General features: G+C 73.8%; 109 protein-coding genes, 3 tRNA genes and 4 pseudogenes (1 of these 116 only partly in view). 48 read left to right on the top strand and 68 right to left on the bottom strand.

Annotation, left to right across the window (positions count from 1 at the left end):
• The 3 genes from rsmD to C569_RS0113460 all read right to left on the bottom strand — a co-directional run.
• Window positions 1–422 carry the 5' portion of a 16S rRNA (guanine(966)-N(2))-methyltransferase RsmD gene (gene rsmD, locus C569_RS0113470; RefSeq protein WP_018786305.1) on the bottom strand. It extends 142 nt beyond the left edge of the window, so 422 of the gene's 564 nt are visible here — the first part of the coding sequence; its start codon is at window positions 420–422; its stop codon lies off the left edge, out of view.
• 80 nt (window positions 423–502) lie between these two features.
• Complete coding sequence (gene recG, locus C569_RS0113465) at window positions 503–2704, bottom strand: ATP-dependent DNA helicase RecG (RefSeq protein WP_018786304.1); 2202 nt, start codon at window positions 2702–2704, stop codon at window positions 503–505.
• Window positions 2701–4308 (bottom strand): DAK2 domain-containing protein, encoded by a 1608-nt coding sequence (locus C569_RS0113460; RefSeq protein ID WP_026268103.1) that lies wholly within the window; start codon window positions 4306–4308, stop codon window positions 2701–2703. The genes recG and C569_RS0113460 overlap by 4 nt, the downstream gene beginning before the upstream one ends.
• Before the next feature lie 210 nt (window positions 4309–4518).
• On the opposite strand from C569_RS0113460, the gene rpmB reads away from it, so the two are divergent.
• The gene (rpmB, locus tag C569_RS0113455) at window positions 4519–4710 is read left to right on the top strand and encodes a 50S ribosomal protein L28 (protein WP_013284551.1); all 192 of its coding nucleotides are present in this window, start codon (window positions 4519–4521) and stop codon (window positions 4708–4710) included.
• A gap of 233 nt (window positions 4711–4943) precedes the next feature.
• Window positions 4944–5702, top strand: coding sequence for a hypothetical protein (locus tag C569_RS0113450; RefSeq protein ID WP_018786301.1), 759 nt, complete (start codon window positions 4944–4946; stop codon window positions 5700–5702).
• Here the strand turns inward: C569_RS0113450 and C569_RS0113445 are convergent.
• Entirely contained in the window at window positions 5699–6166 is a 468-nt protein-coding gene (locus tag C569_RS0113445; RefSeq protein WP_018786300.1) for a GNAT family N-acetyltransferase, read from the bottom strand. The two genes, C569_RS0113450 and C569_RS0113445, sit on opposite strands and share 4 nt — an antisense overlap.
• 87 nt (window positions 6167–6253) lie before the next feature.
• A complete protein-coding gene (locus C569_RS0113440; RefSeq protein WP_018786299.1) occupies window positions 6254–7201 on the bottom strand; it encodes a thiamine-phosphate kinase in 948 nt (315 codons plus the stop codon).
• Between the two features lie 163 nt (window positions 7202–7364).
• Here C569_RS0113440 and C569_RS0113435 point away from each other — a divergent pair, with 163 nt between their 5' ends.
• Window positions 7365–7598: an Lrp/AsnC ligand binding domain-containing protein gene (locus C569_RS0113435; protein WP_018786298.1), complete on the top strand. Its 234-nt coding sequence runs from the start codon at window positions 7365–7367 to the stop codon at window positions 7596–7598.
• Window positions 7599–8186 (top strand): DUF3515 family protein, encoded by a 588-nt coding sequence (locus C569_RS0113430; protein WP_018786297.1) that lies wholly within the window; start codon window positions 7599–7601, stop codon window positions 8184–8186.
• A gap of 40 nt (window positions 8187–8226) precedes the next feature.
• On the opposite strand, the gene C569_RS0113425 is transcribed toward C569_RS0113430, so the two are convergent.
• Window positions 8227–9330, bottom strand: coding sequence for a D-alanine--D-alanine ligase family protein (locus C569_RS0113425; protein ID WP_026268102.1), 1104 nt, complete (start codon window positions 9328–9330; stop codon window positions 8227–8229).
• Between the two features lie 166 nt (window positions 9331–9496).
• Window positions 9497–9721, bottom strand: coding sequence for a hypothetical protein (locus C569_RS0113420; RefSeq protein ID WP_018786295.1), 225 nt, complete (start codon window positions 9719–9721; stop codon window positions 9497–9499).
• 235 nt (window positions 9722–9956) lie between these two features.
• Here C569_RS0113420 and C569_RS0113415 point away from each other — a divergent pair, with 235 nt between their 5' ends.
• Together C569_RS0113415 and C569_RS0113410 are read left to right on the top strand one after the other, a co-directional pair.
• The gene (locus C569_RS0113415; protein ID WP_018786294.1) at window positions 9957–10802 is read left to right on the top strand and encodes a helix-turn-helix transcriptional regulator; all 846 of its coding nucleotides are present in this window, start codon (window positions 9957–9959) and stop codon (window positions 10800–10802) included.
• Window positions 10803–10806: 4 nt separating this feature from the next.
• Complete coding sequence (locus tag C569_RS0113410) at window positions 10807–11007, top strand: DUF397 domain-containing protein (RefSeq protein WP_018786293.1); 201 nt, start codon at window positions 10807–10809, stop codon at window positions 11005–11007.
• 37 nt (window positions 11008–11044) lie between these two features.
• On the opposite strand, the gene C569_RS0113405 is transcribed toward C569_RS0113410, so the two are convergent.
• From C569_RS0113405 to C569_RS0113385, 5 genes are all read right to left on the bottom strand, one after another.
• Window positions 11045–12097 carry an ROK family protein gene (locus tag C569_RS0113405; protein ID WP_026268101.1) on the bottom strand — a complete coding sequence of 351 codons (1053 nt, stop codon included), beginning with the start codon at window positions 12095–12097 and terminating at the stop codon, window positions 11045–11047.
• A gap of 86 nt (window positions 12098–12183) precedes the next feature.
• On the bottom strand, window positions 12184–12975 hold the full coding sequence (locus C569_RS0113400; protein ID WP_018786291.1) for a putative protein N(5)-glutamine methyltransferase: 792 nt from the start codon (window positions 12973–12975) through the stop codon (window positions 12184–12186).
• Window positions 12976–13147: 172 nt separating this feature from the next.
• A complete protein-coding gene (locus tag C569_RS0113395) occupies window positions 13148–14263 on the bottom strand; it encodes a cystathionine gamma-lyase (protein WP_018786290.1) in 1116 nt (371 codons plus the stop codon).
• A gap of 11 nt (window positions 14264–14274) precedes the next feature.
• Window positions 14275–15282, bottom strand: a complete 1008-nt coding sequence (locus C569_RS0113390) for an NAD(P)H-dependent glycerol-3-phosphate dehydrogenase (protein ID WP_018786289.1) — start codon at window positions 15280–15282, stop codon at window positions 14275–14277.
• Window positions 15279–16004 carry a 1-acyl-sn-glycerol-3-phosphate acyltransferase gene (locus C569_RS0113385; protein ID WP_018786288.1) on the bottom strand — a complete coding sequence of 242 codons (726 nt, stop codon included), beginning with the start codon at window positions 16002–16004 and terminating at the stop codon, window positions 15279–15281. The genes C569_RS0113390 and C569_RS0113385 overlap by 4 nt, the downstream gene beginning before the upstream one ends.
• Window positions 16005–16099: 95 nt before the next feature.
• Here C569_RS0113385 and cofC point away from each other — a divergent pair.
• The 4 genes and pseudogenes from cofC to C569_RS0113370 form a co-directional block, all read left to right on the top strand.
• Window positions 16100–16708: pseudogene (gene cofC, locus C569_RS34265) on the top strand (2-phospho-L-lactate guanylyltransferase); the annotation flags it as partial.
• A gap of 39 nt (window positions 16709–16747) precedes the next feature.
• Window positions 16748–16945, top strand: coding sequence for a cold-shock protein (locus C569_RS34260; protein WP_043330566.1), 198 nt, complete (start codon window positions 16748–16750; stop codon window positions 16943–16945).
• A 54-nt stretch (window positions 16946–16999) separates the two neighbouring features.
• A complete protein-coding gene (locus C569_RS0113375) occupies window positions 17000–19306 on the top strand; it encodes an RNA degradosome polyphosphate kinase (RefSeq protein ID WP_026268100.1) in 2307 nt (768 codons plus the stop codon).
• Window positions 19307–19313: 7 nt separating this feature from the next.
• On the top strand, window positions 19314–20231 hold the full coding sequence (locus C569_RS0113370; RefSeq protein WP_018786285.1) for an NUDIX hydrolase: 918 nt from the start codon (window positions 19314–19316) through the stop codon (window positions 20229–20231).
• Window positions 20232–20237: 6 nt separating this feature from the next.
• On the opposite strand, the gene C569_RS0113365 is transcribed toward C569_RS0113370, so the two are convergent.
• The 4 genes from C569_RS0113365 to leuC form a co-directional block, all read right to left on the bottom strand.
• Window positions 20238–22199 carry an endonuclease/exonuclease/phosphatase family protein gene (locus C569_RS0113365; protein WP_018786284.1) on the bottom strand — a complete coding sequence of 654 codons (1962 nt, stop codon included), beginning with the start codon at window positions 22197–22199 and terminating at the stop codon, window positions 20238–20240.
• A gap of 133 nt (window positions 22200–22332) precedes the next feature.
• Entirely contained in the window at window positions 22333–22935 is a 603-nt protein-coding gene (locus C569_RS0113360; protein WP_018786283.1) for an HU family DNA-binding protein, read from the bottom strand.
• A 160-nt stretch (window positions 22936–23095) separates the two neighbouring features.
• On the bottom strand, window positions 23096–23683 hold the full coding sequence (gene leuD, locus C569_RS0113355; protein WP_018786282.1) for a 3-isopropylmalate dehydratase small subunit: 588 nt from the start codon (window positions 23681–23683) through the stop codon (window positions 23096–23098).
• A 15-nt stretch (window positions 23684–23698) separates the two neighbouring features.
• Window positions 23699–25141 carry a 3-isopropylmalate dehydratase large subunit gene (gene leuC / locus C569_RS0113350; protein ID WP_026268098.1) on the bottom strand — a complete coding sequence of 481 codons (1443 nt, stop codon included), beginning with the start codon at window positions 25139–25141 and terminating at the stop codon, window positions 23699–23701.
• Between the two features lie 49 nt (window positions 25142–25190).
• Between leuC and C569_RS0113345 the strand changes: the two genes are divergently transcribed.
• Window positions 25191–25877 carry an IclR family transcriptional regulator gene (locus tag C569_RS0113345; RefSeq protein ID WP_013284529.1) on the top strand — a complete coding sequence of 229 codons (687 nt, stop codon included), beginning with the start codon at window positions 25191–25193 and terminating at the stop codon, window positions 25875–25877.
• Window positions 25878–25956: 79 nt separating this feature from the next.
• Here C569_RS0113345 and C569_RS0113340 read toward each other — a convergent pair.
• The 4 genes from C569_RS0113340 to C569_RS0113325 form a co-directional block, all read right to left on the bottom strand.
• Window positions 25957–26029 (bottom strand) — tRNA-Glu (locus C569_RS0113340).
• 150 nt (window positions 26030–26179) lie between these two features.
• Window positions 26180–26252 (bottom strand) — tRNA-Glu (locus C569_RS0113335).
• A 76-nt stretch (window positions 26253–26328) separates the two neighbouring features.
• Window positions 26329–26400, bottom strand: a tRNA-Gln gene (locus C569_RS0113330).
• Window positions 26401–26507: 107 nt separating this feature from the next.
• Window positions 26508–27311 (bottom strand): fumarylacetoacetate hydrolase family protein, encoded by an 804-nt coding sequence (locus C569_RS0113325; protein WP_081635945.1) that lies wholly within the window; start codon window positions 27309–27311, stop codon window positions 26508–26510.
• Window positions 27312–27511: 200 nt separating this feature from the next.
• On the opposite strand from C569_RS0113325, the gene C569_RS0113320 reads away from it, so the two are divergent.
• Together C569_RS0113320 and C569_RS0113315 are read left to right on the top strand one after the other, a co-directional pair.
• A complete protein-coding gene (locus tag C569_RS0113320) occupies window positions 27512–28969 on the top strand; it encodes a hypothetical protein (RefSeq protein ID WP_026268097.1) in 1458 nt (485 codons plus the stop codon).
• A gap of 34 nt (window positions 28970–29003) precedes the next feature.
• Window positions 29004–29888, top strand: coding sequence for a hypothetical protein (locus tag C569_RS0113315; RefSeq protein WP_018786278.1), 885 nt, complete (start codon window positions 29004–29006; stop codon window positions 29886–29888).
• Window positions 29889–29907: 19 nt separating this feature from the next.
• On the opposite strand, the gene C569_RS0113310 is transcribed toward C569_RS0113315, so the two are convergent.
• The 8 genes from C569_RS0113310 to C569_RS0113275 all read right to left on the bottom strand — a co-directional run bounded on the left by C569_RS0113310 (window position 29908) and on the right by C569_RS0113275 (window position 36035).
• Window positions 29908–30480 (bottom strand): GNAT family N-acetyltransferase, encoded by a 573-nt coding sequence (locus C569_RS0113310; RefSeq protein WP_018786277.1) that lies wholly within the window; start codon window positions 30478–30480, stop codon window positions 29908–29910.
• Between the two features lie 49 nt (window positions 30481–30529).
• Window positions 30530–30955 (bottom strand): alternative ribosome rescue aminoacyl-tRNA hydrolase ArfB, encoded by a 426-nt coding sequence (gene arfB / locus C569_RS0113305; RefSeq protein WP_018786276.1) that lies wholly within the window; start codon window positions 30953–30955, stop codon window positions 30530–30532.
• A gap of 9 nt (window positions 30956–30964) precedes the next feature.
• Window positions 30965–31261 (bottom strand): hypothetical protein, encoded by a 297-nt coding sequence (locus C569_RS0113300; RefSeq protein ID WP_026268096.1) that lies wholly within the window; start codon window positions 31259–31261, stop codon window positions 30965–30967.
• Between the two features lie 141 nt (window positions 31262–31402).
• Entirely contained in the window at window positions 31403–32263 is an 861-nt protein-coding gene (locus C569_RS0113295) for a S1C family serine protease (RefSeq protein ID WP_018786274.1), read from the bottom strand.
• Between the two features lie 39 nt (window positions 32264–32302).
• Window positions 32303–33262, bottom strand: coding sequence for a VWA domain-containing protein (locus tag C569_RS0113290; RefSeq protein WP_018786273.1), 960 nt, complete (start codon window positions 33260–33262; stop codon window positions 32303–32305).
• A complete protein-coding gene (locus C569_RS0113285) occupies window positions 33259–34275 on the bottom strand; it encodes a DUF58 domain-containing protein (RefSeq protein ID WP_018786272.1) in 1017 nt (338 codons plus the stop codon). Before C569_RS0113285 ends, C569_RS0113290 begins: the two co-directional genes overlap by 4 nt.
• A complete protein-coding gene (locus tag C569_RS0113280; protein ID WP_018786271.1) occupies window positions 34272–35321 on the bottom strand; it encodes a MoxR family ATPase in 1050 nt (349 codons plus the stop codon). Before C569_RS0113280 ends, C569_RS0113285 begins: the two co-directional genes overlap by 4 nt.
• A gap of 192 nt (window positions 35322–35513) precedes the next feature.
• On the bottom strand, window positions 35514–36035 hold the full coding sequence (locus C569_RS0113275) for a hypothetical protein (RefSeq protein ID WP_018786270.1): 522 nt from the start codon (window positions 36033–36035) through the stop codon (window positions 35514–35516).
• A 289-nt stretch (window positions 36036–36324) separates the two neighbouring features.
• Here C569_RS0113275 and C569_RS0113270 point away from each other — a divergent pair.
• Window positions 36325–36498 (top strand): annotated as a pseudogene (locus C569_RS0113270) (endonuclease/exonuclease/phosphatase family protein); the annotation flags it as partial.
• 50 nt (window positions 36499–36548) lie between these two features.
• Here C569_RS0113270 and cimA read toward each other — a convergent pair.
• The gene (gene cimA, locus C569_RS0113265; protein WP_018786268.1) at window positions 36549–38147 is read right to left on the bottom strand and encodes a citramalate synthase; all 1599 of its coding nucleotides are present in this window, start codon (window positions 38145–38147) and stop codon (window positions 36549–36551) included.
• A gap of 315 nt (window positions 38148–38462) precedes the next feature.
• Here cimA and C569_RS0113260 point away from each other — a divergent pair, with 315 nt between their 5' ends.
• From C569_RS0113260 to C569_RS0113245, 4 genes are all read left to right on the top strand, one after another.
• On the top strand, window positions 38463–39023 hold the full coding sequence (locus tag C569_RS0113260) for a peroxiredoxin (protein WP_018786267.1): 561 nt from the start codon (window positions 38463–38465) through the stop codon (window positions 39021–39023).
• 1 nt (window position 39024) lies between these two features.
• Window positions 39025–39555 carry a carboxymuconolactone decarboxylase family protein gene (locus tag C569_RS0113255; protein ID WP_018786266.1) on the top strand — a complete coding sequence of 177 codons (531 nt, stop codon included), beginning with the start codon at window positions 39025–39027 and terminating at the stop codon, window positions 39553–39555.
• Window positions 39556–39749: 194 nt separating this feature from the next.
• Window positions 39750–40214: a hypothetical protein gene (locus C569_RS0113250; protein ID WP_018786265.1), complete on the top strand. Its 465-nt coding sequence runs from the start codon at window positions 39750–39752 to the stop codon at window positions 40212–40214.
• A gap of 51 nt (window positions 40215–40265) precedes the next feature.
• Window positions 40266–41006, top strand: a complete 741-nt coding sequence (locus C569_RS0113245; RefSeq protein WP_026268095.1) for a tyrosine-protein phosphatase — start codon at window positions 40266–40268, stop codon at window positions 41004–41006.
• Window positions 41007–41119: 113 nt separating this feature from the next.
• On the opposite strand, the gene C569_RS0113240 is transcribed toward C569_RS0113245, so the two are convergent.
• On the bottom strand, window positions 41120–42214 hold the full coding sequence (locus C569_RS0113240; RefSeq protein ID WP_018786263.1) for a branched-chain amino acid aminotransferase: 1095 nt from the start codon (window positions 42212–42214) through the stop codon (window positions 41120–41122).
• 188 nt (window positions 42215–42402) lie between these two features.
• Window positions 42403–43434, bottom strand: a complete 1032-nt coding sequence (locus C569_RS0113235; RefSeq protein WP_018786262.1) for a 3-isopropylmalate dehydrogenase — start codon at window positions 43432–43434, stop codon at window positions 42403–42405.
• A gap of 218 nt (window positions 43435–43652) precedes the next feature.
• Here C569_RS0113235 and C569_RS0113230 point away from each other — a divergent pair, with 218 nt between their 5' ends.
• Both C569_RS0113230 and C569_RS0113225 read left to right on the top strand, forming a co-directional pair.
• Complete coding sequence (locus C569_RS0113230; protein ID WP_018786261.1) at window positions 43653–44525, top strand: FAD:protein FMN transferase; 873 nt, start codon at window positions 43653–43655, stop codon at window positions 44523–44525.
• A 374-nt stretch (window positions 44526–44899) separates the two neighbouring features.
• Window positions 44900–45250 carry a hypothetical protein gene (locus C569_RS0113225; RefSeq protein WP_018786260.1) on the top strand — a complete coding sequence of 117 codons (351 nt, stop codon included), beginning with the start codon at window positions 44900–44902 and terminating at the stop codon, window positions 45248–45250.
• Between the two features lie 62 nt (window positions 45251–45312).
• Here C569_RS0113225 and serA read toward each other — a convergent pair whose 3' ends face one another.
• The 5 genes from serA to C569_RS0113200 form a co-directional block, all read right to left on the bottom strand.
• On the bottom strand, window positions 45313–46911 hold the full coding sequence (serA, locus tag C569_RS0113220) for a phosphoglycerate dehydrogenase (RefSeq protein ID WP_018786259.1): 1599 nt from the start codon (window positions 46909–46911) through the stop codon (window positions 45313–45315).
• 315 nt (window positions 46912–47226) lie between these two features.
• Window positions 47227–48240: a ketol-acid reductoisomerase gene (ilvC, locus tag C569_RS0113215; RefSeq protein ID WP_026268094.1), complete on the bottom strand. Its 1014-nt coding sequence runs from the start codon at window positions 48238–48240 to the stop codon at window positions 47227–47229.
• 57 nt (window positions 48241–48297) lie between these two features.
• Window positions 48298–48813, bottom strand: coding sequence for an acetolactate synthase small subunit (gene ilvN, locus C569_RS0113210; RefSeq protein WP_018786257.1), 516 nt, complete (start codon window positions 48811–48813; stop codon window positions 48298–48300).
• Complete coding sequence (locus tag C569_RS0113205; protein WP_018786256.1) at window positions 48814–50709, bottom strand: acetolactate synthase large subunit; 1896 nt, start codon at window positions 50707–50709, stop codon at window positions 48814–48816.
• A gap of 180 nt (window positions 50710–50889) precedes the next feature.
• Window positions 50890–53325: a bifunctional diguanylate cyclase/phosphodiesterase gene (locus C569_RS0113200; protein ID WP_026268093.1), complete on the bottom strand. Its 2436-nt coding sequence runs from the start codon at window positions 53323–53325 to the stop codon at window positions 50890–50892.
• A gap of 110 nt (window positions 53326–53435) precedes the next feature.
• Here C569_RS0113200 and ilvD point away from each other — a divergent pair, with 110 nt between their 5' ends.
• Together ilvD and C569_RS0113190 are read left to right on the top strand one after the other, a co-directional pair.
• On the top strand, window positions 53436–55283 hold the full coding sequence (ilvD, locus tag C569_RS0113195; protein WP_026268092.1) for a dihydroxy-acid dehydratase: 1848 nt from the start codon (window positions 53436–53438) through the stop codon (window positions 55281–55283).
• A 94-nt stretch (window positions 55284–55377) separates the two neighbouring features.
• Complete coding sequence (locus C569_RS0113190) at window positions 55378–56088, top strand: hypothetical protein (protein WP_018786253.1); 711 nt, start codon at window positions 55378–55380, stop codon at window positions 56086–56088.
• Between the two features lie 77 nt (window positions 56089–56165).
• On the opposite strand, the gene C569_RS33715 is transcribed toward C569_RS0113190, so the two are convergent.
• Together C569_RS33715 and C569_RS0113180 are read right to left on the bottom strand one after the other, a co-directional pair.
• Entirely contained in the window at window positions 56166–56339 is a 174-nt protein-coding gene (locus C569_RS33715) for a hypothetical protein (protein ID WP_018786252.1), read from the bottom strand.
• Window positions 56340–56383: 44 nt separating this feature from the next.
• The gene (locus C569_RS0113180; RefSeq protein ID WP_018786251.1) at window positions 56384–57085 is read right to left on the bottom strand and encodes a TetR/AcrR family transcriptional regulator; all 702 of its coding nucleotides are present in this window, start codon (window positions 57083–57085) and stop codon (window positions 56384–56386) included.
• Between the two features lie 90 nt (window positions 57086–57175).
• Between C569_RS0113180 and C569_RS0113175 the strand changes: the two genes are divergently transcribed.
• Window positions 57176–57940, top strand: a complete 765-nt coding sequence (locus C569_RS0113175; protein WP_018786250.1) for a DUF4386 domain-containing protein — start codon at window positions 57176–57178, stop codon at window positions 57938–57940.
• Here the strand turns inward: C569_RS0113175 and C569_RS34255 are convergent.
• Window positions 57924–58388: a hypothetical protein gene (locus C569_RS34255; protein WP_018786249.1), complete on the bottom strand. Its 465-nt coding sequence runs from the start codon at window positions 58386–58388 to the stop codon at window positions 57924–57926. The two genes, C569_RS0113175 and C569_RS34255, sit on opposite strands and share 17 nt — an antisense overlap.
• Window positions 58389–58500: 112 nt before the next feature.
• Here C569_RS34255 and C569_RS0113165 point away from each other — a divergent pair, with 112 nt between their 5' ends.
• Window positions 58501–59526, top strand: coding sequence for a LacI family DNA-binding transcriptional regulator (locus C569_RS0113165; protein WP_018786248.1), 1026 nt, complete (start codon window positions 58501–58503; stop codon window positions 59524–59526).
• An 11-nt stretch (window positions 59527–59537) separates the two neighbouring features.
• On the opposite strand, the gene C569_RS0113160 is transcribed toward C569_RS0113165, so the two are convergent.
• Window positions 59538–61880, bottom strand: a complete 2343-nt coding sequence (locus tag C569_RS0113160; protein ID WP_018786247.1) for a bifunctional diguanylate cyclase/phosphodiesterase — start codon at window positions 61878–61880, stop codon at window positions 59538–59540.
• A 354-nt stretch (window positions 61881–62234) separates the two neighbouring features.
• Here C569_RS0113160 and C569_RS0113155 point away from each other — a divergent pair, with 354 nt between their 5' ends.
• Window positions 62235–62618 carry a PH domain-containing protein gene (locus tag C569_RS0113155; protein WP_018786246.1) on the top strand — a complete coding sequence of 128 codons (384 nt, stop codon included), beginning with the start codon at window positions 62235–62237 and terminating at the stop codon, window positions 62616–62618.
• A 31-nt stretch (window positions 62619–62649) separates the two neighbouring features.
• Here C569_RS0113155 and C569_RS0113150 read toward each other — a convergent pair whose 3' ends face one another.
• Window positions 62650–63576: a 2-hydroxyacid dehydrogenase gene (locus tag C569_RS0113150; protein ID WP_018786245.1), complete on the bottom strand. Its 927-nt coding sequence runs from the start codon at window positions 63574–63576 to the stop codon at window positions 62650–62652.
• Window positions 63577–63718: 142 nt separating this feature from the next.
• On the opposite strand from C569_RS0113150, the gene C569_RS0113145 reads away from it, so the two are divergent.
• From C569_RS0113145 to C569_RS0113135, 3 genes are all read left to right on the top strand, one after another.
• Window positions 63719–65524 (top strand): SpoIIE family protein phosphatase, encoded by a 1806-nt coding sequence (locus C569_RS0113145; protein WP_026268091.1) that lies wholly within the window; start codon window positions 63719–63721, stop codon window positions 65522–65524.
• 86 nt (window positions 65525–65610) lie between these two features.
• A complete protein-coding gene (locus tag C569_RS0113140) occupies window positions 65611–66786 on the top strand; it encodes a sorbosone dehydrogenase family protein (RefSeq protein WP_018786243.1) in 1176 nt (391 codons plus the stop codon).
• Window positions 66787–66839: 53 nt separating this feature from the next.
• Window positions 66840–68453 (top strand): metallophosphoesterase, encoded by a 1614-nt coding sequence (locus tag C569_RS0113135; RefSeq protein WP_018786242.1) that lies wholly within the window; start codon window positions 66840–66842, stop codon window positions 68451–68453.
• Between the two features lie 472 nt (window positions 68454–68925).
• On the opposite strand, the gene C569_RS0113130 is transcribed toward C569_RS0113135, so the two are convergent.
• From C569_RS0113130 to ligA, 7 genes are all read right to left on the bottom strand, one after another.
• On the bottom strand, window positions 68926–71283 hold the full coding sequence (locus C569_RS0113130; RefSeq protein WP_018786241.1) for a pyruvate dehydrogenase E1: 2358 nt from the start codon (window positions 71281–71283) through the stop codon (window positions 68926–68928).
• 114 nt (window positions 71284–71397) lie between these two features.
• Window positions 71398–72891, bottom strand: a complete 1494-nt coding sequence (gatB, locus tag C569_RS0113125) for an Asp-tRNA(Asn)/Glu-tRNA(Gln) amidotransferase subunit GatB (protein ID WP_018786240.1) — start codon at window positions 72889–72891, stop codon at window positions 71398–71400.
• Window positions 72892–73023: 132 nt separating this feature from the next.
• Complete coding sequence (locus C569_RS0113120) at window positions 73024–74193, bottom strand: Ig domain-containing protein (protein WP_026268090.1); 1170 nt, start codon at window positions 74191–74193, stop codon at window positions 73024–73026.
• A 233-nt stretch (window positions 74194–74426) separates the two neighbouring features.
• A complete protein-coding gene (gene gatA, locus C569_RS0113115; RefSeq protein WP_018786238.1) occupies window positions 74427–75902 on the bottom strand; it encodes an Asp-tRNA(Asn)/Glu-tRNA(Gln) amidotransferase subunit GatA in 1476 nt (491 codons plus the stop codon).
• Window positions 75903–75978: 76 nt separating this feature from the next.
• Entirely contained in the window at window positions 75979–76284 is a 306-nt protein-coding gene (gene gatC / locus C569_RS0113110; RefSeq protein ID WP_018786237.1) for an Asp-tRNA(Asn)/Glu-tRNA(Gln) amidotransferase subunit GatC, read from the bottom strand.
• Between the two features lie 105 nt (window positions 76285–76389).
• Complete coding sequence (locus C569_RS0113105; RefSeq protein WP_018786236.1) at window positions 76390–78933, bottom strand: bifunctional diguanylate cyclase/phosphodiesterase; 2544 nt, start codon at window positions 78931–78933, stop codon at window positions 76390–76392.
• A gap of 151 nt (window positions 78934–79084) precedes the next feature.
• Window positions 79085–81238 (bottom strand): NAD-dependent DNA ligase LigA, encoded by a 2154-nt coding sequence (gene ligA / locus C569_RS0113100; RefSeq protein ID WP_018786235.1) that lies wholly within the window; start codon window positions 81236–81238, stop codon window positions 79085–79087.
• Window positions 81239–81420: 182 nt separating this feature from the next.
• Here ligA and C569_RS0113095 point away from each other — a divergent pair, with 182 nt between their 5' ends.
• The gene (locus C569_RS0113095) at window positions 81421–82032 is read left to right on the top strand and encodes a type II toxin-antitoxin system PemK/MazF family toxin (protein ID WP_018786234.1); all 612 of its coding nucleotides are present in this window, start codon (window positions 81421–81423) and stop codon (window positions 82030–82032) included.
• A gap of 34 nt (window positions 82033–82066) precedes the next feature.
• On the opposite strand, the gene C569_RS0113090 is transcribed toward C569_RS0113095, so the two are convergent.
• The 7 genes from C569_RS0113090 to C569_RS0113065 form a co-directional block, all read right to left on the bottom strand.
• Window positions 82067–83134, bottom strand: coding sequence for an ADP-ribosylglycohydrolase family protein (locus tag C569_RS0113090; RefSeq protein ID WP_018786233.1), 1068 nt, complete (start codon window positions 83132–83134; stop codon window positions 82067–82069).
• A gap of 26 nt (window positions 83135–83160) precedes the next feature.
• A complete protein-coding gene (locus tag C569_RS35045; RefSeq protein ID WP_341844992.1) occupies window positions 83161–83256 on the bottom strand; it encodes a hypothetical protein in 96 nt (31 codons plus the stop codon).
• 39 nt (window positions 83257–83295) lie between these two features.
• Window positions 83296–84300, bottom strand: a complete 1005-nt coding sequence (locus C569_RS0113085) for a methionine synthase (RefSeq protein WP_018786232.1) — start codon at window positions 84298–84300, stop codon at window positions 83296–83298.
• A gap of 77 nt (window positions 84301–84377) precedes the next feature.
• Window positions 84378–85451: a tRNA 2-thiouridine(34) synthase MnmA gene (gene mnmA, locus C569_RS0113080; RefSeq protein WP_026268088.1), complete on the bottom strand. Its 1074-nt coding sequence runs from the start codon at window positions 85449–85451 to the stop codon at window positions 84378–84380.
• A gap of 37 nt (window positions 85452–85488) precedes the next feature.
• Window positions 85489–86664, bottom strand: a complete 1176-nt coding sequence (locus tag C569_RS0113075) for a cysteine desulfurase family protein (RefSeq protein WP_026268087.1) — start codon at window positions 86662–86664, stop codon at window positions 85489–85491.
• Window positions 86665–86761: 97 nt separating this feature from the next.
• Window positions 86762–87439 (bottom strand): class F sortase, encoded by a 678-nt coding sequence (locus C569_RS0113070; RefSeq protein WP_018786229.1) that lies wholly within the window; start codon window positions 87437–87439, stop codon window positions 86762–86764.
• Window positions 87436–88269 (bottom strand): DUF4397 domain-containing protein, encoded by an 834-nt coding sequence (locus tag C569_RS0113065; protein ID WP_018786228.1) that lies wholly within the window; start codon window positions 88267–88269, stop codon window positions 87436–87438. Before C569_RS0113065 ends, C569_RS0113070 begins: the two co-directional genes overlap by 4 nt.
• Window positions 88270–88509: 240 nt before the next feature.
• Between C569_RS0113065 and C569_RS0113060 the strand changes: the two genes are divergently transcribed.
• On the top strand, window positions 88510–89115 hold the full coding sequence (locus C569_RS0113060; protein WP_018786227.1) for an RNA polymerase sigma factor: 606 nt from the start codon (window positions 88510–88512) through the stop codon (window positions 89113–89115).
• Complete coding sequence (locus C569_RS0113055) at window positions 89069–89836, top strand: anti-sigma factor (RefSeq protein WP_018786226.1); 768 nt, start codon at window positions 89069–89071, stop codon at window positions 89834–89836. The genes C569_RS0113060 and C569_RS0113055 overlap by 47 nt, the downstream gene beginning before the upstream one ends.
• A 98-nt stretch (window positions 89837–89934) precedes the next feature.
• On the opposite strand, the gene C569_RS0113050 is transcribed toward C569_RS0113055, so the two are convergent.
• The 4 genes from C569_RS0113050 to C569_RS0113035 form a co-directional block, all read right to left on the bottom strand.
• The gene (locus C569_RS0113050) at window positions 89935–90894 is read right to left on the bottom strand and encodes an electron transfer flavoprotein subunit alpha/FixB family protein (protein WP_018786225.1); all 960 of its coding nucleotides are present in this window, start codon (window positions 90892–90894) and stop codon (window positions 89935–89937) included.
• An 11-nt stretch (window positions 90895–90905) separates the two neighbouring features.
• On the bottom strand, window positions 90906–91685 hold the full coding sequence (locus C569_RS0113045) for an electron transfer flavoprotein subunit beta/FixA family protein (protein ID WP_018786224.1): 780 nt from the start codon (window positions 91683–91685) through the stop codon (window positions 90906–90908).
• Between the two features lie 176 nt (window positions 91686–91861).
• Window positions 91862–92266 carry a hypothetical protein gene (locus tag C569_RS0113040; RefSeq protein WP_036345746.1) on the bottom strand — a complete coding sequence of 135 codons (405 nt, stop codon included), beginning with the start codon at window positions 92264–92266 and terminating at the stop codon, window positions 91862–91864.
• 2 nt (window positions 92267–92268) lie between these two features.
• Window positions 92269–93066 (bottom strand): GNAT family N-acetyltransferase, encoded by a 798-nt coding sequence (locus C569_RS0113035; RefSeq protein WP_018786222.1) that lies wholly within the window; start codon window positions 93064–93066, stop codon window positions 92269–92271.
• Window positions 93067–93107: 41 nt separating this feature from the next.
• Between C569_RS0113035 and C569_RS0113030 the strand changes: the two genes are divergently transcribed.
• The 3 genes from C569_RS0113030 to C569_RS0113020 are packed head-to-tail and all read left to right on the top strand — an operon-like array spanning window position 93108 to window position 94215.
• Complete coding sequence (locus tag C569_RS0113030) at window positions 93108–93494, top strand: DUF202 domain-containing protein (protein ID WP_018786221.1); 387 nt, start codon at window positions 93108–93110, stop codon at window positions 93492–93494.
• Window positions 93491–93790, top strand: coding sequence for a DUF202 domain-containing protein (locus C569_RS0113025; RefSeq protein WP_018786220.1), 300 nt, complete (start codon window positions 93491–93493; stop codon window positions 93788–93790). Before C569_RS0113030 ends, C569_RS0113025 begins: the two co-directional genes overlap by 4 nt.
• Window positions 93791–93816: 26 nt before the next feature.
• Complete coding sequence (locus C569_RS0113020) at window positions 93817–94215, top strand: PLD nuclease N-terminal domain-containing protein (RefSeq protein WP_018786219.1); 399 nt, start codon at window positions 93817–93819, stop codon at window positions 94213–94215.
• 55 nt (window positions 94216–94270) lie between these two features.
• Here C569_RS0113020 and C569_RS0113015 read toward each other — a convergent pair whose 3' ends face one another.
• On the bottom strand, window positions 94271–95893 hold the full coding sequence (locus tag C569_RS0113015; RefSeq protein WP_018786218.1) for an acetolactate synthase: 1623 nt from the start codon (window positions 95891–95893) through the stop codon (window positions 94271–94273).
• Window positions 95894–95963: 70 nt separating this feature from the next.
• Entirely contained in the window at window positions 95964–96737 is a 774-nt protein-coding gene (locus C569_RS0113010) for an enoyl-CoA hydratase-related protein (RefSeq protein WP_018786217.1), read from the bottom strand.
• 132 nt (window positions 96738–96869) lie between these two features.
• Here C569_RS0113010 and C569_RS30215 point away from each other — a divergent pair, with 132 nt between their 5' ends.
• A complete protein-coding gene (locus tag C569_RS30215; RefSeq protein WP_036345773.1) occupies window positions 96870–97424 on the top strand; it encodes a DUF6232 family protein in 555 nt (184 codons plus the stop codon).
• Here the strand turns inward: C569_RS30215 and C569_RS0113000 are convergent.
• A complete protein-coding gene (locus tag C569_RS0113000; RefSeq protein WP_026268086.1) occupies window positions 97370–97801 on the bottom strand; it encodes a nuclear transport factor 2 family protein in 432 nt (143 codons plus the stop codon). The genes C569_RS30215 and C569_RS0113000 overlap by 55 nt on opposite strands.
• Window positions 97802–97859: 58 nt before the next feature.
• On the opposite strand from C569_RS0113000, the gene C569_RS0112995 reads away from it, so the two are divergent.
• Both C569_RS0112995 and C569_RS0112990 read left to right on the top strand, forming a co-directional pair.
• Window positions 97860–98339 carry a DUF6232 family protein gene (locus tag C569_RS0112995; RefSeq protein ID WP_018786214.1) on the top strand — a complete coding sequence of 160 codons (480 nt, stop codon included), beginning with the start codon at window positions 97860–97862 and terminating at the stop codon, window positions 98337–98339.
• Window positions 98340–98405: 66 nt separating this feature from the next.
• Window positions 98406–99170 (top strand): hypothetical protein, encoded by a 765-nt coding sequence (locus tag C569_RS0112990; protein ID WP_018786213.1) that lies wholly within the window; start codon window positions 98406–98408, stop codon window positions 99168–99170.
• A 45-nt stretch (window positions 99171–99215) separates the two neighbouring features.
• Here C569_RS0112990 and C569_RS0112985 read toward each other — a convergent pair whose 3' ends face one another.
• Together C569_RS0112985 and C569_RS0112980 are read right to left on the bottom strand one after the other, a co-directional pair.
• A complete protein-coding gene (locus C569_RS0112985) occupies window positions 99216–100112 on the bottom strand; it encodes a ribokinase (protein WP_026268085.1) in 897 nt (298 codons plus the stop codon).
• 16 nt (window positions 100113–100128) lie between these two features.
• Window positions 100129–100968, bottom strand: a complete 840-nt coding sequence (locus tag C569_RS0112980) for an ATP-binding cassette domain-containing protein (protein WP_018786211.1) — start codon at window positions 100966–100968, stop codon at window positions 100129–100131.
• A 132-nt stretch (window positions 100969–101100) separates the two neighbouring features.
• On the opposite strand from C569_RS0112980, the gene C569_RS0112975 reads away from it, so the two are divergent.
• Both C569_RS0112975 and C569_RS0112970 read left to right on the top strand, forming a co-directional pair.
• On the top strand, window positions 101101–102105 hold the full coding sequence (locus tag C569_RS0112975) for an ABC transporter ATP-binding protein (protein WP_018786210.1): 1005 nt from the start codon (window positions 101101–101103) through the stop codon (window positions 102103–102105).
• On the top strand, window positions 102102–103112 hold the full coding sequence (locus C569_RS0112970; RefSeq protein ID WP_018786209.1) for an ABC transporter permease subunit: 1011 nt from the start codon (window positions 102102–102104) through the stop codon (window positions 103110–103112). The genes C569_RS0112975 and C569_RS0112970 overlap by 4 nt, the downstream gene beginning before the upstream one ends.
• Before the next feature lie 81 nt (window positions 103113–103193).
• Here C569_RS0112970 and C569_RS0112965 read toward each other — a convergent pair whose 3' ends face one another.
• Window positions 103194–104399 carry an ROK family transcriptional regulator gene (locus tag C569_RS0112965; RefSeq protein WP_018786208.1) on the bottom strand — a complete coding sequence of 402 codons (1206 nt, stop codon included), beginning with the start codon at window positions 104397–104399 and terminating at the stop codon, window positions 103194–103196.
• A 124-nt stretch (window positions 104400–104523) separates the two neighbouring features.
• Here C569_RS0112965 and C569_RS0112960 point away from each other — a divergent pair, with 124 nt between their 5' ends.
• The 4 genes from C569_RS0112960 (at window position 104524) to C569_RS34880 (ending at window position 107654) form a co-directional block, all read left to right on the top strand.
• Window positions 104524–105978 carry a glycoside hydrolase family 3 protein gene (locus C569_RS0112960; RefSeq protein ID WP_018786207.1) on the top strand — a complete coding sequence of 485 codons (1455 nt, stop codon included), beginning with the start codon at window positions 104524–104526 and terminating at the stop codon, window positions 105976–105978.
• A gap of 119 nt (window positions 105979–106097) precedes the next feature.
• Entirely contained in the window at window positions 106098–106535 is a 438-nt protein-coding gene (locus C569_RS0112955) for a hypothetical protein (RefSeq protein ID WP_018786206.1), read from the top strand.
• Entirely contained in the window at window positions 106532–107014 is a 483-nt protein-coding gene (locus C569_RS0112950; RefSeq protein WP_018786205.1) for a thiol-disulfide oxidoreductase DCC family protein, read from the top strand. Before C569_RS0112955 ends, C569_RS0112950 begins: the two co-directional genes overlap by 4 nt.
• On the top strand, window positions 106953–107654 hold the full coding sequence (locus C569_RS34880) for a TetR/AcrR family transcriptional regulator (RefSeq protein ID WP_018786204.1): 702 nt from the start codon (window positions 106953–106955) through the stop codon (window positions 107652–107654). The genes C569_RS0112950 and C569_RS34880 overlap by 62 nt, the downstream gene beginning before the upstream one ends.
• Window positions 107655–107837: 183 nt before the next feature.
• Here the strand turns inward: C569_RS34880 and C569_RS0112940 are convergent, their stop codons facing one another.
• Complete coding sequence (locus C569_RS0112940; RefSeq protein ID WP_026268084.1) at window positions 107838–108503, bottom strand: GNAT family N-acetyltransferase; 666 nt, start codon at window positions 108501–108503, stop codon at window positions 107838–107840.
• Between the two features lie 229 nt (window positions 108504–108732).
• Here C569_RS0112940 and C569_RS0112935 point away from each other — a divergent pair, with 229 nt between their 5' ends.
• The 4 genes from C569_RS0112935 to C569_RS0112920 all read left to right on the top strand — a co-directional run bounded on the left by C569_RS0112935 (window position 108733) and on the right by C569_RS0112920 (window position 110282).
• On the top strand, window positions 108733–108918 hold the full coding sequence (locus C569_RS0112935) for a hypothetical protein (protein ID WP_026268083.1): 186 nt from the start codon (window positions 108733–108735) through the stop codon (window positions 108916–108918).
• 62 nt (window positions 108919–108980) lie between these two features.
• A complete protein-coding gene (locus tag C569_RS0112930) occupies window positions 108981–109238 on the top strand; it encodes a type II toxin-antitoxin system VapB family antitoxin (protein ID WP_018786201.1) in 258 nt (85 codons plus the stop codon).
• Window positions 109238–109657: a PIN domain nuclease gene (locus C569_RS0112925; RefSeq protein ID WP_018786200.1), complete on the top strand. Its 420-nt coding sequence runs from the start codon at window positions 109238–109240 to the stop codon at window positions 109655–109657. Before C569_RS0112930 ends, C569_RS0112925 begins: the two co-directional genes overlap by 1 nt.
• 106 nt (window positions 109658–109763) lie before the next feature.
• Window positions 109764–110282 (top strand): hypothetical protein, encoded by a 519-nt coding sequence (locus tag C569_RS0112920; RefSeq protein WP_018786199.1) that lies wholly within the window; start codon window positions 109764–109766, stop codon window positions 110280–110282.
• Between the two features lie 49 nt (window positions 110283–110331).
• On the opposite strand, the gene C569_RS0112915 is transcribed toward C569_RS0112920, so the two are convergent.
• Both C569_RS0112915 and C569_RS30210 read right to left on the bottom strand, forming a co-directional pair.
• The gene (locus C569_RS0112915; protein ID WP_018786198.1) at window positions 110332–111069 is read right to left on the bottom strand and encodes a Clp protease N-terminal domain-containing protein; all 738 of its coding nucleotides are present in this window, start codon (window positions 111067–111069) and stop codon (window positions 110332–110334) included.
• A gap of 928 nt (window positions 111070–111997) precedes the next feature.
• Window positions 111998–112483, bottom strand: a pseudogene (locus C569_RS30210) (IS5 family transposase); the annotation flags it as partial.
• A 132-nt stretch (window positions 112484–112615) separates the two neighbouring features.
• Between C569_RS30210 and C569_RS30205 the strand changes: the two are divergent.
• Window positions 112616–112861: pseudogene (locus C569_RS30205) on the top strand (hypothetical protein); the annotation flags it as partial.
• Between the last annotated feature and the right edge of the window lie 464 nt (window positions 112862–113325).

The raw sequence follows: 113325 nt of genomic DNA, 5'->3' as shown, positions 1-113325 counted from the left end.
TCGACCAGCGCCGCCAGCATCGCGGTGATCTCGTCGTCCGGCACCGCGTACGGCGGATCGGCGAACACCACGTCGTACGGCCCGTCGGTGGGCCCGGCCGCCAGCACGCCGGCGACCTTGCCGGTGACCAGGCGCGCGGCCGGCGCGGCCCGGAGCGCGGCGATGTTCTCCCGGATCACCCGGGCGGCCCGCGCGTCGGACTCGACGAGCAGCACGTGGGCCGCGCCCCGGGACAGCGCCTCCAGACCGACCGCGCCGGAACCGGCGTACAGGTCGGCGAAGCGCGCCCCGTCCAGGTCGACGTGGGAGTGCACGGCGCTGAACAGCGCCTCGCGGACCCGGTCCGAGGTGGGCCGCGTGCCCGCACCTGGTGGCGCGGCGATCCGCCGGCCGCCGAGCGTGCCGGCCACGATCCGGGTCACCGTCGCTCCCTGCGCATGCCCCGACGCTACGCGACGCCCGGCCCGGTCGGTCAGCGCCCACCGGCCGTCCACCGGACGTCTCAGCCCTTCTCCAGGTATTCGGCCCGTTCCTCGTCGACCAGCGCGGCGACCGACGCCGCCAGCGCCGGATGCCGGGCCAGATCCGGATCCTCCTCGACCAGTTCGATCGCCTCGGCCCGCGCGTCGCGGATCAGCTCGGTGTCGCGTCTCAGCGACAGCAGCCGCAGGTGTGAGCGCCGGCCGGACTGGGTCGCGCCCAGCACGTCGCCCTCCCGGCGCTGCTCCAGGTCGAGTTCGGCGAGCTTGAAGCCGTCGGTGGTGGAGGCGACCGCGTCCAGCCGCTCCCGCGCGGACGAGCCCTCGGCCGCCTCGGTGACCAGCAGGCAGAGGCCGGCGGCCGAGCCCCGGCCGACCCGGCCCCGCAACTGGTGGAGCTGGGAGACACCGAACCGGTCGGCGTCCAGCACGATCATCACCGTCGCGTTCGGCACGTTCACGCCGACCTCGACCACAGTGGTCGCGACCAGCACGTCCAGCTCGCCGTCGGCGAACGCGCGCATCACCGCGTCCTTCTCGTCGGCCGGCAGCCGCCCGTGCAGCACCCCTATCCGCAGCCCGTGCAGCGGCCCCTCGGCCAGCAGCGGGGCCACCTCCGTCACGGCCAGCGGCGGGCGGCGGCCGTTGTCGTCCTCCCGCGGCGCCTCCTCGTCCGACACCGGCCCTTCTCCGATCCGCGGGCACACCACGTACGCCTGGTGGCCCTTCGTGACCTCCTCGCGCAGCCGGCGCCAGGCCCGGTCGAGGAACGCCGGCTTCTCGGCGGCCGGGACCACGTGCGAGGCGATCGGCGAGCGGCCCTGCGGAAGCTGGGACAGCGTGGAGGTCTCCAGGTCGCCGTAGACGGTCATGGCCACCGTGCGCGGGATCGGGGTGGCCGTCATGACCAGCACGTGCGGCGGCTGCTCGGCCTTGGCGCGCAACGCGTCGCGCTGCTCCACACCGAAGCGGTGCTGCTCGTCCACCACCACCAGGCCGAGGTCGTGGAAGTCGACGCCCTCGTAGAGCAGGGCGTGCGTGCCGAGCACGATGCCGGCGCGGCCCTCGGCCACCTCGGCCAGCGCCCGGCGCCGGGCCGCCGCGCCCAGCGAGCCGGTGATCAGCTCCACCCGCGTGGCGTCGTCGGCGGCACCCAGCTCACCGGCCCGGCCGAGCGGGCCGAGCAGATCGAGGATGCCCCGGTGGTGCTGGGCGGCGAGCACCTCGGTCGGGGCCAGCAGCGCGGCCTGCCCACCGGCGTCGACCACCTGGAGCATGGCGCGCAACGCCACCACCGTCTTGCCGGAGCCCACCTCGCCCTGGAGCAGCCGGTGCATCGGGTGCGGCCGGGCCAGGTCGGCGGCGATCTCCCGCCCGACGACCTGCTGGCCGGAGGTCAGCTCGTACGGCAGCCGGGCGTCGAACGCGTCCAGCAGGCCGCCCGCCGCCGCGGGCCGGGCCAGCGCCGGCGACGCCGCCGCCCGGTGCTTGCGCTGCACCAGCGTGAGCTGCACGGCGAACGCCTCGTCCCACTTCAGCCGGCGGCGGGCCCGGTAGAGCGCCTCCTTGCTGGTCGGACGGTGGATCTCGCGCAGCGCGGTGCCGATGCCGGCCAGGTTGCGGGTGGCCCGCACGGTGGCCGGCAGCGGATCCTCGGGCGGGGTGAACGTGTCGAGCACGACGCGGACGCAGCGGGCGATCACCCACGTCGGCACCGCCGCCGCGGCCGGGTAGACCGGAATCAGCGCCCCGGCGAACTCCTCGACCTCCTCGTTGGCCGCCGCCTCGCCCTCGCCGCCCTCGCCGAGCAGGACGTACTCCGGGCCGTTGAGCTGGCGCTTGCCCCGGAACTCGGTCACCTTGCCGGCGAACAGCCCCCACCGGCCGGGCCGTAGCTCCCGTTCCCGCCACGCCTGGTTGCCGAAGAACGTGCAGGTGAGCACGCCGCCGGAGCCGTCGCCGACGGTGACCTCCAGCAGGTTGCCGCGCCGCTGGCGCATCGGGCGGACCGCGGTGCGCTGCACCTGGGCGAGCACTGTGACCTGCTCTCCCACGTCCAGCGAGCGGATGTCGGTGTGCTCGCCGCGCTCGTCGTACCGGCGCGGGAAGTGGTAGATCAGGTCGCCCGCGGTGTGCAGGTCCAGATGCCCGGCCAGCGCCTTCGCGGTGCGCTCGCCGACCAGCTTCTTCAGCGGCGTGTCCACGGTGGCCGCTTCTCCGGTCATTCGACCCCCACCAGGAGCGGATAGTGCGGCTGCCCGCCCTCGTACGCCTGCACCTCGACGAACGGCCAGGCCCCCTCGACGTACGCGCGGACCCGGTCGGCCAGCCCGGCCGGCGCGTCCGCGCCGCAGAGCAGCGTGACCAGCTCGCCACCACCGCCGAGCATCCGGTCGACCACGGCGGTGCAGGTGTCGACCAGATCCTGCCCGATCAGGTGCACCTCACCCTCGACCAGGGCCAGCACGTCACCCGGGCGGGCCGGACCGGCGACGGTGAGCGCCTCCCGGGCGGCGTGGCAGACCTCTGCGTACCGGCAGGCTCCGGCGGCCTCCGCCATCGCGATCACGTCGTCCTCGAAGCGCCGCTTCGGGTCGCGTACGGCCAGTGCCGCGAGCGCCTGCACCGGCGAACGGGTCGGCACCACGCTCACCTTGACGCCGAGGCCGTGCGCCTCCCTGGCCGCCGCGCTCGCCACCGACTGGGTGTTCGGGTCGTTGGGCAGCACCACCACCCGGGCTGCGCCGGTGGCCCGGATCGCGTCGAGCAGCTCGCCCGTGGACGGGTTGGCGGGCACCACCACTGCGCCCTCGGCGGCGAACAGCTCCGCGATGCCCGCGCCGGTGGCCACCACCACGGCGGCCCGCCCCTCGGGCAGCCGCGCCTGCGGCCCCGGCGCACCCTGGTCGGCGAAACGGGTCACGGTGATCCGGTGCGGGCGGCCGGCGACCACGCCCGCCTCGACCGCCGCCCCGATGTCGTTGACGTGCACGTGCACGTTCCAGGTGCCGGTGCCGTCCCCGACGACCGCCAGCGAGTCGCCCAGCGTGGACAGCTCGGCGCGCAGCCGGGCCACCGCCTCGTCGTCTGCGTCGAGCAGGTACTGCACCTCGTAGGCGTACACGTCGGAGCCGCTCTCCCGCACGGCGGTGACCGGCGCGCGGCGGGCGGGCGGCGCGGGCGCCGGCTGCGCCGGGCTCTCCCCGGTGACCACCTCGACCAGCGCGTCCAGCAGCAGGCACAGGCCGCGCCCGCCGGCGTCGACGACGCCCGCGCGGGCCAGCTCCGGCAACTGCTCGGGGGTACGCGCCAGCGCGTGCGCCGCCGCCTCGGCCGCGGCCCGGGCCACGGCCCGCAGGTCGTCGCTGTCCGTCCGGCGGGCCGCGTGCGCCGCGGCGGCGACCACGCTCAGCAGCGTGCCCTCGACCGGCCGGGCGACGGCGGCGTACGCGGCGGCGCTGGCGTCGGCCAGCGCGTCGGCGAGCTGCCGGCCGCGCACCGCGGGCACGGCGGCGAGTGTGTCGGCGAGACCGCGCAGGATCTGCGAGAGGATCACGCCGGAGTTGCCGCGTGCTCCGAGCAGCGCGCCCCGGGCCATCAACCGCAGCGCGTGCCCGTGCGGGGTGTGCCCGTCGTCGGGGAGGGTGCCGAGGTCCATCGCCAGGGCCTGCTGGGCCGAGGTGAACGTGAGCACCAGGTTGGTGCCGGTGTCGCCGTCGGGCACCGGATAGACGTTCAGCTCGTCGATCTCGCCCTGGTGGGCCCGGAGGGCGGTCAGCCCGCTCGCGCACCAGCGGCGCACCGCTGCGGCGTCGAGGGTCTCCAGCACGTCGGGAAGCCTACTGGCGTACACCGACACGCGCCGGGGTCGTCCGCCGCGTGTCCGCCCCGGCCGACGTACCGGCCGGCCCGCCGGTACGCTGGGTGCGCTCGCGAAAGGGCCGGTTGGGCGTACCGACTGTCATCGGGTAACCTGACCAGGTTGCCCGGGCAGCGCCTGGCGGCGACCTCATGAACGTTTCAATCCCAGGAGTATCCCGTGGCTAGCGTGTGCGACGTCTGTGGCAAGGGGCCGGGCTTCGGCCACAACGTGTCCCACTCGCACCGGCGGACCAACCGCCGCTGGAACCCGAACATCCAGTCGGTGCGTACCCCGGCCGGTGGTGGCACCACCAAGAAGTTGCAGGTCTGCACCTCGTGCATCAAGGCCGGCAAGGTCACCCGCGCCTGACGCGGTAGCGCCACCGGAACATCGTCGGTCGCCGGCGGATCCCTTCGGGGTCCGCCGGCTTCTGTCGTGCCCGGCTTCTGTCGTCCCGGGCGACCCGCCGCGCGCACCGGCTGGTATCGGCCGACCCGCCCCGCACCCCTGACCGACCGTACGGCAACCGCCGCGTTCCAGCCGGTAAGGGTGCTGCTGAGCCGGCCGTCCGGTTCCGGCGCGAGCCGCGGGGAGGGTGACCGGTGGACCTCGACCTGGGTCGCGAGCAACTGGTGGTGGCGGGCGCGTCGTTCGGCTCGCTGAGCTGGTTCGACCAGGAGCTGCCGCCCGACGGCGTGGTGCTGGTCGAGGAGCCGGACGTGATCGCCCGCCGCGACCTGGCCCGGTTCGCCGAGCGGCTGCCGATGATCGGGCGGCTCGTCGCGGCCGAGTACCAGACCGGCTTCGACCCGGATGCCCTGCTCGCCCGCGAGCCCGGCCTCGCCGACGCGCGGCTGGTCCTGCCCGGCCTGGAGTACGCGGTCGGTGCCACCGCCCGGCTCGCCGAGCGCCTCGGCCCTGCTGCACAGCGAATGGATCCTCGCCGACGGCGTGCCGACGCTGGTGGAGTGCCGACGCTGGTGGAGTGCGCGGCCCGGATGCCCGGCGACATGATCACCGCGCTCATCTCGATCGCCTACGGGCGGGACGTCATCGAGGCGTACCTGCGGATCCTGCGCGGCGAACGGCCGGCGCTGCCGGCGCGGGCGACCGGCGCGGCGGCGATCGAGTTCCTGATCGCGCCGCCCGGCCGGGTCACCGCCGTGGACGGCAGGCGCGACGCGCTGCGCGTGCCGGGCGTGCTCGACGTGCAGGTGGAGACGAAGGTCGGTCAGACCGTGCCGGAGCTGCTCTCCTCGGCGCACCGCAGCGGGCATCTGATGGCCTGGGGCGCCACCCCGGACGAGGCCACGGACGCCGCGCGCCGCGCCGCACGCGCGATCCGCATCTCGGTCGGCTAGAGCGTACGGCCGTACGACAGGCAGCCCGGGGCGTCCTTGTAGAAGCCGAAGTTCGGGATCCGCTCGTAGCCCGCCGAGGTGTACAGGGCGATCGCCTCGGGCTGCCTGTCGCCGCACTCCAGCACGATCTGCTTGCGGCCGTGGTCGCGGGCGGACCGCTCGACCGCGGCGAGCACCGAACGGGCCACGCCCCGGCCCCGGACCGCCGGGTCGGTGTACATCCGCTTCAGTTCGGCCGTGTCGCCGTCCCCGCCGTGGCTGCGCCAGCCGCCGCAGCCCACCGGCCGCCCGTCCAGGTAGGCGACGAGGAACACACCGTCCGGCGGGGTGAACTCGGCCGCGTCGACAGGGGTCTCGTCGCCGCTGCCGCCGTACCGGGCGCCGAGGTCGGCCAGCGCCGCCCGGATCAGCGCCTGCGACTCGGGCGCGTCGAAGCGCCGCTCCCGGATCTCGATCTCGCTCACCGTGTCAGGTTACGACCGGCTCGGGGCCCGGCCCGGCCCGGCGGCCGGGGTTCGGACGCAGATCACTCCGCTCTCCTGCTGTGCCTGCTACTCCGCTCTGCGGAAGTGGTCCCAGCCGCGCGGGCCGCTGTAGGCGGCGCCGTCGACGGTGACCCCGGCGCCGGCGGCCACCCGCCCCACCGGCTGCCAGCCGTCCGGCAGCGCGGCGTCCGCCGGGAACGTCGCGGCCAGCGCGTGGTCCTCGCCGCCGCCCAGGATCCAGGTGTACGGGTCGACGCCGAGCGCCTGCGCCGCGTCCCGCATCTGCCGGGGCACCTCGAACGCGTCCCGGCTCAGGTCGACCGCCACCCCGCTGGCGGTCGCCACGTGCCCCAGGTCGGCCAGCAGCCCGTCCGACACGTCGATCATGGCGGTGGCTCCGGCAGCGGCGGCAGCGGGTCCGGCGGCGTACGGCACCTCGGGGCGGCGGAACGCCTCGACCAGCAGCCGCGGCGTGCGGAACCCCCGGGACAGCACGGTGTAGCCCGCCGCCGACCAGCCGGTACGCCCGGCCAGCGCCACCACGTCTCCGGGGCGGGCCCCGGAGCGGAGCACCGGGGCGCGGCCGGCCAGGTCGCCGAGCGCCGTCACCGCGATGGTGAGCGTCGGGCTGCCGGACATGTCCCCACCCACCACGCTCGCGCCGACGAGCGCCGCCTCCGCGCCCAGCCCGTCGGCCAGTTCCTCGGCCCAGGCCGGGTCCAGCTCGGCCGGCATGCAGAGCGCGACGAGCAGCGCGGTCGGGGTGGCGCCCATGGCCGCGATGTCGGCGAGGTTCGCCGCCGCCGCCCGGTGCCCCACGTCCCGTGCCGACGACCAGTCCCGGCGGAAGTGCCGCCCCTCCACCAGCACGTCGGTCGAGGCGACCACCCGCCGGTCCGGCGCCGCCACCACCGCACCGTCGTCGCCGGGGCCGAGCAGGCAGCTCTGCCCCTGTGCCAGCCGGGCGGTCACCCGGTCGATCAGGCCGAACTCGCCGACATCAGTGACAGTCATTCCGTCCCCTCGCTCCGCTGCGTCGTTCCGCACGTCCCACCCCTGTCCGCACCGGCGTGTGCTCGCTCACCGCGTCCGACCGGCGACCGATAGGGATCACGGCCGCTCAGTACGGTAGTTTCACCCTTCGGGTCGCCCGGAGGCGACGGACGGAGGTCGAGTCGTGGTACAGGCGTACATCCTCATCCAGACCGAGGTCGGCCGGGCGCGTGACGTGGCCGGTCAGATCGCGGACCTGGCCGGCGTGGTACGGGTCGACGCCGTCACCGGGCCGTACGACGTGGTAGTGCTCACCGAGGCGAACACCGTCGACGAGCTCGGCAAACTCATCGTCAGCAAGGTGCAGATGGTGCCCGGCATCACCCGCACCCTCACGTGTTCGGTGGTGCGGCTGTAAGTGGACGAGAAGGACACCTCCCCGCGCCGGGACGGCGCCAGCCGCCGTGCCGCGCTCTGGGCGACGCTCGTCGCGGTGCCGGTGACCGTGGCGGTCGCCGGGTTCACGTTCGCCAAGCTGGCCCCGGAGTCTCCGGAGGCCGAGCCGAGCGCGTCGGCGAGTCCCCGGGCGCAGTCCAGCGCGCCGGTCGAGATGCCCGCCCCCGCGCTGGCCGAGCGCCCGACGGTGCTCTGCCGTGCCCTGATGTCGCAGCTTCCGGACAACGTGCGTGAGCTGCCGCAGCGCCCGGTCACCGCGGGCCCGGAGCAGAACGCCGCGTACGGCGAACCGGCGCTGACTGTGGCCTGCGGCGGCAATCCGGCGGAGTTCCCGCCCACCGACGAGGTGTGGAAGGTCAACCAGGTCTGCTGGCACGCGGCCGAGGAGGCCGACGCCACGGTGCTGACCACCGTCGATCGGGAGACCCCGATCCGGGTCCGGGTGCCGAAGGCGTACGAGCCGCCGCTGCAGTGGGTGACCTCGATCTCCGACACGATCGTCAGCTCGGTGCCCTCGGCGAAGCAGGCCCCTTCGGGCTGCTCCGCCTGACGTCGGCCCCGGTCGGGGGCCGACGTGGCGGTGCCGGCGGTCAGCGGCCGGCGCGGCGGTGCAGGGCGGTCCGGATCAGGCGGTTGACCAGCTTCGGGTACTCCAGCCCGCTGGCCGACCACATCCGCGGGAACATCGACGTCGGGGTGAAGCCCGGCATCGTGTTGATCTCGTTGAGGTACACGTCCATCTGCGGGGTCACGAAGAAGTCGACCCGGGCCAGGCCGGAGCAGTCGAGCGCGGTGAACGCCCGGGCGGCGTAGTCGCGCACCTGCCGGGCCACCGGTTCGGGCAGGTCGGCCGGCACGTCGTACTCGCAGACCTCGTCGGCGAAGAGGTACTTGGCCTCGAAGTCGTACCAGTCGCGGTCGCCGATCATCCGCACCTCGGCGAGCACCGAGGCCTCGGGCGCGCCACCGGCCTCGCCCTCCAGCACCCCGCACTCGATCTCGCGGCCGACCACGGCGCCCTCGACGAGCACCTTGCTGTCGATCTCGCGGGCGGTGACGAGCGCGGCGTCCAGGTCCGCCCAGTCGTCGACCTTGGTGATGCCGAACGACGAGCCGGCCCGGGACGGCTTGACGAAGACGGGCAGCCCGAGGCGCTCCTTGTCCTCCTCGCTGAGCGACATCCCGGCGCGCAGCACCGCGTACGGGCCGACCGGGATGCCCTCGACGGCGCAGAGCTTCTTGGTGAACTCCTTGTCCATGGCTGCGGCGGAGGCGAAGACGTTCGCGCCGACGTAGGGGATGTCGGCCATCTCCAGCATGCCCTGGATCGTGCCGTCCTCGCCGTACGCGCCGTGCAGCACCGGGAAGACCACGTCCACGTCGGCCAGCGCGACCGGCCCCTGGGCCGGGTCGAGCACCATCAGGCCACCGGCGGCGGGGTCGGCGCGCAGCACGAGTTCGGCGCCGGAGCCGGCGGTGATCTCGGGCAGCTTGCGGTCGGAGATGGCGAGGCGGCTCGGGTCGCCGCTGGCGAGCACCCACTGGCCCTGCCGGGTGATGCCGACCGGGACCACCTCGAACTCGTCCGGGTCGAGGGCGGCCAGCACGCTGCCGGCGCTCACGCAGGAGATGCCGTGCTCGGGGCTGCGCCCGCCGAAGACGATCGCCACACGGGTCTTGCCTGGGGTGGTCATGGTCACCTCATCGTTCGCGACTGCGGCTGGCCGTGCTCGCCGGTGGCGCTCACCCGACTGACCTTACTGTGCGTTGCCGCAAGCGGTGGTCGATACCCGGGGAGACGCGGAGTCGCGTGGCAAACGGTCAAGGTTACATCTACGGGGAGTAACGGAATGGCGTGTCTCAGAGGGCCGGGTGCCGGGGCCGGCGGCCGACCGCGATGACCTTCACCCGCTGCCGGCCGGCCCGCACCATGCCCAGCGCCGTGAAGGCACCGGCGATCCGGTCGGCGGCCTCCCGGCTGCTCGTGCCCACCACCTGGCGGCGGCGTTCCGGGCTGGTCCGTTCGTCACGCCGGGTGCCGTCCGGCGGACGCACATCGGTCAGGACCACGAGGAACCTGGTCACCGCGGAACCCCTCCCCGTCTCGTGGACCGGCAGGGGCACGCGGCGGTCGGATCGTGGGGGAGTGAAGAATCCGACCACCGCGCGCCCCATCCCCTCCGGTCGCTCACCACCACCGTCGCCACGACAACCGGCGGTGAGGACGCCGTCACACATTGACAGGTTCACCGGCGTGAATGCAACTCTCATCGACTTTCTCTCATGCCCATTTTCCCGCGGGATGTGCGACCATCGATGCATGGCGCCGAAGACCGCCCGGGCCCGACGGCTCGGCATCGCCCTGCGGACCCACCGGGAGGCCGCCGGCCTCACCCTGGAGGCCGCGGCCGACGAGATCAACAGCACCCGGAGCACGCTGTCCCGCTACGAGAACGCGCAGACGCTCGTCAGTCCCGCCACCGTGCGCGCACTGCTGACCAGCTACGGCGTGGACCCGGCCGACATCGCCGCGGCGGTGCAACTCGCGAAGGACGCCCGCAAGCCGGGCTGGTGGGTGTCCTACTCGTACCTGCTGGACCAGCGCACCATCGACTTCATCGCGCTGGAGGCCGAGGCCACCGGCATCGCGAACTTCGAACCGTCGGTGGTGCCCGGTCTGCTCCAGACCGCCGACTACATCCGCGGAGTGATGCGCGGCGGCCCGCACACGCTCACCGACGAGCAGGTGGAGCAGCGGGTCCAGCTACGGCTGGACCGACAGCTTCGGCTCTCCGGCGCCGAGCCGCCGATCCTCGACGCCATCATCGACGAGGGCGCGCTGCTGCGCCCGGTCGGTGACCGTTCGGTCATGTCCGGCCAGCTCCAGCACCTGCTGAAGGTGGCCGAGCTGCCGAACGTCACGGTGCAGGTGATCCCGCTGGCCGCCGGCTACCACCGGGGCACCCGGGGATCGCTGCACATCCTGGAGTTCGCCGACCCGGAGGACCCGATCATCGCTTCGGTGGAGACCGTCGCCGGGCAGATGGTCCTCGACCGACCGGGTGACCTGCGTACCTGCGCCAAGATCATGGAGCACCTGCGGACCGTGGCCCTGAGCCCGGCGGCCAGTCGGGACCAGCTCCTCCGCCTGCTGAACGAGAGGTGATCAGATGAACGGCACGAACCGCACGAACCCCGCACCGGCCCGCTGGCGCAAGAGCAGCCACAGCGGTGACGAGGGCGCATGCGTGGAGATGGCGCCGCTGCCCGGCGCGGTGGCGGTCCGCGACTCGAAGGACCCGGCCGGCCCGGTGCTGGTGTTCCCCCCGCACGCCTGGGCGGCGTTCACCACGGCACCGCCGCGCCCCTGAGCGGCCCGACCGGCGCCCGCTGAACGGCCCGACCGCGTCAGCCGAGCGGGGCGGCGGCAGCGGTGACGGTGGCGCGTACCGCCTCCAGCGCCGCGATGGCCACCCCCCGCGCCCCGGCCATGTCCCGGTCCGGCACCAGCGCGAAGGTGGCCACCGCCCGCTGCTCCTCCCGCAGCACCGTGTGCTCGGCGACGGCGGCGAGGAACCAGTCCCGGAACTCCGGTGCCGCCTCCACCACGCCCCCGCCGACGAAGTACGCGTGCGGATCGGTGAAGTTGGCCGCGATGGTGAACAACCGGCCCAGCGCCTTGGCCTGCTGGGTGAACACCAGGCGGGCCAGCGGGTCACCGCGTTCGCCGTAGCCGCGCAGCAGCTTCGCCGCCCGGTCCGGCTCCTCCGCCGCGAGCGGGTGCTCCGGATGCCGCGCCAGCCAGTACGGCAGCAGGTTGCGCCGGATCGCGGTGAGCGACGCGACGCTCTCCGCGTCCCCGGTGAAGCCACAGGCGCAGACCGGCGCCGCCTGGTCCGGCTCGACCAGGCCGTCCAGCGGGATGTGCACGTGCCCGAACTCGCCCGCCATGCCGGCCGCCCCGCCGACCACCCGGCCGGACTCCACCACGCCCCCGCCGAGCCCGGTGCCGACGATCGCGGACACCGACGATCGGGCCATCGCCTCGGCACCGAAGTGCACGTGGTGGGCATAGAGCGCGGCGGCGTTGCCGTCGTTGGCGTACACGACGGGCAGGCCCAGCCGCCGCTCCAGCGCGGTGCGCACGTCGAAGCCCCGCCAGGCGGGCTGGGAGAAGTTCGTCGAACCGCGGGACGAGATCACACCGGTGGCGCTGGCCGGGCCGGGCGTGTCCAGCCCGACCGCACGGACCAGGTCACGCGGCACGCCGGTGTGGGCCAGGACGCCGTCGAACGCCCGCGCGAGCGCCCCCACCGCCGCCTCCGGCCCGGCACCGACCTCGCTCGGGATCTCCAGCAGCCCGTCCACCAGGAACCGGCCGTCGACTGTGAGCACTGTGGCGTTGTCGCTCGTGCCCCCGTTGTCCAGCCCCACCACCACCGGCACACCTGCGCTGCCCACCGCCACCGCCTCCCGCCGCGCCTGACCCGAGGCTAGTTCCCGCCCGGCCCACCCGCCACGCCCCCGCGCGGACTCCCCCGCCGTGGTCAGCCGGGACGGCGAGCGGTGACCGCTGTCGCCGCCCGCTCCTCGTCGCGGACCACCACCGGCTCCAGCCCGGCCGCGGTGAACACGCCGCACAGCTCGGGGGCCTGCGCGGCGCTCGACTCGACCACGACGTGCCCGCCCGGGGCGAGCCACTCGGCCGCGCCGGCGGCGACCCGGCGCAACACGGCCAGGCCGTCGGTGCCGCCGTCCAGCGCCACCGGCGCCTCGTACAGGCGCGCCTCGGCCGGCAGCGAGGCCACCGCGGCGCTCGGCACGTACGGCGCGTTCGCCACCACCAGGTCCAGTTTCCCGCGCCGGCCCGCCGGCAGCGCGTCGAACAGGTCGCCCTGGTAGACCGGGACGCCGAGCGGTTCGAGGTTGCGCCGGGCGCAGGCCACGGCCACCGGGTCGATGTCGGCGGCGGCCAACCAGCCGGGTGCCAGCCGCTCGTGCAGCACCACGGCGGCGGCGCCGGAGCCACAGCACAGGTCGAGCACCGCCGGGGCCGGCCCGGCCAGCGCCGTCGCCGCGTCGACGAGCAGCGCGGTCCGGCCGCGCGGCACGAAGACCCCCGGGTGTACGGCGATCCGCCGGTCGCAGAACTCGGCCCAGCCGAGCAGGTGCTCCAGCGGCAGCCCTGCGACGCGACTGTCGACCAGGCGGGTCAGCGACTGCGTCGACTCGGCGGCGGCGATCAGCAGGTCCGCCTCGTCCTCGGCGAAGACGCAACCGGCGGCGCGCAGCCGCCGGACGAGGGCCGGACGGTCGGGGGTGAAGACGGTGGATGCCATGGCAGGCCTTTCGGGAAGCGCTCGTCGGCGCCCCCGGCGTCGCCTCAGCCCTGAAGCGACGCGGACTCGGAGGGAGCGCCGGTCCTCTGCTTGTGGATCGGACTCACCTCCTCGGGTCGCGGCCGCACGGGCCGTGGCTGCCCGTCACCCTAGCCGAGCGGCCGGCACGCCGTCAGCCCGCCGTGTCGAGCGCCGCCGCCACATCGGCGAGCAGGTCGGCGGTGTCCTCGATGCCGCAGGAGAACCGCACGAAACCCGGCGTCGTGGCGTCGCCCCACTGGGCCCGCCGGTCGGCTGTGGTGTGCAGCCCGCCGAACGAGGTGGCGGCGGCCACCAGCCGGGAGGCGCCGAGGAACCGGGCCACCCGGCGCTCGTCGCCCAGGTCGAACGAGAGCACGCCCGGCACGCGCCGCATCTGGGCCGACGCCACCGGATACGCCGGGTCGTCCGGCCGTCCGGGCCAGCGCAGCCCGGTGACGTCCGGGCGGCCCGCGAGCAGTTCGGCCAGCGCCCGCGCGTTGGCGGTCTGCCGGGCCAGCCGCAGGTCGAGCGTGGCCAGCGACCGGTGGGCCAGCCAGCAGTCGAACGCGCCGGGCACCCCGCCGGTGGCGTTGCGCCAGGTGGTCGCCGCGTCCCGCAGCCCGGCGTCCCGGGTGGCCAGGTAGCCCAGCAGCAGGTCCGAGTGGCCGGTCAGCGCCTTGGTGCCGGAGGCGACCACCACGTCCGCGCCGAGGTCCAGCGGGCGCTGCCCGAGCGGCGTGGCGGTGGTGTTGTCCACCGCGACGAGCGCACCGGCGGCGTGCGCGGCGGCGGCCACCGCCGCGACGTCGGCGACGTCCAGGCCGGGGTTCGCCGGGGTCTCCAGCAGCACCATCCGCACGCCCTCGAACGACGGGTACGGACCGGCCGTCGGCACGAGCGCCACGCGCACGCCGAGCTGCTCCAGCGTGTCCGAGGCGAACGAGCGTACCGAGTAGTAGCCGTCGGCGGGCAGCAGCACCGTGTCGCCGGGGCGCAGCACGGTCAGCAGCAGCCCGGTGATGGCCGCCTGGCCGCTGGCGAAGACCCGGCAGTCGCCGCCCTCCAGCTCACCGATCGCCGTCTCCAGCAGCCGCCGGGTGGGGTTGTCGGGCCGTCCGTACCCGTTGACCGCCGCCGACGGGCCGCGCTCGGGGTCCAGGTGGTACGGCGCGGCGAAGACCGGGCCGGGCAGCAACGGCTGCCCGGGTACCGCGTCCGGCAGGCCGGCGTGCACGCTGCGCGTGCCGTCACCCCAGTGCTCGGTCATCCCCGCTCCGCTCACTCGTACGACTCGGGCTTGGCGGTGCGGCTCATCAGCGCGTCCACCGCCAGGCGCGGGTCCATCCCCTCGTGGCAGATCCGCTCGATCTGCTCGGTGATCGGCATCTCCACGCCGTGCGCCCGGGCCAGGTCGCGGATGGCCAGGCAGCTCTTGACGCCCTCGGCGGTCTGCCGGGTGGCCGCCTGGGCCTGCTCCAGCGTCTCGCCGCGGCCCAGGTGCTCGCCGAAGGTGCGGTTGCGGGCCATCGGCGACGAACAGGAGGCTACCAGGTCACCCATGCCGGCCAGCCCGGCGAAGGTGATCGGGTCGGCGCCGAGCGCCACGCCCAGCCGGGCGGTCTCGGCCAGGCCGCGGGTCATCAACATGGCCCGGGTGTTGTCGCCGAAACCCATCGCGGTGGCGATGCCGTACGCCAGCGCGATCACGTTCTTCACCGCGCCGCCCAGCTCGCAGCCGATCACGTCGTCGTTCGTGTACGGGCGGAAGTACGGCGTCCGGATGGACGCCTGCACCAGCGCGGTCCGCCGGCTGTCGGTGCCCGCGACCACTGTGGCGGCCGGCTGCTCGGCGGCGATCTCCGGGGCCAGGTTGGGCCCGGAGACGACCACCACCCGGTCGGCGGGCACCCCGGCGGTCTCCGTGATCACCTGGCTCATCCGCTTCGTGGTGCCCAACTCGATGCCCTTCATCAGCGACACCAGCGTGGCGTCCGGAGCCAGGTACGGCGTCCAGTCGGCGAGGTTGCCGCGCAGCGTCTGCGAGGGCACCGACAGCACCACCACATCGGCCCCCTCGATCGCCTCGGCGGCGTCACCGGTGGCGGTCACCCGCTCGGGCAGGCGCACGCCCGGCAGGTACTCCGGGTTGTGCCGCCCGGTCCGGATCGCCTCGGCCACGGCGGCCCGGCGGGCCAGGACCGTCACGTCCCGCCCGGCGTCGGCGAGGATCTTGGCGAACGCGGTCCCCCAGGAACCGGCGCCCAGCACGGCGACGTGCCCGCTCATTCGGTGGCCTCCCGGGCGCCGGTACGGGCGGGCCGCTGCCAGAGCGGCGGTGGTGTGCCGCCGCGGATCTCCGCGACCAGATCCCGGATGCGCAGCATGATGGTGTCCGTCATCTCCTCCAGGATCGGCCGGGTCGGCGTGGCGCCGGCCCAGCGGCTCAGGTCCACCGGCGGCCCGGCGACGACAGTCACCGGGGTGCGCGGGCGCAGCCCGAACCGGGCCGTACGCGGATCGAACATCCGTTCCGGGCCGACCATGGCGATCGGGATCACCGGGGCGCCGGTCGCCAGCGCCAGCCGGGCCGCGCCGGTCTTGCCCTTCATCGGCCACAGGTCGGGCTCCCGGGTGGTGGTGCCCTCCGGGTAGATCACCACCGCGCCCCTCTCGGCCAGCGCGGCGACCAGCTTGTCGAGGGACTTGACCGCCTCGACGGTGCCCCGCTCGACCGGGATCTGCCGGCACCGGTGCAGGATCCAGCCGACCACCGGCACCCGGAACACGCTGGCCTTGCCGAGGAAGCGCGGCCAGCGCCCGGCGTCGTAGATGTAGTGCGCGACCACGAGCGGGTCGGCGTGCGAGATGTGGTTCGGCACGAGGATCACGCCGCCGTCGTGGCGCAGGTGCTCCATGCCCCGCCAGGTGCGCCGGGTCCAGACGATCATCAGCGGCTTCACCAGCACCACGGCGAGCCGTCGCCAGAACCCCAGCCTGCGCCGTGCCACAGTGCCTCCTCGATCCGCCCTCGCGCCCCGGCACAGAATCATGCCTGTTCGGCCCCGCTGCGGCCAGTGCGGGTGCCGGGGCCCTCGCTGGCAGGATGGTCGGCGTGTCTGAGGCCCGCTGGACCGTGGTCATGCCGGTGAAGCGCCTTCCGGCGGCGAAGAGCCGTCTGCGGGGCGCGTTGCCCGGCGTACCCCACGAGGAGCTGGCGCTGGCCCTGGCGGCCGACACCCTGCGCGCGGTGCGGGCGTGCCCGGCGGTCGCCGGGGTGCTCGTGGTCACCGACGACCCGCGCGTGGCAGCGGCGGCCGGCGCGGCGGGCGCCCGCGTCGTCGGCGACCCCGGCGGCGGGCTGAACGCGGCGTTCCGGCACGGCGCGGCCGTCGCCGGTCCGCGTGCCGCGGTGGTGGGCCTGACCGCCGACCTGCCGGCGCTGCGACCGGCCGAGCTGGCCGCCGCGCTGCGGGCCACCCGGGGGGTACGCGGGTTCGTGGCTGATGCCCCGGGTGGAGGCACGGTGCTGCTCGCCGCGCCGGCCGGTGCGCCGCTGGCGCCGCGGTTCGGGCCCGGCTCGGCCGCGGCGCACGCGGCGGGCGGGGCGCTGCCGCTCGCCGGTGAGTGGCCCAGCCTGCGCCGGGACGTGGACACCCCGGCGGACCTGGCCGGCGCCGCCGGGCTGGGTGTGGGGCCGCGTACCGCCGCGCTGCTGGCGCGGGTCGGCGGGGCGGTCCGGTACGGTGCTGGCATGCAGGGGACGGTGGCGACCTACGACGCGTCGACCCGCAGCGGCGTGCTGCTGCTCGACGACGGCACCGAACTGGCGTTCCCGGCCCGCGCGTTCGACGCCTCCGGGCTACGGTTGCTCCGATTGGGGCAGCGTGTCCGGATCGAGCGGGACGCCGACGGCGAGGTGGTCCGGGTGACCTTGCCGACGATGGCGTGAATAACCTGGCCCGAGTTCATTTTCCGTTCACCCTTATCGGGGAATCATGAGGTGGTGAGCACCCCTCGCGAGCACCCCGAAGTCCCGCCGCCGATCATCGACCCCGGCACCCCCCGCAACGGCCGCCGCACCCGCGGCCCGGACGGGCGGTTCCGTCAGACCCGGCCGCCGGAGGAGCGCCTCGGCGCCGATCCCGACACGGCCGGATCAACCGGACTGGACGAGCCGCTCGATCCGGTGGAGGGCCCCGGCCCGGCCGACGAGGCCCCTGCGGACGCGGGCCCGCCGTCCGCGCCGCCGCTGCCGGAGGACCGCTTCCTCAACCGGGAGCTGTCCTGGCTCGACTTCAACGCCCGGGTGCTGGCGCTCGCCGAGGATCCGCGCGTCCCGCTGCTGGAACGGGCGAAGTTCCTGGCGATCTTCGCCAGCAACCTGGACGAGTTCTACATGGTCCGGGTCGCCGGGCTGAAGCGGCGGCTCTCCGCCGGGCTGCCGGTACGCGGCGGTGACCGGCTGCCACTGCGCACCCAGCTCGACCTGATCACCGGCAAGGCGGCCGGGCTGGTCGCCCGGCACGCCGCCTGCCTGGTCGACGACGTGCTGCCGAAGCTCGCCGCCGAGGACATCCGCATACTGCGCTGGAGCGACCTGGACGACGCCGAGCGCGAGCGGCTGCGCACCTGGTTCCGGGAGCACATCTTCCCGGTGCTCACCCCGCTGGCGGTCGACCCGGCGCACCCGTTCCCGTACATCTCCGGCCGGTCGCTGAACCTGGCCGTCTCGGTACGCGACCCGGACGGCGGCTCGGAGCTGTTCGCCCGGGTGAAGGTGCCGAACAACGTGCCCCGGTTCGTCCGGGTGCACCACGACCAGCCGGGCGTGCGGTTCCTGCCGGTCGAGGACCTCATCTCGGTGCATCTCGGCCAGTTGTTCTCCGGCATGCAGGTGGTCGAGTGCCACCTGTTCCGGGTGACCCGCAACGCCGAGGTGGAGGTGGACGAGGACCGCGACGAGGACCTGCTCCAGGCGCTGGAGCGGGAACTGGCCCGGCGCCGGTTCGGCCCGCCGGTACGCCTGGAGGTCGCCGCGTCCATCTCCGACCACATGCTGGAGCTGCTGGTCCGCGAGCTGGACATGGACGGCCACGACGTGCTGCGGGTACGCGGGCTGCTCGACCTGTCCGCGCTCTGGCAGGTCTACGGCGAGGCCGACCGGCCCGACCTGAAGGACCCGCCGTTCGTGCCGGCCACCCATCCGCGGCTGGCCGAGGGTGAGGTGCCGCGCAGCGTCTTCGCCACGCTGCGCGACGGCGACGTGCTGGTGCACCACCCGTACCACTCGTTCGCGACCAGCGTGCAACGCTTCGTCGAGCAGGCCGCCGCCGACCCGAACGTGCTCGCCATCAAGCAGACGCTCTACCGCACCAGCGGCGACTCCCCGATCGTGGACGCGCTCGTCGACGCGGCCGCCGCCGGCAAGCAGGTGGTGGTGCTGGTCGAGCTGAAGGCACGGTTCGACGAGGTGGCGAACATCGGCTGGGCCCGCACGCTGGAACGGGCCGGCTGCCACGTGGTCTACGGCCTGGTGGGGCTCAAGACGCACTGCAAGACCGCGCTGGTGGTGCGCCAGGAGGGCAACCAGATCCGCCGGTACTGCCACATCGGCACCGGCAACTACCACCCGAAGACGGCCCGGCTCTACGAGGACTTCGGCATGCTCACCGCCGACCCGGAGATCGGCGCCGACCTGACCGACCTGTTCAACGTGCTCACCGGCTACAGCCGGCAGACCGCGTTCCGGCGGCTGCTGGTGGCGCCGCAGGGCATCCGCAGCGGCCTGATCGAACGCATCGACCGGGAGATCGAGCACGTCCGGCTGGGCATGCCGGGGCTCGTGCAGTTCAAGGTGAACTCCCTGGTCGACGAGGAGATCACCGACGCGCTCTACCGGGCGTCGCGAGCCGGTGTGCACGTGGACCTGCTGATCCGGGGCATGTGCACGCTGCGGCCGGGCGTGCCGGGGCTGTCGGAGAACATCCGGGTCCGCTCGATCCTCGGCCGGTTCCTGGAACACTCCCGGATCTTCCGGTTCGGCAACAACGGCGACGCCGAGTTCTGGATGGGTTCGGCCGACCTGATGCACCGAAACCTGGACCGCCGGGTGGAGGCGCTGGTGCAGGTGAGCGACCCGGTGGCCCGGGCCGAGCTGGACCACGTCCTCACCGCCGCGTTCGATCCCGACGTGGACGCGTTCGAGCTGGCCGCGGACGGCACCTGGCACCGGCGTACCGGGGACGGCGACGTGCCGCTCGCCCACCTCCAGGATCTGTTGCTGCGCCGGGTCGGCGGCCGGGCGGACTGACCGGGCCGTGGCGCGTGCCGGGCGGGCATACGGTGAGCGGGTGAGCGACGACGAGCCGGTGCGGATCCGGGCCGCCGGGGGCGTGGTGTGGCGCCCGGGTCCGGCCGGCGTCGAGGTCTGCCTGGTGCACCGCCCCCGCTACGGCGACTGGTCGCTGCCGAAGGGCAAGCTGGACCGCGGCGAGCATCCGCTCGTGGCTGCCGTCCGCGAGGTGGCCGAGGAGACCGGCGTACGCGGCGTGCCGCAGGTACGCCTGCCCACCGTCCGTTACCGCAGCGAGGGTCTCGCCAAGGCGGTCGACTACTGGTCCATGCGGGCGGCCGGCACCGGCGGTTTCCAGCCCGGCACCGAGGTCGACGACGTGGGCTGGTTCCCGGTCGACGACGCGGTACGCCGGGTCAGCTACCCGCACGACGCCGAGGTGATCGCCGCGTTCGCGGCGCTGCCGCCGGTCACCGCGACGGCGCTGCTGGTCCGGCACGCGCACGCCGGCAAGCGCGGCACCTTCACCGGCCCGGACCACGGCCGCCCGCTGGACGAGCAGGGGTGGGCGCAGGCGCGGGCGCTGGTCCCGCTGGTGGCGCTGGTCCGCCCGGCCCGCCTGTTCTCCGCCTCGGCCCGGCGCTGCGTGCAGACGCTCGATCCGGCGGCGGCCCGGCTGGACCTGCCGATCGAGGTCTGCGGCGACTTCGACGAGCCGGCACCGGGCCAGCAGGTCGAGGAGTGCACGCTCGCCGCCGCGGCCCGGCTGACCGCGCTGGCGCAGGCCGTCGAGTCGGTCGCGGTGTGCAGCCAGGGCAAGGTGATCCCGGGCGCGCTGGAACGGCTCACCGGCCGCGTGGACGAGGACTTCACCACCGCGAAGGGCGGCGGCTGGCTGCTGCCGTTCGCCGGTGACCGGCTGTTCGCCGCCGATCGTCTGTGAGGCGGTTCAGGGCAGCGTGACGGTGAGCGTCACCGGGAGGTGGTCGCTGGCCTCGGTGCGCGGTGCGCGTACCTCGCCCGCGGTCAGGCCCGGCGAGACGAGGACGTGGTCGATCTGGCTACGCGGGTCGTCGGCCGGGCTGGTCCGCAGTGGCCGGGCCGCCGCCAGCGCGTCCACCAGGCCCGTGCGGGTGAACTCGGCGAACGCCGGGTCGTCCGGCTCGGTGTTCAGGTCGCCGCCGAGCACAAGTGGACGGCCGTTCGCGTACCGGCGGGCGAACGCGGCCACCTCGCCCGCCTGCTCGACCGGATCCCGGCCGGGCGGCGGTTGCAGGTGCGTGGCCACCACCGCCAGTTCCCGGCCGCCGAGGTCGAGCGTGACGCCGAGGGCCTGCGCCCCGGTCGGCGCGCCGTGCGCGGTCAGCCGCCGGGTCTGCCCGGAGCGCATCGGGAAGCGGCTGAGCACCGCGTCGCCCCACACCGGGTCGGCGGCGGGCGCGAAGACGTACGGCATCCCCAGCCGCCCGGCCAGCAGCGCCAGCGTGTCGTGCCCGCCGTTGAGCCACCAGCCCCGGTCGACCTCGCTCAGCAGCACCACGTCCGCGCCGCGCAGCTCCCGGGCCACCGCGTCCAGGTCCAGCCGGCCGTCCAGGCCGAACCCCATCCGGATGTTGTACGCCGCCACCCGTACCGCAGCCGTCGCGGTCGTGGCCCGGGCGGTCGTGGCCGGCACGTGCAGCACGGCGGCGAGCCCGGCCAGCGCGGTCAGGCCCGCCAGGGCCGCGACCCGGGCGGTTGCGGGCAGCACCGGCCCCGGTGACGCCCCGCCGGACGGCGTCGGGCCGGGGGCCGGCGCGGGCCGGAGAGGCGCGGTAGCCGCCACCAGAGCCACCAGGACGGCCGTGGCGACCGGAGCCCAGCCGTTGGGGTATCCCAGGTCGTAGGCGGCGTAGTAGGCGACCGTGGCCACCGCGAACACCAGCATCCCGAGCGCCGCCGCCCGGCCGCGCCGCGCCCCTGCCCGCCCGCCGTCGGTGTCTCGTTCGTCGGTGGCGGCGGCCCGGCCGTCCCCGGCCGCCGTGTCGGTGAGCGCCAGGCAGCCGCCGAGGCCGACGGCGGTGAGCAGGTACGCCGACACGAGACGCCCGGTCACGAACAGCACCGACCCGGCGAGCAGCGCCGACGGCCACAGCAGCCGGGCCGGGCGCACCGGTGCCCGGAACAACGCCGCCGTGAGGAAGAGCAGCACCGCGAGCGCGCCCGGCAACGATCCGCCGGCCGGGCGGGCGAGGCCGGGGAAGTCGGGCGATCCGGTGCCGGCGGCGGCGCTCCAGACCGCCGGGGCGAGCGCCACCTGACCGGCGAGCAGCAGCGCCGGCCCGCACAGCAACCAGGTCCGGCGGCCCGGGACGGACGCGGGCGATCCGGCCTCGCCCGCGACCGGGGCGCCCGTCCGGTCCCGCCGTGCCGCCACCGAGGCGGCCAGGAACGCCAGCACCAGCAGGACGCTCAGGCCCCAGGCGAGCACGCCGCCGCGCCACACCAGGTCCTCGGTGCCGAGCAGGGCGTGCCCGGCCGCGTTCCCGGCCAGGCCGAGCGCCAGCCCGGCGACCGGCCGGGGCACCGAGGCGGCGACGGCGGCGAGCCAGATCAGGCCGGCGAGCAGCCCGGCGCAGGCCGACCAGAGCTGGGCCGGGCCGCCGGGTTGCGCGGTGAGCGCCAGCCGGGCCGCCGCCAGCACACCGGCGGCGACGAGTCCGACCGGGGCGGCGCCGATGCGGCGTACGAGCGTGGGCGCGGCGAGCGCGAGCAGGAACCAGCCGAGCGCGAACGCGCCGAGCAACTCGGCGGGTGTCTCGGCGGCCCGGCCGAACAGGGTGATGACCGACGGCAGCCAGATCCGCAGCACGTCCAGCAGGACCGCGACACCGAGCGCGAGCGTGAGGGTGGAGAGGTGACGGTGCCGCACGGGCGCCTCTTCTCGTGACCGACGGGGTTTTCGGCACGGCGATTCTGCGCGGCGCGACGACGGGCGGTCAACGCGTACCCGTGCGAAAGGGCGCCCACCGCGAACGGTGGGCGCCCTTTCGTGGGCCGTCCGGTCAGCGCCGGGTGGCGGCCTTCTTGGCCGGCGCCTTCTTCGCGGGCGCCTTCTTCGCCGCCGTGGTCTTCTTCGCCGCGGTGGACTTCGCCGCGGTCGTCTTCTTGGCGGTGGTGGTCTTCTTCGCCGCGGCGGACTTCGCCGCGGTCGTCTTCTTCGCCGCCGTGGTCTTGGTCGCGGCGGCCTTCTTCGCCGGCGCGGCCTTCTTGGTCGCGGTGGTCTTGGTGGCCTTCGCCGCCGTGGTCTTCTTGGCGGCGGCGGTGGTCCGGCCGCCGGTGGCCTTGGCGGCCCCGGTGGTCTTCTTCGCGGCGGCGGTGTCCTTGGGCACCTTGCCGCTGGCCACCATCTCCTTGAAGCCCGCGCCCGCCCGGAACGTCGGGACGGAGGTCTTCTTGACCTTCACCGCCTCGCCGGTCCGCGGATTGCGCGCTGTTCGGGCTCCCCGGACGCGCTTCTCGAACGCTCCGAAACCGGTGATCGCCACCTTCTCGCCCTTGGTGACCGCCGCCTGGACCTCAGCGAGAACCGCGTCGAGCGCGGCCGTCGCCGTCTTCCGGTCCCCCAGGCGAACGGCGAGCGCCTCGATGAGCTCGGCCTTGTTCACGACTTCCTCCCGATTGTGCAACTGACTCGACGCGAGCCATTCTGCGCGCACGGTATGCCCTGTGCTGCCTGGACACAAACATTCGGTGGAAAAAACCCCTTGTGTCGCAACGGATTCGCCCCCACCGGGTGCATCCGGTAGGGGCGAATGGCGCGGGAGATCAGGCGATCGAGGGCAGGAACGCCGGCCGGCCGGCCTCGTACGCGCCGATCTCGGCCTCGTGCCGGAGGGTGAGTCCAATGTCGTCCAAGCCCTCCATCAGCCGCCAGCGACTGTGGTCGTCCAGCGGGAACGCCCAGGTGGCGTCACCGGCGTGGACCTGCCGGGCGGCGAGGTCGACGGTGATCGGCGTGGCCGGCTCGGATTCCACGAGGTCCCACAGTTCTTCCACGGCTCCCAATTCCAGCTCGACCGGAAGGAGACCTTCCTTGAGCGCGTTGCCGCGGAAGATGTCGCCGAAGCGGGGCGAGATGACGGCCCGGAAGCCCCAGTCCCGCAGCGCCCAGACGGCGTGCTCCCGGGAGGATCCGGTGCCGAACTCGGGGCCGGCGATCAGAATCGACGCACCCGAATGGGCTGGATCGTTGAGGACGAATGACGGGTCCTCCCGCCACGCGTTGAACAGACCGTCCGCGAACCCGGTCCGGGTCACCCGCTTGAGGTACACGGCGGGGATGATCTGGTCGGTGTCCACATTGGATCGACGCAGCGGCACGGCCGTACCGGTGTGGGTGGTGAACTTGTCCATCTGTCGGCTGCCCTTCTACAGGTCGGCGGGGGCGGCCAGCCGGCCGACCACGGCGGTGGCGGCGGCGACCGGCGGGGACACCAGGTGGGTACGACCGCCCCGGCCCTGGCGGCCCTCGAAGTTGCGGTTGGAGGTCGAGGCGGAGCGCTCGCCGGGCTTCAGCGTGTCCGGGTTCATGCCCAGGCACATGGAGCAGCCGGCGAAGCGCCACTCGGCGCCCGCGTCGGTGAAGACCCTGTCCAGCCCTTCGATCTCGGCCGCCTCGCGGACCGCGGCGGAGCCGGGGACCACGAGCATGCGTACGCCGTCGGCGACCCGCCGCCCGCGCAGCACCTCGGCGGCGGCCCGCAGGTCCTCCAGCCGGCCGTTCGTGCACGAGCCGACGAACACCACGTCCACGGCGAGGTCGCGCAGCGGAGTGCCCGGGGTGAGGTCCATGTACTCCAGCGCCCGGCGGGCGGCGACCCGCTCCGGCTCGGTGACGAACTCCTCCGGGTCCGGCACGGCGGCGCCCAGCGGCACGCCCTGCCCGGGGTTGGTGCCCCAGGTGACGAACGGCGTGATCCGGCTCGCGTCCAGCGTGACCTCGGTGTCGAAGGTCGCGCCCTCGTCGGTGGGCAGCGTCCGCCAGTACTCCAGCGCCGCGTCCCAGTCGTCGCCCTGGGGCGCGTTGGGCCGCCCCTTCAGGTACGCGAACGTGGTCTCGTCCGGCGCGATCATGCCGGCCTTGGCGCCCCACTCGATGGACATGTTCGCGATCGTCATCCGCCCCTCCATCGAGAGGTCGCGGATCGCCTCGCCCCGGTACTCGACGATGTGACCGCGCCCGCCGCCGGTGCCGACCTGCGCGATGAGCGCGAGCACCAGGTCCTTGGCGGTGACGCCGGGCGCCAGCTCGCCGACGACGTTCACCGCCATGGTCTTCGGGCGGGACTGCGGCAATGTCTGCGTGGCCAGCACGTGCTCGACCTCACTGGTGCCGATGCCGAACGCCAGCGCCCCGAACGCGCCGTGGGTGGCGGTGTGCGAGTCCCCGCACACGATCGTCATGCCGGGCTGGGTGAGGCCGAGTTGCGGGCCGATGACGTGCACGATGCCCTGGTTCTCGTCGCCCAGCGGGTGCAGGCGGACACCGAACTCGGCGCAGTTGCGACGCAGCGTCTCGATCTGGGTGCGGGAGGTGGGGTCCGCGATCGTGAGCAGGTCGCCGCGCCGGGAACGGAAGGCCGGGTCGTCGTACCCGGTCGGGGTGTTGTGGTCCTCGGTCGCGATCGTCAGGTCGGTACGGCGCACCCCGCGCCCGGCCAGGCGCAGCCCGTCGAACGCCTGCGGGCTGGTCACCTCGTGCAGCAGGTGCAGGTCGATGAAGAGCAGGTCGGGCTCGCCGTCGGCGGAGCGGACCACGTGTGCGTCCCAGACCTTCTCGGCCAGGGTCCTCGGTCGAGTGACTCCCACCATCTGGACATCCTAAATTCTGGGAGGTAAATTTCGGCTTGTGGGACACAGTATGAGCGGTGTCGGCGTTCTCGACAAGGCGGTGGTCATCCTGGCCGCCTGTGTCGACGGCGCCAGCCTGGCCGAACTCGTTGAACGCACCAAGCTGCCCCGGGCCACCGCGCACCGGCTGGCACAGGCGCTGGAGATCCACCGGATGCTCGTCCGGGACACCCAGGGGCGCTGGCGCCCGGGTCCACGCCTGGGCGAGCTCGCAAACGCGGCCCCGGACGTGCTCCTGACCGCCGCCGAGCCGCTGCTCGCCGCGCTACGGGACGCCACCGGCGAAAGCGCCCAGCTCTACCTGCGCCGCGCCGACGAGCGTATCTGCGTGGCCGCCGCCGAGCGCGCCAGCGGCCTGCGGGACACCGTCCCGGTCGGCTCGGTGCTGCCGATGACCGCCGGCTCGGCGGCGCAGATCCTGCTCGCCTGGGAGCCGCCGGAGGCGGTCATGCCGCTGCTCCCCCGCTCCAAGTTCACCGGCCGCACGCTGGCCGAGGTACGGCGGCGCGGCTGGGCGCAGAGCGTCGCCGAGCGGGAGGCGGGTGTGGCGAGCGTCTCGGCGCCGATCCGCGACCGGACCGGGCGGGTGATCGCCGCGATCAGCATCTCCGGCCCGATCGAGCGCCTCGGCCGCCGCCCCGGCGAACGCCACGCCATGGCAGTCGTCCGAGCCGGCCAGCGCCTCTCCGGCCTCTGACCGCCCCCTCTCGCGTCCGGCGAGGCGGGGATGCGGAACGGCCCGCCTCGCGGGACGCGAGACGGGCCGTTCGTGGATGTAGCCCCGACCGGATTCGAACCGGCGCTACCGCCTTGAGAGGGCGGCGTCCTGGGCCGCTAGACGACGGGGCCAGGCACTTTTCCTGCTTCACCACCCTGCCGGGCGGCGTGGCAGTAGTCTAGCGGCATCCCGTCCGGCGCCACCGAGGGGGTCACCCCCTGCGCACGTGGGCGGGACAGCAGAAAGCCCGCCCCGGGAAACGGGACGGGCTGTCGGTGCTGTAGCCCCGACCGGATTCGAACCGGCGCTACCGCCTTGAGAGGGCGGCGTCCTGGGCCGCTAGACGACGGGGCCAGAACCTTCGTTGCACTCCGCCAGCGTGAGCTGCCGGATTCCAGCGTCCGAGGGTTCTCGCGAACCCGCGGCTGCGCTGGGGTACCAGGACTCGAACCTAGACTAACTGAACCAGAATCAGTCGGGCTGCCAATTACCCCATACCCCATTGGCCCCTTGCGGCGCCGGGAATGAACTTTACCCTCCCGGTGCCGGCAGGCCAAATCCAACCCCTCGAAACCCACCTGACCAGCGGAAACGAGGCATCGGAGCGGATCAGGCGACAGGGACCACCGGGTTGCTCAGCTCCCCGATCCCCTGGATCCGCACGGTGACCGTATCCCCCTCGGTGAGCGGACTAACCCCCGCCGGCGTGCCGGTCAGGACCACGTCGCCGGGCAGCAGCGTCATCACGTGCGAGATGTACGACACCAGACCGGGCACGTCGAAGACCATGTCCTTGGTCCGGCCGAGCTGGCGCACCTCCATCTCCTCCGGGTCGCGGCCGACCTCACACCGGATCTCCAGGTCACTGACGTCGAGCCCGGTGGTGATCCACGGCCCGATCGGGCAGAACGAGTCGAAGCCCTTGGCGCGGGTCCACTGCCCGTCGGAGCGCTGAAGGTCCCGCGCGGTGACGTCGTTGGCGCAGGTGTAGCCGAAGATGGCCCGCTCGGCGGCGGCCCGGTCGGCCCGGCGGGCGCCCGGGGCGCCGATCACCACGGCGAGTTCCGCCTCGTGCTCGACCTGCCTGGAGAAGATCGGCAGCCGGATGGCGTCGCGCGGGCCGATCACCGAGGTGGACGGCTTGAGGAAGAGCAGCGGCTCCTTCGGCACCTCGCTGCCGTGCTCGGCGGCGTGCTCGGCGTAGTTACGGCCGACACAGACCACCTTGCTGGGCAGGATCGGCGACAGCAGCCGGACGTCGGAGAGCGCCCAGCGGGCACCGGAGAACTGGATCTGCCCGAACGGGTGGCCCTCGATCTCGGCGATGGTCAGGCCCTGCGGCCCGGCCTCCGGCTCGCCCTCGACGGCTCCGAACGACATTCCCTTGGCATGAGCGAAACGAGCGATACGCACCCGGCCAATCTATCCCCGCCCGCGGGCCGCCCGGCGGACACCGGCCCGGCCGCGCGCCGCCCCTCGCCGGCGGGCGGCGGCACCGGACCGGCAGGAGCCGCCCAGGGTACGCGTGATCGCGCCGGCCGGGGCGGGAATCGCGGCTTCGTACCCGCCCGGCGGGCCCCGGCCCATAGCTTCGGGTCCGGAGGTTCGTTGGTATGCCTGCATCGAGACGACACCAGAGGGCCCTGGCAGTGTTCGTGAACTGCCTCGGCGTCATCGCCGCCGTACCGGCGCTGTCCCCGGCGGCACCCCGCGCGGAAGCCGTACCCGCCCGTCCGGCCCCGCCACCGGCGGTCGTCCCCGGCGCCGCGGCCACCCCGATCCCGACCGGCGTGCCGGCGGTGCCCCCGGCGGTGCCGACCACCGGCCCGGCCCCGGTCCGGCCGTCGATGCCCCCGGTCAGCGTGGCCGTGGGCGCGTCGGGCACACCGGCGCCGGGCTACCGGATCGAGGTCCGCAACGCCGGCTCGGCACCCGTCGACACGATGGTCCGGCAGGAGCTGCCGAACGGGTCGCGGGCCACCACGGTGACCGGCGGTGGCCGGACCAGCCGGCCGGCCGGGACGAGCGCCGGGGAGGTGACCTGGCGGCTGCGGCTGCCTGCGAAGAGCACCACCACGCTGCACACCGCGTTGTCGATCCCCGGGCCGGGCCGCTCGGTGACCGCGCCGACCTGCGTCTACGGCTCGGACGGCACCCGCCCGTACGACTGCGCCACGGCGACCTGGGTGGGCGCCGCGACGGCCCCGGCGGCACAGGTCACCGCCGCCCCGGCCTGGCGGCGGCCGCCGGTGCTGCTCGCCGCGTTCACGGCGCTGCTCGTGGTCACCGCCGGTGTGGTGTGGTGGGCGGTGTGGCGCCGCCGCCGGCGCACCGCCGCGACGCCCACCGGTACGCCCGGAGGCGGCGCCATGCACGCCGGTGCCCCCGGAGGCGGCGTGCCCGGCCTCGGCACGCCGGGCGGAGCCGGGCCCGGCCAGGGCGGCCCTGGCAACGGCACGCCGGGCCGGAACGGGCCGGCTGAACGCGGCACCGTCTATCCGCGTACGGCCGTGCCGTCGCCCGCGAGCCGCCGTCGCCGGCCGCCGGTCTGGCTCGTGGTCGGCGTGGCGGCGGCGGTGCTCGCCGGTGTGGTGGGCGCGGCGGCCTGGTCGGCCACGCAGCGGGTGGCCGCGATGGACACCACCAAGCAGCCGACGAGCGGCGCGTGGGTGGGCAGCAGCGTCACCGGCGCGCTGGGCCAACCGCTGCGCGAGACCGCGTTCGAGTTCACCGTCTACCGGGTGAGCTGCGACGCGGAAGTCCTGCCACCGGCGCCCGGCGGCGGCCGGCCGTGCCTGGCCACGGTCGGGGTGCGCAACCTCACCAACGAGGACCAGACCTGGCACGGGCAGTTGCAGCGGGCGTACCTGCCCAGCGGCAACTGGGTCGCCGCCGACGAGGACGCGACCCGGGTGGCGAACCTGGGCCGGGACGTCTTCTCCCAGCCGGTGGCCGCCGGGCGGCGGGTGCTGCTGCCGCTGGTGTTCACCATGCGCGGCGACGAGCCGCCGAAACTGCTGGAGCTGCGCAGCGGCGTCTTCTCGGCGGGCGTTCGGGTGGACGTGGCGTGATCCGGGCGAGGGCGGCGGTCGTACCCTGGGGTGTGTGACCGCCGCCCTCGCTCCCGCGCTCGACCTGGCCGACTGGCAGGCGCGCCGGCAGTCCCACGAGGCGCGGGTGGACGCCTGGCTGACGCCGCACCTGGCCCGCCGTCGCACCGGGGTGAAGCACCCGGTGGAGGACTTCCTGTTCACCTACTACTCGCACCGCCCGGCGCAGCTGCGCCGCTGGCACCCGGGTGCGGGCGTGGTGCTGCGCGACGCCGATCCGGGCGATTTCGGCCCGGACTACACCACGAGCGCCGCCGGGCTCGCCCTCGACACCGATCGGGTACGCGCGCGGCGCGCCGAGTCGATCGCCTGGATCCGTACGCTGCTCGCGGCGACCGCCGGACGTCCGGCGCAGTTCGGCTGTTTCGGCATGCACGAGTGGGCGATGGTCTACCGGCAGACGCAGGAGCAGGTACGGCACAACGCCTGGCCGCTGCGGCTGAGCCCGGCGGCGACGGCGGCGGTGGTCGAGGAGCGCGGCGTGCGGTGCAGCCATTTCGACGCGTTCCGGTTCTTCACCGCGCCGGCCCGGCCGCTCAACGTGCTCCAGCCGACCCGGGAGGGCCAGCACGCGCTGGAGCAGCCGGGCTGCCTGCACGCCAACATGGATCTCTACAAGTGGGCGTACAAGCTGTCGCCGCTGGTGCCGTCGGAGCTGGTGGCGGACTGCTTCGCGCTCGCCCGGGAGATCCGGGCGCTGGACATGCGGGCCAGCCCGTACGACCTGGCGGAGCTGGGCTACCCGCCGGTGCCTGTGGAGACGCCGGAGGGCCGGGCCGAGTACGCCGCCGCCCAGCGCGGGTTCGCCGAGCGGGCCGCCGGGTTGCGCGCCCGGCTGCTGGCGGCGCTGGACCGGGCCGCGCCGGCCGGCCGCCGCTGAGCGCGGAACCCGCTTCGGCTCAGCCCTCCGGGTGCCCCCGGTGCCGGTTCCACTCCGGGGCGAGGATCGACATGACCGTGGCGTCCACCCAGTCGTCGCCGTCACGCAGCACCTGGCGCAGCGTCCCCTCCGCGACGAAGCCCACCTTCTCGTAGGCGCGCCGGGCACGCGGGTTGAACGCGAACACCTCCAGGCCGATACGGTGCAGGCCGAGCTGCTCGAAGCCGTACCCGGCGATCAGCCGGACCGCCTCGGTGCCGAGGCCGCGGTCGCGCCCGCCGGGGCCGATCAGGGTGCGGAAGTTGCAGCTCGCGTTGGCCCGGTCCCACTCGTTGAGGACCACCTCGCCGACGCAGGCGCCGCTTGCCCGGTCCACCACCGCGAGGTCGAGCCGGTCGTCCTGGCTGTTGCGGGTGCCGTACCAGGCCCGCAGGCGGGACGGCTCGAACGTCTCGCCAGCCGGGCTGCCGGTCAGCCGGGCCACCTCCGGGTCGGCCAGGATCTCGGCCAGCGCCGGCAGGTCGTCGTCGTGGAACGGGCGCAGCACCACCCGCTCGCCGGTCAGCGTGGGCTTGACGGAGAAGTCGATCACGACGGGGAATTCTCCGGTCGGCGCGCTCGGCTGCTCAACGGGTTTTCGGTCAGTCGCCGTCCACCCGGCGGTCGCGTTTGCGCTGGGACTGACGCTTCTTCTCGGCCAGGCGACGCTCCTTGGCGCCACGGGACGGGCGGGTCGCCCGGCGCGCCTTCGGCGGCGGGGCGACGGCCTCGCGCAGCAGCGCGGCCATCCGCTCGCGGGCCGCCTCCCGGTTGGCCAGCTGGGCGCGGTGCTCGCTGGCGGTGACCGTCAGCACGCCGCCGACCAGGCGGCCGGCGAGCCGGGCCAGCGCCCGTTCCCGCAGCGTCTCCGGCACGCTCGGCGAGCCGCCCAGGTCGAAGCTCAGCTCCACCCGGGAGTCGGTGGTGTTGACTCCCTGCCCGCCCGGCCCCGACGAGCGGGAGAACCGCTCCCGCAGCTCGCCGGCGGGCACCACGAGCCGATCGGTGACCCGCAGTCCGTCGTCCACTCCCCGAGGCTAGCGCCCGGCGCGGTGACTCGGGGTGGGGGTGACGCCCGGGGTGGGATCGGCTCGTTCCTCGTCGCCGCCGGACGCCGCGTAGGCGGCCGCGCCGACGAGCAGCAGGGCGATTACCGCGAGCTTGACGGCCACGCCCCGGATCGCGAGCCAGGCGTTGCGCCGGGCGCCGGGGACGCTGGTCCGGATGGTCTGGTAGTCCGTCCAGCCGCGCTTCGCACGTGCGTAGGACGCGCCGACACCGGCGCCGATGATCAGGCCCACCACGAGGAGGGCCGCGACGACAGCTTGCTCCACCTCCGCCAGTATTCATACTCAGCGTAATATTTCTATGCCCCGATGATCCCACGCCGGATATCCGACACTTCGCACCGATCTTGCGGCTCCTGTGCAGGTCAGCGCCGGATGGGCCGGGCGCGGGCGACCGCGCCCGGCGGCTCAGCCGCCCTTGCCGATGATGGTGTCGGCGCTCTGCTGGACCTGGTCGATCGGGATGGCGAAGCCGATGCCGATCGAGCCGTTGCCGTCGATGGTGGCGATCGCGGTGTTCACGCCGACGACCTCACCGCGCGCGTTCACCAGCGGACCACCGGAGTTGCCCGGGTTGATGGAGGCGTCGGTCTGCACCGCCGTGTGCCGGCCGTTGCCGATCCGCACCTGCCGGTTGAGCGCGCTGACGATGCCCGCGGTGACCGTCCCGGCGAGCCCGAGCGGCGACCCGACCGCGAGCACCGGCTCCCCCACCCTCGTGGAGTTCGCCTTTGCGAGCGGCAACGGCGGCAACCCGGCCGACGCGGGCACCTTCAGCACGGCGAGGTCGCGGGCCGGCTCCCGGCCCACCACCTCGGCCGGGAACCGCCGCCCGTCCGAGGTCTCCACCATGACCGCGCCGGAACCGCCCCGGGCCAGGATGTGGTCGTTCGTGACGATGTGCTGCTCGTTGTCGATGGCGAATCCGGAGCCGGACGCGGACGCGCCGGAGCGGCCCCCGACCAGCACCGAGACCACCCCGGGCACCGTCTTGCCGGCGGCGGTGACCAGCTCGGCCGGCACCGGCGCGGCGGACGCCGCCGCCGGTCCCGGCGCGCCCCGGTCGGCCGCCCAGGTGCCGGCCGCCGCGCCGGAGACGGTGGAGAGCGCCACCACCGCCGCCACGCTCAGCAGCCGGTGCCGCAGGTTCCGCCGCCCGGCCTCCGGCCCACCGCCGGGTACGTCCCGGTGACCGCGCCCGTCCGGGTCCAGTTCCGGCGAGACGAACCACGGTCCGCGTGGCTCGCCGAGTCCGGTCTGCACTGCCATTCCTGGCTCCTCACGTGTCGTGCGGTAGTGGTGTGCGGATCAGGGCAGCCGGGAGAACCACCGCAGCGAGCCGGCCGCGGCGCCCATCGCCAGGACCAGCCCGAGGCCGATGAAGCGGGCCGACACGTCCTGCCGCTCGGTGCGGTAGCCGACCGAGGTGCCGATGTCCTCGTAGACGTCCTTCAGCTCGGCGGTGGTGGACGCCTCGTGGAAGCCGCCGCCGGTCTGGTCGGCGACCGCTCGCAGCGTCTGGCCGTCCACCGGCACCTGGATCGCCCGGCCGCCCCGGTCGACCGAGCCGCCGGGTGTGCCGAACGAGATGGTGTGCACCGGCACCTTCGCGGCGACCGCCTGGTCGGCGGCCTCCATCGGGTCCATGCCGGAGGTGTTCGCGCCGTCGGACAGGATGATGATCCGGGCCGGCGGCGGATCCTTGGCGGCGGTGGCGTCCAGGCTCTTGACCGCGCCCAGCGAGGTGCTGATCGCCTCGCCGATGGCGGTGCCCTGCACGCCGGTGATGCCCTCGGCCAGCCGCCCGATGCCGTCGTGCAGCGCCTCCCGGTCGGTGCTCGGCGGCACGAGCACGGCCGCGCTGCCGGCGAACGCGACGAGGCCGACGTTGAACTCGTCCGGCAGCCCGTCGGCGAACCGCCGGCCCGCCTCCTTGGCCGCGGTCAGCCGGTCCGGGTCCACGTCACCGGCGAGCATCGAGGTGGAGACGTCCACCGCGACCATCACGGTGGCCCGCTCCCGGGGCACCCGCACCTCCGCCTCGGGCCGGGCGAAGCCGACCACGAGCAACGCCAGCATGGCGAGGAACAGGCCCGCCGGGACGTGCCGCCGCCAGGCCGGTCGGCGCGGGGCGACGCGGTCGAGCAGGCGCAGGTTGGTGAAACGCACCGTGTACCGGCTCTGCCGCCGTTGCAGCACCAGATAGCCGGCGACCAGCGCGGCGACGGCGAGCAGCAGCCAGAGGCGGGCGGGTGACTGCCAGGTCATGCGACACCTCCGCGGGTCGCGGCCGGCACGGTGGCCAGCCGGCGCTGCTCGTGCACGTACCGGACGACGTCCGCGCACCAGTCCCGGTCGGTACGCAGCGCCAGGTGGGTCGCGCCGGCCCGGCGCAGCGTGCGGCGTACCTGGTCGCGCTGCTCGGCGGCGGCGCGCGCGTACCGCTCACGCAGGCCCGGGTCGCCGGTCCACACCTCGCGGTGCCGGCCGCTCTCCGGGTCGACGAGCGTGACCAGGCCGACGTCCGGCAGGTCCAGCTCGCGCGGGTCGGTCACCTCGACCGCGAGCACCTGGTGCCGTACCGCGAGGCGGCGCAGCGCGGCGGCCCACGGCGGCGGCGCGGCGTCCGGGTCGTCGGGCAGCTCGTCGAGGAAGTCGGAGACGATCACCACGAGCCCGCGCCGGGTGGCGACGCGCTGAAGCCCGTCCAGCCCGTCGGCCAGGCCGGACGCCGCGTCCCGCCGGTCCGCGCCGGCCACGCCCGCGCCGCCGGGGTCCGGCAGTTCTCCGGTACGCGGGGCGCCGAGCAGCGCGCGGAGCAGCCCGAGCAGATGGGTACGCCCGCTGCGGGCCGGGAACCGGCGCAGCCCGTCCGGGGTGAGCACCTGGGCGCCGAGCCGGTTGCCGACTCCGGCGGTGAGGAAGCCGACAGCCGCCACGGCGGCCACCGCCAGTTCACGTTTGTCCAGCGTGGACGTGCCGTACTCCATGCTGGGGCTGGCGTCGACGAGCAGCCAGGTGGTGAGTTCCCGGTCGGCGTCGACCTCGCGGACGTGCGGGACTGTGGTCCGGGCGGTGACCGCCCAGTCCATCCGGCGTACCTCGTCCTCGCCGGGGCGGTACTCGCGGCTGCCGGCCGCCTCGCTGCCGGGACCGGGCAGCAGGCCGCGGTACCGGCCGTGCAGCAGGCCGTCGAGCCGCCGGGTCACCGTCAGCTCCAACCGGCGCAGCCGCTGGTCCGGGGCGAGATCGGCGAGCCCGGGTCCGGCTGCGCCGGTCATGCCGCCGCCAGGTCGTTCACCGTCTCCGTCGGCCCGTTCACCAGCCGGGGTGGCGGCACCGCCTCGATCACGCGGCGCACCACGTCCTCGCCGGAGATCCCGTCGGCGATCGCGTCGAAGGAGAGCACGAGCCGGTGGGCCAGCACGTCCACCGCCAGTTCCCGGATGTCCTCGGGGAGCACGTAGTCCCGGCCGTGGATGAGCGCCCGGGCGCGGGCGGCGGCCACCAGGCCGAGCGTGGCCCGGGGGCTGGCGCCGTACGCCAGCAGGGGCGTGACGTCGGGCAGGCCGAAGCGCTCCGGGTCGCGGGTGGCGAGGATGAGGCGGACCACGTACTCGGCGAGCGCGTGGTGGACGAACACGTCGCTGGCGCGGCGCTGTAGTTCACGCAGCCGGCTCGGGTCGAGCACGGTGCGCGCGGCGGGGCGCTCGGTGCTCATCCGGTAGAGGATGGCCAGTTCGTCGGCGTCGCTCGGGTAGTCGACCACGACCTTCATCAGGAAGCGGTCGCGCTGCGCCTCGGGGAGCTGGTAGACGCCCTCGGACTCGATCGGGTTCTGGGTGGCCAGGACGAGGAACGGGTCCGGTACCGGCCAGCTCCGGCCGGCGATGGAGACCTGCCGCTCGGCCATCGCCTCGAGCAGCGCCGACTGCACCTTGGCCGGAGCCCGGTTGATCTCGTCGGCGAGCACCAGGTTCGCCATGATCGGCCCCAGCTCCACGTCGAACCGCTCGGTGGAGGCGCGGTAGATGCGGGTGCCGACGATGTCGGAGGGGACCAGGTCGGGGGTGAATTGGATCCGGGAGAACGTGCCACCGACCACTGTGGCCAGCGTCTGCGCCGCCAGCGTCTTGGCGACCCCCGGTACGCCCTCCAGCAGGCAGTGCCCGTCGGCGACCAGGGCGGTGAGCAGGCGGTCGACGAGCCGATCCTGCCCGACGATCACGCGTTTGACCTCGACGAGGGTCTGTTCCAGCTCGACGCCGCTCGCGTCGGCGTCGACCGGGCTGAGCACGCTGGCCGGGGTGTCCGAGATGTCCGTCACGGTGCTTGCTTCCCGTGCCGGAGCGGCGACAAACGTCGGATTATCGGTCCCTGGGCGGTGGTCGGCGGGCCGGACCGGCAGCTTCTCCCCAGCCGGGGCCGAACGGCACGAACTGGCGCGGCACCGGCCGGATCGGCACGGAACACGACACCGGCCCCCGCCTGCGCGGGGGCCGGTGCGGGGCCGGACGGGTCAGTTGGCGACCAGGATGTGGAACGGCCGGTCCGAGGCGCCGCCGGTGGAGTTGCGGGTCTGCACGAAGACCGCGTTCGGGGTCAGCGTGCGAGGCGCGACCGACACCTCGCCGCCCGGCGGCACGTTCGCCGGGTCGTTCGTGCCGATGGTCGCCACGTACGCCTTCGCGGACACGTTGTAGTCGAACAGCACCTGGTACTGCCCGGCGGTCACGCCCGGGCCGGGGGTGAACCGGAACGAGGAGACCACGTTGCCGGAGTGCTGCAGCAGCGTCCCGTTGGCCGCGACGACCGCCCAGGCGACCTGGCCGGGGGCCGGTGGCGCCAGGGTGGCCCGCATGGCGGTGCGGGCGGACTGCCGCTCGGCGGCGGTCACCGGCGGCTGCGCCGAGGAGTGCCGGGGGCCGGGCTGCGGCCTCGCCTCCGCCTGGGCGGCAGCGGCGATCCCGCCGCCGGCCAGGGTGAGCGACAGCGCGGCGAGCGCCACCACCGTCGCCTTCCGCTTGAAGAATGTGGCCATGAATCTCTCCCTTGGTAGACCGTGGCGATACGGCGACTGCGCGTGTCACGTTGCGGATCATCGGGCATCCGCCGGGAACGCACCGCCTGTGAGCTGGCCTTACTACAGAGAGTCGCGACTTCTCAACCAGGTGGAACCTAGCACCGGAAAATGCAGGCGGTCAATAGCGTCATTGGGTGTCCGACGGACCCGGAAAAGGTGCCAGAAATTGTGAGAAACAATTCACGAAACCATTTCGGAGAGGCGTCGCGCCACCCCTCGGCCGGGCATCCTGACCATCATGATCACCATGACCCGGGCGGGCACCCGGGGCGGTCGCCCGGCCACCGTCGCGTGCTGGCTCGCCGTCGCGCCGGTGGCCGCGTGGGCGCCTGTGCGCCTGACCGGACAGCAACGCGGTCCGCTGGTGCCGGCGATCGCGTTCACGCCGTACGTCGCCGCCGTGGCCCCGGTGGTGGCGGTGGCGCGACCACCGCGCACTGCTGGCCGAGCTGCGCCTGCCCGCCGGATGAGTCAGGCCGCGCTCGCGCCCGGCACCCGGGCCCGGTCCAGGCCGTAGGTGAGCGCGTCGACCAGGGCGTGCCAGCTCGCCTCGACCACGTTCGGGTGCACGCCCACAGTGGTCCAGTCGCGGCCGGCGCCGGCGGTCTCCACGAGCACGCGTGTGATCGCGCCGGTGCCGTGGCTGCCCTCCAGGATGCGCACCTTGTAGTCGGCCAGCTCGAAGTCGCGCAGCTCCGGGTAGTGCCGGGCCAGGCCCACCCGCAGCGCCTCGTCCAGCGCGTTGACCGGGCCGTTGCCCTCGGCGGTGGCGATCACCCGCTCGCCGCGTACCCGGATCTTCACAGTCGCCTCGGAGACCACGGCGCCGTCCTCGCGGTGCTCGACGATCACCCGGTACGACTCCAGCGTGAACGGCCGGGCCGGCGCGGCATCCGGCAGCTCGGAGCGGACCAGCAGCTCGAACGAGGCGTCGGCGGCCTCGAACGACCAGCCGTCGGCCTCCAGCTCCTTCACCCGCCCGGTCACCCGGGACAGGGCGTCCGGATGGCCGGCCAGGTCCAGACCGAGCTCGCGGCTCTTGAGCTCGATGCTGGCCCGGCCGGCCATCTCGGTCACCAGGATCCGCATGTCGTTGCCCACCACTGCGGGTTCCACGTGGTTGTAGAGCAACGGGTCGACCTTGATCGCGCTCGCGTGCAGCCCCGCCTTGTGAGCGAAGGCGGCGGCCCCGACGTATGCCTGGTGGGTGTCGGGGGCGATGTTGGCGATCTCGGAGATGGCGTGCGAGACCCGCACCATCTGTTCCAGGCAGCCGTCCGGTAGGACGGGCATGCCCAGCTTGAGCTGGAGGTTGGCGACGATCGCGAAGATGTCGGCGTTGCCGGGGCGCTCGCCGTACCCGTTGGCGGTGCCCTGCACGTGCCGGACGCCCGCCTCGACGGCGGCGATCGTGTTGGCGACCGCGCAGGCCGTGTCGTTCTGCGCGTGCATGCCGAGCCGGTCCGGCGCGATCCCGGTCCGTGCCACCAGGTCCTCGATCACGGCGGTGACCTGGGAGGGCAGCATGCCGCCGTTGGTGTCGCAGAGCACGAAGCGTTCGGCACCGGCGGCCAGCGCGGTCTCCGCGACGGCGGAGGTGTAGCCGCTGTCGAAGCGGAACCCGTCGAAGCAGTGCTCGCCGTCGACGAAGACGCGCCGGCCCTGCGCCACCAGGTACGACACGGTGTCGCGGATCATGGCGAGGTTCTCCTCGGCGGTGGTGCGCAGCGCCCGCTCCACGTGCCGCAGGTCCGCCTTGGCGACCAGGGCCACGGCCGGGGTCTGCGCGTCGAGCAGGCCACGCACCTGCGGGTCGTCCTCGACCGCGAGGCCGGCCTTGCGGGTGGCCCCGAAGGCGACCAGGATCGCGTGCCGCAGCTCCAGCTCGGTGCGGGCGCGGCGGAAGAACTCGGTGTCCTTCGGCACCGCACCCGGCCAGCCCCCCTCGATGAAGCCGACTCCCAGGTCGTCCAGCAGGCGGGCCACCGCCAGCTTGTCGACCACCGAGTACGTGAGCCCTTCGCGCTGCGCGCCGTCGCGCAGCGTCGTGTCGTACACCTGGAACGTCATCGGAGTCCTCTTCTCGTGCCCTGGGGGAGCAAACAAAAAGACCCCCCGCGGATGCGGGAGGTCTGCGCGCTCGGCGGGGGAAGGGCCGGCGCGCTAGCTGCTAATGATCAGGACGAAGCTGGTCACGACCCGTACTCTGCCACCTCGCCCCCGGATCTGGGAGGCGAAATCCATATTCCGGGACGACGACCGGCACGGTGATCGTCTTCACACCCGGGCACGCCCGCCGCGAGCACGAACGGGGCTGCGGAAGAATCTTGAACAGATCCATTTACTGGCCCGGCGGTGCTGCCGGGTCACGCTCAAGGAGGACCCGTGCTCACTGTCGGTGACCACTTCCCCGAGTACGAACTCACCGCCTGCGTGTCGCTCGACGCCGACAGGGCGTTCGAGACGATCAACCACAAGTCCCACGAGGGCCAGTGGCGCGTCGTGTTCTTCTGGCCGAAGGACTTCACCTTCGTCTGCCCGACCGAGATCGCCGAGTTCGGCCGCCTCAACGGCGAGTTCGCCGACCGCGACGCCCAGGTGCTCGGCGTCTCCGTCGACAACGAGTTCGTCCACTACGCCTGGCGCAAGGACCACCCGGACCTACGCGAGCTGCCCTTCCCGATGCTCAGCGACATCAAGCGTGAGCTGACCGCCGCCTGCGGCGTTCTGGGCGAGGACGGCGTCGCACAGCGGGCCACCTTCATCGTGGACCCCAACAACGAGATCCAGTTCGTCATGGTGACCGCCGGTTCGGTCGGCCGCAACGTCTCCGAGGTGCTGCGGGTGCTCGACGCGCTCCAGACCGACGAGCTGTGCCCGTGCAACTGGAACTCCGGCGGGGCGACGCTCGACGCCAGAGCGCTCCTCGCCGGCGCCGGGGCCTGACGTGGGCCTGGACGCGATCAAGGCGGGCCTGCCCGACTACGCCAAGGACATCCGGCTCAACCTCGGCTCCACCATCACCACCTCGACGCTGAAGCCGGACCAGGCATGGGGCACCGCCCTGGCCTGCGCGGTGGCGGCCCGCAACCCGGTGGTGCTGCGGGAGATCGCCGCCGAGGCGGCCGGTCACCTCACGCCCGAGGCGGTCGAGGCAGCGAAGGGCGCGGCTGCGGTCATGGCGATGAACAACGTCTACTACCGGGCCAAGCACCTGATCGGCGACGAGCAGTACGCGTCGCTGCCGGCCCGGCTGCGGATGCAGATCATCGCCCGCCCCGGCGTGGAGAAGACCGACTTCGAGCTGTGGTGCCTCGCCGTCTCGGCGATCACCGGCTGCGGCGTCTGCCTGGAGTCCCACGAGAAGACGCTGCGCGCCGCCGGGTCCAGCCGTGAGCAGGTGCACGAGGGGCTGCGGATCGCCGCCGTCGTCCACGCCGCCGCGGTGACCCTGGACGCGGAGGCCGCACTGGCCTGATCCACCGGCCCGCGCGCGCCCGACCGGCACCGCGCGGGCCGACGACCCGAGGGGCCGGCGTCACCACCGTGGCGCCGGCCCTCCGGCGTCGGCGGGTCGCCCCTCGCCGGGTTGACGCCCGGACATGGTGGGTAATCCTCCCGACTGACGACGGCGCCGCGACGGCCGCGGCCCTGGAGGACGGGAGGCCGCACATGGACGGACTGGACCCGCGCGCCACGCACGGCGGCACCGAGCCGATCCTCGACGACGGCCGGGGCACGGTCGCCGGCGGCGCCCCCGGAGGCGCCTTCGACCCGTGGCGCTACCGGGACGAGGCCGGCGTCGCGAGCGCCGACCTGACCGGCTACAAGGTAGAGGCCACCGACGGCGCCATCGGCAAGATCGACCGGGCGAGCCACGAGGTGGACGACAGCTACCTGGTCGTGGACACCGGGCCGTGGATCTTCGGCAAGAAGGTGATGCTCCCGGCCGGGACCGTGAACCACGTCGACCACGACGCCCGCACCGTGCACGTCGACCGGGAGAAGGACCAGATCAAGGCCGCCCCGGAGTACGACGAGTCCAGCCACGCCGACCCGGGTTACCGGGACCGGCTCGGCGGCTACTACGGCGAGAAGCACTCGGCGCTGCCGCCGGACGTACCGCCGCGCAGCTGACACCTCGGCGACGGCCGGCGGGGACGTGCGAACGCCCCGCCGGCCGTTACCGTGTCAGCTGTGGACGCCCCGGAGAGCCCCTTCCCCGCCCTGTTCAACTTCCGCGACGTCGGCGGGTACACCGCTCGCGACGGGCGCACCGTCCGCCGCGGCCGGCTCTACCGCTCCGACTCGCTGCACCGCATCGCCGACACCGACCGGGCGGCGTTCACCGCGCTCGGCATCCGTACCGTCATCGACCTGCGCCGACCGTCCGAGGTGGAACGCGACGGGCGGGTGCCCGACTACGACGGCCTGGCCTACCGGCACATCCACCCCGAGCACGCCGACTGGGGCGCGAACCGGTTCGACTCCTCGAGCGTCAGCCTGGCCCGTTACCTGGCCGACCGCTACGCCGACCTGGCGCGTACCGGCACCGCAGGGCTCGCCGAGGCGGTCGGGCTGATCGCGGACAGCGCCAACGCCCCGGTGGTGGTGCACTGCGTCGCCGGCAAGGACCGCACCGGCATCGTCTGCGCGCTCACGCTGACGGTGCTCGGGGTGCCCGACGAGGACGTGGTCGCCGACTACGCGCTCAGCACCGCCGCGTCGCAGCGCTTCGCCGCCTGGGTACGCGCCACGCTGCCGGACGCGGAGGAACCGCCGCCGCCGTTCCTGGAGTCGCCGGCCGAGGCGATGGAGCTGTTCCTCGCCGAGCTGCGCACCGGCTACGGCTCGATCGAGGGCTACCTGACCCACGCCGGCGTCACCGAAACGCAGCTGGAGTCCCTCCGCACCCACCTCCTGGACTGATCAGCACCGCACCGCACCGCCCCGCCCCGCCCCGCCCTGGCGGTGATCAAGGAGTTTGTGTCCTCGTCCGCTTCGGAACCGGACGCGAACTCCTTGATCACCGCGGGAGGGCGTCAGTGGACCCGGGTCACCCAGCCATGGGGGTCTTCGGCGCGACCGCGCTGGATGTCGACGAGCTTCTGCCGCAACGCCATCGTGGCCTGCCCCGGCTCACCGCCACCGATGGAGAACTCGCCGTCGGGGAAGCGCACGCCGCCGATCGGGGTGATCACCGCTGCGGTGCCGCAGGCGAACACCTCGCGCAGCCGCCCGCTCGCCGCGTCGGCCCGCCAGTCGTCGAAGCTGACCGGCGCCTCCCGCACCTCGTGCCCGGCCTCGGCCGCGAGGGTGAGGATCGCGTCGCGGGTGATGCCCGGCAGGATCGTGCCGCCCAGCGGCGGGGTGACGATGCTGCCGTCGTCGTAGACGAAGAAGACGTTCATGCCGCCCAGCTCGTCGACGTACTTCCGCTGCACCGCGTCCAGGAACACCACCTGGTCGCAGCCGGCCTCGATCGCCTCGGCCTGGGCCGCCAGCGAGGCGGCGTAGTTGCCGCCGCACTTCGCCGCGCCGGTGCCGCCGGGCGCGGCCCGGGTGTAGTCCGGCGAGACCCACACCGTCACCGGCTTCACGCCGCCGGCGAAGTACGCCCCGGCGGGCGAGGCGATCACGCAGTAGAGGTATTCGTTGGCCGGGCGGACCCCGAGGAAGACCTCGCTGGCGAACATGAACGGACGCAGGTAGAGGCTGGCGTCCTCGTCCTCGGGGATCCACGCCTGGTCGATCTCGACCAGCCGGCGAAGCGACTCCACGAACGTCTCCCCCGGCAGCTCCGGCATGGCCAGCCGGCGGGCCGACGCGTTGAACCGGGCCGCGTTCGCCTCCGGGCGGAACATCGTCACCGCGTCACCGGTGCGGTACGCCTTCAGCCCTTCGAAGATCTCCTGCGCGTAGTGCAGCACCGCGGCGGCCGGGTCCATCGGGATCGGCGCCCGCGCCTCCAGGCGGGCGTCGTACCAGCCCTTGCCCTCGGCGTAGCGGATGGTGACCATGTGGTCGGTGAAGACCCGGCCGAAGCCCGGGTTCGCCAGCAGGGCGGCCCGGTCGGCGGCGGTTACCGGCGCGGGATTCGGACGGATCTCGAAATCGAGCTTGTCACCACCGCTCATCGCGCTGACCTCCCTGCGGGTTCACGGCATGCGGGACCGCACGCCGACGTCACTGGTGCCAGAAACTTACCCCGAACGGTCGTTCAGCGGATAGCTCCGCCCCCGGCGGATGCGACGCGCCGGACGGTCGGGGAGGCCCGGTGACGGATCTGGCGGCCCGGTACCGGGCCGCCAGGAGGTCGGCCCGGTCAGGCTACGGCGTACCCGGCGAGCCGGTCGCCGACCTTCTCGGTGCGCACCGACGCCCCCGGCGTACGCCCGGCCAGCTCGGTGCCGACCGCGGCCGTGACCCGGGCGGCGGCGTCGGCGTGGCCGAGCTGGTCCAGCAGCAACGCGGCGGACAGCACGGCGGCGACCGGGTCGGCGACGCCCTGGCCGGCGATGTCCGGCGCCGAACCGTGCACCGGCTCGAACATCGACGGGTAGCGCCCCTCGGGGTTGATGCAGCCGCTGGCCGCCAGCCCGATGCCACCGGTCACGGCGGCGGCGATGTCGGTGAGGATGTCGCCGAACAGGTTGTCGGTGACCACCACGTCGTACCGGGACGGGTTGGTCACCAGGAACATCGCCGCGGCGTCGACGTGCTGGTATTCGGTGGTCACGTCCGGGTGCTCGGCGGCCACCGCGGCGAAGGCGCGCGCCCAGAGCGACCCGGCGTGGGTGAGCACGTTCGTCTTGTGCACGAGCGTGACCTTGCGCCGCTCCCGGCGGCCGGCCCGGGCGAACGCGTCGCGGATCACCCGCTCGACGCCGTGCCGGGTGTTCAGGCTCTCCTCGGTGGCCACCTCGGCCGGGGTGTCCCGGTGCAGCGCGCCGCCGGCGCCCGCGTACAGCCCCTCGGTGCCCTCGCGGACCACCACGAGGTCGACCTCGCCGGGCTTGACCGCGGCGAGCGGACCGGCCACGCCGGGCCAGAGGCGGGACGGGCGCAGGTTGACGTACTGGTCGAAGGCGAACCGGAGCTTGAGCAGCAGACCGCGCTCCAGCACCCCCGGCGGCACGGTCGGGTCGCCCACCGCGCCGAGCAGGATGGCGTCGTGACCGGCCAGCTCGTCGAGGACGGAGCCGGGCAGCACCTCGCCGGTGCGGTGGTAGCGCGCCGCACCCAGGTCGTACTCGGTGACCTCGATCCCGGGCACCACCGCGTCGAGGACCTTGCGGGCCTGCGCGACCACCTCGGGTCCGATGCCGTCACCGGCCACCACCGCGATGTGTGCCACCTGAGGCTCCTCGTCTCGTCGTTAGGCGCAACCGTACGTCGCCGTCCCGCCCCCCGGTACGAATCTTCCATCATCCGGGATACCGGATCACAGGAGGCTCCCAGCCGACATTCATGGTGTGGTCATCTCCTTTGCTTAGGGTCGAGTTCGCGGGCCGACGGGGGCCCGGGATCCGGCACCGCCGCGACGCAGCGGCGGCCACCGAGGGGGCACGTGTCATGCGGATCGAGCACCGGCGGGCCCACTGGGCTGACGAACAGCCACGGACCCGATGGGTCGACCAGTCCGCGTTCCTCCCGGCCCGGCCGGACCTGCACCTGGGCGCCACGAACCACCGCGTCGAACGGTACGGCGCCTCGGCGTCCGGCCGGATCAGCGTCCGGCACACGGTCGCCACCTCGACCGCCGACTACACCGTGCTGCTCAACGCGCCGGAGTGGTTCGGCCACCGCGCGGTCAGCGAGGCGCTGCGCGACGCCGTCGCCGAGCTGCGCGCCGTCGACCTCACCTACGGCCCGAACCGGCCGGACAGCCTCGTCTCCCGGCTGCGCCGCGACGAGATCAGCCCCGACTCGTACCCCCCGCTGGCCGACCTGATCGACCTCTGCGCCGCGATGCGGGCGGCCACCGACGGCTGGTTCGACGCCTGGGCGGTGCCCGGCGGGTTCGACCCGGGCGGCCTGCTCGGCGGCTGGGCGGTCGAGCGGGCCGCGGCGCGGTTGCGCGCCGCGGGCATCCACGACTACGCCGTGCTCAGCGGCGCCGACCTGACGGTACGCGGACACGCGGCGCACGGCGGGCCGTGGCGCGTCGCTGTGCACCACCCCACCGACACCCGCCGGACACCTGTGGTGCTGGAGATGACGACGGGCGCGGTCGGCACGTCGGGCGTCACCGGCCGGCGCGGCCACGTCATCGACCCGCACACCGGCGAGCCGACCGACCGCCTCGTGGCCGCCACCGTGCTCGGTCCGAACCTCGCCGTCGCCGACGCCTACGCCACCGCCCTGTACGCCGCCGGACCGGCCGGGCTGGCCTGGTTCCGCCACGACGCGGACTACCGCCCACTGTTCGCGCACCACCGGCGCTGAGCCGCCCCCTGTTCGCGCACCACCGGCGCTGAGCCGCCCACTGTTCGCGCACCACCGGCGCTGAGCCGCCGCCTGTCGCGGAGCGCGATCGGCCCCCACGGTCTCGGCAACGACCGTGAGGGCCGGTCAGCGACGAGTGCGCGTGGCTCGCGCAATCGAGGGGTGCGGGCCGAGGGGCCGTGTGCCCGACCGCGCCACCCGAAGACGGGCCGGGGATCGGCTCAGCGGAAACCGCATCGGTACGCTAGCGAATCGACGCAACTCGACGCAAGAGTCTCCACAGCGGACGCCGGGTGAACGATGTCGGCAATCAGCGGTGAACGCCCGGTGGGGCAGAGGTGACGGGCCGGGCGCGAGATGGCACGCTGTCCGCCGTGAGTTTCGATCTGAGCGTGTGGGCCCTGCCGGACGGGGCGACACCGGAGCAGGTGCGGGCGGCGGTGCAACAGTGCCGCGACGGCCGGCACGGCGAGCAGCACCCCGACCCGCGACTCGTCGCCTTCTACCGGGCGATCACGGCGACCTACCCGGACCGCCCGGCCCGGCCCGGTACGCCGTGGGAGGTGGCACCGCTGCACACGGCCGCCGACCACATCGAGATGAAGCTGCATCCGACCTGCCCGGACCAGGTCCTGCTGGACATCGAGCGGCTGGCCGGCGAGCACGACCTGATGCTCTTCGACGGCAGCTCGGTCTACCCGCCACCGGCCCGCGTCCGCTCCTGACCCACCAGGGACGGCGAAGGGCCCGGCCGAATTCGGCCGGGCCCCGATGTGTCCTGTCCGGACTACACGTCGCGCAGGTCGGCCGCGCTGGCCGCGACCGCGCCGATCGAGTCGGCGGCGGAAGTGAGCAGGTCGGCGCCGAGCGCCTGGTCGACGGTGAGCGTCATCAGCGTCTCGCCCCCGGCCTCGCGGCGGGCCACCTGCATGGCGGCGATGTTGACGCCGGCCTCGCCGAGCAGCGTGCCGACGGTGCCGACCACGCCGGGCCGGTCGGCGTAGCGCAGGAAGAGCAGGATGCCCTCCGCGCCGATCTCCACGTCGAAACCGTCCACCTCGGTCAGCTTGAACACGTCGCGGGTGCCGGTGTGCGCCACGGTGCCGGAGACGCGGACGGTACGGCCGTCCGGCAGCGCCCCGCGCACCGTCACCAGGTTCGGGTGGTCGACGGTCTCGCCCGGCGTGGCGAGCGTGACCTCGACGCCCCGCTCGGCGGCCAGGTGCGGCGCGTTGACGTAGGTGACCTGCTCCTCGACCACGGAGCTGAACAGTCCCTTGGTCGCGGCGAGCTTGAGCACCGACACGTCGTGGGCGGCGATCTCGCCGCGCACCTCGACGGTGACGCTGGCGGCCACCCCGCCGGCCAAGGCGGTGAACGCCCGGCCCAGCCGCTCGGCCAGCGGCAGCAGCGGACGGACGTCCTCGGCGACCACGCCGCCGGCCTGCACGTTCACCGCGTCCGGGACGAACTCGCCCTGGAGCGCCAGCTTGACGCTCTTGGCCACCGCGAGACCGGCCTTGTCCTGCGCCTCGTTGGTGGAGGCGCCCAGGTGCGGGGTGGCCACCACGTTGTCGAAGGCGAACAGCGGCGAGGAGGTGCACGGCTCCTTGGTGTACACGTCGACGCCGGCACCGGCGACCCGGCCCTCCGCGATCGCGTCGGCGAGCGCCTGCTCGTCGACCAGGCCGCCGCGGGCGGCGTTGACGATCCGCACGCCCGGCTTGACGATCGCCAGCTCCTTCTCGCCGATCAGGCCGACCGTCTCCGGCGTCTTCGGCAGGTGGATCGAGATGAAGTCGCTCTCCCGCAGCAGCTCCTCCAGCCCGACCAGGCGGACGCCGAGCTGGGCGGCACGGGCCGGCTGGATGTACGGGTCGTACGCGATCAGCCGGGTGCCGAACGCGGCGATACGGGACGCGAAGAGCACGCCGATGCGGCCGAGGCCGACCACGCCCACGGTCTTGCCCTGGATCTCCACGCCGGTGTACTTGGACCGCTTCCACTCGCCGGCCTTGAGCGCGGCGCTGGCGCTGGCGGTGTTGCGGGCCACCGCGAGCAGCAGCGCGACGGCCTGCTCGGCGGCGGACACGATGTTCGAGGTGGGCGCGTTGACGACCATGACGCCCCGGGCGGTGGCGGCCGGCACCTCGACGTTGTCCAGACCGACGCCGGCCCGGGCGACCACCTTCAGCCGCGGCGCGGCGGCGATCGCCTCGGCGTCGATCTGGGTGGCGCTGCGTACGATCACCGCGTCGGCCTCGGAGAGTGCGGAGAGCAGAGCGGGGCGGTCGGTGCCGTCCACGTGGCGCACGTCGAAGTCGTGCGCGAGCACCTCGATGGCGGCGGGGGCGAGTTCTTCGGCGATCAGTACGACAGGATTCATCGGTCCTCGTAGACGCTCGGTAATGGTTCGGCCTGGGACGCCGGGGCGCCGCGCTGCGCCCTGCGCCGATCCGTGCCACGGCCGTCGGGTGCGCTCGGGCACCACACCAAGGATGGTAGGGGGCGGCCCGCCCGGCGTGTCCCGGACTGCGGGGTGAGGGCCCTCACACAGGCCCGTCGCACGCCCGACATCCCCCGTTCACCGGGGTCGGCGCGGGACGAGGCGTTACTCACCGCATCCCAGCACGTGAACGGACGGCGGCCCGCGGCCCGACGCCGGGGAGAGCGTCGGATCGCGGGCCGCACGGGGAAGAACTCAGGCGGTCTCGGTGATCGGCCGGTCGACCCAGCTCATCATGGCCCGCAGCTTCTGCCCGGTCTCCTCGATCGGGTGCGCCGCGCCCTCGGCCCGCCACTTGGCGAAGTTCGGCCGGCCGGCCTCGTCCTCGGCCACCCACTCGCGGGCGAACTCGCCGGACTGGATCTCGCCGAGGATCTTGCGCATCTCGTCCTTGACCCGGGAGTCGATGACGCGCGGGCCGCGGGACAGGTCGCCGTACTCGGCGGTGTCGGAGATGCTGTAGCGCATCCGGGCGATGCCGCCCTCGTACATCAGGTCGACGATCAGCTTCAGCTCGTGCAGGCACTCGAAGTAGGCCACCTCGGGCGCGTAGCCGGCCTCGGTGAGCACCTCGAAACCGGTCTGCACCAGCGCCGCCGCGCCACCGCACAGCACCGCCTGCTCACCGAACAGGTCGGTCTCGGTCTCCTCGGTGAACGTGGTCCGGATCGCGCCGGCCCGGGTGCCGCCGATCGCCTTGGCGTACGCCAGGGCCAGGCCGAACGCGTTGCCGCTGGCGTCCTGCTCGACGGCGACCAGGCAGGGCACGCCCTTGCCGTCGACGTACTGGCGGCGGACCAGGTGACCGGGGCCCTTCGGGGCGACCATCGCCACGTCCACGTCGGCCGGGGGCTTGATCAGGCCGTACCGGATGTTGAAGCCGTGACCGAAGAACAGCGCCTTGCCCGCGGCCAGGTTCGGCGCGATGGCCTCGGCGTAGAGGCCACGCTGGGCGGTGTCCGGCGCCAGGATCATGATCACGTCGCCCTCGGCCGCCGCCTCGGCGGGCGTGAGCACCCGCAGGCCCTGCTCCTCGGCCTTCGGCCGGCTCTTCGACCCGGCGGGCAGGCCGATCACCACGTCGACGCCGGAGTCGCGCAGCGACAGCGCGTGCGCGTGGCCCTGGCTGCCGTACCCGATCACGGCGACCGTGCGGCCCTGGATCAGGCCCAGGTCGGCGTCGTCGTCGTAGAACACCTCAACGCTCATTGACTTCCCTTTCGTACGGCGGTGCCCGTCGGCCCGTCGAAAACTTGTGGGTACGGATCAGGCGGCGCGCAGCGCCGGGCCGGCGGTGATGGCCCGGGAACCCCGCCCGATCGCCACGGTGCCGGACTGGACCATCTCCTTGATGCCGAACGGCTCCAGGTCGCGCAGCAGCGCGTCGAGCTTGTCCGGGGTGCCGGTGGCCTCGATGGTCAGCGTGTCCGGCGCGACGTCGACCACCCGGGCGCGGAACAGGCCGACCGTCTCCAGCACCTGGGCGCGGGCCGTGCGGTCCGCGCGGACCTTGACCAGCAGCAGCTCGCGCGCCACCGACACCTGCGGGTCCAGCTCCACGATCTTGAGTACGTTGACCAGCTTGTTGAGCTGCTTGGTCACCTGCTCCAGCGGTGAGGACTCGGCGTTGACCACGATGGTGATACGGGAGACGTCCGGGTTCTCCGTCTCGCCCACGGCAAGGCTGTCGATGTTGAACCCGCGCCGGGAGAACAGCCCGGAGACCCGGGCCAGGACACCCGGCTTGTTCTCCACCAGCACGGACAAGGTGTGCATCGTCATTTAGAGTTCGTCCTCGTCGAACGCGGGGCGCACGCCCCTGGCGAACATGATCTCGTCGTTGCTGGTGCCGGCGGCGACCATCGGCCAGACCATCGCGTCCTTGCCGACCACGAAGTCGATGACCACCGGCGCGTCGTCGATCGCCATGGCCGCCTCGATGGTCTTGTCCACGTCGGCGGCGTTCTCGCAGCGCAGCCCGACGCAGCCGAGCGCCTCGGCGAGCTTGACGAAGTCCGGGATGCGGTGCTTGTGCGTGCCCAGCTCGGTGTTGGAGTAGCGCTCCCCGTAGAACAGGGTCTGCCACTGCCGCACCATGCCCAGGTTGCCGTTGTTGATCACGGCGACCTTGATCGGGATGCCCTCCAGCGCGCAGGTCGCCAGCTCCTGGTTGGTCATCTGGAAGCAGCCGTCGCCGTCGACCGCCCACACCGTGGTGTCCGGCTTGCCGACCTTGGCGCCCATCGCGGCCGGGACGGCGTAGCCCATGGTGCCCAGGCCGCCGGAGTTGAGCCAGGTGTGCGGCTTCTCGTACGAGATGAACTGGCTGGCCCACATCTGGTGCTGGCCGACACCCGCCACGTAGACCGCGTCCGGGCCGGCGATCTCACCCAGCCGCTTGATCACGTACTGCGGCGAGAGCGTGCCGTCGGCCGGCTCCTCGAAGCCCAGTGGGTACCGCTCGCGCAGGTCGTCGAGCTGGGCCCACCAGTCGGTCAGGTCGGCCGCCGGGTGGGCGGCCTGCTCGGCGGTGACGGCAGCGATCAGCTCGTCGATCACATGCCGCGCGTCCCCCACGATCGGGATGTCGGCGTGCCGGTTCTTGCCGATCTCGGCCGGGTCGATGTCGGCGTGCACGACTGTCGCGTCCGGCGCGAACGAGTCGAGCCGGCCGGTCACCCGGTCGTCGAAGCGGGCGCCCAGCGCCACGATCAGGTCGGCCTTCTGAAGGCCGTACACCGCAGCGACGGTGCCGTGCATGCCGGGCATGCCGAGGTGCTGGCGGTGCGAGTCGGGGAACGCGCCCAGCGCCATCAGCGTGGTGACCACCGGGATGCCGGTCTGCTCGGCCAGCTTGCGCAGCCCCTCGGTGGCGCCGGCCTTGAGCACGCCGCCGCCGACGTAGAGGACCGGACGGCGGGCGCCGGTCATCAGCCGGGCCGCCTCGCGGATCTGCTTGCCGTGCGGGTGCAGCGTCGGCCGGTATCCGGGCAGGTCGAGCGTGGGCGGCCAGGAGAAGGTCGCCGGCGCCTGGAGCACGTCCTTCGGGATGTCGACGAGCACCGGGCCGGGCCGGCCGGTCGCGGCCAGATGGAACGCCTCGGCCAGCACGCGGGGGATCTCGTCGGCGGTCTGCACCAGGAAGTTGTGCTTGGTGATGGGCAGCGTGATGCCCTGGATGTCGGCCTCCTGGAAGGCGTCGGTGCCGATCGACGGCCGCGCCACCTGGCCGGTGATCGCCACCATCGGGACCGAGTCCATGTACGCGTCGGCGATCGGGGTCACCAGGTTCGTCGCGCCCGGCCCGGAGGTGGCGATGCAGACGCCGACCCGGCCGGTGGCCTGTGCGTAACCGGTGGCCGCGTGCCCCGCGCCCTGCTCGTGGCGGACCAGGATGTGCCGGACCGAGGAGTCGTAGAGCGGGTCGTAGGCGGGCAGGATCGCGCCGCCCGGGATGCCGAAGACCACGTCGACGCCGAGCGCCTCGAGCGACCGCACGAGCGAACCGGCGCCCGAGACCTGCGCGGCGGCGGGTTCCCGTACGGGCGTCTCGGCGGTGGCGGCCCCCGGAACGGTACGGCCGGGGCGGGCGGCGGGGTCGGAGTCACCGGCCGCGCCGGTGCCGGAGCGGGCCCGGCGGGCGGAGTGGGCGAGGGTCTCTGGCGTGGGTCTCGTCATGGCGGTTCAAGCCTTCGGAAGTTGAGTGGGTGACGCGCTTCTCAGGATGGGACGGAGGGTCCCGGCGATGGTCCGACGGCAACAAAAAAGCCCACGTGCAGGATGCACGGGGCCAGCGCACTCTCGGTGGGAGAGTGCGCTCAGGTAAGTACTCGCGGCGACCGGTTCGACGACATGCGGCTAAGCCTGACGCATCTCACGCGATGAGTCAACTGATCCCACATTCTGGTTCACGGACGTGGGCGTGTCGGTCGCCGGCACCCCCTGCACACCCGGTGCGAACTGCGAAGATCCCTCCATCGGGGGACGCGGGGCGGGCGGGTTGTTGCGCAGCCGGGGCAGCAGCGGCGACGGGGCCCGCGCCGGCGCGGGCGGCGGCACCGGCGGCATCGCGGTGTGCCGGTTGCCGGGTGCCGTGGCCGCCTCCAGCATCGCCTCCAGGTGCTCGGCCGGTACGCCCCAGCCGAACAGCGCGCCCTGGCCGAACCGGCAGCCGGCGGCCACCACGGCGGCCAGCTCGGCCGGGTTGGTGACGCCCTCGGCGATCACCTCCAGCCCCAACTGGTGACCCAGGCGCATGACGATGTCGACCATCGGGGCGAACGCCGGGCCGTCCCGTCCGACCGGCCGTACCGGTTCGTGCTCGGCGACCAGACTGTGGTCGATCTTGAGGATGTCGATCGGCAGCCGCCGGAGCTGGCCGAGCGACGAGTAACCGGCGCCGAAGTCGTCGAGTGCGATCCGGACGCCGGTCAGCCGCAGCGCGGTGAGCCGCCGGATCAGCTCGTCCAGGTCGGTGGCGACCGCGTGCTCGGTCACCTCCAGCACCAGCCGCTGCGGCGGCACGTGGTGCGCGCGCAGCGCGTCGGCGACCTGGACCACATACTCCGGGGCGTGCAGCTCGCGCGGCGACACGTTCACCGACACCCAGACGTCGTGCCCGTCGGCCAGCCAGCGGGAGAGCTGGTAGCAGGCCTGGTGCAGCACCCACGCGCCGAGCTTGGCGATCATCCCGCACTCCTCGGCCAGCGGGATGAACTCGTCCGGCCGGACGTTGCCCAGCTCCGGGTGCCGCCACCGCAGCAGCGCCTCCGCGCCGACCGGCCGCACCGACGGCAGCGAGGCCACCGGCTGGAAGACCAGCCGCAGTTCGTCGCGCTCGATCGCGCCACGCAGCTCGTGCTCCATCCGGGTACGCCGGCTCAGCAACTGGTCGTACGTGGCGTCGTAGTGCTCGATCCGGTTCTTGCCCCGCTGCTTGGCGTAGCGCAGCGCCAGGTCGGCGTTGCGCAGCAGCAGTTCCACGTCCTGCTCGCCGTGCCCGGCGGCCACTCCGATGCTCACCGACAGGAAGACCGGCAGGTCCCCCTGCTCGTACGGGCGGCCGAGCACCCCGAGCAGGCGGTCGGCGACCGGGCCGGGCCCGGCCGACCCGTGCATCAGCACCGCGAACTCGTCGCCGCCGAGCCGGGCCGCCAGGTCACCCGGGCGCAGGTTGCCCCGCAGCCGCCGCCCCACCTCGATCAGCACCGCGTCGCCGACGTCGTGCCCGCGCATGTCGTTGACGTTCTTGAAGCCGTCGAGGTCGAGCCCGAGCAGTACGCACGGCATGCCCGCCTCGGCACCGCGGTGCAGGGCGCGCAGCAGCCCGCGCCGGTTCGCCAGCCCGGTCAGCGGGTCGGTGTGCGCCAGCTCGCGGAAGTGCGCCTCCCGTTCGGCCAGCCGGATCGCGTAGCCACGCACGTCGTTGAGGGCCAGATATTGCCGGGTCACCAGGGCGAACCCCTCGACGGTGCCGGCCACGATCGCGTACCCGTCGAACCCGCCGCCCTGCACCAGGTGGTAGATCGCGGAGGCGGCCATGGCGAACATCGGCACGAAGGCGTACTCGCCGTCGCGGCGGATGAAGTCGACGTCGAGCTGTGTCAGGTCGGCGCGGCGCCCGGCCACGGCGGTGGCCAGCAGACCGGCGGCGGTCAGCACCGCGCCGGTGAGCACCATGCCCGGGCCGGCCTGGCAGAGCCCGGCGGACACGCCCAACCCACCGGCCGTCACCGCTGTCGCGCCGGCGGCGAGCAGCGTGAGCCACCCGCGCGGCGGCGCGACCCGGAGCACGACGATCACGGTGAGCCCGGTGGTGAGCGCCGCGCTCACGGTGGCCAGCACGATCGGCAGGCAGGCGACGGGGGTGGCGCCGCCGAGCAGCCGGGTCGGCTCGCTGAACGCCACCCAGCCGACGAACCAGAGCGCGCTGCCCATGATCAGGCCGTCGAGCAGCAGCCGGGCGGTGGCGGCCCGGGTCGCCGCCGCGCCGGGCAGGCGCAGCACGGCGGCGCCGAGGCCGAGCGCGGCGAGCGTCGTCCCGGCCGCGACGAGGACCGCCCACCCGGTCCGCTGGCCCTGCCGGTGCGCCCAGTGGTCACCGGCGGCCAGCAGGCCGCCGAGACCGACCACGAGGCTGAACAGGGCGGCACCGGCGGCGACCGCGAGCAGCAGGTGGGCCGGGCGGCGAGGGCCGGTGCGGTGCCGCACCGACGCGGCGAGCAGCACGGCGGCACCGGCCGCGGCGATCCCGCTCAACACCGCGACGGTGACCATCCCCGGGGACGACTGCACGCGTCAACTCTGCCGGATGAGCGCCTCCCGTGGGGCACCGGGTGTGCAACTGTTGGGACACAGGGTGCGCGCCGGGGGATCGCCGCGCCGATGGTGTCAGACTGGTTGTCATGCCTGAGCTGCGGTCGAGGACCTCCACCCACGGTCGGACGATGGCCGGCGCCCGGGCCCTGTGGCGGGCCACCGGGATGACCGACGACGACTTCGGCAAGCCGATCGTCGCCATCGCGAACAGTTTCACCCAGTTCGTACCCGGCCACGTCCACCTCAAGGACCTCGGCGGCCTGGTCGCCGACGCGGTGGCCGAGGCCGGCGGCGTCGGCCGGGAGTTCAACACGATCGCCGTGGACGACGGCATCGCCATGGGCCACGGCGGCATGCTCTACTCGCTGCCCAGCCGGGAGCTGATCGCCGACGCGGTGGAGTACATGGTCAACGCGCACTGCGCGGACGCCCTGGTCTGCATCTCCAACTGCGACAAGATCACTCCGGGCATGCTGCTCGCCGCGCTGCGGCTCGACATCCCGACCGTCTTCGTCTCCGGCGGCCCGATGGAGGCCGGCAAGACGGTGGCGATCGAGGGCGTGGTGCACAGCAAAATCGACCTGATCGACGCCATGATCGCCTCCTCGAACGAGGCCGTCACCGACGACCAGCTCGGCGAGATCGAGCGCTCCGCGTGCCCGACCTGCGGCTCCTGCTCCGGCATGTTCACCGCCAACTCGATGAACTGCCTCACCGAGGCCATCGGCCTGGCGCTGCCCGGCAACGGGTCGACGCTGGCCACCCATGCCGCGCGGCGGTCGCTGTTCGTCGAGGCCGGGCGCACCATCGTCGAGATCGCCAAGCAGTGGTACGACAACGACGACGCCTCCGTGCTGCCGCGCTCGATCGCCGGCCGGGAGGCGTTCGAGAACGCGGTCGCCCTCGACGTGGCGATGGGCGGCTCCACGAACACGGTGCTGCACCTGCTCGCCGCCGCCCGCGAGGCGGAGCTGCACTTCGGCGTCGCCGACATCGACGCGATCTCCCGCCGGGTGCCGTGCCTGGCCAAGGTCGCCCCGAACTCGCCGCAGTACCACATGGAGGACGTGCACCGGGCCGGCGGCATCCCGGCCATTCTCGGCGAACTGGACCGCGCCGGGCTGCTGCACCGCGACGTGCGCGCGGTCCACTCCCCCACCCTGGACCGGTGGCTGGCCGACTGGGACGTCCGGGGCGGCTCGGCCACCCGAGAGGCGGTCGAGCTGTTCCACGCCGCGCCGGGCGGGGTGCGCACGACCGAGCCGTTCTCCACCACCAACCGCTGGTCGTCGCTGGACACCGACGCGGCCGGCGGCTGCATCAGGGACTCCGAGCACGCCTACAGCGCCGACGGCGGCCTGGCCATCCTGCACGGCAACCTCGCGCCGGCCGGGTGCGTGGTGAAGACCGCCGGTGTGCCCGAGGAGTGCCTGATCTTCCGCGGCCCGGCCAAGGTCTACGAGTCTCAGGACGACGCGGTGACCGCGATCCTCGCCAAGGAGATCGTCGCCGGGGACGTGGTGGTGATCCGGTACGAGGGCCCGAAGGGCGGCCCCGGCATGCAGGAGATGCTCTACCCCACCTCGTTCCTCAAGGGCCGTGGGCTGGGGCGCTCCTGCGCGCTGCTGACCGACGGCCGGTTCTCCGGCGGCACCTCCGGCCTGTCCATCGGGCACGTCTCCCCGGAGGCGGCCTCCGGCGGGCTGATCGCGCTGGTCCGCGAGGGCGACGAGATCGTCATCGACATCCCGGGCCGGTCGATCGAGCTGAATGTGCCCGCCGACGAGCTTGAGGCGCGCCGGGTGGCCGAGGAGAAGCGGGACCGCCCGTACACCCCTGTCGACCGGCAGCGTCCGGTGTCGGCGGCGCTGCGCGCGTACGCGTCGATGGCGACCTCGGCCAGCGACGGCGCCTACCGCCGCGTCCCCGAGTGACGTAAGGAAGGGCCCCTTCTTAACGCCTCCGGTAGAGGAGGGGGCCCTTCTTAACGCCCGCGCGCCGGTAGGGTCCGGCGGCGTGGAGACGACTGTGAGTTACGCGCGACTGGTCCGGCCGGCGATCGACCGGGTCTACGTGGGCGCCCGCTGGGCAGCCCGCGCCCGGATGGAGGCGTTCTACGCCGAGCGGGGCTGCACACTCGGCGCGGAGAGCAGCTTCTTCTCCGGGGTGCTGGCCCGGCCGATGCCCGCCGAGGCGCTGGCCGACGGCCTGGTCTACACGTCCGGAAGCATGGCCGAGGAGCTGGAGCAGGGCGTCGTCGTCCGGGACGCCGACGGCGCCTGGCACCTCACCGAGCTGGGCCGCGAGCTGACGCTGTTCGCCCAGCGGGCGACCGGTGAGGCCGCCGAGGAACTGTGGACCATGCTGCCCGGGGTGCTGCCCGGGCTGAGCGTCGTGCCCCGCCTCGCCGACCTGGTCGGCCGGGTGCTGACGCACGCGCAGGCCAGCGGCGGGCCGGTGTTCCGGGCGATGTCCCCGCCGTACGAGCCGGAGGGCGCCTCCCCGGCGCTGCTGCTCGTCACCCGGCTGGGCTCGCTGCGGCACCACCGCGCCGACGCGCACCGGGCCGCGTGGCGGGCCGCCGGGCTGACCGCCGACGAGATCCGCGCGCTGCCGGACGGCCCGCGACGCGCGGCGATCGAGGCGGACACCGATCGCCGCGACGAACCGGCGTACGCGGCGCTGACCGAGGCCGAGCGGTGGGAACTACTGTCCGGCCTCGCCGCCCTGCCCAACTAGCGCCCCGCGGCCTCCACCGCCACCGGGTGGAACGCCATGGGTGTCTACGGACCCTTTTGACACCCATGGCGTTCCACTCACCGCTGGGTGGGGTCCTCCTCGGCCGGTGCGGTGCCGTCGACGGGCAGGCCGAACTCCGCGGGCGAGTTCTCGTCGGTGCCGTCCAGGTCCGCGTGCGGGTCCTCGGGGGTGACGTCGTCGGGGTCGGCGCCTCCGGCGTGCAGGTCGGACAGTTCAACCGGATCAGTCATGCCGTCCTGGTACCCCGCAGGTGCCGCCCGAACCCGCCGGGACGTCAGCGCGGCCGGTGCCGCTCCAGGCCGTCGAAGAGCAGGTCGAGGGTGAACTCGAACTCGGTCTGACTGTCGCACCAGCCGAGCGTCGGGTCCGCCGCGTCGTGCGTCTCGGCGGCGACCATGGCGGCCAGGTGCGGCAGTCGTTCGGCCAGCGCCACCATCTCGGCTTCCTCGGCCTCCGCGTCGGTCTCCTCACCCGCCGACGGCTGGAACACCTCCTGCGAGAAGCCGAGCGCCAGGCTGCCGAAGGCGTGCAGCGCCCGGTGGGCGATCCGGTACGAGAAGCCGCCGTCGACGAGTGTGGCGACGATGCCGTCGTAGTAGACGTACAACCCGGCAGGGACGGCCGGACGGCCGGTGAGCAGCGCGGGGGCCCACGGGTGCCGCAGCATGACCGCACGCGCTCCGAGGAAGCGCAGCCGCAGCCGGGCCCGCCAGTCCGCGCGGGCCGCGTCCGCCTCGGCCCGGTCGGCGGCTGAGGTGATCTCGGTGACGACAGCGTCCACAAGGCCGTCGAGCAGCCCGCCCTTGCCGGGCAGGTGGTGGTAGAGCGACATCGCCTCGACACCGAGTTCGGCGGCGAGCCGGCGCATCGTGAGCGCCGCCATCCCCTCGGCGTCGACCAGGGCGATCGCGCTGACCAGGACGCGCTCGCGGCTGAGCGGGTCCCGCGGTTTCCGCGCTCCCATCCGGCTCTCCATCTCCTCTTGACCTTACAACGTATGGTCTGCCTTACGACGTAAGGCAGCCGTTCCCCAGCGACGGCGCGTCGCACACCCCTAGGAGCCGCCATGCCACAGCTGATCCGCACCGCCCGCGCGACCGGGCTGTTCTACCTCGGGCTCGCCGTCAGCGCCGCCCTGGGGTTCCTCACCGCCCGGTCCATGATCTTCGACGCCGGCGACGCCGCCACGACGCTCGCCAACCTGGTGGCCCACGAGTCGCTGGCACGCGCCGGCATCGCCCTCGAACTGCTCGTCGTCCTCACCCAGACGCTCACCGCCGTCTGGTTCTACCGGCTGTTCCGCACGGTCGACGGCACCGCCGCGGGCAGCATCGCCGCCTTCGGGCTCGTCAACGCCGTCGCGATCCTCGGCAGCGCCGCCGTCCTCGCGACGGCGCTGCAGGTCGCGACCGACGGGCCGGCCGACGCCGGCACCATCCAGCTGCTCTACCTGGTCAGCGGAAACCTGTGGGAGGTGGGTGGGCTCTTCTTCGGGCTCTGGCTGGTGCCGATGGGCTGGTGCGTGCTCCGGTCGGGTTGGCTGCCCCGGCCGCTGGGCTGGGTCCTCGTCGCCGGTGGCGTCAGCTACGTCCTCATGACGTTCGTCGCGTACCTCGCCCCCGGCGCCGGGATCGCCGGCGACCTGCTGGTGGTCCCCGCGACAGTGGGCGAGTTGTGGATCCTCGGCTATCTGATCGTCTTCGGCGTGCGGAACCACGCGGAGACGACCGCAGGCGCGCGGAAGCGCGCGGAGACGACCGCAGGCGCGCGGAAGCGCGAGGAGGCGAGTGCGCCGCCGAGCGCCCGGACGACGCTCAGACGAGGTCGTTGACGCAGTGCAGGACCGGGCGTCGGGTGAGCGCGTCCGCGTCGAGCGGGCCGGGCGCGTGCACGGTGAACGTCGCGCTCTCCCCCGGCAGCAGCGTCACCAGCGCCCGGTCCACCTGCGCCGCCGGCCACCGCGCGTCGCGGTCCTCGGCGAAGAACCACAGCGCGCGCTCCGCGACGGTGAGTGTCACGACGGCGGTCCGCTCCCCCGCCGGTACGGCGACCTCAGCGGTGACCCCGGCGACCGCGGCGCGTACGGTCGGCGGCTCGTCGGCGGCCCGCTCGACCTCGGCGTGCGGCTCGACCCGGCCGGTGCCACCGGCCACCGTGACCACCGGCCGGACCGACGCGAACCGGGCGGTGGACCAGGCGTGCAGGCCCCGGGGAGTGTCGCCGGCACCGCCGTCCCGGCGATCTCCGGCGGAGCGACGGCAGCCGGAACCGTCAGTCACCACAGTCGGTGACACAAAGTGGCCGGCGCGGCGTGCAGTAGCGTCACCAGACGCCGGTGACCCGGCGGACGAGAGCGCCCGCGAGGGCCGGACACAGTGGAGGAACGCTGCGGTGAAGCGGCCGACCATCGCCGACGTCGCCCGGCGCGCCGGGGTCTCGAAGGGTGCGGTGTCGTACGCGCTCAACGGACAGCCCGGGGTCTCCGACGCGACCCGCCGGCGGATCCTCGCCATCGCCGCCGAGATCGGGTTCCGTCCGAGCAGCGCCGCCCGCGCGCTGTCCGGCGCCACCGCCAAGGCGGTCGGCCTGGCGCTGTGCCGCCCCGCCCGGATACTCGGCATCGAGCCGTTCTTCATGGAGCTGATCAGCGGCGTCGAGGCCGAACTGTCGGCCCGCTCGTACGCGCTCACCCTCCAGGTGGTCAGCGACCAGGAGGCCGAGATCGCGGTCTACCGGCGGTGGTGGGCCGAACGCCGGGTCGACGGCGTGCTCGTCTGCGACCTGCGCACCGACGACCGGCGCGTGCCGGCGCTGGAGGAACTGCAACTGCCGGCGGTGGTGATCGGCGGGCCCGGGCACACCGGCGGCCTGGCGAGTGTCTGGGCCGACGACGCTGCGGCCCTGGTCGAGACCGTGGAATACCTGGTCGCGCTCGGTCACCGTCGCATCGCCCGGGTGGGCGGGTTGCCCTCGCTGCTGCACACCGAGATCCGCACCGAGGCGTTCACCGGCGTGTGCCGGCGGCTCGGGCTGGACGAGGCGACCACCGTCTGGTCCGACTACACCGGCGAGGAGGGCGCGCGCGCCACCCGCCGGCTGCTCAGTTCCGCCGGCCGCCCGACCGCGGTGATCTACGACAACGACGTGATGGCGATCGCCGGGCTCTCGGTGGCCCAGGAGATGGGCCTCACAGTGCCCGCCGACCTGTCCATCGTGGCCTGGGACGACTCACCGCTCTGCCGCCTGGTGCACCCGCCGCTGACCGCGCTGGGCCGGGACATCCCGGCGTACGGCGCGCATGCCGCCCGGCAACTCCTGGCCGTGATCGCGGGCGAGCCGGCCGCCGTCGTGCAGGACGAGACCGCGCACCTGACGCCGCGCGGCAGCACCGCCCCACCTCGTACGACGAGCTACTGAGCCGGTTCAGCTCACCGGGCGGTGGACGGGTACTCCTCGAACCACGCCTCGACCCGCTCGGCGGTCGCCGGGCGGGCCAACGCGAAGCCCTGGCCGTACCGGCAGCCGGCCCGCCGCGCGCCGGCCACCTGCCCCTCCGACTCCAGCTCCTCGACCACCAGGTCCACGCCGAGCCGGTCGGCCAGGTTCGCCACCACGTCGATCAGCGGACGTCGTCCGTCCCCGCCCGGGCCGACCAGGTGCGGGCCCACCTTGAGCAGGTCGATCGGCAGCCGGCGGAGCTGCGCGAGCGAGGCGTGCTCGGCCCGGAAGTCGTCGAGCGCGATCCGCACACCGACCGACCGCAGACCGGACAGCCGGGCCACCACTGTGGACAGTTCCGCGCCCACCACCGGCTCGGCCACCTCCACCACCAGCCGTTCCGGCACCACGTCGTACGCAGCCAGCGCCGTCGCGGTACGCGCCACGAAGTCCGGCGCGGCCAGCTCGCGCGGCGTCACGTTGACCGCCATCCACAGCTCGCGGCCGCCCTCCGACCACGCGGCGAGCTGACGGCAGGCCCGGTCCAGCACCCACCGCCCGATCTCGCCGGTCAGGTCGAGGTCGGCCGCCACCGGCAGCAGCTCGGCCGGGAGCACGGTGCCCAGCGCCGGGCTGCGCCAGCGCAGCAACGCCTCGGTGCCCACCGGCGTCCGGTCGGCGAGCGCCACCACCGGCTGGTAGACCAGGTCCAGCTCACCGCGCGCCACCGCGCCGGGCAGCTCCCGCTCCAGATCCAGGCGGCGGACCAGCTGCTCCTCCAGGTAGGCGTCGTACCACTCGACGCGGTCCCGGCCGAGCTGCACCGCCCGGCGGCGGGCCAGGTCCGCCTGCCGCAGCACGTCCCCCGGATCACCGCCGCCGGTCTCGGCCAGCCCGACGCTCACCCCGAGCCGGGCGACGCCTCCCGGCCGGGGGTACGGGTCGGTCAGCGCCGCCAGCAGCCGCAGGCCGAGCGCGTACGCGAGCACCGGTCCGAGATCGGTGAGGACGGCGTACTCGGAGTCGCCGAGCCGGGCGACCAGATCGCGCGTCTCGGAGCCCGCCCGCAGCCGGCGCGCGGCCTCGGCCAGCACCGGCCGCTCCGCCACGGCGCCGCCCACCCCGTGCAGGTCCACGACGAGCAGCGCGCCACCACTGCGCTCCGCCATCGCCCGGACCAGATCCGCGCGCGTCAGGCACACCGGCCCGGCCGACCGGGCGTCCGGTCCGAGCCGGCGCCGCAACCACGCCTCACGGGCCGCGAGCCGCTGCACGCGGCGGCGCTGGTCGGCGGCGGCGAGCAGCTCACCCACCATGATCGGCGGAATGACGGCCAGGCCCAGGGCCATCGCGCCGGTGCTGAACTCACCGGCCGTGCCCAGGTGGATTCCGGCGGCCAGCGCGGCGATCCCGGCCGGCGCGGTGAGGCGGGGCCAGGCGGCCGGCGCCGCGTCCCGGCCCGGCCGTTCGCCGCCCGAGGTGCGCCGGGCGCCGGAGGCGGTGAGCAGCGCCCCGGCCACCAGCGGTGCCGAGACGAGCGGCAGCGCCCGGTCCGGCGCGTCGTACGCCAGCAGCACCACGAGCAGCGTCAGCCCGCCGAGCGTCAGCACGGTCCCGGCGTGGCAGCGCGCGGCGCCCGGCCGGCGGCGGCGTTCGGCGACGGCCGCCACGGCGAGCACGGCGAGCACCACCGCGCCGCCTGCCGCGACGACCCCGGCGACGCCCGGGACCGGGCCGTTCGGCAGCAGCATCCAGCCCGCGAAGACCAGGCTGACGCCGAGCGCCAGCACGTCGACGGTACGGCGCACCAGTTCCGGGCCGGACAGCCGCGACCGGCCCGGCAGGCGCAGCAGGCCCACCACGTGCAGCGGCCCGGTGAGGCACAGCCCGGCCAGCGCGATCGGCAGCCGGTGGGCGGGGTCGCTCAGCGGCAGCACCGCGACGGTGAGCCCGGCGACCAGGACGGCGCCGTCCAGGACGGCCGCGACCCGGCGGGACAGCGCTGCCCGGCGAGCCCGCCGCCCGGTCCTCGGGTCGAGCGCCGCCGCGTCGTGCGTGACGGTGAGATACGGCGCTCCGGCTGCCGGTGCGGGACGACCTGGCGACGCAGGACGGCCGGTCGACGCAGGGCGGTCCGTCGGCGCAGGGCGGTCCGTCGGCGCGCAGCGGTCCGTCGGCGCGGGACGGTCGGGCGGGGTGGCGCCGCCGGCGAGCCAGGCGAGCCGGACGCAGGCGAGAGCGAAGCCTCCGGCGACGGCGAGCGCGGCGGCGGAGGGGCCGGGCAGGACACCGGCGACGCCGGCCAGGAGAAAAGTCGCGCCGGTGAGCGACACGACGACATCGGGCAGGGCTGATCGCCGACGGGGATCGGCGGGAGGAGGGACGGGCACGGCGGTCGCCTTCGTGAGGGGGCACGGGGGCGGTGCGGTTGCGGTGCGCGGTACGACGTGCGGAGCCGGAGCGGGGCGGGAACGCATCGGCGGGGACCGCTGCGGCCACGCCTAGAAACGATTCCGGACGCGCCCGGTGACGTCACCGCACCAGTGACGTCCATCACATCAACATCTGGCGGCGGAGTGGCCAGGCGCAAGAGGGCGGGCGCGAAAGAGCGGGCGCGGCGGGTGGCCTGATGGGGCGGTGCGGACGCCCGGGGGTGAGGTGGAGGGGACGGATGGGATCATCGGAGGGTGAGCCGCGCCGATACCGTCCGCTTCCGTCACAACCAGGCCATCCTGGTCGCCGCGATCGTCGCCTCCGTGGGCGCGCTGCCGCTGGCCTCCGCCCGCTGGTGGCTGCTCTGGGTGCTGCTCGTGCCGCTCGCCGTCGCGGTCTGGGCGTGGCGCGCCGGCACCGACGCCGATGCCCGGGAGCTGCGGCTGCGGGCGCTCGTCGGGCAGCGCCGGGTGCCGTGGAACCGGGTCGCCGAACTCGCCGGTGACCCCCGGGGCCGGGCGGTGGCCCGGCTCGACGACGGCGAGGTGGTGATGCTGCCGGCCGTACGCGCCACCGAACTGCCGAGGCTGATCGCCGTCACCGGGCAGGAGCTACCAGGCACCGGCAGCGATCAGTGAAGCCGCCGGCGGCCAGCAGCGCCACCGGCGATCAGTAGCCGTCGACCACCCGGTTCGTCAGCTCCGTCCCGGCGGCGTACCGGCGCAGCTGCTCGCCCACCAGGCGGTACGCGCGGGGCAGCAGCCCGCGTACCGAGCCGGCGACGTGTGGAGTGAGCAGCACGTTCGGCAGCTCCCACAGGGGATGGTCGGCGGGCAGCGGCTCCGGGTCGGTGACGTCCATCGCCGCGCGCAGGCGGCCCGAGGTCAGCTCGGCGACCAGCGCCGGGGTACGGGCCACCGGCCCCCGGGCGGCGTTGACGAGCAGCGCGCCGTCGGGCATCGCGGCGAGGAAACGCTCGTCCACCAGGCCCCGGGTCTGCTCGGTCAGCGGCACCAGCAGCACCACCACATCCGCCTCCGGCAGCAGCGCGGGCAGCTCGTCCACCCCGTGCACGCCCTGGTCGGGGCGGGCCGTACGGGCCACGAGCGTGAAGCTCACCTCGAACGGGGCGAGCCGGTCGCGGACCGCGGTGCCGATCGAGCCGGCGCCGACGATCAGCACCCGCTTGCCGGAGAGTTCGTCGGTGGGCGCCACCTCGTCGTACGCCCACTCGCGCCGCGCCTGCGCCCGGGCCAGCGGCGCGAACCCGCGCAGCGAGGCGAGGATCGCGGCGACCACCCATTCGGCGGTGGGCGAGTCGTGCACGCCCCGGGCGTCGCAGAGCGTCACGCCGTCGGGAATCCGTCCCACCCAGGCGTCCGCCCCGGCGGAGAGCAGTTGCACCACCTCGACGTCGGGCAGCTCGGCCAGGAGCGCTCCGGCGTCCGGGCCGGACAGGAACGGCGGCACCCAGAACCGCACCCCGGCCGGGGACGACGGGAGCCGCCGCGGGTCGTCCAGCAGTTCCACGGTGACGCCGGGCGGCAGCTCGCCGAGCAGCCGGCGGCCCTCGGAGTGCGGGATCCATGCCTTCACGACCGCCGACGATATCCGCCCCCGACCGGCGGCGCGGCGTGACCCGTGACGAACACCCCGCGAGGCATGTCGTGACGGCCCGGCGGGGTATAACCGAGGGCGGGACGCCGGTCGGGTGTTCCGCTTGCTGAGGGCGGTGGCGATGAGCGAGGACGGCCCGGGGCGAAGGTCCGTGCCGATTCCGGCACTCGCCGACCCGGACCGGTTGCGCTCACTCGACGAGACGCGGCTCGACGCCGTACCGGACGAGGCGTTCGACAGGTTCGCGCGGCTGGTCGGCGACCTGCTCGACGTACCCGTCGCGCTCGTCTCCCTGGTCGACGCCGACCGCCAGTTCTTCCCCGGCGCCACCGGGCTGCCGGAGCCGTGGGCGGCCCGCCGGGAGACGCCGCTGAGCCATTCGTTCTGCCAGCACGTGGTCGACATCGAGATGCCGCTGGTGCTGCCCGACGCCCGCCTATACCCCCGGGTACGCCTCAACCTGGCCATCGAGGACCTCGGCGTGGTCGCGTACGCGGGCATGCCGCTGACCGACCTCGACGGGCGGGTGCTCGGCTCGCTCTGCGCGATCGACAGCAAGCCCCGGGCCTGGACGAAGGAGCAGCTGCGTACGCTCGCCGACCTGGCCGCCGCGTGCTCCTCGGAACTGCGGCTGCGCATCGCGGTCCGGGTAGCCGAGCAGGCCCGCCGCCGCGCGGAGGAGGCGCACGACCGGCTCGCCATGCTGGCCGGGATGAGCGAGATGCTCGGCGGCACACTCGACGTGGCCACTGCGGTGGACCGGCTCGGGCACGCGATGGTGCCGCTGCTCGCCGACTGGTGCCTGATCACGCTCGTCGACCCGGCCGGCCGGCCGCGCACCGTCACCGGCGTACACCGGGACGCCGGGTGCGAGGCCGACCTGGCGCGCTTCGCCGGGCTGCTGACCACCGGGCTCAGCGCGGAGTCGCAGATCCGGTCGGTCCTGCGTACCGGCCGGCCGGTGGTGCGCGCCGAGGCCGGCCTGGACGACGTGGCGCGCGGCACCACGCACCCGGAGCTGGTGCCGCTCGCCGAACGGCTCGGCGTCGGGTCCCACCTGACCGTGCCGATCACCGCCGCCGGGGACCGGGTCATCGGAGCCGTCACGCTGGTCAACCGTCAGGGGCGGCGCGGTTTCGACGCCAGCGACCTGCGCACCGCGCAGGACATCGGGGTACGCGCCGGACAGGCGGTCGGCAACAGCCGCCTGTACGGCGAGCAGCGGCACGTCGCCGAGGTGCTCCAGCACAGCATGCTGCCGAGTCTGCCGGCCGTGCCGGGGATCGAGCTGGCCGCCCGCTACCTGCCGGCCGCCGACCGGGTGGAGGTGGGCGGCGACTGGTACGACGCCTTCGTCCAGCCCGACGGCGAGCTGATCGCCGCGATCGGCGACGTCGCGGGGCACGACATCGAGGCGGCGGCCACCATGGGCCAGTTGCGCAACCTGGTGCGGGGCAACGCCTACGGGCGGGACGATCCGGTGGAGGACCTGGTGGCCCACCTCGACCGGGCGATGGGCGGGCTGCGGGTACCCACCGTCGCCACCGCGGTACTGGCCCGGATCCGTCCGGCCGACGAGGGGCTGCGCGTCTCCTGGTGCAACGCGGGGCACCCGCCGCCGCTGCTGGTCCGCGCCGACGGCACGGTCTCGGTGGCGGGCGGTCGCGGGCCGCTGCTCGGCCTGGCCCGGCCGCCCCGGCGCACCGGCCGGACGCTGACCCTCGCCCCGGGTGACACGCTGCTGCTGCACACCGACGGGCTGATCGAGCGCCGGGACCAGCCGATCGACGAGGGGCAGGCCGACTTGATCACGCACCTCGGTGCCGGCGGGCCGGGCGTACCGCTGGATCTGCTCTGCGACCGGCTGCTCGCCGCCGCGCAGCAGTGGGAGGACGACGTCGCCCTGCTCGCGCTGCGGGCCGGCTGAACCGGCACTCCCCCGAACGGCCGGACGCGGACAGGCGTGCGTGTGACGTGCCCGGTTCACCGGTCCGCCCGGCTAGGCTGGGGCGGGTGAGCCCGCGTCTTGCGTACCCCCGTGTCCGCCGCCTCCGCACGGCGCTGGCGGCGTCCTGCGCGGCGCTGCTGCTCGGCACCGCCGGCTGCGCTCTCGGCGAGCCCGAGCCTGATCCGGCCGGCGCGCCGCCCAACCTGCCGACACCGTCGAGCACCGCGAGTGCCGGCGGGGCCGGCCAGCAGGTGGTGGCCACGGTGCTGGCCAAGGGGCTGGAGGTGCCGTGGGGCATCGCGTTCCTGCCCGACGGCGGTGCGCTGGTGACCGAGCGGGACAAGGGACGGATCCTCCAGGTCGGCCCGGAGTCCGGCCCGGACGGGCTGGCCGTGCGTCCGGTGCAGACCGTGCCGGACGTGGTCGCCGGAGGCGAGGGCGGCTTGCTGGGCATCGCTGTCTCCCCCGCGTACGCCCGGGACCGCACGGTCTTCGTCTACTACACGGCCGAGGACGACAACCGGATCGCGAAGATGCAGCTCGGGCAGGCGCCGAAGCCGATCCTGACCGGCATCCCGAAGTCCGGCACGCACAACGGCGGCGGGTTGGGCTTCGGGCCGGACGGCCACCTCTACGCCAGCACCGGGGACGCCGGGCGCACCGAGAACGCACAGGACGCCGAGAGCCTCGGTGGCAAGATCCTCCGGATCACCCCGGACGGCAAGCCCGCGCCGGGCAACCCCACCGCCGGGTCGCCGGTGTGGTCGACCGGTCACCGCAACGTCCAGGGCTTCGCCTGGACGACGGACCAGAAGATGTACGCGGTGGAGTTCGGTCAGAACACCTGGGACGAGATCAACCAGATCAACAAGGGCGGCAACTACGGCTGGCCCCGGGTCGAGGGGCGCGGCGACGACAAGCGCTACGTGAACCCGATCACGCAGTGGTCCACGGGTGACGCCTCCTGCTCCGGCCTGGCGGCGGCGGACCGCCTGCTGGTCGCCGCCTGCCTGCGCGGCCAGCGGCTCTGGCTGGTGGAGCTGGCCGGCAACGGTACCGTCCTCGGTCAGCCGCGCGACCTGCTCACCGGCCGGTACGGTCGGCTTCGCGCCGCCGCCGCGGCGCCGGACGGCTCGCTCTGGGTCAGCACCTCGAACCGGGACGGGCGGGGTACGCCCATCCCCGAGGATGACCGTATCCTGCGGCTGGTCTTCGCCGACGGGGGCGCTGGCCGAAGCTGATCCGGCCCGCCGGGTTTGCCAAGATCGCTCAAGGGGCAGGTCAGAATCTCACAATGGACGGTCACGAGAACGAACAGCACCGCGCCGGGGACGAGACGTCTCCGGAGCATGGGCGCGCCCGCCGCTTTCCGGCGTGGCGGCCGGGTCACAGGCTGCGCCGGCTCGGTGTCGTACTGGCTGTGCTCGCGGTCACGCTCGGCGGCATCCTGGTCGGCACGTACGCGGGTGGCCACGTCGGCACCGACATCGGCCCGTTCCGGGCCGAGCTGAGGCTCAGCCCGTCGCTCAGCGGCGGCACCACCGTCGACATCCCGCCGCTGGGCGCGCTGCTGCTGGACAGCCACGACGGCCCGGCGTACCTGACCGTCGAGGTCGGCTCGCTGGACCAGGGGCGCACCGAGGCGCTCATCGGCGACCCGGCCAGCATCAGCCGGGCCAGCCAGTCGGCGGTCCAGGACGTCCGCGACGGCGTGATGCGGCTCGGGCTGCGTACGCTCGCCTCGGTCGTGCTGGCCACCCTGCTGCTGGCCGCGCTCGTGTTCCGCGACGTCCGGCGTACCGCCTGGGCCGGCGGCCTGGCGCTGGTCGTGACCGCCGGCAGCCTCGGTGCCGCCGCGAGCACCCTGCGCCCGCAGGCGATCGAGGAGCCGCGGTACGAGGGCCTGCTGGTCAACGCGCCGGCGATCGTCGGTGACGCGCGGCGGATCGCCAACGACTACACCAAGTACGCCGAACAGCTCCAACGGCTGGTCGGCAACGTCAGCAAGCTCTACACCACCGTCTCCGCCCTGCCGGTGTTGCAGCCGTCGCCCGGCACCACCCGGGTGCTGCACGTGTCGGACATCCACCTCAACCCGACCGGCTGGCAGCTTATCCGTACCGTGGTCGAGCAGTTCGGCATCGACGTGGTGATCGACACCGGCGACATGACCGACTGGGGCAGCGAGCCGGAGGCGTCCTTCGTCGGCTCGATCGGCCTGCTCAAGAAGCCGTACGTGTTCATCCGCGGCAACCACGACTCGCCGCGCACCGCCGCGGCGGTAGCTCAGCAGCCGAACGCGATCGTGCTGAACAACTCGATCACGACGGTGGGCGGGCTGACCATTGCCGGCATCGGCGACCCCCGCTTCACCCCGGACAAGGAGACCTCACCGGCCGGCAGCGGCCTCACCTCGACCGTCGCCGACCAGGTGATCGGCGTCGGCGAGAAGCTCGCCGCCACGATCGAGAAGTCGCCGCGCAAGGTCGACATCGCGCTCGTCCACGACCCCGCCTCGGCCGGCCCGCTCTCGGGCGCCTGCCCGCTGGTGCTCTCCGGGCACACCCACAACCGGCAGGTGTCGAAGCTGCCGCAGGTCGAGGACGAGCAGCCGACCACGCTGATGGTGCAGGGTTCCACCGGCGGGGCCGGGCTGCGCGGCCTGGAGGGCGAGAAGCCGACCCCGCTGACCATGACGGTGCTCTACTTCGACGAGCAGAAGCTGCTCCAGGCGTACGACGACATCACGGTGGGCGGCACCGGGCAGTCGCAGGTCAACCTGGAACGGCACGTCATCCGCGACCCTGCCCAGGGCGACGAGGTGCCGGTCACCCCGACCCCGACGCGTGGACCCTCCGAGTCGCCGTCGCCGGGTACGACCACGCTGAGCCCCACCCCCACCAGCTGACCGTCCCGCTTCTGTCGCCTTCCGTGAGGCGGTCGGGCCGCCACTCTGCCGCACCGGCAACCGGTCACTCCGCGTCACGAAGCCGTCCGGCACCGGGATACCTCGCCGGAGACTTTGCTCTGCACCCATCCACGCGGCAGATACCGAGGGTCGCCGCGTGGATGGGTGCAGAGCGGTGACCCGTCCATCCCGCCCCAGCTCGGAGCGGCGCTGCGGGTATGGCTGCAGAGCAAAGGGGCCGAGGCGTGATCCCCGGTGCCAGAGGCGGCTACTCTCCGCAACCGCGCCAGCCATAACTCTCCGTGAGGAGACCGCGGCCGCGCCGCCCGGATCGGCGCTGACGCGACCCGAGCCGGGAGTCGATTCGGGACCGCCGGCGGCAGGAGCACCTCCACCGCGAGGCCCCGGCCACCCGCCCCCGCAACGGGACGCGGTCGGCGCAGCGGGACGCGGTCAGCGCAACGGAGGCGCCTCAGCGCAGCGCGATCGCGGCCAGCGCGGCGTTGACGATGCTGCCGGGCAGCAGGTCGTGCAGCTCGTACAGGTCCCGGACGCTGCCGGACTGGCCGAACTCGTCCACGCCGAGCGGCACCGCCGGGGCGCCGACCGCCGAGCCGAGCCAGGCCATCGCGTGCGAGGCCGCGTCGTGCACGGTGACCACCGGCACCCGGTCGGCGAACGCCGACCGCAGCGCGCCGGGCACGCTCGGCACGGTCGCGGTCCGCACGCCCTGGCGCAGCGTCCGCTGCCACGCCCGGTAGAGCCGGTCCAGGCTGGTCACATCGACCACGTGCGCGGCCACACCCTCCTCCGCCAGCTCCGCGGCGGCCGCGAGCACCTCCGGCAGCACCGCACCGGAGGCGGCGAGCTGCACGACCGGGGCATCAGCCAGATCGGGGTACGCCTGGTGCGCGTCGACGAGCCGGTACGCGCCGGCCACCACCTGCCGTCGCAGCACGGCGTCCCCGAGTCGCGCCCGGGCCGCCTCGAACGGCGCCTGGTCGATCGGCCGGGTGCTGAGCCGGAAGTAGTACGCCCCGTCCTCGGCCGGAGCGGCTGTGGCGGCCGGAGCGGAGCCACCGGCGATCTGCCCGAACGCGTCGCAGAGCAGCCAGTCGAGACTGCCGGCGTACGCGGGCTCCAGGAACGTCACCCCGGGCAGCTCCAAGCCGACCGAGGCGGTGATGGTGGACTGGTGGGCCCCGCCCTCGGGGGCCAGCGTGATGCCGGACGGGGTGCCGGCCACCACGAACCGGGAGCCGGAGTACGTGCCGTAGAGGAACGCGTCGAGTCCGCGCAGCACGAACGGGTCGTAGACGGTGCCCACCGGCAGCAGTGGCTGGCCGGACAGGTCCCACGACAGGCCGAGCTGGCCCAGCAGCAGGAACAGGTTCATCTCCGAGATGCCCAGCTCGATGTGCTGCCCGGCGGGGCTCTCGGTCCAGCGCAGCATCCGGTCCTCGGTCCAGGACCGCTGCTCGGTCGGGGCGAAGACACCAGTCTTGTTGATGAATCCGGCCAGGTTGGTCGAGGTGGCCACGTCCGGCGCGGTGGTCACCAGGTAGGGCGCCACCTGCGGATCGCGGGCCAGGTCGACGAGCACCCGGCCGAAGACCTCCTGGGTGGAGACCGGCTTGTTCGCGCGTACCCGCGTGGTCTCCGGAACGGTGACGCCCAGCGCCCGCTCGCGCGGCGGGCGGGACAGCGCCTCCCGGCGCTCGCCGGCCCGGATGCCGGCCGGGGACGCCGGGTCGAGGCGGTCCCACTCGGTCTCGGCGGTCAGGCCCTGCGCGGCGCGCAGCGCGTCGACCTGCTCGGTGGTCAGCAGCGCCGAGTGGTTGCGCGGGTTGCCGGCGATCGGCAGGCCCCAGCCCTTGACCGTGTACGCGAAGACGACGCTGGGCCGGTCGGTGACCGCGTCGCACTGGGCGTACGCGTCGAGCATCGCCTGTGCGTCGTGCCCGCCCAGGTCGGTGACGAGCGGGCCCAGCTCGTCGTCGCCGATGTCGGCGACGAACGCGGCCACCTCGGCCGACGCGCCGTCCAGGAACTGCTTGCGCAGCGCCGGGCCGGCCAGCCCGAACAGCGACTGGTACTGCTCGTTGGGCATCCGGTCGATCCAGTCGCGCAGCGTCTCACCACCCGGCCGGGCGTACGCCTCGGCCAGCTTGCGGCCGTACTTGACCTCCACGACGTGCCAGCCGGCCGCCTCGAACTGGCCGCGCCACTGGTTGATCCGGATGCCGGGGACGACCCGGTCCAGCGACTGGCGGTTGAAGTCGACGAGCCACATCACGTTGCCGAGTCCGGTGGTGGCCGGGTCGGCGACCGCCTCCCAGATGTTGCCCTCGTCCAGCTCGGCGTCGCCGATGATGGCGACGAACCGGGAGTGCGGGCGCGGGCCGAAGTGCGCGTCGACGTATCGGCGGGTGACGGCGGCGAACAGCGGCGCGGCGGCGCCCAGGCCGACCGAGCCGGTGGAGAAGTCCACCTCGTCCGGGTCCTTGGTGCGCGACGGGTACGACTGGAGCCCGCCGCGCGCCCGCAGCTTCGGCAGGTACGACTTGTCGAGGTTGCCCAGCAGGTACTGGATCGCGTGGAACACCGGCGAGGCGTGCGGCTTCACCGCGACACGGTCCTCGGCGTCCAGGTGGTGGAACCAGAGTGCTGTCATCGCGGTCACCAGGGAGGCACTGGACGCCTGGTGGCCGCCGACCTTCACCCCGTCACCGGTGTCGCGGTCGTGGTTGGCCGCGTCGACGATGCGGGTGGCGAGCCAGAGCACCCGGCGCTGGATCTCGTCGAGGACGTCGAGGTCGTGCTGGTTCACGGTGACTCCATCCGGGCGTCGCCGTTGACGCCCTGTCCGGGAAGGGGGTGGCGAGGCGTTAGGAAGGGCCCCTTCCCATGCACCAGGCGTTAAGAAGGGGCCCTTCCTTACACGTCAGGCGCCGAGGCGGGCCAGGATCAGCTCGCGGACGGTCTTCGCGTCCGCCTGGCCGCGGGTGGTCTTCATGACCGCGCCGACGAGCGCGCCGGCCGCCGCGACCTTGCCGCTGCGGATCTTGTCGGCGACGTCCGGGTTGGCGGCGATCGCCTCGTCCACGGCGGCGGTGAGCGCGCCGGTGTCCGAGACGACCTCCAGGTTGCGGTTGGTCATGATCTCGGTCGGCGAGCCCTCGCCGGCCACCACGCCCTCCAGCACGGTACGGGCCAGCTTGTCGTTGAGCTTGCCGGCATCGACCAGGCCCTGCAGCTCGGCGACCTGGGCCGGGGTGGCGCCCACGTCGGCCAGCTCCACGCCGGTCTCGTTGGCGCGGCGGGACAGCTCACCCAGCCACCACTTGCGGGCGGCGGCCGGGGTGGCGCCAGCGGCCACCGTCGCCTCGATCAGCTCGACCGCGCCGGCGTTCACCACCGACTGCATGTCGAGGTCGGACAGGCCCCACTCCTGCTGGATCCGCTTGCGGCGCAGCCGCGGCAGCTCCGGCAGGGCGGCCTTCAGCTCGGCCACCCACGCGGTGTCCGGGGCCAGCGGCACCAGGTCCGGCTCCGGGAAGTACCGGTAGTCGGTGGCGGTCTCCTTGGACCGGCCCGACGTGGTGTCGCCGGTGTCCTCGTGGAAGTGCCGGGTCTCCTGCGTGATCCGGCCGCCGGCCTCCAGCACCGACGCCTGGCGCAGCATCTCCGAGCGCACCGCCCGCTCGACCGAGCGCAGCGAGTTGACGTTCTTGGTCTCGGTGCGGGTGCCCCACTCCTCGCCCGGCCGGTTCAGCGACGTGTTGACGTCGCAGCGCAGCGACCCCTCCTCCATCCGCACGTCGGAGACGCCGAGCGAGCGGATCACGTCGCGCAGCTCGGTGACGTACGCGCGGGCGACCTCGGGCGCGAGCGCTCCGGTGCCGGGGATCGGCTTGGTGACGATCTCGACGAGCGGGATGCCGGCCCGGTTGTAGTCGACGAGCGACTCGGTGGCGCCGTGGATGCGGCCGGTGGCGCCGCCGACGTGCAGCGTCTTACCGGTGTCCTCCTCCAGGTGCACCCGTTCGATGCCGATGCGGACCAGCTCGCCGTTCACCTCGACGTCCAGGTAGCCGTCGAAGCACAGCGGCTCGTCGTACTGGCTGATCTGGAAGTTTTTCGGCATGTCCGGGTAGAAGTAGTTCTTCCGGGCGAACCGGCACCACTCGGCGATCGAGCAGTTCAGCGCCAGCCCGATCCGGATGGTCGCCTCGATGGCGGCCTTGTTCGCCACCGGCAGCGAACCGGGCAGGCCGAGGCAGACCGGACAGACCCGGGTGTTCGGCTCGCCGCCGAAGTCGGTCGGGCAGCCGCACCACATCTTGGTGTTCGTGCCCAGCTCGACGTGGGTCTCCAGGCCGATCACCGGTTCGAAGCGCGCGACGACCTCGTCGTACGCGGGCAGTGTCGTCGTCATCTGAGCTCCAGGCGCGATCCGGACAGAACCGTTCCAGCCTAATCGGCTGGCCCGGCCACCCCGCTGCCGGGCTTCGAGATCACCGCGCGGGGCGTGCCACGCCCGCGACGACGGCCGGGCCCGGGACGGACGTCACTCGGGTGCCGTGAAGCGCCGCCGCCGGTTGTAGGCCAGCACGAGCAGGATGCCGCCGACCGAGAAGGCCACGACGCTCAACAGCAGCAGTACGAGCGGCGAACCCGGTCCGGTGATCGGCAGCCACGCGCCGCCCACAGTCGACGGCGAGGCGGTCGGCTGAGGCGTCGCGGGGAGGCTGCTCTCCGACGGCGTGGCGGCCGGATCGCTCGGCGTCGGCGTGGCCGCCGGGGCGGTGGGAGTGGGCGTCGAGCCGGTCGGGGTCGCCGTCGGGGTGCCGGGGGTCCGGGCGGCGACGGTCAGCGAGACCTGCTTCGTGGCACTGGTGCTGTATCCCTTCGCCGCGACGGTGAAGGCGAACGTGCCGGCCTTGCTCGGGGTGCCGCTGAGCTTGCCCTCCTCGTCGAGGGTGAGACCGCCCGGCAGGGCACCGGCGGCCACGGCGAATGCGATGTCCGAGTCACCGTCGGCGGTGAAGCGGAAGGAGTAGGGCTTCCCGACGGTGGCGGCGGGCGGTTCACCGGAGGTGAAGGTGGTCGCTGCCACAGCGACGACGACGATGGCGTCCTGCTCGTCGAAGCGGTTGTTCTGGTCGGTCATCCGCAGCATGAACGGGTACGTGCCAGGAGTGGTCGGCGCGCCCCCCAGCGACGTCCCCACCACGAGCATCCCCGGCGGCAGACTCCCCGACACCACCGACAACCGGTACGGCCCGGTACCACCTGCCGCCTCGACGGTGTGGATCGCGTACACCCGCCCGAGGTACATGACCGGCCGCGGCTTGCCCGACGTGATGGCGACCTTCTGTTCGCGTACCTCGATCGTCGCCGACTGCTCGTCGAAGAGGTCGTTCTGGTCGGTCATCCGCAGCGTGAACGGGTATGTGCCAGGGGTGGTCGGCGCGCCCCCCAGCGACGTCCCCACCACGAGCATCCCCGGCGGCAGACTCCCCGACACCACCGACAACCGGTACGGCCCGGTACCACCTGCCGCCTCGACGGTGTGGATCGCGTAGACCCGCCCGAGGTACATGACCGGCCGCGGCTTGCCCGAGGTGATGGTGACCGTCCCGGCGGCGGTGGCCGGTTGCGCGGCGGCGGGTTGCGCGGCTCCCAGCAGCAACGCCGCAACCATCGTCAGGGCCATGACCGGGCGAAGTGTCCCCATCGCACATCCAGGTCTCGGTCGGAACCGCTCGCGGCCGCCAGCGGGGCAGAATCCAGTCGATTCAGCAGACTCGGAGTCTATGCAACCAGCGCCAGTGATCCGGCACAATCCACTTGCCGGCGTGCGTCGTGTCGACGCGACGACAGCCGCGCCCGGCGCGGTCGTGGTGACCGCACCGGGCGCGGGACGTCTTCCGGTACGGAGGCGGACGGCCCGCCTCCGTACCCCTGGGGTCAGAGCGTCGGCGGGGTGAGCGTGCCGACGGCGCCCTCCAGCGCGGCGGCGACCCGGTACATCCGGTCGTCGGCCAGGGTCGGCGCCATGATCTGGAAGCCGACCGGGAGCCCGTCGGACAGGCCGCACGGCACGGAGATGGCCGGGCCGCCGTACAGGTTCGCCGGGATGGTGAACAGGTCGGCCAGGTACATCTGGTACGGGTCGGCGGTGCGCGACCCGATCGGGAACGCCACGAACGGCGTGGTCGGCGAGATCAACGCGTCGACCTGCTCGAACGCGCTGGTGAAGTCCCGCGTGATCAACGTGCGGACCTTCTGCGCCTGACCGTAGTAGGCGTCGTAGTAGCCCGATGAGAGCGCGTACGTGCCGATCATGATGCGCCGCTTGACCTCGGGGCCGAAGCCGGCCTCGCGGGTCAGCGACATGACCTCCTCCAACGACCGGTTGCCGTCGTCGCCGACCCGCAGGCCGAACCGGACGCCGTCGAACCGGGCCAGGTTGGAGGAGCACTCGCTGGGCGCGATCAGGTAGTACGCCGGCAGCGCGTAGCTGAAGTGCGGGCAGGAGACCTCGACGATCTCCGCACCGAGCTTCGCCAACGCCTCGGCGGCGTCCCGGAACGCGGCCATCACGCCCGGCTCCGCGCCCTCACCGGTGAACTCGGTGACCACGCCGAGCTTGACGCCGGTCAGGTCGCCGGTGGCGCCGAGCCGCGCCGCGGCCACCACGTCCGGCACCGGGACCGGGATCGAGGTGGAGTCGCGCGGGTCGTGCCCGCCGATCACCTGGTGCAGCAACGCGGCGTCGAGCACGGTACGCGCGCACGGGCCGGGTGTGTCCAGCGACGAGGAGAACGCGACCAGGCCGTAGCGGGAGGTGCCGCCGTAGGTGGGCTTCGCGCCGACCGTGCCGGTGACCGCACCGGGCTGGCGGATCGAGCCGCCGGTGTCCGAGCCGATCGACAGCGGCGCCTCGTACGCGGCCAGCGCCGCCGCGCTGCCGCCGCCGGAGCCGCCCGGGATCCGGTCGGTGTCCCACGGGTTTCGGGTCGGCCCGTACGCCGAGTATTCGGTGGAGGAGCCCATCGCGAACTCGTCCATGTTGGTCTTGCCGAGCATCACCGTGCCGGCGTCGCGCAGCCGCTCGACGATCGTCGAGTCGTACGGCGGGCGCCAGCCCTCCAGGATCTTCGAACCGACAGTGGTCGGCACGCCCTTCGTGGTCAGGACGTCCTTCACCGCGACCGGCACACCGGCGAGCGGGCCCAGTTCCGCACCGGCGGCGCGGCGCTCGTCCACGGCACGCGCGGCCGCCAGGGCCCCCTCGGTGTCGACGTGCAGGAACGCGTGCACCCGGTCGTCGACGTCGCCGATGCGGTCCAGGTGGGCCCGGGTGACCTCGACCGCGGAGGTCTCGCCGCTCGCCACCAGTCCGGCGATCTCGACGGCACTGAGCCTGGTCAGGTCGCTCATGCCGGCACTCCGCTTCGCTCCGTGCCGTCACGACCGACAGCCACGCTGAGCCTGATGATTCGCTCGCTGCGCTCGCTCATGAGGCCACATCCTCGTCCAGGATCCGCGGTACGCGGAACCGCTGTTCCTCGGCGTCGGGGGCGCCCGACAGCGCCTCCTGCGGGGTCAGGCCGGGCCGCACCACGTCCTCGCGGAGCACGTTCGTCAGCGGCACGGAGTGGGACGTCGGCGGGATGTCCGCCGCGGCGACCTCGCCGACCTGCGCGACCGACTGGAGGATCACACCCAGCTGGCCGGCGAAGGTGTCCAGTTCCTCCTCCGTGACGGCGAGCCGCGACAGTCGCGCGAGGTGCGCGACCTCCTCGCGGGAGATGGCGGCCATCAGTGCCCCCTTCGTGGCTGTCCTGAGACGTCTGCGGTGGGCCGGCCGCGCGTACGGGCGTGCTCGACGACGCGCGGTGACCGGAGCGAGTCTATTGTCCCGCCGTCACGACGACGCCTTCGACTCCCCCTCCGGCGCCGGACCGCTGCGGCTCCCCGCCTCCGCCGGGCGCACCGGACGGTAGCGGGACAGCCACGCCACCAGGTCCTCGGCGGGCATCGGCCGGGCGTGGAACCAGCCCTGCGCCACGTCGCACCCGGCGGCGTGCAGCATCCGCCAGGTGCGCTCGTCCTCCACCCCCTCGGCCACCACCCGCAGCCCGAGCGCACCGGCCAGCTCGATCGTCGAGCGGACGATCGCCGCGTCGTCCGGGTCGTCGGCCATCCCGAGGACGAACGACCGGTCCACCTTCACCTCGGACAGCGGGAGCCGGCGCAGGTGCTGCAGCGACGAGTAGCCGGTGCCGAAGTCGTCGAGCGCGATGCCGACGCCGATCCGGTGCAACTGGGTGATGCTGGCGAGCACCCGCCGCGGGTCGGCCATCAGCGCGCCCTCGGTGATCTCCACCTGGAGGCGCTCCGGCGGCACGCCGTACCGGTTCAGCCGGTCGGCGATCTGGTCGGCGATCTCACCGGTGTGCAGGTCACGGACGCTGACATTGAGCGCGGCCCGCAGCGTGAGCCCGGCCGCCGACCACTTGGCGAGCTGCTCCACCACGTCGTCCACCACCCGCCGGGTGAGCAGCCGCATCACCGCGCTCTGCTCGGCGACCTGGATCAGCTCGCCCGGGTCGACCATGCCCCGGCGCGGATGCCGCCAGCGCAGCAGCGCCTCGACGCCCACCACCTCGCCGGTCGCGATGGCGATCTGCGGCTGGTAGTACATGGTGATCTCGCCCGGGTGCCCGGCCTGCTCGTCCGGCTCGGCCGTCGTACTCCCGTCGGCGGTCGGCCCGACGACCCCCGGCGCGCCGGTGCTCACGGCGGCCTCCGCGTCGTGCCCGGTGTCGGCCTCGCGGCCGGTGCCGGCGTCCGGCACCGGCTCCCCGCCACCGACGACGAGCGGCGCCGCCACCGGGGCGGCGGCACCGCCCCGGGCGGCGTGGCGGCGGATCGGGTCGGCGCCGGTGAGGATCCGTTCGATCAGGTCGTCGTCGTGCCGCTCCTCGACGCGCTCGCGGCGACGCCGCAGCCACCGGTTCGGCCGGTCGCCGGACCGCCGTCCGCCGTCGCGCGCCGGACGCTGGTTGCGGGCCGGGCGGTCGGCCCGGACCGGCAGCGCCGCCTCCAGCGCGGCGCCGTCACCCCCGCGTACGCCGATCGTCTCCCCGCCCTGCGCGGACGGGCCGGATTCCAGCACCCGGCGCAGGTCGGCCAGCAGGCTCAGCCGCTCGGCCGAGTTGTGGTCGGACTCCGGCGCGTAGACCGCCACCGTGTCGTTGCGGTGCTTCGCGTCGTACATGGCCACGTCGGCGTGGCGCATCAGGGTGGCGAAGTCCTCGCCGTGGTCGGGGTAGAGCGCGATGCCGATGGCACCGCCCACGTCCAGCGGCAGCCCGTCCAGCGGCACCGGCTCGGCGAGCGCGGCGACCACCCGGTCGGCCCGCTCGCGGGCCTGGTCGATGTCGGTGAGCCGGGGTACGACGATGGCGAACTCGTCGCCGCCGAGCCGCGCCACCATGTCACCGGCGCCCACGGCGCCCATCAGCCGGGCGCTCACCTCGACCAGCAGGCGGTCCCCCACCGCGTGGCCGAGCGCGTCGTTGACGTGCTTGAACCGGTCGAGGTCGAGCAGCAGCAGCGCCAGGTGAGCGTCCGGCGCGCCCCGGGCGGCCCGGTCGCCGTGCAGGTGCACCTGCTCGGCCACCTCGGTCAGCAGCGCCTTGCGGTTGGGCAGCCCGGTGAGTGGGTCCACGTCGGCGAGCTGTTCCCGTTCGGCGGAGAGCCGGGCCATCCGGTAGACCGCGAACAGCGGCACCAGCACCAGCGGGATCAGCGCCGCGCTGGCCCGGGCGGCGGCCACCAGCACCGGCGCGAGCAGCAACAGCGAACCGGTGGCGAGCAGTTCGTAGGCCAGGCCGCTGCGGACACTCGGCCACCACCTGTCGCCGAAGCGCAACCGGACCGCGGAGCTGACCAGCCCGTAGTTGACCACGAACCAGGCGAGCGTCGCGCCGCCCACCGCCGCCACGTCGGTCCAGTGCAGACGGCCGCCGCCGAACAGCTCACCCGGGCCGAGCCGGGTGACCGCGTACGCGGCGGCGAGCGCCCACGCGTACTGCGCGACGTTGAAGCCGGTGCGCCAGGGGGCGTACCCGAGCCGCCAGCCGCTGACCGCGACCGCCACGGCCTGCACGGCGACGGCCGGGCCGAAGCCCCAGCCGAGCAGGATGGCGAAGGTGAAGCAGGTCGACGGGAACACCGCCGACGTCTGCCGCCGGCCGGGTGGGACGAACGGGCGGGCGTCGCAGGCGACGGCGAGCGCCGCCATGGTCCAGAACGCGGCCGGCAGTTCGCTCCACCGGTCGGCGAGCGCGACGAGCGGGCCGGCCGAGACCACCAGGGCGACCACGCCGATCGCGCCGACGAAGCCGAAGAACGGCCCGTTCCGCCCGGGCGGGACGGAGTTGCGCGGGTCGCCGGTCTCCATCGCACCTCCCGGGGAACGTCCTGGCGCGCGCCGTCACGCGTCGTACGCCAATGAAACGCCCTCCGAGGCGATTTCCCCGACACGACAGTCACGAATCGGTCGTAGTCGTAATTAACTTGGTATCCGCCGGACGATCGCTGTGACCAGCCTGTCAGTCCTCCACCCGGGCCACCTCGCGGGCGGCCTCCGGGCCGGAGTCCAGCAGCACGCGGAATCCGTCCTCGTCGAGGATGGGCAGTTTGAGCGTGGCGGCCTTGTCGGCCTTGGAGCCGGGATTGTCGCCGACCACCACGAAGCCCGTCTTCTTGGAGACCGAGCCGGTCACCTTGCCACCCCGGGCCTGGATCGCCTCGGCCGCCTGGTCGCGGCTGAACCCGCTGAGCGTGCCGGTGACCACCACAGTGACGCCGTCGAGCGGTCGCGGCCCCTCGTCGGCGGCCTCCTCGGCCATCCGTACGCCCGCCTCGGCCCACGTGCGCACCACGTCGCGGTGCCAGTCGACGGCGAACCACTCCTTCACGCTCGCCGCGATGGTCGGGCCGACGCCGTCCACCGAGGACAGCTCGTCCTCACCGGCGGCCTCGATCGCGGCGACCGAGCGGAAGTGCCGGGCGAGCGCCTGGGCGGCGGTCGGGCCGACGTGCCGGATGGACAGCGCCACCAGCACCCGCCACAGGTCGCGTTCCTTGGCCTCGGCGAGGTTGTCGAGCAGCTTGGTGGCGTTGCTGCCCAGGCTGCCGTCCTTGTTGACGAAGAACGGCGACCGGCTCAACTGCTCGGCGTCGAGCTGGAACAGGTCGCCCTCGTTGGTGATGATCTGGGCGTCGAGCAGCGCCGCCGCGCCCTTCTCGCCGAGCACCTCGATGTCGAGCACCTTGCGGCTGGCCAGGTAGAAGACCCGCTCGCGGATCTGACCGGGGCAGGCCCGCCCGTTGGGGCAGCGGATGTCGACGTCGCTCTCCTTGGCCGGCGCGAGCGGTGTGCCGCAGGCCGGGCAGGTGGTCGGCATGACGAACGGGCGGGCGTCGGCCGGCCGCAGTTCGACCACCGGGCCGAGCACCTCGGGAATCACGTCGCCGGCCTTGCGCAGCACCACCGTGTCGCCGATGAGCACACCCTTGCGCTCGACCTCGCGGGCGTTGTGCAGGGTCGCCAGCGCGACTGTGGAGCCCGCCACCCGGACCGGTTCGAGGACGGCGAACGGGGTGACCCGGCCGGTGCGCCCGACGTTGACGTCGATGTCGAGCAGCTTGGTGTTGACCTCCTCCGGCGGGTATTTGAAGGCGATGGCCCAGCGGGGTGCCCGGCTGGTCGAGCCGAGGCGGCCCTGGATGGAGACCGGGTCGACCTTGACCACCACACCGTCGATCTCGTGCTCGACGTCGTGCCGGTGCCTGCCGTAGTAGGCGATGTAGTCAGCGACGCCGGCCAGGTCGTCCACCACCCGCCACCGGTCGCTGGTGGGCAGCCCCCATGCCTTGAGCGCGGCGTACGACTCGGACTGCGCGGCCGGCCGGAACCCGGTGCGCGCGCCGATGCCGTGCACAACCAGGCGCAGCGGGCGGGAGGCGGTCACCCGCGGGTCCTTCTGCCGCAGGCTGCCGGCAGCGGCGTTGCGCGGGTTGGCGAACGGCGCCTTGCCCTGCTCGACCAGGCTCGCGTTCAGGTCGGCGAACGCGGCCACCGGGAAGTAGATCTCGCCGCGCACCTCGATCAGATCCGGCACGTCGGGGAAGTCGCCGGCCGGGGCCAGCCGCGCCGGCACGCCCTTGATGCTGCGCACGTTCGCGGTGACGTCCTCGCCGGTGCGGCCGTCGCCCCGGGTGGCGGCGCGCACGAGCCGGCCCTTCTCGTAGGTCAGGTTGATGGCGAGCCCGTCCACCTTCAGCTCGCACAGATAGGGCACCGGGCCGCCCGCGTCGCGCTCGACCCGCTCGGACCAGGCGGCCAGCTCCTCGTCGGCGAAGGCGTTGTCGAGCGAGAGCATCCGCTCGGCGTGCGCGACCGGCGTGAAGTCGGTGGAGAAGGTGCCGCCGACCCGCTGGGTGGGCGAGTCGGGGGTGCGCAGCGCCGGGTATTCGGCCTCCAGCGCCTCCAGCTCCCGCAGCTGCCTGTCGAACTCCGCGTCGGTGACGGTCGGCGCGTCGAGCACGTAGTAGCGGTACTGGTGCTCGGTCAGCTCCTGGCTGAGCGTGGCGTGCCGCTCCCGGGCCGCCGGGGTCGGCTCGGCGCCCGCCGCCGCGTCCTGGGCCGCGTCGACCGCTGGGGGAACCGCTTCTTCGGACACACCGCCGCCTTCGGACACCGCTGTCGCCTCCCGTGCTCGTGCTACCCGGGAACCGTAGCGGTCGGCTGTGACAGTCATCCGGCCACCCACGCCGAGCAGGGCGAACGGGTACCCGTCGCGCCGTTCGGGCGGCCCGGTCCCGACCGTGCGACGATCGCGTCGGCGGTACTGGGCGACAACGGTCGGAAGGCGGGCGACGGATGCGCGACGGGGTGATCTGGGCGCTGGTGATCGTGGCCTGCGTCGCGGCCGGCTGGCTGTGGGACGAGTGGCGGCGCCGGGCGGCCGGACGCGCCGCCGGGACGCGCGACCGGGTCGACGGACGGCGGCCGCGCTCCGGCCGTGGCAGCCGGACCGGCGAGCCGGGTACCGACCGGCCCGGTCGCGGGCGTGGCGACGGGCGGACCGGCGGTGACCGGGCCGGCACCGGGCGCCGGGGTGACCGCACCGCGACGCCGCCGAGGCCGCGCGGCGCCGGGCGGACCGGCCGGGACGAGCCCCGGCCCGGGGAGATCTGGTGGGCCGACGTGCCCTACGCCGACGGCACCGGCTCCAAGGTGCGTCCCTGTCTGGTGCTGCGGGTCGACGGCCGGGACGCCGAGGTACTGAAGATCACCAGCCAGGACAAGTCGGACCGGGACGACCACCTGCCGATCCCGACCCGGGACTGGGATCCGGACGCCGACCACGACAGCTACCTCGACGTGAGCGAGCCGATCCCGGTGGCGCTGGACGCGTTCGCCGACCGGGCCGGCACCTGCGACCCGGACCTGTGGCGGGGTGTCCGGCGGCTGAGTCACCTCACCGGCTGACGCCGCCTCGGCCCGGCCTCACCCGGGCGGCGGGTCACGCCGCCGGTCCCCGGCCGTCACCGGTTGAGCCGGTGCTGGACGCCTCCCCGTCGAACGCGGCGGCGAGCGCGGTGAGCTGGCCGGCGTACTCGATCCGGCCGGCCCACCCGGCGGGCCAGGCGGCCATGCCGTGCGCGGCCCCGACGAACGCGCCGGCCAGCGCGGCGATGGAGTCCGAGTCGCCGGCCGTGGTGGCGCCCCGGGCCAGCGCGCCGACCGGGTCGTCGGGGTGGCGCAGTGCGCAGAGCAGCGCGGTGGCGAGCGCCTCCTCGGCGATCCACCCCTCGCCGGTGAGCCGGCACGGGTCGCCGCCGTCGTCCGGGCGGTCCAGCGCCGCCTCCAACCGGCCCAGCACGCGCAGGCAGTCGGCCCAGCCCCGGGCGACGAACTCGGCCGCGCTGGTCTCGCCGGGCCGCTGCCACAGGTCACCGAGCCAGTCCTCCCGGTAGACGGTGCGCTGCTCCCGGGCCCGGTCGGTGAGCAGACCGGGCAGCTCCGGCAGTGCCGCGCCGTCGCGCAGCAGCCGGACCGCGTACGCGGTCAGCTCGCTGGCCGCCAGCCCGGTCGGGTGGCCGTGGGTGAGTCCGGCCTGGAGCTGGGCCAGCCCGGCCATCGTGTCCAGGTCGACGTCGAGCAGCCCGACCGGCGTGACGCGCATGTTCGCGCCGCAGCCCTTCGAACCGGCGACGGTGGCCTCCTGCCAGCGGGCACCCCGGGCCAGTTCGGCGCAGGCCCGCAGGCAGGTCATGCCCGGGGCACGGTTGTTCTCCGGGCTGACCGACCAGTCGACGAAGCGCTGCCGCAGCAGCGGCTCCACCGCCCCGGCCGTGTACGCGGGCGCGTCGCGCAGCGCCCACGCCACCGCGAGCGCCATCTGCGTGTCGTCGGTGACCAGAGCCGGGTCGCCGGTCAGCTCACGCGGACCGGCCGGGCCGTAGCGCCGGATGATCTCGGTGACGGTGAGGAACTCGGTCGGCTTGCCCAGGGCGTCGCCGTAGGCCAGGCCGAACAGCGAACCGGCGGCGCGGCCGGTGGCGGTGGAGGGGGTCACGGTGGCGATCATGCCCCCGCCGCGCAAGTGGCGGAAGATCAACCCCAGCAGAGGCAGAACGGATGGCCGGCCGGGGCGGCGTAGACCCGGAAGCCCTCCCCCTCACCGGGGAGCCGCCGCGCGCCGAGCGCCAGCGCCGCCGGTCATCGTGCCCGGCGGGTACGACGGAGACGTCAGTCCTCGGCGAGCCGCCGGCCCGCGTCGCGGCAGGCGGTGAGCACCGCGCGGGCGTACCCCGGGGTGGCCCCGGCCAGGCCGCACGCGGGAGTGACCACCACCTGCTCGGCCAGCCGACGGCGGGGGAAGCCGAGCTGGCCCCAGACCCGCCGGACCCGGTCGGCGACCTCGGCCGACGTCGGCGCCCGGCCGGACGGCGGCGGCAGCGTCGGCGCGGCCCCGGCCAGCAGCCCGAGCCCGGCGTCGATCGCCTCGCCGAGCGGGTCGAGGTCGGCGACCAGCGACAGGTCGAGCGCGACACCTGCCGCCCCGGCGGTCCGGATCAGCTCCAGCGGCACGTCGGGCGCGCAGCAGTGCACGAGCGCCGGGACGCCGGCCGCCCCGATCACGTCGCGCAGCAGCCCCCGCGCCGTCTCGGTCTCGACCGGACGGTGGGTGCCGAAGCCGCTCTCGGTGGGCACCCGGCCGGCCAGCACCGCCGGCAGCGACGGCTCGTCGAGCTGGAGCAGCACCGAGGCGCGGGGCAGCCGCCGGGTCACCGCCTCGACGTGCCCACGCAGCCCTTCGCCGAGCGAACCGGCGAGGTCGCGTACCGCACCCGGGTCGCGCAGCATCCGGCCGCCGATCGGCAGCTCCAGCACGGCGGCGAGGGTGAACGGGCCGGCGGCCTGGACCTTGACCGGCCCGGCGTACTCCTCGGCCTGCTCGGCGAGCTGGTCGAGGTCGCGTTCCATCAGGTCCCGGGCGCGGCGCAGATCCCGGCCGGGGCGCGGGGCGATCCGCCAGCGGGCCGCGTACAGCTCGACCGGGAGTTCGACGAGCAGACCGGCGGTGCGGCCGATGATGTCCGCGCCCGGCCCACGGGCGGGCAGCTCGGGCAGGTGCGGCAGGGCGGGCAGCTCACCGAGCACGATCCGCTGCGCCTCGGCGATGTCGGTGCCGGGCAGCGACCCGATCCCCGTCGCCGCACCGGTGGGCCAGGGCCACGCCTGCTCAGTCACCGCAGCAGCCTATCCGCTGCCCGCCGGAGGGCGGACGGGGACGCGGCCCGGTGGTGCCGCACGCCGGCGGGCCGCTGTCAGCCGGTGATGGTGGCGGAGCCGAGGACCACGTCGCCGGCCGGGTCCGGCCGGTAGGCCACGATCGCCTGGCCGGCGGCCACCCCCCGGACCGGGCGGCGCAGCGACGCGCGCAGGCCGTCGGCGTCCACCTCGACGGCGGCCGGCACCACGTCGCCGTGCGCCCGCAGCTGCACCTCGCACTCGACCGGCCCGGCCGGGCGCGGCCCGCCGGTCCACACCGGGCGGGTGGCGCGCACGTCGGAGACCTCCAGCGCCTCGGCCGGCCCGACCGTAACCGTGTTCGTGATCGGGGTGATGGACAGCACGTAGCGGGGGCGGCCGTCCGGCGCCGGGCGGTCCAGGTGCAGGCCGCGCCGCTGCCCGACGGTGTACTGGTAGGCGCCGCTGTGGCTGCCCACCACCGCGCCGGTGAGCGCGTCCACCACCTGGCCCGGCGCCTCGCCGAGCCGCTCGGCGAGGAAGCCGCGGGTGTCGCCGTCGGCGATGAAGCAGATGTCGTGCGAGTCCGGCTTGTCGGCCACGGCGAGGCCACGCCGGGCGGCCTCCGCGCGCACCTCGGCCTTCGTCGAGTCGCCGAGCGGGAAGATCGACCGGTCGAGCTGCGCGCGGGTCAGCACCGCCAGCACGTACGACTGGTCCTTGGCCGCGTCGACGCTGCGCCGCAGCAGGCCGTCGGCGCCGAGCCGGGCGTGGTGGCCGGTCACCACCGCGTCGAAGCCCAGGGCCACGGCCCGGTCCAGCACCGCCGCGAACTTGATCTTCTCGTTGCAGCGCAGGCAGGGATTCGGCGTACGCCCGGCCGCGTACTCGGCCACGAAGTCGTCCACCACGTCGTCGTGGAACCGGTCGGCCATGTCCCACACGTAGAAGGGGATGCCGAGCACGTCGGCGGCCCGCCGGGCGTCCCGGGAGTCCTCCAGCGTGCAGCAGCCCCGGGCGCCGGTGCGGTAGGTCTGCGGGTTGCGGGCCAGGGCCAGGTGCACGCCCGTCACGTCGTGCCCGGCCTCCACCGCCCGTGCCGCCGCGACGGCGGAGTCCACCCCGCCCGACATCGCCGCCAGAACCCTCACCGGCCCACTCCCCTCGTCCTCACCGAGGGTATCCGGGTCAGCGGGGCGTGCGGAGGGCGGCCGCTCGGCGGGCCCGCTCCACCGCGGCCGGCAGCGCCGCGATCAGCGCGTCCACGTCCGCACCGGTGCTCGTGTGCCCGAGGGTGAAGCGCAGCGAGGACCGGGCCCGGTCGTCGTCGGCGCCCATGGCCAGCAGCACGTGCGAGGGCTGGGCCACGCCGGCCGAGCAGGCCGACCCGGTCGAGCAGGCGATGCCCTGGGCGTCCAGGAGCAGCAGCAGTGCGTCCCCCTCGCAGCCCGGGAAGGAGAAGTGCGCGTTGCCGGGGAGCCGGTCGGCCGGGTCACCGTTGAAGATCACCTCGGGGACGGCCTGCCGGACCCGCTCGACCAGTTCGTCGCGGAGCGCGGCGATCCGGGCGGCGTACTCCTGCTGACCCTTGACCGCGCTCTCGACGGCGACCGCGAACGCCACGATGCCCGCGGTGTCCAGCGTCCCGGAGCGGACGTCGCGCTCCTGGCCGCCGCCGTGCAGCAGCGGGGTGGCCGCCACGTCGCGGCCCAGCAGCAGCGCGCCCACGCCGGCCGGGCCGCCGAGCTTGTGGCCGGTCACGGTGAGCGCCGACACGCCGCTGGCGGCGAAGTCGACAGGCACCTGCCCGACCGCCTGGATGGCGTCGGTGTGGAACGGCACCCCGTGCTCGGCGGCGACGGTGGCCAGCTCGGTCACCGGCTGCACGGTGCCCACCTCGTTGTTCGCCCACATGGCGGTGACCACCGCGACGTGCGCGCCGTGCTCGGTCAGCTCGGCGCGCAGGCGTTCCGGGTCGAGCCGCCCGGCCGCGTCGACCGGCAGCCAGCCGGCCTGCGCGCCCTCGTGCTCGACCAGCCAGTCCACCGCGTCGAGGACGGCGTGGTGCTCGACCGCGCTGGAGACCACCCGGACCCGGTCGGCGCGGGCGGCGCGGCGAGCCCAGAAGACGCCCTTCACGGCAAGGTTGTCGCTCTCGGTACCGCCGCCGGTGAAGATCACCTCGGAGGGGCGGGCGCCGAGCGCGGCAGCCACCCGCTCGCGGGACTCCTCCACCCGCCGCCGGGCCCGGCGACCAGCCGCGTGCAACGACGAGGCGTTGCCGACCTCGCGGGCGACAGCGACGTACGCCTCGAGTGCCTCGTCCAGCATCGGGGTCGTCGCCGCGTGATCAAGGTATGCCATCACGGTTCAGCCTAACGGCCTGCGTACCCGGCACCGGGGGCCGGACCGCCCCGTCCCACCCGGGGCGGTCCGGCCCGCTCACGCGGAACGGCCGTGATCACGCGGGCACGGCGGTGACCACGATGTTGTCCCGGTAGCTGCGGGTGTTCGCGTCGAACGGCCCGCCGCAGGTGATCAACGTGAGGCGGGGCTTGCCGTCGCGCGCGAAGTACCGCTCCAGCGGGATCTTCGACTTCCGGTACTCCTCCCGGGCCACCACCCGGTAGGAGCGCTCGCGGCCGTCCGAGCCGGTGGCGGTGAGCCTGTCCCCCCGGCCCAGCTCACGCAGCCGGAAGAACGCGCCCTTGCCCTGCTCGGCGCTGTCGACGTGCCCGGCGATCACCACCGAGCCGGCGTCGGTCTCCAGCCCCGGGCCGTAGCGGTACCAGCCGACCTGGTCCACGCTGGGCGGCACCTCGAACTCGTCGGTGCGCTCGTTGACGCCCACCGGGTTGACGGTGGCGGTCACCCGGATCGGCGGGATGCTCAGCTTCACCGGCGGCACGGTCTCGCTGCCGGCGGGCAGGGTGCCCGGGTTCACCGGGACCGCGCCGCGGCCGGCCGACGCCGACGCCGACGCCGGCGGCGTAAGCGTGGCACCGGTCAGGGCGGCCACCTCGTCGCCGCCGCCGACGTCCTCGGCGGGCTCGGATCCGCACGCCACCACTGTCGCCAGGGTGAGCGCGGCGGCGCCGGCGGCCATCGCCGCCAGCGCCCCGCGGTTGCGCACCGTCACCGGCGACCGGCCCGGGCGGTTGCCGCCACCCGCGCCCCGCCGCCGACCAGGAGCAGCACGCCGGCCCCGGCCAGCACGTACCACCAGGTGTCCACGCCGGTGCCGGCCTGGCCGCCGGTGCCGCTGGGCACGCCGCCCGGCGCCGAGTGCAGACCGCTGATGGTCTGGGCGACCACGCTCAGGTTCTTCGCCTCGGCCGAGCCGATCGCGTAGACGATGGTGGCGGTGCCCTCCTTGAGGTTCAGGTCGGCCGGGCCGATCGCGACGGTGTCGGTGCCGGCGAGCACCACGTCCGCCTCGACCGAGCCGGCGTCCACGTCCGCCTTGGCCTCCTTCGGGTTGGTCAGGTCCTCGAAGACCGGCGTGCCGCCGGCCCGCACGTCGACGGCCGGGGCGGCGGCGGTGTGCCGGACGATCAGCCGGGCCTTGCCGGCGCCCACCTTGGACACGTCGTTGACGAACGGGGTGATCTGCGGGTTGCCGTCGGCGCTCAGGTGGGCGGCGAGGCTGATGTTCGCCCCGCCGGGCACCGCGGCGTCGTCCACCTTCAGGATCGCCTTGTCGATCGCCTCGCCCGGCTTGGTCAGGGCGATGTCGTAGTCGCCCTCGGGCAGGGTGAGCGGGCCGGCGACGTCGCCGGGCTTGAAGTTGTTGAGCGTCTTCTCGCCGTTGACGTACACGTCGACCGGGGTGTCCGGGATGCCGTGGACCACGGAGACCTTCGACGAGGCGGCGTAGGCCGGGCTCATGGTGGCGGCGCCGACGCCGGCGAAGGTGAGGGCGGCCACCGCGCCGCCCGCGGCGACCCGACGGAACATCGCGTACTGCATTGTCTGCCTCCTGGTGGTTGATGCTGATTCGTCAGGCCTGGCTTGCAGAACGGGTTACGCCGGCCCCGTCGCCCCCGGATGCGCCCGGATCGGATTTCTTTTTCCCGTCTCCGGGCGCATCCGCCGGAGGCTCCGGCGACGAAGGAGAGGTGACGAGGGTCGTGACCGACACACCGGGAGAGTGGGGCGAGGGCTGTGGGAGTTACAGTCGGGCATGCCCCACGGAAGGCGAGCCGCCCGGTGACGGCGGCGAGGCAGGGCCCCGAACCGCCGGGTGAGGACGACCTCGCCACCCGGTTCCGCGACGGCGACGAGGCGGCCCTGCGACAGGCGTACGACAGGTACGGCCGAGCGGTGCTGCACCTGGCCACCACGACGCTCGTGAACCGCAGCGACGCCGAGGACGTGACCCAGGCGACGTTCGTCGCCGCCTGGCTCGGCCGGGAGACGTTCGACCCGGCGAAAGGCTCACTGGTCGGCTGGCTGCTCGGGATCGGGCGGCGCAAGGTGGTCGACCGGATCCGGGCCACGGCCCGGGAGACCCGGGTGGTCGAGACGGTGAAGCAACTGCCGGAACCGGCCTCCACCGGCCCCGACCCGGACACCGTGGTCGACCGGCTGGTGGTCGCCGACGAGCTGGCGCGGCTCCCCGACGAACAGCGCCGGATGCTCGAGCTGGCGTTCTACGACGACCTGACACACCAGCAGATCGCGGCGGTGACCGGAGTGCCGCTCGGCACGGTCAAGAGTCACATCAGACGCGGCATGCAGAGCCTGAAACGCAGATGGGAGGTGGACGGTGCAGCACCTGGACCACGACCGGCTGGTCTTTCTGGCGCTCGGTGAGAGCGAGGCGGCTGACGGCGAGGCCACCCATCTGGACACCTGCGACCACTGCCGGAGCGAGATGGAGACGCTCCAGCACGTCGCCGGGCTCGGCGCGGGCACCCAGGGCCTGGCCGAGCTGCCCGACCCGCCGGAGCACATCTGGCAGGGCATCGTGGCCGAGATCCGGGCCGCCGAGGAACTGCCGGCGCTGAGGGAGCGGCGCCTGCCGCGCCCGGCCGACCCGGTGGAGCCGGCCGCCGTACCCGTCGTGGCACGTCGTCCGCGGCGGAGCCGGCGCTGGCCTGGGTGGGCGACCACGGTGGTCACCGCCACCGCCGCCGCGGTGATCGGTGTGGCCGGCACCGCCGCGGTGCTCGGCGGCGGCGAGCCGGCCGATCCGCAGCCGCCGGTGCTGGCCAGCGCCCCGCTCGCCGCGTTCGGTACGACGCCGAAGGACGCCTCCGGCGACGCCCGGGTGCTCGGCGACCACCGATTGCATCTGCACGTGACGAATCTCCCGACCGTTCCGGGGTACTACGAGGTCTGGCTGATCGATCCGAGCACGATGAAGATGTTCTCCGTGGGTACGCTGAGCGACGGATCAGGGGACGCGCTCCTGCCGATCCCCCCGAACGTGGACCTGCGTACCTACACCGTGGTCGACGTCAGCGCGGAACAGTACGACAACAAGCCCGCCCACTCCGGCGACAGCCTGCTGAGGGGCACCCTGACGGGCTGATCGGCGGGCCGGCTCAGCTCCCCGGCCCGCCGATCAGCTCCCTACGAAGAAAGGCCGCCGCCCGGTGCACCGGGCGGCGGCCTTTCTTCACGCGGCGCTCACTTGCGCTTGCGGATCTCCTCGGCGGCCTGCGGGACGATCTTGAACAGGTCGCCGACCACGCCGTAGTCGGCCAGCTCGAAGATCGGCGCCTCGCCGTCCTTGTTCACCGCGACGATGGTCTTCGAGGTCTGCATGCCGGCCCGGTGCTGGATCGCACCGGAGATACCCAGCGCGACGTAGAGCTGCGGGGAGACGGTCTTGCCGGTCTGGCCCACCTGGAACTGGTGCGGGTAGAAGCCGGAGTCGACCGCCGCGCGGGACGCGCCGACCGCGCCGCCGAGCAGGTCGGCCAGCTCCTCGACCAGCTTGAAGTTGTCGGCGTTGCCGACACCGCGACCGCCGGAGACGACCACCGAAGCCTCGGTCAGCTCGGGGCGGGAGCCCTTCTGCTCGGCGACCCGGTCGACGACCTTCGCGAGCTTGTCCGCGTCGGTGACCGACACGGTGAGCTGCTCGACCGCCGGGGTGGCCGCGGCCGGGGCCGGGTTGAGCGAGTTCGGCCGGACGGTGACCAGCGGCAGGCCCTTGGTGACCTTGGACTTGACGATGGTGGAGCCGGCGAACGCGACCTGGGTGGCGGTGCCGTCGGCGGCCAGGCCGACCACGTCGGTCAGGATGCCGTTGTCCAGCTTGACCGCCAGGCGGGCGGCGATCTCCTTGCCCTCCTGCGAGGAGGCGAGCAGCACGGCGGCCGGCTGGACGCGCTTGACCAGCTCGGCGACCACGGTCGCCTTGGGGGCCACCAGGTAGCCGTCGATCTCCTCGCCCTCGGCGGCGTAGATCTTCTCCGCGCCGTACTCGCCGAGCTTGGCGCTGAGCGCCTCGGCGGCACCGGCGCCGCCGAGGACGACAGCACTCGGGGTGCCCAGCTCGCGGGCGAGGGTGAGCATCTCGAGGGTGACCTTCTTGACGCCGAATTCCTTGGTGGCTTCGACGACGACGAGAACCTCAGACATGTCCAGACCCCTCACACGAACTTCTCGGTGGCGAGGAACTCGACCAGCTTCACGCCGCCCTCGCCCTCGTCGGTGATCTTCTCGCCGCCGGAGCGCGGCGGGCGCTTGGAGTGCTCCACCACGGCGCTGGTGGCACCGTCGAAGCCCACCTCGGCCGGGGCCACGCCCAGGTCGCCCAGGGAGAGCGTCTGCACCGGCTTCTTCTTGGCGGCCATGATGCCCTTGAAGGACGGGTAGCGCGGCTCGTTGATGGTGTCCCAGACGGAGACCACGGCCGGGGTCGAGGCGGTGACCACCTCGTAGCCCTCCTCGGTCTGCCGCTCGACGGTCAGGGCGGACCCGTCGACGGTGAGCTTGCGCGCGCCGGTCAGGGCGGCCACGCCCAGCCGCTCGGCGATCATGTGCGGCATGACCTGGACCCGGCCGTCGGTCGACTCGGCGCCGCAGATGACCAGGTCGGCGCCCAGCTGCCCGAGGGCGGCGGCGAGCACCTTCGAGGTGGCCACCGCGCAGGAGCCGTGCAGGGCGTCGTCCACCACGTGGACGGCCTTGTCCGGGCCCATGGAGAGCGCCTTGCGGATCGACTCGGTCGCCCGGTCCGGACCCATGGTCAGGATGGTGACCTCGCCGCCGTGCGCCTCCTTGATCTTCAACGCCTCTTCGATGGCGTACTCGTCCATCTCGTTGATGACGTTGTTCGCCGAACCGCGGTCGACGGTGTTGTCGTCAGAACGCAGGTTGCGGTCCGCGCCCGAATCGGGCACCTGCTTGACGAGTACGACGATGTTCATCGCGCTTCGACGACCCTCCTGTTTGGTGTAGCGATCACTCGCCCGGTCACGGGCGCAGCCTCCCGCGTGACGCAACGTGGGTCAACCGCGGGCTGCTGTGCACTTCCCCACGAGGCAATGTTACCCGCAAGTAGCATGGTCGCCCCGGCGGCCCGGAGTGACCCAACTCACCACCGTCACGCCGGCTCGGCAAGCGCACGCCGGATCTTCTCGATGGCCGCCGCCTCGGCCGGCTCGATCCCCCGGTGCGCCTGCGCCACCCGCTCCGCCGCGGCCAGCACCACCGACCGGTACGTCTCGACGTCGCCCGACGACTTCGCGGACAGGATCGCCACCGAGCGGCCCAGCGCGGGCAGCACCACCGACTCGACCTCCAGGGCCGAGTCCCGGGGGAGCTGCGGCAGCGGCCCGGTGGTCAGCGCCTCCTTCACCACGCCCCCCACCTCGGCGAGCGCGCCGGAGGCGGCGAAGCTCTCCCGCACCATGGCCAGCACCCCGGGCACGGCGTTGGAGACCAGGAACACGGCACCGAACGCGCCGGTCTTCAGGGTGAGCCGTTCGTCAGCCGTCAACCGTTCCATGATCACGGAGTGTAGACGTAGGCCGTGGCGGTGGTGACCGCAACGAGCCCGAGCCGCTCCAGGATGGGGCGGCTGTCCGGCGAGCAGTCCACCTGCAGCAACGTCTTGCCGCGCTGCTGGGCCAGCCGCGCCCGGTGGGCCACGAGCGCCCGGTAGACGCCCTTCCTGCGCCACTGCGGCAGCGTCGAGCCGCCCCAGAGGCTGGCGAAGCCGGTCCCGCGCTGGTAGCGGATCCAACCGGCGCTGATCACCATCTCGCCCGCCTCCGCCACCACGATCGTGATCGACTGCGGATCCGCCTCGATCTCCCGGAGCAGGCCGATCACCAGGTGGCTGCGGTCTTCGTGCCAGACCTCCTCCTCCATCGCCGCGATCCGTTCCAGGTCGGCCCGGCTGGTGACCTCACGCAGGCGTACCCCCTCGGGGAGCACCGGGACGGCGGCGGTGAGCGGAGCGACCGGGCCGACCACTACGGTCTCCTGGTCCTCCGGCACGAACCCGGCGGCGCGCAGCCGTTCACCCAGGTCGGCCGGCTCGTCGTGACCGGCCGCCTTCCACTCGACCGACTCGCCCCGGTCCCGGAAGACCTCGACCTGCCGGGCGATCAGCGCGTCCAGCTCGGCACCTGCCAGACCGTCGAGCGTCCGGTACGTCAGGAAGCCGCGGTGGTCGAGCCCGAGCACCCGGAACAACGGACCGTCGCGCTCGACGGTTACCCCGTCCGGCAGCGGGTCCGGCAGCTCCGGTCGGATCTGGCTGTCGTAGGCGTCGCGCAGCCCGCGCGCGTCAAGATCGGTCATCCCCCCAGGCTAGGCGCGGGGCAAAGCGGATAATCGGCAGCGTGTGGGAGTCGATCAAGAACTGGTTCGACCCGCGTGAGCTGCGTTCGGTCGGCACCCCGCCGGACTACCGCTTCTCACTGGCGAACGAACGGACGTTCCTGGCCTGGCTGCGAACAGGTCTCGCGCTGGTGGCGGGCGGGCTGGCCGCGGCGCAGTTCCTCCCGCCGCTGCGCCTGGCCCACCTGCGTGAGGGCCTCGCGGTCGGGCTGCTGCTGCTCGGCGCCGCCGTCGCGATCCGGGCGGTCGACCACTGGGCGCGCACCGAACGCGCCATGCGGCTGAACGAGGAGTTGCCCGCGTCCCGATTCCCGGCCGTCCTCGCGCTCGTCGTCGCGGTCGGCGCGCTGCTGCTGGTGGCCGCCGTGCTGCTGGGCGGCGCGCGGTGACCCGTGACCCCGGCCTGCAACCCGAGCGCACCCGGCTGGCCTGGCGGCGGACGCTGCTCACGTTCACCGCGGTGCTGCTGCTCCAGCTCCGGCCGGCGTTCGGCGGCCGGGCCGCGGACGCGGCGACGGCCGGGCTCGCGGTGGTGGTCTGGCTCGCCGTGCTGGTGGTGACGTGGCACCGGGCCACCGGCACCGGGCCGCGCCGGTTCGACAGCTGGTCGGTGCCGCTGACCGCGCTCGGCGCGGCCGGACTGGCGGTACTCGGCGTGGCGCACGTGCTCGGCGGGGTGCGCTGACGAGCGCGCGTGCGCCATCATGAGGCATGGCCCGCCTCTACGTGCTGCTCTTCCTGGTCCAGATCGTCCTCGCCGTGTGCGCGCTGATCAGCTGCCTCTCCGCCGACGAGGAGAAGGTCAGGGCGCTGCCCCGGATGATCTGGGTGCTGATCATTCTCTTCTTCCCGCTGGTCGGCTCGATCGCCTGGTTCCTCGTGGGCCGCGAGCGCCCGGCCGGGACCGCCGGTGTCACCGGCACGGCACGTCCCGCCGCTCCGGCCCGCCGCCCGCTCGCACCGGACGACGACCCGGAGTTCCTCGCCTCGCTCGACGAGCGCTCCCACCGCGAGGACCAGGAACGCCTGCGTCTGTGGGAGGAAGACCTGCGCCGCCGCGAGGGGGAGCTGCGCGACCGCCCCGAAGACCGGGACCGCCCGGAGGTCTGAGACGCGCCGCGGGCCGCCCGCCGGTCACCCGGCGGACGGCCCGCACGCGCCGTGCTCAGGCCAGGTTCGACGAACGGGGGTACGCGTCCGCGGGGTCGGTCAGCACGTTCACCAGGTACGGCACGCCCGAGTCGAACGCGCGCCCCAGCGCGGGCCCGAGGTCGGTGGCCTTCTCCACCGTCTCGCCCGCGCCGCCGAGCGCCTCGACCACCTTGTCGTAGCGCAGGCCGGGCTGGAGGTCGGCGGCCACGTCGTAGCCGTACATCGCCCGCATCGGGTGCTTCTCCAGCCCCCAGATCCCGTTGTTGCCGACCACGATCACCACCGGCAGCTTCTGCCGGACCAGCGACTCCACGTCCATCAGCGAGAAGCCGGCCGCGCCGTCGCCCATCAGCACGCAGATCTGCCGGTCCGGGTGGCTGACCCGGGCGCCCATCGCATAGCCCATGCCGGTGCCGAGGCACCCGTACGGGCCGGGGTCGAGCCACGTGCCGGGCTGGGCCGGCTCCAGGTACCTCCCGGCGTACGACACGAAGTCACCGCCGTCGCCGATGGTGACGGCGTCCGGGGCGAGCACCTTGCGCAGCTCGCCGTAGATCCGGGCGGGCCGGATCGGGTCGCTCTCGGCCGCCATCTCCTCCGCGTCGCGGGCCTTCGCCGCGTCCTCGGCGGTCCTCAGCTCGGCGATCCAGTCGGCGTGGTCGGCCCGGTCACCGGCGTGGTCGGCGAACGCGCCGAGGATCAGCCGCAGGTCACCGGCCGGCGCGGCGGCCGGCTGCACATGCCCGGCACGCTGGCTGGGCGCGTCCACGACGTGCACCACCTGCGCGTCGCCGAAGTCGCCGAAGGAGAGCCGGAAGTCCAGCGGGGTGCCGATCACCACGACCACGTCGGCGCCCTTGAGCGCGACCCGGCGGGCCTTGGCGAAGGCGAGCGGATGCTCCGGCGGCAGCGCGCCCCGGCCCATGCCGTTTGTGAACACCGGCACCCGCAACGACTCGGCGGCGGCGCGCAGCGCCTCGACGGCGTCGCCCGCGTACACGTCGGAGCCGGCGATGATCACCGGCCGGGACGCGCCCGCGATCAGCCCGGCCGCCTTCGCCACCTCGTCCGGATCCGGCTCGATCGGCGCCGGCGGCGTGACCGCCGGCAGGCCGGCGTCACCGACGGAGAAGACCGCCTCCAGCGGGAAGTCCAGGAAGACCGGGCCGCGGTGCGGGGTGAGCGCGGTGGTCAGCGCCGCCGACACCGCGCGCGGGATGTCGTCGGCGCTGAACACCGTCTCGGCGTGCTTGGTCACCGGCGCGACGAGCGGCAGGTGGTCCATCTCCTGGAGGCTGCCCGAGCCCCAGCGGAACTGCGGCGCCCGCCCACCGAGCACCAGCACCGGCGAGGCGTTGAAGAACGCGCTGGTCAGGCCGGAGATCCCGTTGGTGACGCCGGGGCCGGCGGTGAGCACGGCCAGGCCCGGGCGGCGCTGGAGCTTGGCCACCGCCTCGGCGGCGAACACGGCGGACTGCTCGTGCCGCACGTCGTAGAGGGGGAAGCCCTCCTTGTGCGCGGCGTCATAGAGCGGGAAGACGTGCCCGCCGGAGAGCGTGAACATCTCCCGTACGCCGTGCGCGCGTAGTGCCGCGAGTGCCAGATCGCCCCCGTGGCCCTCGATCCGCTCCGTCATGCCATTCCCCTTCGTCGACCGACCGGGGTCACGCTACTGGCCGGTACAGCGGATGTGAACAGCCCTCGCGTCAGCGGCCGGTAAAGCCCGGCTTGCGCTTCTCCACGAACGCGGCCATGCCCTCGCGCCGGTCGTCGGTGGCGAACAGCGCCGCGAAGAGCTGGCTCTCCCAGGCCAGGCCGGAGGTGAGGTCCATGTCCAGACCGCCGTCGACAGCCACCTTCGCCGCGCGCAGCGCCTGCACCGGCCCGGTCAGGAACGGCTTCACGTACGCCACCGCGGCGTCGTAGACCTCGCCGGCCGGGACCACCCGGTCGGCCAGACCGATCCGCAGCGCCTCGGCGGCGTCCACCATCCGCCCGGTCATGATCAGATCCTTGGCGCGGGCCGGGCCGACCAGACGGGCCAGCCGCTGGGTGCCACCGGCACCCGGAATGATGCCGAGCTTGATCTCCGGCTGGCCGAGCTTGGCGTCCTCGGCGACGATCCGCCAGTCGCACGCCAGCGCCAGCTCGCAGCCGCCGCCGAGCGCGTACCCGGTGATCGCGGCGACGACCGGCTTGGGGATGCGGGCGATCGCGCCGAGCGCGCTGGACAGGTCGGCCGCGCGCTCCGCCATGTCCACGTAGGACATGTCGGCCATCTCCTTGATGTCCGCACCGGCCGCGAAGACCTTCTCGCCGCCGTACACGATCACGGCGCGGACCTCGGCATCGGCGGTGGCCGCCGACGCGGCGGCGCGCAACTCCTCCTGCACCTGGGTGTTGAGCGCGTTCATCGGCGGCCGCTCCAGCCGGATGGTGCCGACGCCGTCCTTCACTTCCAGCCTGACGAACTCGCCCACGCTGCCCTCACTTCCTCGTCGAAGTCGCGTGCCAACCTTACGACTCGCCTCGTTGGGGTAGACAGTGTGGTGTCGGCGACTCCCCAGGTCGCCGCCGGAGTCGCCGCCGCCCCGACCACCGGGAGTAAGGCCATGATCACCTACTACGACGACCACTCCGTCCAGGTCACCTCCACCGCGGTACGGGTGGACGGGCACAGCTACCCGCTGACCGAGCTGACCAGCGTGTGGCACCGGCGGGGCGACCGCTCCTGGCGGGTGCTCGCCGGACGCGGCGCGATCGGGGCCGCGCTCGCCGGGCCGCTGGTGACCGCCGTGCTGGGCATCGCGCTGGCCGTCTGGCTCCAGCGCTCGGCGGTGGTCACCATCGCCATCGTCGGGGCCTCGGTGCTGGCCGGCCTCGCGGTCGGGCCGCTCGCGGACTTCCTCTTCGAACACCTGGACCGCTCCTACGCCCGGGGCAGCCGGGAGATGGAGATGTGGGCGCAATGGCGGGGCCGGCCGGTGCGGCTGCTGCACACCCGCGACGCGATGCGTTTCGGCCAGGTCTACCGGGCGGTGCAGCGGGCCATGGAGGCCCTGTCGTCCGCGCCGGCCCGTCCGGCACCCCGGCCGGGTCGCCCCGCGACCGGTCAGAACGTGATCGGCTCGTCCGGCAGCAGGCCGAGCCCGCGCAACAGGCCGTAGGTGTCCTGCTCGCCCCAGAACTGCACGATCCGGCCGCCGGCCAGGCGGTACATCTTGCAGGCGCCCTGCACCGCCGTCGCCCCGGTCTCGTCCCGCCGGTACGTCTGCGCCAGCGACACCACCACCCGGTCCCCGGCCGCGAAGATCTCCCGGATGTCCTGGTCGAGCACTGTGAGGCCGGGTGAGGAGACGGCGGCCTCGGGGTAGCGCCGGCCGCGTACCGCGCTGCCGGAGCCGTAGATCTCCACGTCCTCGTCGACCACGTCGGCCAGTTCGGTCAGGTCCTTCGTGACGAAGGTGCGCAGGTAACGCCGGACCACCTCGACGTTGCGCGCCTGCTCGTCACCGCCGGTTCCGGCCCCGCTCCGGTCCGTCATGCCGGCCACCCTACCGGCGCACGATCGCCGACGCCGCCCCGCGCGGTTAGGCTGATTCATGGTCCTCTATTACCGGGACGACGCCGTGCAGGTCACCTCGGAGGCGATCCACGCGGGCGGCCAGGTCGTCGCGCTCGCCGACGTCACGTACGTCTGGCACGCGCGCGGCACCACCACACTCGCCGTCCGGGGGCGGGTGCTGGGCCGCGGCGTGCTGGTCCTGCTGCTGTCGCTGCCGCCACTGGTCGCGGTGGTCTGCGTGCTCTCGCTGGCCTGGTCCGCGCAGGACCGCGGCGAGTGGAAGCTCGCCCTGATCATCCTGGCCGCGTTCGTGGTGGCCGGGCTGGCGCTCACCCCGTTCCTGGAGGTGCCGCTCGGCTGGCTGGACCGCTCCTACGAGCGCGGCAACCGGGTGCACGAGCTGTGGGTGCAGCACCACGGCCGGGAGACGATGCTGGTCCGCACACCGGACGCGCTGCGGTTCGGGCAGATCTACCGGGCCGTGCAGCGGGCCGTCGAGCAGGGCGACCTGCGGTGAGCCGGCCCGGCGCGCGGCGGCCACCTCATCCGGCGGCACTGGCCGCGACGCCGCACACTGGATGCCATGGCGATCCCTCTTCCCCGGCCCGGCGCCCTGCTCGGCCTCACCCGTACCGCAGTGGACCAGGCGCTCGGCTCGGCCGCCACGGTGGCCTCGGTACCCGCTCGCGCCTTCGCCGTCCTCGACCAGGTGGAGGCGCTGGTCCGGCGGATCGACGGGGTGGTGGACCGGATCGAGGGCACGCTCGACCGCACCGACCGGGTGCTCACCGACGCGGAGATGGCGGTCCGCGAGGTGGCGGTGATCAGCGCCGCCGCTACTGCGGCGATCGACACGGCGACCGAGGTGGCCGCCGCGGCGACTGTGGTGGTCGGCGAGGCGCAGCGGGTCTCCGAGGCGGCGGCCACTGTGGTCGGCGAGGCCGACCGGGTGGCCCGGGCGGCGGCCGGTGTGGTGACCGAGGCGGAGACGGTGACCACGCGGGCGGCGGGCACGCTGGCGACCGCCGAGAAGGCGACGGGCGTCGCGACCGAGCTGCTCGGGGCGTACGAGGCGACGCTGCGCCGGGCCGCGCCGATGGCGGCCCGTTTCGTGGAGCAGCTCAGCCCGGAGGAGGTGACCGCCGCGATCCGGCTCGTGGACGAGTTGCCGAAGCTCAAGGACCACCTCACCTCGGACGTGCTGCCGATCCTGGCCACGCTGGACCGGGTCGGCCCGGACCTGCACGACCTGCTGGACGTCACACGCGACCTCAAGCTCGCGGTCGCCGGCATCCCCGGGCTCGGCATGCTGCGCCGACGCGGCGAGCGCCTCACCGACGAGGTGTAAGGAAGGGCCCCCTCTTAACGCCTCCGGTAGGGAAAGGGACCCTTCTTAACCGCCGGGGAACAGCTCGTCGATCTCCGCGCGGTGCGGCAGCGCCACCGACGCGCCGAGCTTGCGCACGCACGCCGCACCGGCGGCCGCCGCCCAGCGCACCGCGTCGGCCAGATCCCGCCCCTCGCCCCAGGCCACGGCGAGCGCCGCGGTGAACGCGTCCCCGGCGGCGGTCGAGTCGACCACGTCCACCGGCACCGCGGGCACGTGCGTCGGCGGCCGCTCCCGGTCGACGTACCAGGCGCCGTCGCCGCCGAGCGTGAGCACCGCCCGGGGCACCAGGTCGAGCAGCGCCGCCGGTTCGTCCCGGCCGCGGCCGGTCAGCGCCTGCGCCTCCGGCTCGTTCACCACGAGCAGGTCGGTGGCCGCCAGCAGCTCGGCCGGCACCGACCGGGCCGGCGCGGCGTTGAGCACCACCCGGGTGCCCGCCGACCGGGCCGCCAGCGCCGCCTCGGTCACCGTCTCGACCGGCACCTCCAGCTGCGCGACCAACACATCCGCATCGCGTACGGCGGAAAGCTCGTCCGCGGTCGGCGACGTGAACGCGGCGTTCGCCCCGGGGGTGACCAGGATGGCGTTCTCCCCCGCGCCGCCCACCATCACCAGCGCTACGCCGGACGGGCCGTAGACCACCCGCAGGTGGCCGGTGTCCACGCCGGCCGCCGTCATCCGGGCCCGCAGCGTGACGCCGAACGAGTCCGAGCCGATCGCGCCGAGGAAGACGCAGGACGCGCCGGCGCGTACGGCGGCGACCGCCTGGTTGGCGCCCTTGCCGCCGGGCAGCATGACGAAGTCGTCGCCCAGCACCGTCTCACCGGGCCGGGGCAGCGCGGCGCCGATGCCGACCAGGTCCATGTTGGCGCTGCCGACGACGGCGATCCGGGTCTGCCGCACGGTGTCGTCCCGTCGCTCAGGCGGCGCGGGCGGCCCAGCGGTCACCGGACCGCGTCACCACCAGCGGCAGGCCGAACGCCTTCGACAGGTTGTCGGCGGTGAGCACGTCGGCGAGCAGGCCCTGCGCCACCACGCCGCCCTCGCGCAGCAGCAGCGCGTGGGTGAAGCCCGGCGGGATCTCCTCGACGTGGTGGGTGACGAGCACCATGGCCGGCGCGTCCGGGTCGTACGCCAGCTCGGCCAGCCGGGCCACCAGGTCCTCACGCCCGCCCAGGTCGAGCCCGGCGGCGGGCTCGTCGAGCAGCAGCAGCTCCGGGTCGGTCATCAGGGCGCGGGCGATCTGGACGCGCTTGCGCTCCCCCTCGGACAGCGTGCCGTACGTGCGGTCGCTGAGGTGGCCGACGCCGAGCTGGCGCAGCAGCGCGGCGGCGCGCGCCTCGTCGGTGCGGTCGTAACCCTCCCGCCAGCGGCCGACCACCGACCAGGCGGCGGTCACCACCACGTCGACGACCCGCTCGTCGGCGGGGATCCGCTCGGCGAGCGTCGCGGTGGACAGGCCGATGCGGGTTCGCAGCTCGTTGACGTCGGTACGGCCGATGCGCTCGCCGAGCACGTGCGCGACGCCGCTTGTCGGGTGCAGCCGGCCGGCGGCCAGGTTGAGCAGCGTGGTCTTGCCCGCGCCGTTCGGCCCGAGCACCACCCACCGTTCGTCCAGCTCGACCCGCCAGTCGACGTCGTGCACCAGCGCCGTGCCGGAGCGTTTGACGCCGACCCCGTCGAGGCTGACCACCAGATCCGCGTCCACGGTCGAGGGGGCGGGGGCGCCCGGGGCGCCGGGGATCAGGTCACCAGTCACCGCCCCATCCAATCACGCACCCGGCCCGGCGCCCCCCACGGGCGGCGCCGCCGCCATAGGGTGAGGCACCGTGTCGTTGGTCACCGCTTCCGGAAGGACACCCATGCCCGACCGTTGCCGGGAGGCGCGCGGATGAGCGCGGTCATCGAGATCGCCGGCCTCCGCAAGACGTTCCACACGCTGCGACACGGGCGCCGGGTCGCCGTCGACGGCTTCGACATGCTGGTCGAGGCGGGCCAGGTGCACGGCTTCCTGGGGCCGAACGGGTCCGGGAAGACCACCACCCTGCGTGCGCTGCTGGGGCTGGTCCGGCCGGACGCCGGGCGGATGCGCGTGCTGGGCGCCGACTCCCCCGAGCACCTGCCGGACGTGGCCGGCCGGGTCGGCGCGATCGTGGAGAGCCCGCAGTTCTTCGCGAACTTCACCGCGCACCGGACGCTGCGGCTGCTGGCCCTGGCCGGGGGTGTGCCGACCGCCCGGGTGGACGAGGTGCTGGAGCAGGTCGGGCTGCGCGATCGGGGCGACGAGCGGGTCAAGGGCTACTCGCTGGGCATGAAGCAGCGGCTGGCGGTCGCGTCGGCCCTGCTGAAGAACCCGGAGCTGCTGATCCTCGACGAACCGGCGAACGGCCTGGACCCGGCCGGCATCCGGGAGATGCGCGACCTGACCCGGTCGCTGGCCGAGGCCGGGGTGACGGTGCTGCTGTCCAGTCACATCCTCGCCGAGATCCAGTTGATCTGTGACCACGTGACGATCGTGAGCCGGGGCCGGCGGGTCGCGTACGGGCCGGTGGAGGAGGTGCTGGCGGGCTTCGACCAGCACCAGTGGCGGGTCCGGGTGGCCGACCCGGAGCAGGCCGGGCAGTTGCTGGGGCGGGCCGGCCTGTCGGTGGCGGTCGCGCCGGACCACCTGGTGGTGACCGGTGTGGAGGATCCGGAGACGATCAGCCGGACGCTCGGCGAGCAGGGCGTGTGGGTACGCGAGCTGGTCCCGCTCCGGCCGGACCTGGAGAGCGTCTTCCTGGAGCTGACCGGCGGCCACGAGCACGTGGCGGTGCCGCGGCAGGTCGACGGCGCACCGCCGAGCGACGGAGTGATCGATCTCGACGTCCGGGAGAGCCGGGAGGTGGACGCGTGAACCTGGTCCGTGCCGAGTTGGAGCGGCTGGCCGCCCGGCGCTTCGTGCAGCTCATGGTGGTGCTGCTGGCTGCCGCCTTCGCGGTGACGGTGGTGACCACGCTCGCCGGTTCGCACCGGCCGAGCCCGGCGGAGCTGAGCCGGGCGCAGGCGCAGGCGGCGGAGAACGTGCGCCAGATGGAGATGACGTACGACCGCTGCCTGCGGATCCGCGAGGGCTCGCTCCCGCCGGGCGAGAACGACTACCTGCCGCGCGACTGCGCCCAGATCGACCCGGCCCAGATCGAGGAGCTGCCGAGCGCGGCCGACTACCTCAGCGGCGTGTTCGTCTTCGCCAAGGAGGCCGAGCCGCTGCTCTACTTCCTGATCGCGTTCCTGACGCTGTTCGGGTTCCTGGTCGGCGCCTCCTACATCGGGGCCGACCTCAACTCGGGTGGCGTGGTCAACCTGCTGCTGTGGCGGCCCCGGCGGCCGGCGGTGCTCGCCGCGAAGCTGGGCACCCTGCTGGGTGGCCTGCTCGGCCTGTCGGTGCTGGCGTCGGCGGCGTACCTCGGGGCGTTCTGGTTGATCGGCCAGGCGTCCGGCCTGGTCGGGCGGACCGGCGGCGACTTCTGGCCGTCGCTGGGCGCGATCTGGGTACGCGGGCTGATGCTGGTGCTGCTCGCCGCGGCGCTCGGGTTCGCCGTCGCCACGCTGGGCCGGCACACGTCGGCGGCGCTCGGCACGGTGGCCGCGTACGTGGTGGTGTGGGAGTTGGGCGCGCGGCTGGTGTTCCAGATGCTGGAGGTCGGCCGGCCGGACCGGTTCATGCTGTCCAGCTATCTGGCGGCGTGGCTGTCCGGTGAGGTGCGGCTGTGGGACAACAACGCCTGCGGCCCCGGGATTTCCGGCTACTGCGACGGCTCGTACACGTTGACGTGGACGTCGGGCCTGGTGGTGCTGCTCGGGCTCACCGGCGCGCTGGTGGCCGCGGCGTTCACCGTGTTCCGCCGCCGCGACCTGATCTGACCGCAAGCCCCGGCGACTCCTTGCAAACCCTGACGCCATGATGAAGGATTCCTTCACATGGCGCCAGGGTCCACGACGCGGTCAGCCGACCGTCGAGCCGAACACCTCGTCGCGTACGGCGTCCAGCGCGGTCCGCAGCGCGCCGCGCAGGATCGGCTCCTCGGTCAGGCCGGTGGTCACCACCCGGGGCCGCACGAGCGTGATCGCGGCGACCTCGTGCTGCACCCGTTCGGCCAGCGCCGCCCCGCCCGCCTGCCCGACCGCGCCGGCGAGCACCACGAGCGGCGGGTCCAGCACCACGCAGGTGCTCGCCACACCCAGTGCCAGCCGCCGGGCCAGCTCGTCGAGCATCGGACCACCGGCGGTGCCGGCGGCGATGGCAGCGCGTACCACCTCGGCGGCTCGGGCCGCCGCGACGCCCCGCTCGGCCGCCTCCGTGCTGGCGAAGCCGTGCTCGGCGGCCACCGCGCGCACCGCGTCGGCACCGGCGAGCTGCTGGAACGCCGGTTTGGCCCGCTTGGACACGTCGCGCGGGATGGGCGCGCCGGGCACCGGCAGGTAGCCGATCTCGCCCGCCGCGCCGCTGCTGCCGTGGTGCAGCCGCCCGCCCAGCATGATCGCCAGGCCCACGCCCGCGTCCACCCAGACCAGCACGAAGTCGGCGGTGCCACGGGCCGCGCCGGACTGCGCCTCGGCCACCGCCGCGAGGTTCACGTCGTTCTCGAACACGACGGGGGTGTCCAGGTCCTCGCGCAGGGCGGCGAGCAGGCCGCTGTGCCAGCGCGGCAGGTTGAACGCGAAGGTGATGTCGCCGGTCTGCGGGTCGACCAGGCCGGGGGTGCCGAGCACGACGCGCCGGACGGCGGACAGCTCCGCCCCGGCGCTGCCGGCCGCCTGGACCACCGCGTTGTGCACCACGCCGACCGGGTCGTCGGTGTCCTTGGTGGACTGCTCGATCCGCCCGGCCACCGTGCCGGTGATGTCGGCACAGGCCGCCACCACCCGCTCCGCGCCCACCTCCACGCCGACCACGTACGCGCTGCTCGGCCGGACGGCGTAGAGCTGCGCGTTCGGGCCCCGCCCGCCGGCCTGCTCGCCGACCCGGGCGACCAGGCCGCGCTCCTCAAGCCGCTCGACGAGCTGGGACGCGGTGACCTTGGACAGCCCGGTCAGCTCACCGATCCGGGCCCGGGTCAGGGGGCCGCGTTCGAGCAGCAGCTCCAGCGCCGCACGATCGTTGAGCGCCCGCAGGAGTCGGGGGGTGCCGGGCAGCCGGGTCGCACTCATGCCGTCGTCCTCAATTTTCAGTAAAGTTTTCTAACCACAAAACGCCTGCCGAGGGGTGCCCGTTAGCGTATCGGCCACCCCTACCCGCAGAGGTCGGACGACCCGGCAGGGAAAGGGGACACTCGTGGGTCTGGATCCAGGACTGCGCCGGCTCGCGCTGGGCACGCTGCTGGCCGCGTACCCGGGCCCGGTCCCGCCGGACTGGGCGGTCGACCTGCTCGCCGACGGGCTCGCCGGGCACACCCTGTTCGGCACCAACATCCACGACCCGGCACAGGTGGCGGCGTCCACGGCGGCGCTGCGCGCCGGCCGCCCCGACGTGATCGTCGCGATCGACGAGGAGGGCGGCGACGTCACCCGGCTGGCGCACGCCACCGGCAGCCCGTACCCCGGGAACGCCGCGCTCGGCGCGGTGGACGACCCCGACCTCACCCGCCGGGTGTACGCGGCGATCGGCGCGGAACTGGCCGCGCTCGGCGTCACGGTCGACCTGGCGCCCACCGTCGACGTGAACACCGCCGACGAGAACCCGGTGATCGGCACCCGCTCGTTCGGGGCGGACCCGAAGCGGGTCGCCGTGCACTCGGCCGCCGCCGTCGCCGGTCTCCAGTCGACCGGGGTGGCGGCCTGCGCCAAGCACTTCCCCGGGCACGGCGCGACCGTCGCCGACTCCCACCACGAACTGCCCACCGTCGACGTGCCGCCGGCCGTCCTGCGGGAGCGTGACCTGCCGCCGTTCGCCGCTGTCGTCGACGCGGGCGTCCGCGCGGTGATGAGCGCGCACATCCGGGTGCCGGCCCTGACCGGCGACGGCCCGGCCACGTTCAGCCGCGCGGTCCTGCACGACCTGCTGCGCGTCGAGTACGGGTTCACCGGGGCGATCATCACCGACGCGCTGGAGATGAAGGGCGCGGTGCTCGCCGCCGGCGGCGTCGGCGCGGGCGCGGTCCGGGCCCTGGCCGCCGGTGCGGACCTGCTGTGCATCGGTGCCCGGGTCGACGCCGAGCTGGTCGAGTCGGTCGCCGCCGAGATCGTCGCGGCCGTCGCCGACGGCCGGCTGGCTCGGGAGCGGGTCGAGGAGGCGGCCGGCCGCACCGCCGCGCTCGCGGCCGCCTCCGGTCCCGCCGACGCCCCGCCCCCAGCCGTCGACGGACTCGGCTACGCCGCCGCGCTGCGAGCGGTACGCGTGGAGGGCGACCTCGTCCGCGACACCGCGCCCCTGGTGGTGCAGGTGCACGCCCCCTCCACCGTCGCCGAGGGGCGGGTGCCGTGGGGGCTCGGCCCGCACCTGGCCGCCGGGGTCGAGCAGGCTCGCGCGGTGGCGGGCGAGACCGGCCCGGAGCAGTTGCGGCGGCTCGCCGGGGACCGGCCGGTCGTGCTGGTCGGGCGGCACCTGCACCGGCTGCCCGGCGCGCGCGAGCTGGTCGAGGCGCTGGCCGCCACGCATCAGGTGACTGTGGTCGAGATGGGCTGGCCGGGCGCGTGGCGACCGGCGGGCGCGCGCGCGTTCGTCGCCACCCACGGCGCCAGCCACGCCAACGGCCGTGCCGCCGCCGACGCGCTCGGCCTGACCGCCTGACCGCACCCCACGCGGCCCGCTGCCCGGAAGGGCGGCGGGCCGCTGTCTTGAACACGTTCAAAATCTGTCGTACGCTCAGGGCGTCAGCGATTTGAACACGTTCAAGAAGGGTTAGGGGGATGGACGTGAAGGTCTGGATGTACCTGGCCTACCTGACGGTGAGCATCGGCCTCACCATCTGGGTGGCGCGGGCGCTGTCCCGCAACGGGCTGGTGTTCCTGGAGGACGTGTTCGCCGACAGCCGGCTGGCCGGGGCGGTCAACAGCCTGCTGGTGGTCGGCTTCTACCTGCTCAACCTCGGCTACGTCACGGTGGCGATGAAGGAGTCCGATCCGGTCGGCGACACCAGCCAGGCGCTGGAGCAGCTCTCCATGAAGGTGGGATTCGTCCTGCTGGTGCTGGGCGCGCTGCACTTCTTCAACGTCTTCGCGCTCGGCCGCTACCGGCGCGACCGCCTGCGCCAGCAGGCCACCCACCCGCCGCTGCCGCCGGTCAGGATGCTCCCGCCGCAGGGTGGGCCCGTACCGGCGGCGGGCCCGAACCCGCCGGCCCGGTGACGTCCGCCGCGGGCGGGCACCAACAGGATCCCACCGGGCACGGGGCCGGTGGGATCCGCGGGTTCACCGTCCTGTTCGACGGGGACTGCCCGATGTGCCGGGCCGCCCGGCGCTGGCTCGCCTCCCGCGCCCAGCTCGTACCGCTGGAGTTCGTGCCGGCCGGATCGCCCGAGGCCCGGCGGCGCTTCCCCGGGCTGGACCACGACGCCACCCTGCGCGACCTGACGGTGGTGGCCGACACCGGTGCGGTCTACCGCGGCGACGGCGCCTGGTTCGCCTGCCTCTGGGCGCTCGCCGAGCATCGCGGCACGGCCGAGCGGCTGGCCCGCCCGCACCTGCTGCCGCTGGCCCGGCGGGTGGTGGCGGCGGCCTCCGCGGTCCGCGAACGGATCCGGGAACCGGGATACGGTGACGACGATGACCGAGCAGAGTGCGCCGACGACCGCTGCGGGTGGGCAGGGGTCGACGGCCCGGGGTGAGCAGACCCGCCAGCTGATCCTCGACACCGCGATGCGGCTGTTCCGCGAGCGCGGCTACGCGCGGACGACGATGCGCGCGGTCGCCCAGGAGGCGGGCGTGGCGGTGGGCAACGCCTACTACTACTTCGGCTCCAAGGAGCACCTGGTCCAGGAGTTCTACGCGGGCACCCAGCGCGAGCACCGGGAGGCGGCCGCGCCGGTGCTCGCCCGGGAGCGGGACTTCGGCCCGCGACTGGCCGGGGTGCTGCACGCGGGCGTCGACGTGCTGAGCCCGTACCACGCGTTCGCGGGCGCCTTCTTCAAGACGGCGGCCGAGCCGACCTCACCGCTCAGCCCGTTCTCCGCCGAGTCGTCGGCGCCCCGGGACATGTCCATCGCGCTGTTCCGCGAGGCGCTGACCGGGTCCACCGTCAAGCTCGACGAGGAGCTGCGCGAGGCTCTGCCCGAGCTGCTCTGGCTCGGCTACATGGGTGTGGTGCTCTACTGGGTGCACGACCGCTCGGAGGGGCAGGTCAAGACCCGGCAGCTCATCGACGGCGTGGTGCCGCTCGTGGACCGGCTGGTGGGGCTGTCCCGGCTGCGCGTGCTGCGGCCGGTCACCCGACAGGCGCTCACCCTGATCCACACGCTGCGTCACTGATCCCGCCGACGCGACGGCAAGCGATTCCGCAGGTGAGAGTCCGTAACCGGACAGCAACGCACCCCTTGCTCCCGACAGGAACTGACACATAGCGTTACCGATGTCGGGCCTGGGGAGAGAGCTGCGGACCGTGGATCCGGCCCGGGATCCACGGTCCGCGCCAGACACGGCCGGCGGGGCGGGTCAGCGGGGGAAGACGCCGAACCCAGTGAAGCCCCGGTCCGGGAACCCGGCCGCCTCGGCCACCCGCCCGGACGCCGCGTTGCCCGGGTCGTGCAGGTAGGTGGGTATCGCCCCCTCGTCCAGCACCCGGCGGGCCGCCTGCGCGACCAGCCGCCGGGCCAGGCCGCGCCCGCGCGCCGCCGGCACCGTGCCCACCGCGAGTTCGTGCCCGTACGCGTCGTGCCGCTTGATCCCCACGCCGGCCCGGTACGCGCCGTCGGCGCCCCGGACCACGAGCACCTCCCGGTCGAACAGCCGCAGCCACGGCGGCAGCCCGGGCAGCGTGGGCGGCACCCACTCCCCCACCTCGGGCAGCGGCGCCGGGCGGGTGCACCAGCGCAAGACCGAGGTGTGCGCGACGAATTCCGGCGTGCCGACCGCGTCCGGCAGGGCGGGCAGCCACTCGCCGACCGGCCGGTCGCGCACCAGCGCCCGGACCGCCTCCACCCGGTCGGCGGACACCGAGAGAACGGTACTGCCGTCTGCGGTCACCGCGATCGCCGGGCGCAGCCGCCCGTCCCAGGCCGGACGGGCGCGGCGGTACGACCTGACCACGTGCAGTCCGGGGCCCGCCGGCCACTGTCCCAACCAGGTCGCCAGATGGAGGAAGACCCGCCGGTCGAGCACGTGATCATGGTACGCCCGCACGCCGCGCCCGTGCCCGCGGAATTCGCCGATCGCGGCGCGGTTGAGACGTGCGGCAGCCGGGTAGAGGGTCGGCACGTCAGCGACGGACGCCGATTCCTGGTCCCGCCACCGGCCGCAGGAGTTCCGGCGCCGCACGGAACCGAAGGCATCGCCCCTGCGTCATATTCATTTCCATACATGGACAAGTTTCTCTGGGACGGTAGTGGTCATGCCTCACGAACCGAATGACCGATTCCAGCAGGACGCGGAGCGCGGCTGGCGGGCCGCCGCAGACGCCGGGCGGTTCCCGGCACAGCCGGCGTACCGCGAGGCCCGCGACCGAGGGCCCTCCTGGGCCGAGCTGAACGCGCAGCCGGCCGGCACCGCCGCCTGGCGTGGCTCGACGACCGGCTGAGGCACCAGCTTCAAGTGATTTTGGTGTCGGGTGCCGACGCTTCCTGGTGTACGGTCGGGCGCATGACGCGCATCACGGTCGATGTGAACGACGAATGGCTGGAGTCGGCGCGCGAGGTGCTGGGCACCGACACCAAGGTCGCCACGATCAACGCCGCGCTGCACGCGTTCGCCGTCAGGCGGCAGGCCAAGGAGATCGTCGCCGCGTTCGACCAGGTGGAGATGGACTTCACCGGCTCGGAGGAAGGTTGGCGTTACGGCGGCGGACGCGATCTGAGCCGACTCGCCGATGACGCCCGCGACGGCGAAACCGCAGCCTGATGGCCGGGCAGGTCTACCTGGCGGACACGTCGGTGTATGTGCTTCAGGCTCGGCACCAAGCCGTCCGGAAGCGCTTCGAGACACTGCTGGCAGAAGGACGCCTCGCCGCGTGCCAGATGACCTCGCTGGAATACCTCAACAACGCCCCAACCCCCAAGGGATACGAGATCCTCTGGCAGGCGCTCCGGGGACACCGCTGGCTGGATGTCACCGCTGAGGCGATGGACCGTGCCATGGCGGTGCACCGCCTCTTGGCCGCCGACAACCATCACCGCAACTTCCGGCTGCCTGATCTGATCATCGCGGCGACCGCCGAGCTGCACGGCGCCACCGTGCTGCACTACGACGCCGACTACGACCGGATCTCTGCGCTCACCCACCAGCCCACCGAGTGGGTCGCCCCCAAAGGCAGCCTCTAGGAACGCGGGCGGCGACACACCGGCCGGGCGGCGTACCCGCCTTCGCACACCTGTGCGGTAGCGTCTTGTGGTCCGATTCCGGCCTACGACAGGAGAAGCTCCGCGCATGGGCAAGAAGACGATCCACGTCTCCGACTTCACCGGTCAGGTGCTCAGCCCCGACGACGAGGTGGTCAAGGTCGTCGTCCTGGAGCACCCGGATCTGGTCGCCGGGCCCGTGCAACTGGACGCCACCCCGGTCGACGTGGAGGGCATCGACGACGCGGCGCTCGACGTCGCGGTGGTGGAGATCCACGACCGGCACGGTCACGGCGAGCCGCGCCGGGTGGTGCTGACCGCCAGCGAGTTCGACGCGATGGCGACCGACGTGCCGATGGCGCAACTGCTGCGTACCGCCGAGCGGGTCAAGCCGCCCAAGGCCCGCCGCGCCACCGAGAAGATCGACTACGGCACCATCGAGCACGCCGGCCGCCCGCACCGCGGCCGGGTCACCGAGGAGGAGGCCCGGCTGGTCCGGGAGCATCTCGACGAGGTGAACAAGCGGCTGGCCGACGCCGGCATCCGCCAGATCGACCCGGCCGACCCGGAGCACGCCGCCCGGTACGGCTTCCCCGTCGCCGACTGACAACCCGAGCACCGGGCACGCGCCCCCGTGACGCGTGCCCGGCGTGGTGTCAGGCCCCTTTCCGAGTGATCTCGGCGAGCGCCGCCTCGAACGCCGACTCCAGCGCGGCCTTCTCCAGGCCGAGGCCGCGCAGCACGCCGTCACCGCCCTCCTCTTCCAGCAGGGCGAGCAGGATGTGCTCCGTACCGATGTAGTTGTGTCCCATCCGCAGCGCCTCCCGGAACGTCAGCTCCAGCACCTTCTTGGCCCGCGCGTCGTAGGGGATCAGGTCCGGAACCTGGTCGGCCTTCGCCGGTAGCGTCGAGGTGACGACCTCCCGCAGCCGCTCCAGGGGTACGCCCCGAGCGACGATCGCCGCGGCGGCGAGCCCTTCCGGCTCGGCGAGCAGCCCGAGCGCGACGTGCCCCGGGGTGATCTCGGCGTTGCCGGCGGTCCGCGCCTCCTCCTGCGAGGCCAGCACCACGTTGCGGGCGCGCGGGGTGAAGCGGCCGAACCCGGAGTTCGGGTCGAGCGCGGCGGCGGTCTCCGCCTTGGCGGCGGAACGCTTCTGGGCGGCCTGCTTGGTCACGCCCATGCTGCGGCCGATCTCCGTCCACGAGGCGCCGGACCGGCGCGCCTGGTCGACGAAGTGCCCGATCAGGTGGTCCGCCACGTCGCCCAGGTGGTCGGCGACGAGCACGGCGTCGGCCAGCTGGTCGAGCGCGTCGGTGTGTGCCTTCTTGATGCCGTCGATGAGGTCGTCGAGGCGTACCGGATGGGTCATCTTGAGTGGTTCGGTCTCCTCCATGCGTCAACCATAGGTTGACGCATGCGGTACGTCAACCCTCGGTTGACGCTGCCGTTCCGTGAAGACGAGGTGGTGAGCGTGTCCTCGCCCGCGTACCCGGACAGGGCCGACATGCCGACGCTGGTGGACGCGGCGCGCCGCGGCGACCGGGCGGCGGTGGACGAGCTGGTCTCGCACTGTCTGCCGCTGGTCTACAACCCAGCTCCGCCTCGCGGGCCTGGACGACACGGCCTCCGGCTGGGACCGCCGCCCTGCGCCGATGTGGCGCAAGCGGTTCGCCCGCCACGTCCGAGACTGCCAGCACTGCCCGGACGCGACGAACGATCTGGTTCCGGCCGAACGGCTGCTGGCCGGTCTGGCGCTCACGCCGCCCCCCGCGGCACTCGCCTCCGACATCACCCACAGGATGCACACCGTCGCCACCGGGTCGCAGGTCTCCCCTCCCGGCGTCCACGCCGTAACCGCCGGAGTGCGGTCGCGCTCTCGTTGTCCAAGACCCTGGTCGGCGTCGTCGCCGCCGTCGCAGTGCTCGGCGGGGGCGGGCTCGTACTGGCCAACTACCCGGAGGAGCCGGGGCGGCAGCCGGCGAGCGCGGCAGCCGCGCAGCCCTCGGCCGCGACCACCGCACCGGCGCTCACACCTTCTCTGACCACCGTGAAGCCGTCCCGACCGCCGTGCGCCCGAGCCCGACCCCCAGCCGGTCGGCGAAGCCCAGCAAGTCACCGAAGCCGACCCCGTCGTCGTCGCCGACCAGGTCGGCCGGTACGCCCACCGGCCTGTCCGCCGCGGAACGGCGACTGCTGGTGCTGCTCAACGAGCGGCGTCGCGCGCTCGGGCTGACCGAGGTCAAGCTGGGTACGACGCAACACCGGGCCGCGGAGTCCTGCGTGCGGCAGAACCTGAATAACGGCAGCGGGTTGACGCACGGGCCCTGCTCGCAGGCCAGGTGCAGCTTGGTCGTCAGACCGCCCCGCGAGCGGCCCAACGCGTGATCGGCCGGCTCGACGACGCCGCTACCGCCCCCGGCCGGTGGTTCGACCTGCGTGTGACTGTCCCGGCGGGCGCCAGCGGCATGCTGATGCGCCCGCGCGATCGTGGAGTCCACGCTCACATCCCAGGTGATCAACCCGAGCGCATCGGCCCTACCTTGCAACCCGGCCAGGATCCGCGCCCACACCCCGGCCCGCTGCCAGCGCCGGTACAGCCCGTACACCGTCCGCCAGTGCCCGTAGCAGTCCGGCACGTCCCGCCACGGCGCACCCGTACGGACCCGTCACCTGATCCCGTCAACGAGCTGCCGCTTGCTCCACTTCGGCGGCCGACCCGGCTTCTTCCGCCCGGGCAGCAACGGCTCCAGCACCGCCCACTGCGCGTCGGTCAGGTCGAACCGCCTCGTCACCGCTACGCTGGCCACGAGGTCTCCGTGCAGATGGTTGTCTTGGTCGATAACCCATCTACCGGAGACCTCACCGCGTATCGATCACCGACACGCCCAACCGATCACCTCACAGCCAGGCCACGGGCACTTATGACACACGACCTAGCAACTGACGCCCATCCCCTGCTGCACAAGGTCGATCCGGAACACGGCCGCCGACTGGAGGCCCTGCCATGTGATCTCGTGTGGGCGACAACCTGGATGAACGACGCGAACGACGTACTCGCACCCCGGCTCGGGATACCGCCCCTGCCCGTCGTCGACTGGCCCGACTCCGACGAGGTCGGCGTCCTGCACTGGAAGATCCGTGGGCTGGTCGAGTGGGCGCAGGGACGCCCCTTCGTCTGGGTCGACTGCCGGGCCGTCTTGATCCTGTAAAGCAGTTATGAGCCAGTCGGATCTTGGTCGAGGGCCTTGGTGCGGCTGGCTTACTGCTTCGGTACGCGGCTTCGGCTGCTGCGGGAGCGCTTGGCGCTGCGACAGCCCCTACCTCGGATCGCGCCGGTCGTCGATGCTTTGGTCGCCGCCGGTCGCGGCTGTCTCTCCAGGTTGCCGTCACCGTCCAGGGCGGTTGCAAGTTCCGGGGTTGTGTGGCTGGTCGGGTTGTGACCGGTTGGGGTGTATAGCAGGGCAGGCACGGGCTTCGTGATCATTGTGGTGTCGAAGCCAGATGATCACGAGGTGGCCCGTGCCTGCTGCTGCATCTTCTCCCATCCCTGCTGTGCTGGTGAAGCTGGGGCCGTTGGACACCGGCCGGATCGCCGACCTGCGGCCTTACCTCGACTTGGTGCCCGATCCGCGTTCTCGGCGGGGTCGGT

This window comes from Micromonospora sp. CNB394 (assembly GCF_000374985.1).
Classification (GTDB): Bacteria; Actinomycetota; Actinomycetes; order Mycobacteriales; family Micromonosporaceae; genus Micromonospora; species Micromonospora marina.
Note: the sequence above shows the minus strand (reverse complement) of the source record. Positions and strands in the feature narration are given on the sequence as shown.

Excerpts from the sequence above, each read along its gene's own strand:
- recG (WP_018786304.1), bottom strand. The coding sequence starts at position 2,704 with ATGACCGGAGAAGCGGCCACCGTGGACACGCCGCTGAAGAAGCTGGTC.
- C569_RS0113440 (WP_018786299.1), bottom strand. The coding sequence starts at position 7,201 with ATGACTGTCACTGATGTCGGCGAGTTCGGCCTGATCGACCGGGTGACC.
- C569_RS0113425 (WP_026268102.1), bottom strand. The coding sequence starts at position 9,330 with ATGACCACCCCAGGCAAGACCCGTGTGGCGATCGTCTTCGGCGGGCGC.
- C569_RS0113415 (WP_018786294.1), top strand. The coding sequence starts at position 9,957 with ATGGCGCCGAAGACCGCCCGGGCCCGACGGCTCGGCATCGCCCTGCGG.
- C569_RS0113410 (WP_018786293.1), top strand. The coding sequence starts at position 10,807 with ATGAACGGCACGAACCGCACGAACCCCGCACCGGCCCGCTGGCGCAAG.
- C569_RS0113400 (WP_018786291.1), bottom strand. The coding sequence starts at position 12,975 with ATGGCATCCACCGTCTTCACCCCCGACCGTCCGGCCCTCGTCCGGCGG.
- C569_RS0113395 (WP_018786290.1), bottom strand. The coding sequence starts at position 14,263 with ATGACCGAGCACTGGGGTGACGGCACGCGCAGCGTGCACGCCGGCCTG.
- C569_RS0113390 (WP_018786289.1), bottom strand. The coding sequence starts at position 15,282 with ATGAGCGGGCACGTCGCCGTGCTGGGCGCCGGTTCCTGGGGGACCGCG.
- C569_RS34260 (WP_043330566.1), top strand. The coding sequence starts at position 16,748 with ATGCAGGGGACGGTGGCGACCTACGACGCGTCGACCCGCAGCGGCGTG.
- leuD (WP_018786282.1), bottom strand. The coding sequence starts at position 23,683 with ATGGACAAGTTCACCACCCACACCGGTACGGCCGTGCCGCTGCGTCGA.
- leuC (WP_026268098.1), bottom strand. The coding sequence starts at position 25,141 with ATGGTGGGAGTCACTCGACCGAGGACCCTGGCCGAGAAGGTCTGGGAC.
- C569_RS0113345 (WP_013284529.1), top strand. The coding sequence starts at position 25,191 with ATGAGCGGTGTCGGCGTTCTCGACAAGGCGGTGGTCATCCTGGCCGCC.
- C569_RS0113320 (WP_026268097.1), top strand. The coding sequence starts at position 27,512 with ATGCCTGCATCGAGACGACACCAGAGGGCCCTGGCAGTGTTCGTGAAC.
- C569_RS0113295 (WP_018786274.1), bottom strand. The coding sequence starts at position 32,263 with ATGGCAGTGCAGACCGGACTCGGCGAGCCACGCGGACCGTGGTTCGTC.
- C569_RS0113290 (WP_018786273.1), bottom strand. The coding sequence starts at position 33,262 with ATGACCTGGCAGTCACCCGCCCGCCTCTGGCTGCTGCTCGCCGTCGCC.
- C569_RS0113285 (WP_018786272.1), bottom strand. The coding sequence starts at position 34,275 with ATGACCGGCGCAGCCGGACCCGGGCTCGCCGATCTCGCCCCGGACCAG.
- C569_RS0113275 (WP_018786270.1), bottom strand. The coding sequence starts at position 36,035 with ATGGCCACATTCTTCAAGCGGAAGGCGACGGTGGTGGCGCTCGCCGCG.
- cimA (WP_018786268.1), bottom strand. The coding sequence starts at position 38,147 with ATGACGTTCCAGGTGTACGACACGACGCTGCGCGACGGCGCGCAGCGC.
- C569_RS0113250 (WP_018786265.1), top strand. The coding sequence starts at position 39,750 with ATGGACGGACTGGACCCGCGCGCCACGCACGGCGGCACCGAGCCGATC.
- C569_RS0113240 (WP_018786263.1), bottom strand. The coding sequence starts at position 42,214 with ATGAGCGGTGGTGACAAGCTCGATTTCGAGATCCGTCCGAATCCCGCG.
- C569_RS0113230 (WP_018786261.1), top strand. The coding sequence starts at position 43,653 with ATGCGGATCGAGCACCGGCGGGCCCACTGGGCTGACGAACAGCCACGG.
- serA (WP_018786259.1), bottom strand. The coding sequence starts at position 46,911 with ATGAATCCTGTCGTACTGATCGCCGAAGAACTCGCCCCCGCCGCCATC.
- ilvC (WP_026268094.1), bottom strand. The coding sequence starts at position 48,240 with ATGAGCGTTGAGGTGTTCTACGACGACGACGCCGACCTGGGCCTGATC.
- ilvN (WP_018786257.1), bottom strand. The coding sequence starts at position 48,813 with ATGACGATGCACACCTTGTCCGTGCTGGTGGAGAACAAGCCGGGTGTC.
- C569_RS0113205 (WP_018786256.1), bottom strand. The coding sequence starts at position 50,709 with ATGACGAGACCCACGCCAGAGACCCTCGCCCACTCCGCCCGCCGGGCC.
- ilvD (WP_026268092.1), top strand. The coding sequence starts at position 53,436 with ATGCCTGAGCTGCGGTCGAGGACCTCCACCCACGGTCGGACGATGGCC.
- C569_RS33715 (WP_018786252.1), bottom strand. The coding sequence starts at position 56,339 with ATGACTGATCCGGTTGAACTGTCCGACCTGCACGCCGGAGGCGCCGAC.
- C569_RS0113180 (WP_018786251.1), bottom strand. The coding sequence starts at position 57,085 with ATGGAGAGCCGGATGGGAGCGCGGAAACCGCGGGACCCGCTCAGCCGC.
- C569_RS0113175 (WP_018786250.1), top strand. The coding sequence starts at position 57,176 with ATGCCACAGCTGATCCGCACCGCCCGCGCGACCGGGCTGTTCTACCTC.
- C569_RS0113145 (WP_026268091.1), top strand. The coding sequence starts at position 63,719 with ATGAGCGAGGACGGCCCGGGGCGAAGGTCCGTGCCGATTCCGGCACTC.
- C569_RS0113135 (WP_018786242.1), top strand. The coding sequence starts at position 66,840 with ATGGACGGTCACGAGAACGAACAGCACCGCGCCGGGGACGAGACGTCT.
- gatB (WP_018786240.1), bottom strand. The coding sequence starts at position 72,891 with ATGACGACGACACTGCCCGCGTACGACGAGGTCGTCGCGCGCTTCGAA.
- C569_RS0113120 (WP_026268090.1), bottom strand. The coding sequence starts at position 74,193 with ATGGGGACACTTCGCCCGGTCATGGCCCTGACGATGGTTGCGGCGTTG.
- gatA (WP_018786238.1), bottom strand. The coding sequence starts at position 75,902 with ATGAGCGACCTGACCAGGCTCAGTGCCGTCGAGATCGCCGGACTGGTG.
- gatC (WP_018786237.1), bottom strand. The coding sequence starts at position 76,284 with ATGGCCGCCATCTCCCGCGAGGAGGTCGCGCACCTCGCGCGACTGTCG.
- C569_RS0113105 (WP_018786236.1), bottom strand. The coding sequence starts at position 78,933 with ATGGAGACCGGCGACCCGCGCAACTCCGTCCCGCCCGGGCGGAACGGG.
- C569_RS0113095 (WP_018786234.1), top strand. The coding sequence starts at position 81,421 with ATGCGCGACGGGGTGATCTGGGCGCTGGTGATCGTGGCCTGCGTCGCG.
- C569_RS0113090 (WP_018786233.1), bottom strand. The coding sequence starts at position 83,134 with ATGATCGCCACCGTGACCCCCTCCACCGCCACCGGCCGCGCCGCCGGT.
- C569_RS0113075 (WP_026268087.1), bottom strand. The coding sequence starts at position 86,664 with ATGGCATACCTTGATCACGCGGCGACGACCCCGATGCTGGACGAGGCA.
- C569_RS0113065 (WP_018786228.1), bottom strand. The coding sequence starts at position 88,269 with ATGCAGTACGCGATGTTCCGTCGGGTCGCCGCGGGCGGCGCGGTGGCC.
- C569_RS0113050 (WP_018786225.1), bottom strand. The coding sequence starts at position 90,894 with ATGTCTGAGGTTCTCGTCGTCGTCGAAGCCACCAAGGAATTCGGCGTC.
- C569_RS0113045 (WP_018786224.1), bottom strand. The coding sequence starts at position 91,685 with ATGAACATCGTCGTACTCGTCAAGCAGGTGCCCGATTCGGGCGCGGAC.
- C569_RS0113040 (WP_036345746.1), bottom strand. The coding sequence starts at position 92,266 with ATGGAACGGTTGACGGCTGACGAACGGCTCACCCTGAAGACCGGCGCG.
- C569_RS0113035 (WP_018786222.1), bottom strand. The coding sequence starts at position 93,066 with ATGACCGATCTTGACGCGCGCGGGCTGCGCGACGCCTACGACAGCCAG.
- C569_RS0113020 (WP_018786219.1), top strand. The coding sequence starts at position 93,817 with ATGGCCCGCCTCTACGTGCTGCTCTTCCTGGTCCAGATCGTCCTCGCC.
- C569_RS0113015 (WP_018786218.1), bottom strand. The coding sequence starts at position 95,893 with ATGACGGAGCGGATCGAGGGCCACGGGGGCGATCTGGCACTCGCGGCA.
- C569_RS30215 (WP_036345773.1), top strand. The coding sequence starts at position 96,870 with ATGATCACCTACTACGACGACCACTCCGTCCAGGTCACCTCCACCGCG.
- C569_RS0113000 (WP_026268086.1), bottom strand. The coding sequence starts at position 97,801 with ATGACGGACCGGAGCGGGGCCGGAACCGGCGGTGACGAGCAGGCGCGC.
- C569_RS0112995 (WP_018786214.1), top strand. The coding sequence starts at position 97,860 with ATGGTCCTCTATTACCGGGACGACGCCGTGCAGGTCACCTCGGAGGCG.
- C569_RS0112990 (WP_018786213.1), top strand. The coding sequence starts at position 98,406 with ATGGCGATCCCTCTTCCCCGGCCCGGCGCCCTGCTCGGCCTCACCCGT.
- C569_RS0112975 (WP_018786210.1), top strand. The coding sequence starts at position 101,101 with ATGAGCGCGGTCATCGAGATCGCCGGCCTCCGCAAGACGTTCCACACG.
- C569_RS0112965 (WP_018786208.1), bottom strand. The coding sequence starts at position 104,399 with ATGAGTGCGACCCGGCTGCCCGGCACCCCCCGACTCCTGCGGGCGCTC.
- C569_RS0112955 (WP_018786206.1), top strand. The coding sequence starts at position 106,098 with ATGGACGTGAAGGTCTGGATGTACCTGGCCTACCTGACGGTGAGCATC.
- C569_RS34880 (WP_018786204.1), top strand. The coding sequence starts at position 106,953 with ATGACCGAGCAGAGTGCGCCGACGACCGCTGCGGGTGGGCAGGGGTCG.
- C569_RS0112935 (WP_026268083.1), top strand. The coding sequence starts at position 108,733 with ATGCCTCACGAACCGAATGACCGATTCCAGCAGGACGCGGAGCGCGGC.
- C569_RS0112930 (WP_018786201.1), top strand. The coding sequence starts at position 108,981 with ATGACGCGCATCACGGTCGATGTGAACGACGAATGGCTGGAGTCGGCG.
- C569_RS0112925 (WP_018786200.1), top strand. The coding sequence starts at position 109,238 with ATGGCCGGGCAGGTCTACCTGGCGGACACGTCGGTGTATGTGCTTCAG.
- C569_RS0112920 (WP_018786199.1), top strand. The coding sequence starts at position 109,764 with ATGGGCAAGAAGACGATCCACGTCTCCGACTTCACCGGTCAGGTGCTC.
- C569_RS0112915 (WP_018786198.1), bottom strand. The coding sequence starts at position 111,069 with ATGGAGGAGACCGAACCACTCAAGATGACCCATCCGGTACGCCTCGAC.